114 protein-coding genes and 1 riboswitch are annotated in these 115,343 nt (G+C 38.3%); of the genes, 75 read left to right on the top strand and 39 right to left on the bottom strand.

The features are described 5' to 3' along the window. The first annotated feature begins 14 nt into the window (after nucleotides 1-14). Both AC6CH1_RS15945 and AC6CH1_RS15940 read left to right on the top strand, forming a co-directional pair. A complete protein-coding gene (locus AC6CH1_RS15945; RefSeq protein WP_251690756.1) occupies nucleotides 15-212 on the top strand; it encodes a hypothetical protein in 198 nt (65 codons plus the stop codon). Between the two features lie 146 nt (nucleotides 213-358). Next, a complete protein-coding gene (locus AC6CH1_RS15940; RefSeq protein WP_498318446.1) occupies nucleotides 359-1,312 on the top strand; it encodes a zinc-binding dehydrogenase in 954 nt (317 codons plus the stop codon). Between the two features lie 126 nt (nucleotides 1,313-1,438). Here the strand turns inward: AC6CH1_RS15940 and AC6CH1_RS15935 are convergent, their stop codons facing one another. Continuing rightward, nucleotides 1,439-3,484 carry a methyl-accepting chemotaxis protein gene (locus AC6CH1_RS15935; RefSeq protein ID WP_498318444.1) on the bottom strand — a complete coding sequence of 682 codons (2,046 nt, stop codon included), beginning with the start codon at nucleotides 3,482-3,484 and terminating at the stop codon, nucleotides 1,439-1,441. 324 nt (nucleotides 3,485-3,808) lie between these two features. On the opposite strand from AC6CH1_RS15935, the gene AC6CH1_RS15930 reads away from it, so the two are divergent. Then, the gene (locus AC6CH1_RS15930) at nucleotides 3,809-4,711 is read left to right on the top strand and encodes an NAD(P)/FAD-dependent oxidoreductase (RefSeq protein ID WP_498318442.1); all 903 of its coding nucleotides are present in this window, start codon (nucleotides 3,809-3,811) and stop codon (nucleotides 4,709-4,711) included. A gap of 219 nt (nucleotides 4,712-4,930) precedes the next feature. Next, nucleotides 4,931-5,782 carry a DegV family protein gene (locus AC6CH1_RS15925; RefSeq protein ID WP_498318440.1) on the top strand — a complete coding sequence of 284 codons (852 nt, stop codon included), beginning with the start codon at nucleotides 4,931-4,933 and terminating at the stop codon, nucleotides 5,780-5,782. Between the two features lie 181 nt (nucleotides 5,783-5,963). Here the strand turns inward: AC6CH1_RS15925 and AC6CH1_RS15920 are convergent, their stop codons facing one another. Beyond that, entirely contained in the window at nucleotides 5,964-6,698 is a 735-nt protein-coding gene (locus AC6CH1_RS15920; RefSeq protein WP_498318438.1) for a YqcI/YcgG family protein, read from the bottom strand. Between the two features lie 166 nt (nucleotides 6,699-6,864). Between AC6CH1_RS15920 and AC6CH1_RS15915 the strand changes: the two genes are divergently transcribed. From AC6CH1_RS15915 to AC6CH1_RS15890, 6 genes are all read left to right on the top strand, one after another. After that, complete coding sequence (locus AC6CH1_RS15915) at nucleotides 6,865-7,719, top strand: dimethylarginine dimethylaminohydrolase family protein (RefSeq protein ID WP_498318436.1); 855 nt, start codon at nucleotides 6,865-6,867, stop codon at nucleotides 7,717-7,719. 168 nt (nucleotides 7,720-7,887) lie between these two features. Then, nucleotides 7,888-8,739 (top strand): DegV family protein, encoded by an 852-nt coding sequence (locus tag AC6CH1_RS15910; protein WP_498318434.1) that lies wholly within the window; start codon nucleotides 7,888-7,890, stop codon nucleotides 8,737-8,739. Between the two features lie 705 nt (nucleotides 8,740-9,444). Continuing rightward, entirely contained in the window at nucleotides 9,445-9,588 is a 144-nt protein-coding gene (locus AC6CH1_RS15905; protein ID WP_014822645.1) for a hypothetical protein, read from the top strand. 105 nt (nucleotides 9,589-9,693) lie between these two features. Continuing rightward, entirely contained in the window at nucleotides 9,694-9,915 is a 222-nt protein-coding gene (locus AC6CH1_RS15900; RefSeq protein ID WP_014822646.1) for a DUF2829 domain-containing protein, read from the top strand. 57 nt (nucleotides 9,916-9,972) lie between these two features. Further along, nucleotides 9,973-10,695, top strand: coding sequence for a 3-oxoacyl-ACP reductase (locus tag AC6CH1_RS15895; protein ID WP_498318432.1), 723 nt, complete (start codon nucleotides 9,973-9,975; stop codon nucleotides 10,693-10,695). A 152-nt stretch (nucleotides 10,696-10,847) separates the two neighbouring features. Beyond that, nucleotides 10,848-11,351 (top strand): QueT transporter family protein, encoded by a 504-nt coding sequence (locus tag AC6CH1_RS15890; protein WP_498318430.1) that lies wholly within the window; start codon nucleotides 10,848-10,850, stop codon nucleotides 11,349-11,351. 77 nt (nucleotides 11,352-11,428) lie between these two features. Here AC6CH1_RS15890 and splB read toward each other — a convergent pair whose 3' ends face one another. From splB to AC6CH1_RS15870, 4 genes are all read right to left on the bottom strand, one after another. Next, the gene (gene splB / locus AC6CH1_RS15885) at nucleotides 11,429-12,457 is read right to left on the bottom strand and encodes a spore photoproduct lyase (RefSeq protein ID WP_251690747.1); all 1,029 of its coding nucleotides are present in this window, start codon (nucleotides 12,455-12,457) and stop codon (nucleotides 11,429-11,431) included. Between the two features lie 222 nt (nucleotides 12,458-12,679). After that, nucleotides 12,680-13,744, bottom strand: a complete 1,065-nt coding sequence (locus AC6CH1_RS15880) for a polysaccharide pyruvyl transferase family protein (RefSeq protein ID WP_498318428.1) — start codon at nucleotides 13,742-13,744, stop codon at nucleotides 12,680-12,682. Then, complete coding sequence (locus tag AC6CH1_RS15875) at nucleotides 13,741-14,883, bottom strand: glycosyltransferase (RefSeq protein ID WP_498318426.1); 1,143 nt, start codon at nucleotides 14,881-14,883, stop codon at nucleotides 13,741-13,743. The genes AC6CH1_RS15880 and AC6CH1_RS15875 overlap by 4 nt, the downstream gene beginning before the upstream one ends. Further along, the gene (locus AC6CH1_RS15870; RefSeq protein ID WP_498318424.1) at nucleotides 14,876-15,574 is read right to left on the bottom strand and encodes a glycosyltransferase family 2 protein; all 699 of its coding nucleotides are present in this window, start codon (nucleotides 15,572-15,574) and stop codon (nucleotides 14,876-14,878) included. The genes AC6CH1_RS15875 and AC6CH1_RS15870 overlap by 8 nt, the downstream gene beginning before the upstream one ends. A gap of 156 nt (nucleotides 15,575-15,730) precedes the next feature. Here AC6CH1_RS15870 and AC6CH1_RS15865 point away from each other — a divergent pair, with 156 nt between their 5' ends. Together AC6CH1_RS15865 and AC6CH1_RS15860 are read left to right on the top strand one after the other, a co-directional pair. Next, complete coding sequence (locus AC6CH1_RS15865; RefSeq protein ID WP_251690743.1) at nucleotides 15,731-15,907, top strand: DUF2642 domain-containing protein; 177 nt, start codon at nucleotides 15,731-15,733, stop codon at nucleotides 15,905-15,907. A 17-nt stretch (nucleotides 15,908-15,924) separates the two neighbouring features. Then, complete coding sequence (locus AC6CH1_RS15860) at nucleotides 15,925-16,137, top strand: hypothetical protein (RefSeq protein ID WP_251690742.1); 213 nt, start codon at nucleotides 15,925-15,927, stop codon at nucleotides 16,135-16,137. Nucleotides 16,138-16,332: 195 nt separating this feature from the next. On the opposite strand, the gene AC6CH1_RS15855 is transcribed toward AC6CH1_RS15860, so the two are convergent. Both AC6CH1_RS15855 and hpaB read right to left on the bottom strand, forming a co-directional pair. After that, entirely contained in the window at nucleotides 16,333-16,458 is a 126-nt protein-coding gene (locus AC6CH1_RS15855) for a hypothetical protein (protein WP_498318422.1), read from the bottom strand. Between the two features lie 95 nt (nucleotides 16,459-16,553). Continuing rightward, nucleotides 16,554-17,999, bottom strand: coding sequence for a 4-hydroxyphenylacetate 3-monooxygenase, oxygenase component (gene hpaB, locus AC6CH1_RS15850; protein WP_498318421.1), 1,446 nt, complete (start codon nucleotides 17,997-17,999; stop codon nucleotides 16,554-16,556). 553 nt (nucleotides 18,000-18,552) lie between these two features. On the opposite strand from hpaB, the gene AC6CH1_RS15845 reads away from it, so the two are divergent. Further along, a complete protein-coding gene (locus AC6CH1_RS15845) occupies nucleotides 18,553-19,407 on the top strand; it encodes a malate synthase (protein ID WP_251690740.1) in 855 nt (284 codons plus the stop codon). A gap of 66 nt (nucleotides 19,408-19,473) precedes the next feature. Here the strand turns inward: AC6CH1_RS15845 and AC6CH1_RS15840 are convergent, their stop codons facing one another. Then, entirely contained in the window at nucleotides 19,474-19,914 is a 441-nt protein-coding gene (locus AC6CH1_RS15840; RefSeq protein ID WP_498318419.1) for a YtoQ family protein, read from the bottom strand. A 165-nt stretch (nucleotides 19,915-20,079) separates the two neighbouring features. On the opposite strand from AC6CH1_RS15840, the gene nadX reads away from it, so the two are divergent. The 5 genes from nadX to AC6CH1_RS15815 all read left to right on the top strand — a co-directional run bounded on the left by nadX (nucleotide 20,080) and on the right by AC6CH1_RS15815 (nucleotide 25,589). Next, entirely contained in the window at nucleotides 20,080-20,856 is a 777-nt protein-coding gene (gene nadX, locus AC6CH1_RS15835) for an aspartate dehydrogenase (protein ID WP_498318418.1), read from the top strand. A 144-nt stretch (nucleotides 20,857-21,000) separates the two neighbouring features. Beyond that, nucleotides 21,001-21,969, top strand: coding sequence for a tRNA dihydrouridine synthase (locus AC6CH1_RS15830; protein ID WP_498318416.1), 969 nt, complete (start codon nucleotides 21,001-21,003; stop codon nucleotides 21,967-21,969). 246 nt (nucleotides 21,970-22,215) lie between these two features. Then, nucleotides 22,216-22,563, top strand: coding sequence for a PadR family transcriptional regulator (locus AC6CH1_RS15825; RefSeq protein WP_014822657.1), 348 nt, complete (start codon nucleotides 22,216-22,218; stop codon nucleotides 22,561-22,563). Beyond that, nucleotides 22,550-23,548, top strand: a complete 999-nt coding sequence (locus tag AC6CH1_RS15820; RefSeq protein WP_498318414.1) for an HAAS signaling domain-containing protein — start codon at nucleotides 22,550-22,552, stop codon at nucleotides 23,546-23,548. The genes AC6CH1_RS15825 and AC6CH1_RS15820 overlap by 14 nt, the downstream gene beginning before the upstream one ends. Nucleotides 23,549-23,927: 379 nt before the next feature. Further along, nucleotides 23,928-25,589, top strand: a complete 1,662-nt coding sequence (locus AC6CH1_RS15815) for an SLC13 family permease (protein WP_014822659.1) — start codon at nucleotides 23,928-23,930, stop codon at nucleotides 25,587-25,589. A 44-nt stretch (nucleotides 25,590-25,633) separates the two neighbouring features. Here AC6CH1_RS15815 and AC6CH1_RS15810 read toward each other — a convergent pair whose 3' ends face one another. Then, nucleotides 25,634-26,815 (bottom strand): MFS transporter, encoded by a 1,182-nt coding sequence (locus AC6CH1_RS15810; RefSeq protein WP_498318412.1) that lies wholly within the window; start codon nucleotides 26,813-26,815, stop codon nucleotides 25,634-25,636. Nucleotides 26,816-26,972: 157 nt separating this feature from the next. Between AC6CH1_RS15810 and AC6CH1_RS15805 the strand changes: the two genes are divergently transcribed. After that, nucleotides 26,973-28,541 carry an alkaline phosphatase family protein gene (locus AC6CH1_RS15805; protein ID WP_498318410.1) on the top strand — a complete coding sequence of 523 codons (1,569 nt, stop codon included), beginning with the start codon at nucleotides 26,973-26,975 and terminating at the stop codon, nucleotides 28,539-28,541. Between the two features lie 33 nt (nucleotides 28,542-28,574). Here the strand turns inward: AC6CH1_RS15805 and AC6CH1_RS15800 are convergent, their stop codons facing one another. After that, on the bottom strand, nucleotides 28,575-29,459 hold the full coding sequence (locus AC6CH1_RS15800; RefSeq protein ID WP_498318408.1) for a patatin-like phospholipase family protein: 885 nt from the start codon (nucleotides 29,457-29,459) through the stop codon (nucleotides 28,575-28,577). 399 nt (nucleotides 29,460-29,858) lie between these two features. On the opposite strand from AC6CH1_RS15800, the gene AC6CH1_RS15795 reads away from it, so the two are divergent. Genes AC6CH1_RS15795 through AC6CH1_RS15770 form a run of 6 tightly spaced genes read left to right on the top strand, consistent with a single transcriptional unit; the run spans nucleotide 29,859 to nucleotide 35,782 of the window. Continuing rightward, the gene (locus AC6CH1_RS15795; RefSeq protein ID WP_498318406.1) at nucleotides 29,859-30,815 is read left to right on the top strand and encodes a sugar kinase; all 957 of its coding nucleotides are present in this window, start codon (nucleotides 29,859-29,861) and stop codon (nucleotides 30,813-30,815) included. A 23-nt stretch (nucleotides 30,816-30,838) separates the two neighbouring features. Further along, nucleotides 30,839-31,468, top strand: a complete 630-nt coding sequence (locus tag AC6CH1_RS15790) for a bifunctional 2-keto-4-hydroxyglutarate aldolase/2-keto-3-deoxy-6-phosphogluconate aldolase (RefSeq protein WP_498318404.1) — start codon at nucleotides 30,839-30,841, stop codon at nucleotides 31,466-31,468. 3 nt (nucleotides 31,469-31,471) lie between these two features. After that, complete coding sequence (gene uxuA, locus AC6CH1_RS15785) at nucleotides 31,472-32,542, top strand: mannonate dehydratase (RefSeq protein WP_498318402.1); 1,071 nt, start codon at nucleotides 31,472-31,474, stop codon at nucleotides 32,540-32,542. Continuing rightward, nucleotides 32,542-33,378, top strand: a complete 837-nt coding sequence (locus AC6CH1_RS15780) for an SDR family oxidoreductase (protein ID WP_339263248.1) — start codon at nucleotides 32,542-32,544, stop codon at nucleotides 33,376-33,378. The genes uxuA and AC6CH1_RS15780 overlap by 1 nt, the downstream gene beginning before the upstream one ends. Before the next feature lie 3 nt (nucleotides 33,379-33,381). Next, nucleotides 33,382-34,386: a LacI family DNA-binding transcriptional regulator gene (locus AC6CH1_RS15775; RefSeq protein ID WP_498318400.1), complete on the top strand. Its 1,005-nt coding sequence runs from the start codon at nucleotides 33,382-33,384 to the stop codon at nucleotides 34,384-34,386. A gap of 58 nt (nucleotides 34,387-34,444) precedes the next feature. Then, on the top strand, nucleotides 34,445-35,782 hold the full coding sequence (locus tag AC6CH1_RS15770) for a gluconate:H+ symporter (protein WP_427713175.1): 1,338 nt from the start codon (nucleotides 34,445-34,447) through the stop codon (nucleotides 35,780-35,782). Nucleotides 35,783-35,828: 46 nt separating this feature from the next. On the opposite strand, the gene AC6CH1_RS15765 is transcribed toward AC6CH1_RS15770, so the two are convergent. Continuing rightward, a complete protein-coding gene (locus tag AC6CH1_RS15765; RefSeq protein ID WP_498318399.1) occupies nucleotides 35,829-36,074 on the bottom strand; it encodes a hypothetical protein in 246 nt (81 codons plus the stop codon). Between the two features lie 228 nt (nucleotides 36,075-36,302). Between AC6CH1_RS15765 and AC6CH1_RS15760 the strand changes: the two genes are divergently transcribed. Then, nucleotides 36,303-37,700 carry a hypothetical protein gene (locus AC6CH1_RS15760; RefSeq protein WP_251690725.1) on the top strand — a complete coding sequence of 466 codons (1,398 nt, stop codon included), beginning with the start codon at nucleotides 36,303-36,305 and terminating at the stop codon, nucleotides 37,698-37,700. 106 nt (nucleotides 37,701-37,806) lie between these two features. Here AC6CH1_RS15760 and AC6CH1_RS15755 read toward each other — a convergent pair whose 3' ends face one another. After that, entirely contained in the window at nucleotides 37,807-38,313 is a 507-nt protein-coding gene (locus AC6CH1_RS15755) for a DUF3298 and DUF4163 domain-containing protein (RefSeq protein ID WP_498318398.1), read from the bottom strand. Between the two features lie 324 nt (nucleotides 38,314-38,637). Here AC6CH1_RS15755 and AC6CH1_RS15750 point away from each other — a divergent pair, with 324 nt between their 5' ends. Both AC6CH1_RS15750 and AC6CH1_RS15745 read left to right on the top strand, forming a co-directional pair. After that, a complete protein-coding gene (locus AC6CH1_RS15750; protein ID WP_498318396.1) occupies nucleotides 38,638-39,894 on the top strand; it encodes an MFS transporter in 1,257 nt (418 codons plus the stop codon). 68 nt (nucleotides 39,895-39,962) lie between these two features. Further along, nucleotides 39,963-40,202 carry a hypothetical protein gene (locus AC6CH1_RS15745; RefSeq protein ID WP_251690834.1) on the top strand — a complete coding sequence of 80 codons (240 nt, stop codon included), beginning with the start codon at nucleotides 39,963-39,965 and terminating at the stop codon, nucleotides 40,200-40,202. A gap of 68 nt (nucleotides 40,203-40,270) precedes the next feature. On the opposite strand, the gene AC6CH1_RS15740 is transcribed toward AC6CH1_RS15745, so the two are convergent. Then, the gene (locus AC6CH1_RS15740) at nucleotides 40,271-40,507 is read right to left on the bottom strand and encodes a DUF1540 domain-containing protein (RefSeq protein WP_079523677.1); all 237 of its coding nucleotides are present in this window, start codon (nucleotides 40,505-40,507) and stop codon (nucleotides 40,271-40,273) included. Between the two features lie 288 nt (nucleotides 40,508-40,795). On the opposite strand from AC6CH1_RS15740, the gene AC6CH1_RS15735 reads away from it, so the two are divergent. Then, on the top strand, nucleotides 40,796-42,283 hold the full coding sequence (locus tag AC6CH1_RS15735; protein ID WP_498318395.1) for a class I adenylate-forming enzyme family protein: 1,488 nt from the start codon (nucleotides 40,796-40,798) through the stop codon (nucleotides 42,281-42,283). Between the two features lie 154 nt (nucleotides 42,284-42,437). On the opposite strand, the gene AC6CH1_RS15730 is transcribed toward AC6CH1_RS15735, so the two are convergent. From AC6CH1_RS15730 to AC6CH1_RS15710, 5 genes are all read right to left on the bottom strand, one after another. Next, on the bottom strand, nucleotides 42,438-43,343 hold the full coding sequence (locus AC6CH1_RS15730) for an ABC transporter ATP-binding protein (protein WP_427713187.1): 906 nt from the start codon (nucleotides 43,341-43,343) through the stop codon (nucleotides 42,438-42,440). Then, nucleotides 43,336-44,388, bottom strand: coding sequence for an ABC transporter ATP-binding protein (locus AC6CH1_RS15725; protein WP_251690721.1), 1,053 nt, complete (start codon nucleotides 44,386-44,388; stop codon nucleotides 43,336-43,338). Before AC6CH1_RS15725 ends, AC6CH1_RS15730 begins: the two co-directional genes overlap by 8 nt. 15 nt (nucleotides 44,389-44,403) lie before the next feature. Continuing rightward, on the bottom strand, nucleotides 44,404-45,339 hold the full coding sequence (locus AC6CH1_RS15720; RefSeq protein ID WP_498318393.1) for an ABC transporter permease: 936 nt from the start codon (nucleotides 45,337-45,339) through the stop codon (nucleotides 44,404-44,406). Then, nucleotides 45,339-46,268 (bottom strand): ABC transporter permease, encoded by a 930-nt coding sequence (locus AC6CH1_RS15715; protein ID WP_251690719.1) that lies wholly within the window; start codon nucleotides 46,266-46,268, stop codon nucleotides 45,339-45,341. The genes AC6CH1_RS15720 and AC6CH1_RS15715 overlap by 1 nt, the downstream gene beginning before the upstream one ends. A 129-nt stretch (nucleotides 46,269-46,397) precedes the next feature. Continuing rightward, nucleotides 46,398-48,065 carry a peptide ABC transporter substrate-binding protein gene (locus AC6CH1_RS15710; RefSeq protein ID WP_427713191.1) on the bottom strand — a complete coding sequence of 556 codons (1,668 nt, stop codon included), beginning with the start codon at nucleotides 48,063-48,065 and terminating at the stop codon, nucleotides 46,398-46,400. Between the two features lie 321 nt (nucleotides 48,066-48,386). On the opposite strand from AC6CH1_RS15710, the gene AC6CH1_RS15705 reads away from it, so the two are divergent. Both AC6CH1_RS15705 and AC6CH1_RS15700 read left to right on the top strand, forming a co-directional pair. Beyond that, nucleotides 48,387-48,884 (top strand): YehS family protein, encoded by a 498-nt coding sequence (locus AC6CH1_RS15705; RefSeq protein ID WP_008405641.1) that lies wholly within the window; start codon nucleotides 48,387-48,389, stop codon nucleotides 48,882-48,884. A 152-nt stretch (nucleotides 48,885-49,036) separates the two neighbouring features. Further along, nucleotides 49,037-49,936 (top strand): radical SAM/SPASM domain-containing protein, encoded by a 900-nt coding sequence (locus AC6CH1_RS15700; protein ID WP_251690717.1) that lies wholly within the window; start codon nucleotides 49,037-49,039, stop codon nucleotides 49,934-49,936. 59 nt (nucleotides 49,937-49,995) lie between these two features. Here AC6CH1_RS15700 and AC6CH1_RS15695 read toward each other — a convergent pair whose 3' ends face one another. Then, on the bottom strand, nucleotides 49,996-50,571 hold the full coding sequence (locus tag AC6CH1_RS15695) for a metallophosphoesterase family protein (RefSeq protein WP_498318391.1): 576 nt from the start codon (nucleotides 50,569-50,571) through the stop codon (nucleotides 49,996-49,998). Between the two features lie 211 nt (nucleotides 50,572-50,782). On the opposite strand from AC6CH1_RS15695, the gene AC6CH1_RS15690 reads away from it, so the two are divergent. The 14 genes from AC6CH1_RS15690 (at nucleotide 50,783) to AC6CH1_RS15625 (ending at nucleotide 68,515) form a co-directional block, all read left to right on the top strand. Further along, nucleotides 50,783-51,628, top strand: coding sequence for a MurR/RpiR family transcriptional regulator (locus tag AC6CH1_RS15690; protein WP_251690715.1), 846 nt, complete (start codon nucleotides 50,783-50,785; stop codon nucleotides 51,626-51,628). Nucleotides 51,629-51,685: 57 nt separating this feature from the next. Next, the gene (locus tag AC6CH1_RS15685; protein WP_427713196.1) at nucleotides 51,686-53,089 is read left to right on the top strand and encodes an extracellular solute-binding protein; all 1,404 of its coding nucleotides are present in this window, start codon (nucleotides 51,686-51,688) and stop codon (nucleotides 53,087-53,089) included. A 71-nt stretch (nucleotides 53,090-53,160) separates the two neighbouring features. Beyond that, nucleotides 53,161-54,054: a carbohydrate ABC transporter permease gene (locus AC6CH1_RS15680; RefSeq protein WP_251690713.1), complete on the top strand. Its 894-nt coding sequence runs from the start codon at nucleotides 53,161-53,163 to the stop codon at nucleotides 54,052-54,054. Nucleotides 54,055-54,068: 14 nt separating this feature from the next. After that, nucleotides 54,069-54,893, top strand: coding sequence for a carbohydrate ABC transporter permease (locus AC6CH1_RS15675; RefSeq protein ID WP_498318389.1), 825 nt, complete (start codon nucleotides 54,069-54,071; stop codon nucleotides 54,891-54,893). A 10-nt stretch (nucleotides 54,894-54,903) separates the two neighbouring features. Continuing rightward, nucleotides 54,904-55,935, top strand: a complete 1,032-nt coding sequence (locus tag AC6CH1_RS15670) for a serine hydrolase domain-containing protein (RefSeq protein WP_498318387.1) — start codon at nucleotides 54,904-54,906, stop codon at nucleotides 55,933-55,935. A gap of 13 nt (nucleotides 55,936-55,948) precedes the next feature. Further along, complete coding sequence (locus AC6CH1_RS15665; protein WP_498318386.1) at nucleotides 55,949-56,926, top strand: N-acetylglucosamine kinase; 978 nt, start codon at nucleotides 55,949-55,951, stop codon at nucleotides 56,924-56,926. Then, nucleotides 56,923-57,828: an N-acetylmuramic acid 6-phosphate etherase gene (gene murQ / locus AC6CH1_RS15660; protein ID WP_498318384.1), complete on the top strand. Its 906-nt coding sequence runs from the start codon at nucleotides 56,923-56,925 to the stop codon at nucleotides 57,826-57,828. Before AC6CH1_RS15665 ends, murQ begins: the two co-directional genes overlap by 4 nt. A gap of 162 nt (nucleotides 57,829-57,990) precedes the next feature. After that, nucleotides 57,991-59,133 carry an acyl-CoA dehydrogenase family protein gene (locus AC6CH1_RS15655; RefSeq protein WP_498318383.1) on the top strand — a complete coding sequence of 381 codons (1,143 nt, stop codon included), beginning with the start codon at nucleotides 57,991-57,993 and terminating at the stop codon, nucleotides 59,131-59,133. A 22-nt stretch (nucleotides 59,134-59,155) separates the two neighbouring features. Then, entirely contained in the window at nucleotides 59,156-60,337 is a 1,182-nt protein-coding gene (locus tag AC6CH1_RS15650) for an acetyl-CoA C-acetyltransferase (RefSeq protein WP_498318382.1), read from the top strand. Nucleotides 60,338-60,800: 463 nt separating this feature from the next. Beyond that, a complete protein-coding gene (locus AC6CH1_RS15645) occupies nucleotides 60,801-62,033 on the top strand; it encodes a DEAD/DEAH box helicase (protein ID WP_251690706.1) in 1,233 nt (410 codons plus the stop codon). 3 nt (nucleotides 62,034-62,036) lie between these two features. Further along, nucleotides 62,037-63,266, top strand: a complete 1,230-nt coding sequence (locus tag AC6CH1_RS15640) for an aminopeptidase (protein WP_498318380.1) — start codon at nucleotides 62,037-62,039, stop codon at nucleotides 63,264-63,266. A 21-nt stretch (nucleotides 63,267-63,287) separates the two neighbouring features. Next, on the top strand, nucleotides 63,288-64,151 hold the full coding sequence (locus tag AC6CH1_RS15635) for an SGNH/GDSL hydrolase family protein (protein ID WP_498318379.1): 864 nt from the start codon (nucleotides 63,288-63,290) through the stop codon (nucleotides 64,149-64,151). 144 nt (nucleotides 64,152-64,295) lie between these two features. Then, on the top strand, nucleotides 64,296-65,459 hold the full coding sequence (locus tag AC6CH1_RS15630) for an exonuclease SbcCD subunit D (RefSeq protein ID WP_498318378.1): 1,164 nt from the start codon (nucleotides 64,296-64,298) through the stop codon (nucleotides 65,457-65,459). Between the two features lie 2 nt (nucleotides 65,460-65,461). Beyond that, complete coding sequence (locus AC6CH1_RS15625; protein WP_498318376.1) at nucleotides 65,462-68,515, top strand: AAA family ATPase; 3,054 nt, start codon at nucleotides 65,462-65,464, stop codon at nucleotides 68,513-68,515. Nucleotides 68,516-68,564: 49 nt separating this feature from the next. Here the strand turns inward: AC6CH1_RS15625 and yxzF are convergent, their stop codons facing one another. Both yxzF and AC6CH1_RS15615 read right to left on the bottom strand, forming a co-directional pair. Beyond that, a complete protein-coding gene (yxzF, locus tag AC6CH1_RS15620; protein WP_285848937.1) occupies nucleotides 68,565-68,696 on the bottom strand; it encodes a small protein YxzF in 132 nt (43 codons plus the stop codon). 68 nt (nucleotides 68,697-68,764) lie between these two features. Next, nucleotides 68,765-69,097 (bottom strand): magnetosome magnetite crystal formation protein family, encoded by a 333-nt coding sequence (locus tag AC6CH1_RS15615; protein ID WP_251690701.1) that lies wholly within the window; start codon nucleotides 69,095-69,097, stop codon nucleotides 68,765-68,767. A gap of 115 nt (nucleotides 69,098-69,212) precedes the next feature. Continuing rightward, a riboswitch (TPP riboswitch) is annotated at nucleotides 69,213-69,321 on the top strand. A 130-nt stretch (nucleotides 69,322-69,451) separates the two neighbouring features. Between AC6CH1_RS15615 and thiT the strand changes: the two genes are divergently transcribed. The 4 genes from thiT to AC6CH1_RS15595 all read left to right on the top strand — a co-directional run bounded on the left by thiT (nucleotide 69,452) and on the right by AC6CH1_RS15595 (nucleotide 72,607). Beyond that, on the top strand, nucleotides 69,452-70,018 hold the full coding sequence (gene thiT / locus AC6CH1_RS15610) for an energy-coupled thiamine transporter ThiT (protein WP_251690700.1): 567 nt from the start codon (nucleotides 69,452-69,454) through the stop codon (nucleotides 70,016-70,018). Between the two features lie 187 nt (nucleotides 70,019-70,205). Further along, entirely contained in the window at nucleotides 70,206-70,958 is a 753-nt protein-coding gene (gene map / locus AC6CH1_RS15605) for a type I methionyl aminopeptidase (RefSeq protein WP_251690699.1), read from the top strand. 172 nt (nucleotides 70,959-71,130) lie between these two features. Further along, the gene (locus tag AC6CH1_RS15600) at nucleotides 71,131-71,973 is read left to right on the top strand and encodes a polyphosphate kinase 2 family protein (protein WP_251690698.1); all 843 of its coding nucleotides are present in this window, start codon (nucleotides 71,131-71,133) and stop codon (nucleotides 71,971-71,973) included. Between the two features lie 73 nt (nucleotides 71,974-72,046). Continuing rightward, nucleotides 72,047-72,607: a GNAT family N-acetyltransferase gene (locus tag AC6CH1_RS15595; RefSeq protein ID WP_251690697.1), complete on the top strand. Its 561-nt coding sequence runs from the start codon at nucleotides 72,047-72,049 to the stop codon at nucleotides 72,605-72,607. Nucleotides 72,608-72,668: 61 nt separating this feature from the next. Here the strand turns inward: AC6CH1_RS15595 and AC6CH1_RS15590 are convergent, their stop codons facing one another. The 3 genes from AC6CH1_RS15590 to AC6CH1_RS15580 form a co-directional block, all read right to left on the bottom strand. After that, entirely contained in the window at nucleotides 72,669-73,238 is a 570-nt protein-coding gene (locus AC6CH1_RS15590) for a beta-class carbonic anhydrase (protein WP_251690696.1), read from the bottom strand. Nucleotides 73,239-73,402: 164 nt separating this feature from the next. After that, nucleotides 73,403-73,603 (bottom strand): hypothetical protein, encoded by a 201-nt coding sequence (locus tag AC6CH1_RS15585; protein WP_498318373.1) that lies wholly within the window; start codon nucleotides 73,601-73,603, stop codon nucleotides 73,403-73,405. Between the two features lie 164 nt (nucleotides 73,604-73,767). Then, a complete protein-coding gene (locus tag AC6CH1_RS15580) occupies nucleotides 73,768-75,003 on the bottom strand; it encodes an aminopeptidase (RefSeq protein ID WP_498318371.1) in 1,236 nt (411 codons plus the stop codon). Between the two features lie 192 nt (nucleotides 75,004-75,195). Between AC6CH1_RS15580 and motA the strand changes: the two genes are divergently transcribed. The 4 genes from motA to AC6CH1_RS15560 all read left to right on the top strand — a co-directional run bounded on the left by motA (nucleotide 75,196) and on the right by AC6CH1_RS15560 (nucleotide 78,904). Next, nucleotides 75,196-75,996, top strand: coding sequence for a flagellar motor stator protein MotA (motA, locus tag AC6CH1_RS15575; RefSeq protein WP_251690693.1), 801 nt, complete (start codon nucleotides 75,196-75,198; stop codon nucleotides 75,994-75,996). Then, nucleotides 75,980-76,735, top strand: coding sequence for a flagellar motor protein MotB (gene motB, locus AC6CH1_RS15570; RefSeq protein ID WP_008405690.1), 756 nt, complete (start codon nucleotides 75,980-75,982; stop codon nucleotides 76,733-76,735). The genes motA and motB overlap by 17 nt, the downstream gene beginning before the upstream one ends. Before the next feature lie 172 nt (nucleotides 76,736-76,907). Next, entirely contained in the window at nucleotides 76,908-77,996 is a 1,089-nt protein-coding gene (locus AC6CH1_RS15565) for a carbohydrate kinase (RefSeq protein WP_498318369.1), read from the top strand. Further along, nucleotides 77,996-78,904, top strand: coding sequence for a pseudouridine-5'-phosphate glycosidase (locus tag AC6CH1_RS15560; RefSeq protein ID WP_008405693.1), 909 nt, complete (start codon nucleotides 77,996-77,998; stop codon nucleotides 78,902-78,904). Before AC6CH1_RS15565 ends, AC6CH1_RS15560 begins: the two co-directional genes overlap by 1 nt. Nucleotides 78,905-78,989: 85 nt before the next feature. On the opposite strand, the gene AC6CH1_RS15555 is transcribed toward AC6CH1_RS15560, so the two are convergent. Further along, nucleotides 78,990-79,211 carry a DUF1128 domain-containing protein gene (locus tag AC6CH1_RS15555; protein WP_008405695.1) on the bottom strand — a complete coding sequence of 74 codons (222 nt, stop codon included), beginning with the start codon at nucleotides 79,209-79,211 and terminating at the stop codon, nucleotides 78,990-78,992. A gap of 184 nt (nucleotides 79,212-79,395) precedes the next feature. On the opposite strand from AC6CH1_RS15555, the gene AC6CH1_RS15550 reads away from it, so the two are divergent. Both AC6CH1_RS15550 and AC6CH1_RS15545 read left to right on the top strand, forming a co-directional pair. After that, on the top strand, nucleotides 79,396-79,725 hold the full coding sequence (locus tag AC6CH1_RS15550; RefSeq protein WP_251690691.1) for a YtxH domain-containing protein: 330 nt from the start codon (nucleotides 79,396-79,398) through the stop codon (nucleotides 79,723-79,725). 54 nt (nucleotides 79,726-79,779) lie between these two features. Beyond that, on the top strand, nucleotides 79,780-80,715 hold the full coding sequence (locus tag AC6CH1_RS15545) for a YihY/virulence factor BrkB family protein (protein ID WP_251690690.1): 936 nt from the start codon (nucleotides 79,780-79,782) through the stop codon (nucleotides 80,713-80,715). A gap of 52 nt (nucleotides 80,716-80,767) precedes the next feature. Here the strand turns inward: AC6CH1_RS15545 and AC6CH1_RS15540 are convergent, their stop codons facing one another. Further along, nucleotides 80,768-81,859, bottom strand: coding sequence for a CdaR family transcriptional regulator (locus AC6CH1_RS15540; protein WP_498318367.1), 1,092 nt, complete (start codon nucleotides 81,857-81,859; stop codon nucleotides 80,768-80,770). A 116-nt stretch (nucleotides 81,860-81,975) separates the two neighbouring features. Here AC6CH1_RS15540 and AC6CH1_RS15535 point away from each other — a divergent pair, with 116 nt between their 5' ends. Both AC6CH1_RS15535 and AC6CH1_RS15530 read left to right on the top strand, forming a co-directional pair. Next, nucleotides 81,976-83,094 carry a glycerate kinase gene (locus tag AC6CH1_RS15535; RefSeq protein WP_498318365.1) on the top strand — a complete coding sequence of 373 codons (1,119 nt, stop codon included), beginning with the start codon at nucleotides 81,976-81,978 and terminating at the stop codon, nucleotides 83,092-83,094. Nucleotides 83,095-83,109: 15 nt separating this feature from the next. Then, on the top strand, nucleotides 83,110-84,456 hold the full coding sequence (locus AC6CH1_RS15530; protein ID WP_427713245.1) for a GntP family permease: 1,347 nt from the start codon (nucleotides 83,110-83,112) through the stop codon (nucleotides 84,454-84,456). 54 nt (nucleotides 84,457-84,510) lie between these two features. On the opposite strand, the gene AC6CH1_RS15525 is transcribed toward AC6CH1_RS15530, so the two are convergent. Continuing rightward, the gene (locus tag AC6CH1_RS15525) at nucleotides 84,511-86,415 is read right to left on the bottom strand and encodes a heavy metal translocating P-type ATPase (protein ID WP_427713247.1); all 1,905 of its coding nucleotides are present in this window, start codon (nucleotides 86,413-86,415) and stop codon (nucleotides 84,511-84,513) included. A gap of 215 nt (nucleotides 86,416-86,630) precedes the next feature. Here AC6CH1_RS15525 and AC6CH1_RS15520 point away from each other — a divergent pair, with 215 nt between their 5' ends. Next, nucleotides 86,631-88,010 carry an L-cystine transporter gene (locus AC6CH1_RS15520; RefSeq protein ID WP_251690686.1) on the top strand — a complete coding sequence of 460 codons (1,380 nt, stop codon included), beginning with the start codon at nucleotides 86,631-86,633 and terminating at the stop codon, nucleotides 88,008-88,010. A 403-nt stretch (nucleotides 88,011-88,413) separates the two neighbouring features. Here AC6CH1_RS15520 and AC6CH1_RS15515 read toward each other — a convergent pair whose 3' ends face one another. Together AC6CH1_RS15515 and AC6CH1_RS15510 are read right to left on the bottom strand one after the other, a co-directional pair. After that, nucleotides 88,414-89,952: a fumarate hydratase gene (locus AC6CH1_RS15515; RefSeq protein WP_251690685.1), complete on the bottom strand. Its 1,539-nt coding sequence runs from the start codon at nucleotides 89,950-89,952 to the stop codon at nucleotides 88,414-88,416. A gap of 254 nt (nucleotides 89,953-90,206) precedes the next feature. Continuing rightward, on the bottom strand, nucleotides 90,207-90,392 hold the full coding sequence (locus AC6CH1_RS15510; protein WP_008405711.1) for an SE1561 family protein: 186 nt from the start codon (nucleotides 90,390-90,392) through the stop codon (nucleotides 90,207-90,209). A 457-nt stretch (nucleotides 90,393-90,849) separates the two neighbouring features. Between AC6CH1_RS15510 and AC6CH1_RS15505 the strand changes: the two genes are divergently transcribed. Further along, nucleotides 90,850-92,010, top strand: coding sequence for an MFS transporter (locus AC6CH1_RS15505; protein WP_251690684.1), 1,161 nt, complete (start codon nucleotides 90,850-90,852; stop codon nucleotides 92,008-92,010). 16 nt (nucleotides 92,011-92,026) lie between these two features. Here AC6CH1_RS15505 and AC6CH1_RS15500 read toward each other — a convergent pair whose 3' ends face one another. From AC6CH1_RS15500 to AC6CH1_RS15480, 5 genes are all read right to left on the bottom strand, one after another. Further along, nucleotides 92,027-92,263, bottom strand: coding sequence for a carboxypeptidase (locus tag AC6CH1_RS15500; protein ID WP_251690683.1), 237 nt, complete (start codon nucleotides 92,261-92,263; stop codon nucleotides 92,027-92,029). A gap of 119 nt (nucleotides 92,264-92,382) precedes the next feature. Next, complete coding sequence (locus tag AC6CH1_RS15495; protein WP_251690682.1) at nucleotides 92,383-92,778, bottom strand: VOC family protein; 396 nt, start codon at nucleotides 92,776-92,778, stop codon at nucleotides 92,383-92,385. 113 nt (nucleotides 92,779-92,891) lie between these two features. Beyond that, nucleotides 92,892-94,253 carry a 23S rRNA (uracil(1939)-C(5))-methyltransferase RlmD gene (gene rlmD, locus AC6CH1_RS15490; RefSeq protein ID WP_339176656.1) on the bottom strand — a complete coding sequence of 454 codons (1,362 nt, stop codon included), beginning with the start codon at nucleotides 94,251-94,253 and terminating at the stop codon, nucleotides 92,892-92,894. 123 nt (nucleotides 94,254-94,376) lie between these two features. Next, nucleotides 94,377-95,177: a polysaccharide deacetylase family protein gene (locus tag AC6CH1_RS15485; protein WP_498318363.1), complete on the bottom strand. Its 801-nt coding sequence runs from the start codon at nucleotides 95,175-95,177 to the stop codon at nucleotides 94,377-94,379. Between the two features lie 49 nt (nucleotides 95,178-95,226). Then, the gene (locus tag AC6CH1_RS15480; protein ID WP_498318522.1) at nucleotides 95,227-96,126 is read right to left on the bottom strand and encodes a TIGR01777 family oxidoreductase; all 900 of its coding nucleotides are present in this window, start codon (nucleotides 96,124-96,126) and stop codon (nucleotides 95,227-95,229) included. 109 nt (nucleotides 96,127-96,235) lie between these two features. Here AC6CH1_RS15480 and recX point away from each other — a divergent pair, with 109 nt between their 5' ends. Genes recX through AC6CH1_RS15465 form a run of 3 tightly spaced genes read left to right on the top strand, consistent with a single transcriptional unit; the run spans nucleotide 96,236 to nucleotide 97,644 of the window. Next, entirely contained in the window at nucleotides 96,236-97,051 is an 816-nt protein-coding gene (gene recX / locus AC6CH1_RS15475) for a recombination regulator RecX (RefSeq protein WP_251690680.1), read from the top strand. Further along, nucleotides 97,044-97,373 carry a YfhH family protein gene (locus AC6CH1_RS15470; RefSeq protein WP_251690679.1) on the top strand — a complete coding sequence of 110 codons (330 nt, stop codon included), beginning with the start codon at nucleotides 97,044-97,046 and terminating at the stop codon, nucleotides 97,371-97,373. Before recX ends, AC6CH1_RS15470 begins: the two co-directional genes overlap by 8 nt. Nucleotide 97,374: 1 nt before the next feature. Beyond that, nucleotides 97,375-97,644 carry a YfhJ family protein gene (locus tag AC6CH1_RS15465; protein WP_251690678.1) on the top strand — a complete coding sequence of 90 codons (270 nt, stop codon included), beginning with the start codon at nucleotides 97,375-97,377 and terminating at the stop codon, nucleotides 97,642-97,644. An 81-nt stretch (nucleotides 97,645-97,725) separates the two neighbouring features. Here the strand turns inward: AC6CH1_RS15465 and AC6CH1_RS15460 are convergent, their stop codons facing one another. Continuing rightward, nucleotides 97,726-98,715: a metal-dependent hydrolase gene (locus tag AC6CH1_RS15460; protein ID WP_251690677.1), complete on the bottom strand. Its 990-nt coding sequence runs from the start codon at nucleotides 98,713-98,715 to the stop codon at nucleotides 97,726-97,728. Between the two features lie 114 nt (nucleotides 98,716-98,829). On the opposite strand from AC6CH1_RS15460, the gene mutY reads away from it, so the two are divergent. The 9 genes from mutY (at nucleotide 98,830) to nikC (ending at nucleotide 108,730) form a co-directional block, all read left to right on the top strand. After that, nucleotides 98,830-99,888 carry an A/G-specific adenine glycosylase gene (gene mutY / locus AC6CH1_RS15455; protein WP_427713262.1) on the top strand — a complete coding sequence of 353 codons (1,059 nt, stop codon included), beginning with the start codon at nucleotides 98,830-98,832 and terminating at the stop codon, nucleotides 99,886-99,888. A 46-nt stretch (nucleotides 99,889-99,934) separates the two neighbouring features. Then, complete coding sequence (locus AC6CH1_RS15450; RefSeq protein ID WP_427713264.1) at nucleotides 99,935-100,252, top strand: hypothetical protein; 318 nt, start codon at nucleotides 99,935-99,937, stop codon at nucleotides 100,250-100,252. A 259-nt stretch (nucleotides 100,253-100,511) separates the two neighbouring features. After that, complete coding sequence (ntdP, locus tag AC6CH1_RS15445; RefSeq protein WP_251690674.1) at nucleotides 100,512-101,060, top strand: nucleoside tri-diphosphate phosphatase; 549 nt, start codon at nucleotides 100,512-100,514, stop codon at nucleotides 101,058-101,060. A 151-nt stretch (nucleotides 101,061-101,211) separates the two neighbouring features. Beyond that, nucleotides 101,212-102,936 carry an ABC transporter ATP-binding protein gene (locus tag AC6CH1_RS15440; protein WP_251690827.1) on the top strand — a complete coding sequence of 575 codons (1,725 nt, stop codon included), beginning with the start codon at nucleotides 101,212-101,214 and terminating at the stop codon, nucleotides 102,934-102,936. Between the two features lie 151 nt (nucleotides 102,937-103,087). Next, nucleotides 103,088-104,107 carry an ABC transporter ATP-binding protein gene (locus AC6CH1_RS15435; protein ID WP_079523618.1) on the top strand — a complete coding sequence of 340 codons (1,020 nt, stop codon included), beginning with the start codon at nucleotides 103,088-103,090 and terminating at the stop codon, nucleotides 104,105-104,107. Beyond that, nucleotides 104,082-105,059 (top strand): ABC transporter ATP-binding protein, encoded by a 978-nt coding sequence (locus AC6CH1_RS15430; protein ID WP_251690673.1) that lies wholly within the window; start codon nucleotides 104,082-104,084, stop codon nucleotides 105,057-105,059. The genes AC6CH1_RS15435 and AC6CH1_RS15430 overlap by 26 nt, the downstream gene beginning before the upstream one ends. Before the next feature lie 32 nt (nucleotides 105,060-105,091). Continuing rightward, a complete protein-coding gene (locus tag AC6CH1_RS15425; RefSeq protein WP_427713268.1) occupies nucleotides 105,092-106,735 on the top strand; it encodes an ABC transporter substrate-binding protein in 1,644 nt (547 codons plus the stop codon). An 83-nt stretch (nucleotides 106,736-106,818) separates the two neighbouring features. Beyond that, nucleotides 106,819-107,823 carry an ABC transporter permease gene (locus AC6CH1_RS15420; RefSeq protein WP_251690671.1) on the top strand — a complete coding sequence of 335 codons (1,005 nt, stop codon included), beginning with the start codon at nucleotides 106,819-106,821 and terminating at the stop codon, nucleotides 107,821-107,823. Between the two features lie 16 nt (nucleotides 107,824-107,839). Beyond that, on the top strand, nucleotides 107,840-108,730 hold the full coding sequence (gene nikC, locus AC6CH1_RS15415) for a nickel transporter permease (RefSeq protein WP_251690670.1): 891 nt from the start codon (nucleotides 107,840-107,842) through the stop codon (nucleotides 108,728-108,730). Nucleotides 108,731-108,767: 37 nt separating this feature from the next. Here nikC and AC6CH1_RS15410 read toward each other — a convergent pair whose 3' ends face one another. Together AC6CH1_RS15410 and AC6CH1_RS15405 are read right to left on the bottom strand one after the other, a co-directional pair. Further along, the gene (locus AC6CH1_RS15410) at nucleotides 108,768-109,862 is read right to left on the bottom strand and encodes an FUSC family protein (protein ID WP_008405739.1); all 1,095 of its coding nucleotides are present in this window, start codon (nucleotides 109,860-109,862) and stop codon (nucleotides 108,768-108,770) included. Nucleotides 109,863-109,931: 69 nt separating this feature from the next. Then, nucleotides 109,932-111,218 (bottom strand): glutamate-1-semialdehyde 2,1-aminomutase, encoded by a 1,287-nt coding sequence (locus AC6CH1_RS15405; RefSeq protein ID WP_251690669.1) that lies wholly within the window; start codon nucleotides 111,216-111,218, stop codon nucleotides 109,932-109,934. Nucleotides 111,219-111,351: 133 nt separating this feature from the next. On the opposite strand from AC6CH1_RS15405, the gene bcp reads away from it, so the two are divergent. The 3 genes from bcp (at nucleotide 111,352) to perR (ending at nucleotide 113,413) form a co-directional block, all read left to right on the top strand. Next, complete coding sequence (bcp, locus tag AC6CH1_RS15400; RefSeq protein ID WP_498318358.1) at nucleotides 111,352-111,819, top strand: thioredoxin-dependent thiol peroxidase; 468 nt, start codon at nucleotides 111,352-111,354, stop codon at nucleotides 111,817-111,819. A gap of 23 nt (nucleotides 111,820-111,842) precedes the next feature. Next, nucleotides 111,843-112,790, top strand: coding sequence for a D-2-hydroxyacid dehydrogenase (locus AC6CH1_RS15395; RefSeq protein ID WP_251690667.1), 948 nt, complete (start codon nucleotides 111,843-111,845; stop codon nucleotides 112,788-112,790). A 176-nt stretch (nucleotides 112,791-112,966) separates the two neighbouring features. After that, complete coding sequence (gene perR, locus AC6CH1_RS15390; protein WP_079523609.1) at nucleotides 112,967-113,413, top strand: peroxide-responsive transcriptional repressor PerR; 447 nt, start codon at nucleotides 112,967-112,969, stop codon at nucleotides 113,411-113,413. Nucleotides 113,414-113,504: 91 nt separating this feature from the next. On the opposite strand, the gene AC6CH1_RS15385 is transcribed toward perR, so the two are convergent. Further along, nucleotides 113,505-113,846, bottom strand: a complete 342-nt coding sequence (locus tag AC6CH1_RS15385; protein ID WP_251690666.1) for a YgzB family protein — start codon at nucleotides 113,844-113,846, stop codon at nucleotides 113,505-113,507. Nucleotides 113,847-114,138: 292 nt separating this feature from the next. Between AC6CH1_RS15385 and AC6CH1_RS15380 the strand changes: the two genes are divergently transcribed. After that, nucleotides 114,139-115,032: a nucleotidyltransferase-like protein gene (locus AC6CH1_RS15380; protein WP_498318356.1), complete on the top strand. Its 894-nt coding sequence runs from the start codon at nucleotides 114,139-114,141 to the stop codon at nucleotides 115,030-115,032. Nucleotides 115,033-115,343 lie beyond the last annotated feature (311 nt).

Below are 115,343 nucleotides of genomic sequence, written 5' to 3'. Positions count from 1 at the left end.
GGAGGTGAGTTGAAATGGGTAACAATAAACATAAAAACAATAAAACTCAGGATAACAAAAAACAGCAGAACCAAAATCAAAATGCTAACAGACCACGAGCAAACAGAGAAGAATTTGCTCAGGAAGTAAACTTTAACCAAAATCAAAATCAAAATCAAAATCAAAATCAAAATCGTAATAAAAACCAAAAACAGAATAATAAAGACTGTTAAGATATTCTAAAGCCTAGCCCCAACATTTTTGGGGTTTGGTTTTTTTTACGTCTGCTGGAATCGGTTTACGTGCTATAAAAAAGGTTGATTTGATTTGAAATGAAGAGGGTATTCTAGGATGGAACTGAATATTGGGAGGCGATTTTGTGAAAGGCTGGTTATTTTCAGGTACAAATAAACCATTAGAATTGATTGAGAAAGAAGATCCAAAAGCAATACCGGGTCATGTTGTAATTGATGTGAAAGCTGCTGGACTATGCCACTCAGATGTAGCGGCATTGCAGGATCCAGGCTGGATGCCACTTTTCCCTAATGGGCCTGTTATTATGGGGCATGAGTTCGCCGGGGTAGTGATTGAAGTTGGTGAAGGTGTGAAAAACATTAAAGTCGGGGACCGTGTTGGCGTTAACCCGATGGATAGAGCAACGAAAGTAACTGCCGGATATAACTATGATGGTGGTTATGCGGAAAAAGTGCGTGTTCCTGTGCATCAATGTGTGATTATCCCTGAGGGCGTTTCCTTTGTAGAAGGTGCAGCTTCAACAGATGCAGGTATCACAGCTTATCGTGCTCTTTTTAGTATCGGGCAAGCGAAAGAAGGTACAAAATTAGGAATCATCGGAATCGGCGGACTTGGACAATTTGCTCTACAAATGGCATTAATTAAAGGGTGTGAAGTATATGCAACCGATGTTTCTCCAGATGCACGTAAACTTGCTGATGAACTGGGTGCCCATAAAGTTTACGATACGATTTTAGAGATGAAAGAAGCTGAATGTGATGTCATTGTTGACTTTGCCGGTTTTGGACAAACAACGTCTGATGCATTGGAAGCTGTAAAAGTACAAGGCACAGTTGTAATTGTTGGTATGGGGAAACTGGAATCCAATATCAATACGTATTTAATGATTACAAAAGAAATTAAACTTTTAGGAAGCAATGGTGGATCGGTAGAAGACTTACAAGGAGTATATGATTGCTTCGCTACTGGTAAAATGAGTCCGAATCTGATTACTATTCCATTTGGAGAAGTCGACAAAGGTATCGAGAAACTGAAAAATCATGAAGTAAAAGGTCGTTTAGTAGCAGTATTTGAGTAGTAAATTTAAGATCATCCTATTTAAACCGTTACGACATAAAAATAGCAGTTCAAATTTTATATAAAGTAAAATTTGAACTGCTTGTTATTTTTGACAGGTTGACCTTTATTGTTTTGTAATTGCTTACTATAGCTTAAATTTTGAAACAGATTCAGATAATTTTTCAACTTGTTTATTTAAGTGCGTAGCATGCGTCGTTACTTCAGAAGTAGCTGATGTTTGTTCTTCGATTGAACTCGCAATTTCCTGCGTCTCTGCTGTAACCTCTGTTGTCATTTCATTAACAACTGTTATTGAAGAGACAACGACATTTTTTTGCTGCTGCATTGTTGAAACATTTTCCATCGTGTTTGAAATCGACATTTTCATATTTTCCAATGTATCGGAAAGCTGTTTAATTGCATTATCTACAGTATTAACTGCTAACTTCTGATCTTCGCTAATCTCATTTGTCTGCTTCATTACTTGAACGAGTTGCTGAGTATCCTCTAAAATACTAAGAATGATTTGCTGAATATTAGTTGTTGCAGCTTTTGAACTTTCTGCTAGGCTTCTTACTTCATCTGCTACAACTGCAAAACCTTTCCCGTGCTCACCTGCTCGAGCAGCTTCAATCGAAGCATTAAGCGCAAGTAAATTTGTTTGTTCAGTAATTTGGGCAATTACATCTGTTACTTTCGAAATGGATTTCGTTTTTCCGTCTAACTGTCCGGTTACGACCGTTACTTCATTGAAAGCTCGCTCTAAATTCGCATAAGATGTTTCCAATTGTTGCACTTTATCAATACTTGTATGCACTTCTACCAATGCTTCGTCAGCATCATTTACCATTTGCTGAGTTTTTAGTTCTATAGATTCAATACCATCAGCCAATACATGAATAGCTGTAGAACCATCATGCATTTTTTCTGCCTGTGTGCTCGTATTCATTGCAATTTCTTCAATGCTGTTTGAGACATTATTTAACGCTTGCTCATTTTCCTTGGCAATAATAGCTAAACTGTTAGAAGAATGCTGGATTTCCATTGAATTTTCATTTACTTGGTTAATTAAATTACGAACTTCATCAAGCATATTGTTGTATTGATTGGCTAAGTCTGCAATTTCATCATTTGACTTTGTTTCGAAACGTGAAATAAAGTCACCGCTTGCTGTTTTTTCAAATACTACTTTAAAGCTATTTAAAATATCCACTAATTTTCGTGCCATGAAATAGGCGAATAAACATCCTATTATCAAACCAATCGCTAATGAAATCCAGCCTGCAATCGTTAATTTATTTAACTGTTGCACATAACTATCCTCATCTACTAAAGAAACAATTTGCCAGTTATTTTTCTCGATAACTTGTATTTCACCTGTATAATTCACGTCATTCCATACAAACTGTTCAATTTGGTTGTTCCCATTTTTAGCATCTGACATCCAATTAAACTTTTTCTCTAATTCGGAAGTATCTAATAGATCGGTAACGCCAGTAATCTTGCCGGAATTATCGGCAATGATATTCTTACCGTCCCCATCTTCGATAAATGAAGATACAATCAATCCATTTGGATCGACAATCATTAATTTTGAAGATGATTTTGCTTCGATCCCTTCACGAATCTCACCAATTGTAGAGAAGTCAATATCATAGCCGACCGCACCGACAAGTTTATCATCTTTAAATACCGGGGCAATAACAGAAGTCATTAACTTGTTAATACCAGTATCCAAATAGACGTCCATCCATTGCATGTTGGGGTTTGCATTCAATTTTGCAAATGTTTGAGAGTCACGTACATCCCACTCATAATCTATTCCAGGTGTAGAATGCAGTTTGCCGGAATTAAAATCCATGAAGTAGACGGATAAGTAATTTTCATTGTTCTCTTTTATAGTGCTAGTAATTTTATCGATATGTAAAAAATCCACTTGATCTTTTTGTAAAATCGTTTCAATAACCTGACCGAATTGTAAAAGGTTTGTTTCATAAGTTTCCAAACCTAATGACACTTGATCCACAGCATTTTTAGCATTATTAGCAGAAGTCTGTTCATTTTCTTCGGTTAATATATTTCGTACTGTCCACTGACTAAATAAAACAGTGATGGCGACCGCTGAAATAATTGCGAGTGAAATCAACACTATCCACTGGGTTTTTATCTTGAAATTTTTTAGTATATGCATTTTCATCTACCTTTTACCTATGTATTGACTTTCATCCCAAAATGAGGGTATTAAAGACGAATATTAGAATATATTATTATGGGACTTATGTCTATCTATATTTCGGAAAATTATAATATATATTTAAAAGTTATAATTTTTTGATTTATTTTATTATTCATTGCATTTTATGAAATATTTTATATGAAAATTTACGACTAAAGGATAGTTCTGGATTTTTGGTTCAAAATATCCAAGATAGGGCATATAAAAATTATTGATGTTTTTTCTATATAAGTACTGGGAATTTAATGAAATTAGAAACAAAATGAGTGGGTGATAATAATGGATGTATTGGATTGTATTATAATCGGCGGGGGACCGGCTGGATTAAGTGCCAGTTTAGTTTTAGGCAGGGCTAGAAGAGAAGTTGTATTATTCGATGATAACACGAATCGCAATCGCGTGACGCATGAGGCTCGTGGATTTATTACACGGGATCGGACCAATCCTCTGGAGTTTAGAGAAATAGGATTAAAAGAATTGGAGAACTATCCATCAGTATCCTACGTAAACGCAACAGTTACTGAAATAACCAAGGATAAAGATGAAAGATATATTGTCAAAGCATCTAATAAGAAGGAGTATATGACAGAAAAAGTTATACTGGCCACAGGCATTCAAGAGGTTTTTTTCATACCTAGCATAAGAAACTACTACGGAAAAAGTTTATTTAGCTGTCCATACTGCGATGGTTGGGAACAGCGGGATAAGCCTTTGGTGGTCATCGCGGAAAAAGAAGACCATGTGTTGCATTTGACTAAATTAATATATAACTGGTCGAAGGATTTAGTTGTTTTAACAAATGGCCTTGAACTTTCGAAAGAGGCGGCATCACAGTTAGAAAAACGGAATATCGAAATAATAGAAGATCGGATAAAAACTTTAATTGGTAATGACGGGTTTTTAGAAAAAATAGAATTTGAATCAGGAGAAATGCTTCAACGCTCTTTTGGTTTTGTAGCGCCAACATATTACCGTCCGAATAAGCTTGTGGAAATGTTAGGTTGTGAGGTACATGAAAATGGAAAAGTCATAACGGATGGGGTTGGCAGAACTTCTGAGAAAAATGTCTATATCGCTGGAGAAACTGAAACAGCCCGACCGTCTTCATTAATGATTTCGGCCGCCAGAGGAAATAAAGCCGCAGTTTCAGTAAATGTCGATCTTACGGAGGAACGTTTTTAATCAGGGAATAGAAAAAGAGCAATAAATTTACGAAACGGATTTTTGAAAAAGAATTCGTTTTTTTCTATTGAGTATGTCTAAACAGGTTATGCTAATCTATCTCTTACATATAAATATATTAGAGGTTTATTTAATCTATAAATAAGTTGATATTACAGTAAAAACTATCGAAAATAATAAGTACGCAGAAATGGCTGCGTTAATTGGAAGGTGTATACGATGAGAAAGATTATTTTATCAACTGACAGTGGGGCAGATTTACCGAAAGAACTGGTTGAAAAATATCAAATTCAAGTAGCTCCTATGCATATCATTATGGATGGGAAAGATTATTTGGACGGGGAACTCTCTGTAGAGGAAGTTTTTGATTATTATAGTCGTACTAAGAAAATTCCATCTACTGCAGCTACTAATGTACAGGAATATTATGATTTATTTTCAAAAATCAGATCTAATTTTCCGGATAGTATTATTATTCATATTGGGTGCACATCAAAAGCAACTGTCACTTTTCAAAGCGCGGTCATTGCATCAAAAGAATTTGACGATATTTTCCTTGTGGACTCATTAAATATAACAGGAGGATTAGCTGCGATCGTTATGTATGCAGCCATTCTGCTTGAAAATGAACCTTCCATTGACCATATTCGCTTAATAGAGAAAATAGAATACTTTGTTCCGAAAACACGGCTTGCGATTCTACCAGGTAGTCTTGATTTTTTGAAAGCAGGTGGAAGAGTCAGTAATCTTGTTTATCTTGGGGGAGCATTGTTGAAAATAAAGCCCTGCATTGAATTAAAAGAGGGGAACCTTGTTTCAAAAAGAAACTATCGCGGGAAGATGAGTATAGTAGCAGAAAAATTTATGCGTGATTTTTTAAATGAATATAATATTGATAGAAAGCTGCTATTTTTGATTTACTCAATAGGACTTGATGAAAGTATTAAAACCCGGATGGTTGAAATTGCAAGGGGAAAAGGATTCGAAGATGTGAAATGGATGCAAGCGGGAGCTGGAATATCTACACATGCTGGTCCAGGAGGAGTTGGTATTGCTGGATTAGAATATTAGCTCGCAAAAAGTTATAACGTTTCGATAATTGAGGGGTAGATACAGTATAGATAAAATTGTATGGATATCGGCCTTGCCCTTATTATGTCATTTCGTTTGAAAAGAGAGCGTTAGCCTGAAAATAAATAGATAAAAGAACGAATCCTCACAGTGGATTCGTTCTTTTATTATAAATATAAACTCATAGCGATGATTTGTGCTGGAAAGGGCATTTACCTTGGATAGGTATGATATCGTCGCCGATAAAGGATTGTTTCCATTCGTTATGTGTCGGATCTCCAAAATGTCCGATATCGGGATGCTTCGGAAGCTGATCCCAAACTTCCACACGTTTCCGCACTTTTTCCCTGGACATAATACCGCCTTTTTCGGTACCCTCTAAACCTTGGAATATTTTACGAGGCTGAAATCCGAGTACCATTGCATTTCCTAAATGGCGGGTTTTGCGCTTCTTATATGCAGGAGCATTTCCAAATACAAAGATAGGCTCTCCAGCGAAATGGAAATCCCACAAATAATGGTCCGGGTCACGAGGACTGTTTTCCGGCCATTCTACTTTATCGACTGTATGTAGGTACTGGAGGATATCCCAAAACTGTTGACGGTAATCATCTAGCGCCCCTTCTTTTTCAAAAGGCTCAACAAATACAAAGAGACCGTGCCTTTTATAATCGGGCTGTTTAAATAAATCTAAAAAACCTTCTACTGCGAGAGGTAAGTTACTCCAGTCATCCTGTGCAATATACGCATAGCGAAGTTCGCCTTTTAATTCGCCGCTCATTCCAAAAAAGCACGGGAATGTTTTATCTGTTACTGTATTATGAAAAGTTTCATATTCTTTATAGAGCCAACTTGGCAAGTCCGTTCGATTGTGGAAATCTTCTTTTGTTAATAGTGCTTGCCCTTTCGTAATCATACTATCTCCTCCGTTAATGTTCTTCGCCTAATTCTTATTGCAATTCCATACCCCAACGAAAATTTCTTAAAACAATAGTATTCACCTTGTAATGATCACAAAGAGTTTTTGAAATCGCAAAAACAGGGAATAGTATAAGGTGAATCAAGAACTTGGAGGATGACTTATGGTAAAAATATTTTCGAAGCAATCCCAAATAGTATGTCAAAGTGAGTATGGAACTTTAAAAAAGGTCGTGTTATGCGAACCTAAATATATGGAAATTAAAGAAGTAATTAATGATGTTCAAAAAAAATATATGAAAGATAATATTGATCAAGATCTTGCGATAGCCCAGCATCGAAAGTTTGAACAAACGCTTCGCAATGCTGGTGTGGAAGTAATTAAACTACCACCTAGTAAAGACCATCCGGAACAAGTATTTACAAGAGATATTGGTTTTACTATTGGTGATCAGTTGTTTGTTTCAGAGATGGCAAACTCTATACGTCAAGGTGAAAAAGAAGTACTGGCGCAATGGCTGAATGAAAGTGAAATTTCTTATCATAACCTTTCTGTACATTCTATTGAAGGTGGCGATGTGATTATTGACGGCAATAGAGTTTTTGTTGGAATTAGTGATCGCACATGCAAAAGAGCCATTCAAAATTTACAAAAAGAACTGCCCGGTTATGAAATTCTTCCAATACCGTTTAACCCAAAATATTTACATTTAGACTGTGTATTCAATATTCTTTCATCAAAAGATGCACTTATTTTTCCGGATGCATTCAAACCAGAAGTAGTCAAACTTTTGTCTAGTATGTATCACTTAATCGAAGTAAGCGAAAACGAGCAGTTTTCAATGGGGACAAACGTACTTTCTATTGGACAAAATCGTGTGCTGAGCTTGCCGGTTAACCGTGATGTGAATTATCAAATGAGACAGCATGGCTATGAAGTGCTGGAAGTCGACTTTTCAGAAATCATTAAATCGGGAGGCTCGTTCAGATGCTGTTCGATGCCAATTGTAAGGCAGTAAAATTTGATGCCTTAACATTTTCCTAATTCGCATTCGATTTTAATATATGTATTTAATACAACGCTCATTCTAAAAGTTGTGCATCCCGCATTTCCTTTTTAGTGTATATTTAAGGTGAATACGCAAAAAAGATTGCAGCAGTGACTGCATTTTTGAAAGGAAGGTACAATGAAAAGAATTATTTTATCGACTGAGAGTGGTGCAGATATACCGAAGGACCTAGTTGAAAAACATCAAATTCAAGTAGTACCGATGCACGTTATTATGGATGGAAAAGATTATTTGGACGGTGAGCTGTCTGTAGAAGAAGTTTTTGATTTTTATGATCAAACGAAAAAAATTCCGTCTACAGCTGCGACAAATACCCATGAATATCAAGGTTTGTTTACAAATATTCGATTAAAGTTTCCTGAAAGCATTATCATTCACATTGGCTATACGTCAAAAGCATCTGCTTCCTTTCAAAGTGCGGTTATTGCAGCAGAAGATTTTGACGATCTTTTCCTGATTGATGCATTAAATGTAACGGGGGGATTAGGTGCAGTAGTGATGTATGCAGCAAATCTACTTGAAGAAGAGCCTGACATTAGCCATGAGCACTTAATTGCAAAAGTTGAATCAATTGTCCCTAAAACAAGGCTGGCTTTCCTGCCCGGAAGTTTAGACTTTTTAAAAGCAGGGGGACGGGTCAGTAATATTGCATATATCGGTGGTGCATTGCTTAAAATAAAGCCTTGCATTGAGTTAAAAGAAGGTAAGCTCGTTTCAACTAGAAAATACCGTGGCAAGATGGACATTGTTGCTGAAAAACTTATGAGGGATTATTTAAATGAATACAATATTGATCGGAAGCAATTATATTTAATCTACTCGATAGAACTTGATGAACAGATTAAGAAGCGTTTAGAAGAAGTCGTGAAGGAAGCCGGTTTCGAAAATGTAAGGTGGATCCAGGCCGGTGCGATGATTTCAACTCATGCGGGTCCTGGAGGATTTGGTATTGCTGGAATCGAATCATAAAAAATAAGAAAGAACCTGGAGTTTTTAATTCCAGGTTCTTTTTTTGATTATCACTTTTGCTCCTCCATGACACACTGCCTCGCTTTCAGATTAAATTTTAGATTACTCCAAAAATATTCTGTTTAAGCTCATTCAGTTTTCGTTGGTCCTTTTGAGATTGATCTTTCGCACTCATCGGGTTAACCCTCCAGTCACTTAGATTTGAAGTGAAATCTTTAATAGTATAGGCCGTATTTCATTTTTTAAACATTAATCGCAAAAAAAAATTAAAATTATGAGGTGTTCAATTGTATCATCTGAACAATAAGAAAGAACCTGGAGTTTTTAATTCCAGGTTCTTATTTTGATTACCACTTATGATCCTCCATGACACACTGCCTCGCTTTCAGATTAATTTTAGATTGCTCCAAAAATACTCTGTGTAAGCTTATTCAGTTTTTGTTGGTCCTTTTGAGATTGATCATTCGCACTCATCGGGTTAACCCTCCCAGTCACTTAGATTTGAAGTGAAATCTTTAATAGTATAGGTCATATATCATTTTCTATACAAAAAGTTTTAAAACTTCTCCGGAAAATAATTTGGATTCCAAGCGTTAAAAATTGTCTTCATATAAATAAATTGGTGTTCAGTTGATTACAGCATACATTCATTAAATATAAGCAAAATAGATAAGAATCCAATTCGTTTTTAGGAGGTGAAAAAGTATGGCGAAAAAAAGTAAAACGAGCTTCACTAAGAACAAAAAAGAAAAAAAGGATACGAATCGCCGTGAAGAGTATTCGAAAGAGTTTAATCAGGTAATTCACAATAACCCGCCGCAAGAAGTTACAAAGCATAGAGGAACATAAGGATGCCATGCACCGGGATATCTTTTTGATGCCCGGTGCATGTGATTTCCGCAACTTATTGTTATAATATGTATAAGAAATATGAATACATAAAGGAAGATGAATATGACATTTGAAGAAATTTTGCCTCGTTTAAAAAATGGTGAGAAAATAATCCGTAAAGGCTGGGGCGGTGCTGAACTATATGTAAAATATGTGCCTGCGACTACATTGGATGGCTTGGATATGAACCCGTATTTTGTTATTAATGTAACAGGTGAAGGGTATACGATGTTTACACCGACGGTTTGTGATATTTTAGCGGATGATTGGGAAATCGTTCTATAAGTAATTTATGCTGGCTTGTTTTTATGCAAGTCAGTTATTTTTTTGGAGGGAATTACAGTGGAAAAGCAATTTAAAAATAAAGTCGTCGTTATAACAGGTGCTGCATCTGGAATCGGACGAGCGCAAGCTGCTGCCTTTTTAAATAAAGGGGCTACTGTTATTGGAATCGATATTCAGAAAGCAGATTTAACAGACTACAAGTATCATCACTATGCAGGAAGTGTAACAGATCAACAGTTTATTGAAAAAACGATTGGACAATTAGAATCAATAGATATTTTATGTAATACTGCCGGTATCCTTGATGGTTATGTCCCGTCACTTGAAACAGAAGAAGCACTTTGGGACAAAATCTTTAATGTGAATGTAAAAGGGATGTTCTTAGTAACGAATGCAGTATTGAAGAAAATGCTTAACCAAAAGCGCGGTGTTATCGTAAATATGGCATCGATTGCAGGAATGATTGCTGGTGGCGGGGGAGCGGCATATACCGCTTCCAAACATGCTGTAATCGGTTATACAAAACAGCTTTCCTATGATTATTGTAAGGAAGGAATACGTGTCAACGGAATTGCACCGGGTGCAATTGAAACACCGATGAATGCGGCCGATTTTGAAGGGTCAGGCGAAATGGCGAAGTTAGTAGCAGAGCAAACACCTGCGGGCAGATGGGCCAAACCGGAAGAGGTTGCAAATGTTACGTTATTTTTAGCGAGTGAAGCAAGCGATTATATGCATGCAACAATTTTACCGATTGATGGTGGATGGATGAACAAATAAAGTATTGCCATTATTTAATATTTACTCCATAATGAATGGGTGCAAAATCACACTATGGCACTTTGGCAGGGTACTAGCACCCATGCTCCTTTGGTCATAGTTATCAGTAAAATAGCCAATACAAGCTATTTTATAAAGGAGGAAATTAAATAATGGAAAATTCTGTTTCATCATCACGTGTCAGCGTGCATGAAACAGCTAAAGTTGCGATCGTTGCTTCTCTTTATGTAGCAGTGACGCTTGTTTTGGCTGTCATAAGTTTCGGAGCCGTACAATTAAGGCTGTCGGAGATGTTTAACTATTTAGTTCTGTTCCATAAACGTTACATAGTAGCAGTAACATTAGGTGTGGTCATTGCAAACTTCTTTTCGCCGATGTGGTGGGTTGATGTACCGGTAGGTGGGATCGCTACACTGATTGTGTTAGTAATTTGCCGTATCATTACAAAAAATATGAAAAACTTAGTGTTGAAAATTATTGTAACTGGAGTTATTTTTACGGCATCCATGTTTACAGTTGCAGCCCAGCTGATGATTGTTTTTGATCTGCCATTTTGGCCAACGTACGGAATGGTAGCAGTGGGAGAAGCCTTTTCAATGCTAGTAGGCGGCGTCACAATTTATTTATTGCAAAAGAAAATTGATTTTACAAAATAAAAATTAAAAATCCGTTAAATATAAGAAGCAGACAGTTCAAAGTTGAACGTGTCTGCTTTTGCTTTTCTTCGTATTATTTACGTGAAATACTCAAGTTTCGCATTTGGAAAGAACTTTTCCATATAGCTGTAGAGCTTTTCTTTCATTTCATCCTCTTCGTTCTTTTGATAAATATACTTACTAATTCCGTATTTCCCCCACTTCACGCGTCTTACAGATTCGTCCAATTTTAGCTTCGTCTTCGGATAGTTTTTATTAATCACATTTTTAGCAGCCTTTGTAAAACGGTGCTGAATAAATTCGAATGTAATATCTTCCCTAACGTCTTGGGGGAGTTCGGCGTCAAGTCGTTCAAACATATGATAGTAACCTTCCTGCCATCCTTCATGAAGGTAAATGGGTGCTACGATAAACCCAAGAGGGTAACCCGCTCTCGCTACTTTGCCGGCTGCTTCAATTCGCTGGGCGAGCGAAGATGTACCCGGTTCGAAATTTTTTATGACATAATCCGCATTAATACTAAAACGAAATCTTGTATGACCATTATGTTTTGCATCGAGTAAATGATCAACATGATGAAATTTCGTAACAAACCTTAACCTGCCCAACTCAGTTTGGCCGAAATGCTCTATCGCTTTCTTTAATGAATGTGTTAAATGATCCAACCCTACAATATCGGAAGTACAGGCCGCTTCAAACCGGGTGATTTCAGGAGCACGTTCTTCAATATATTGATCCGCTGCTTCAAATATTTCCTCGACATTCACATATGTGCGAATGTACGGTTTGCTTCCCATTGTTGTTTGTAAATAGCAATAATGACAGTGACCCATACACCCTGTAGCAAGCGGAATAGCATATTCAGCGGATGGCTTGGACGTATCAAACTTCAAAGTTTTGCGAATACCAACGACAAGTGTAGATTTTGCGATTCGATACTTTTGCAAATCAGTGTCTCCGGGGAAGTTTCGTATTTGGTTATGAGAGGTTGTATAACGTATCTCAATGCCCAACGCTTCAAACTTTTCTTTTAATTCTTTGCCGAGCGGATAGTCCAATGCTTTCGGTTCAAAATAAACAAGCTGCGGCACGAAAGGTTTATTCATGTTTTTTTGCACAACACCTTTCTTTTAGATTTGCATTAGTTTGCCTTAAGAAAGCAGCATTTATGAGGTGGTAATTATTGCAGTATCTAGCTTATTTCTTTCCTTTTATATGTAATTTTCTCGAAAAAAAAAGACTCCTTAAAATTCGCTAATCAGTCTTGAACCAACCAGTATCCTGAGCCCGAGTTGTTGAAGATAGGAGTCTTGTTTAAATATATAAGCTTAAAAGTAATAATTTGTGAAAGGTGATTCTAAAAGTGGGGTGCATGTTTGTTGGGTAGTATTGTATTGCTTAACTGGCATTAATTCATTCTTCTCAATCATCGCGATACGATCCATTAGTTCATCCGTTAATTGCTTCGAACTTGTGGAAACGACTAAATCCAGTAATCCAAGCAGTGCTGCAAAATCAAAAACTTTGAAGCGATAGCCTAGTGGAATCGCTGGTATACCTGCAGCCATAGATAGTAAATTGGCATGGAGTTTAAAGTTTATCGTTGCAGTACACGTCGATAATTTATTAATCATTTGCTGTTCGGTATAAAGGTTTTTGTCTAACTGTACATTTTCTGTGTCGCCGATTTTATTATAAAGTCTTTCACAATGGGATATATCGTCTGACCACATCGTGTATATCAGTATTTTATAACCCTTGTCAATTAGTCTTTTTACTGCTACGACTAACTGGTCTTCTACTGAACTTTCATTTGCTCCATATAAGCGATTAAATGTTGTTCCCCAATTGATTCCGATGATTTTTTCTTGGACATGAGGCTTCAATGCGTCTTTATTTTGTAATAGTAAAGCGGGATCGCCAATTATTTTAACCTTTTCGGATTTTTCTTTGCCCACCATAATTTCGATCGCTTTTTTTGTTAGAGGACCTCGAACACCTACAAAAAGCGCATGCTCCAAAACTTCTTCCAGTACATCAATATCTTTTTGTTTAAAGTTTTGTTCTAATGAAGCCAGTTGATCATTTATCAATAAATTTAGATTTGATTCTTCAATCCAATCTAACCCGGATCCCCATATGAGTACTGATTTTTCTTTATGAATAGCATTTTGAAGAATTTGAAGGTAGCCCGGCAATAATAATGAGCCTCCGCCTAATACAACCGTATCAAATTCGTCGAGATTTTTTAAATCAGTTCCGGGCATTGATGGCTTAACAATGATTTTATCTTTATCCAAGTATTTGGTGCATGTATCTCTGAAAATATGCCATAACAGTTCATCACCCAAATTATTAAACCCGATCCAGCCTATATATAAAACCTTTTTCATTTTTCCATCCCACCTTTTATTGTCTCGGAATAAACTTTCAATGTTTCTTTTACTACATTATTAATGTTAAACAGTTCCTCGGCTATTTCTCTTGCTGTAATCCCGTTTAGTTTAAGGTGATTTTGATCCATCAGGATTTTCTTCAAATCATCCCGTAATAAATGTCTGCTGCAAGCTGCTTTTGATCCGTGGTCTCCAAAATAATGACTCCAGGCATCTTCGAAATTGTTTATATCCACAATCCCAAAATACCCGTGGTTGCCGACTGCAACAACTTGTTTTTCTGAAGCCATAGCCTCTAAAGCTACACGGCCTGTGCCTACAACACAATCTGCTGCTGAGTAATAGGGGTGCATATTTTTTTGCTCTCCTACTATATGGATAAAAGCCTCATCACACATTTCTTCAATCATTCGAGCTAATGATTTTATCTCGCTCAATTTATTGCCGTCACCCACTATAATGACATGAAGATTAGGGATAGTATTTAATTTGAGATCTTTGCAAGCTCTTAAAAAAATAGAACAAACTTGTGCTTTTGCCCATGTGATTCTGCTGGCATAGAGAAGAACTGGAGCATCTTCAGGTATTTTCAATTCACTTCTAACATCTTTTACAGCGGAATTTCTTGGATAATCCTCTAAATTGATTCCGTTTGGTATTAAATAAGGGTTTTCTATATCAAATGTTTTTATATAATTGCATAAAGGAGGGCTCACACAGATGACTGCATCGGATAATTTAAGGAGCTCTTGTATTTCATGGTTAGGATAATACGTTCCGTGTATTGTGATGACGGTAGGGATATTTCTGTTTTCGGCCGCTTTACCAGCTAAATATCCTGAAGGGGTCTGATGAATATGAACATGGGTAATATTTTCGGTCTCGATAATTTTCTCAACTTCTTTTACTAATGTAATTTCATGATCTTTTTCCAAAGAGATTGATTTTGGAAACTCGATTGAATAAATAGGGCAATTTAATGCTTCAAATGCATCAACTAAACTACCGGTTTTATTTGCTGCAATCGCCACAAAAATATTATTTTTAACCAGTTCTTTTGCCAACCCTAATACATGAGTTTCGGTTCCCCCGATATATAAAGCATCTACTACTAGTAAAATCCTTTCGTCAGCCACTCTTTTCACCTCCATAAAAAGTTTTGGAACGTTGTTGATCATGTTTCCGGTAGTAATATAAAATGTCTTTCAGATTCTCTATTTTTAATTTTGCATTTAAAAATTTAACGAAGAATTCATAATCTTCTGCTCCGACAATTCTTCGAGTCGGGCCACCAAGCAAATCAAATACTTTTCCGCGAAATAAAATTGTTCCGTGACACACACAGTGACCTCCTGCTTCGTAACATTTCCGTATAGACTCACCATACTTCAACCAGTCGGCCGTTTTACCGAGCACTTCCAAGTTTTCATCATAAAATACTTGGTAATTTGATCCGACTAAATCGTAATCTGGATTGTTTAACAAAAAATCTACTTGTTTTTCAAAACGCAGAGGGTGCGAAATATCATCTGCATCATTAACTGCAATATACTCGCCGGAACTCATAAAATAGCCGATTGTTAGGGCCCCGGCAAAGCCTGTATTTACAGGTAGATTACATACAATAACCGAAAAAGGAGGTTTTGTATTTTCCAGCCAGTCTTCAACTATTTTGGATGTATTGTCAGTTGACGCATCATTTATAAGAATGACTTCCATTTTATTGTATTTTTGCGACTGAAGACCGTCTAGGCAATTTACTATAAATTGCGCGGCATTATAGCATGGAATAACTACACTTACTAATCCTTCTTGTCTTTCCTTCATAGCTCTCACCTCAGTAATAGGATATGAATCTTATTTCACAAAAATTGTGCGGCATACTTATATTTTTTTGGGAATCTTGAAAAATAGAATATTTACCCAAACAAGTTTCTCCAGCAAACATATCCTTTTAACATAACTTCATAAAGGGGGGTAAATATGTGGCAATTACGTAATATTCTCGGAACTTTAAAAGGATCGAGTCTCACAGTTGCAACGGAATATGGAAAAGTCACGGGTACGTTATTAGAAGTAAACTTTGACTATATAACACTTTCTTCAAACTCAAACTTTCTGTATATTCCATTAACGAACATTAAAAATATAGCTTACTAAAAAAGGAGGGGATTAGATTGAATGGCATTTTGTATATTCAGCTTTTGAGGTTATTAAACCAAGAAATAACTGTTGCAGTTGGTGAGGAACTTATTACCGGAACATTGGAATCGGTAAATCAAGATTTCCTGACTTTAACAGAATCTACAGACACGTATGAACGAGAAAGTACAACAAGAATTATTGTTTTAGAGCAAATCAGTTATATACAAGTACCGATGTTTGGTTAAGAGCGTAAATGATGAGGCAATGGATGAAGTAAACAATGAAGAAAAATAAGAAAAAATTGGGACAAGCACCCTAAAGGGATGGCTCTGAAAAACGCAAAAAATATCACTTTTTTCCTTAGAGAAAAGTGATATTTTTTATATTTAATTGTCTTTGCATTCGGAAACCATCGTTATATTAACAATAAGTTGAATTAATTAAAGGGGTCTGCCGCCTTCATTTTCCCAGCGGTTCATATCGCTGCTTTCATCGATTGCATCTTCGTCAAATGGATGGGAATTTGTACATGCTACAATAGAGCTCATCATTTTCAGCAATGTCATTTTAATATCATCCTTTTTGATTATCGTTCTACTCTAGTATATGCGGCAGTGAAAGATTAGTGCGGTTCCCAATGATGCATAAAGCATCAACGTCCTTAATTTTTCCGATTGAGGAAAGTATAGATTGCCTCTACAAATTCTTTTTTAGGATAAGTGAAATATAATTCGCTCGCTAACCGAACAGTATCACCGAAGAAGAACCGTTCATATTGTGTTTGCCTCGTTCCAAATGAACTCATCGTTAAATCCCAAGCTAACCGGAATATTTTCACTCGTTCTTCAGCAGGTTTAGTTGCTGCTTGAAGATACTGATCTAAATCGCCTCTAATTGGGGAGTGAAATGCCTTTTCTGTCGGTAGTGTAATTATTCCGCTTGCACCAATAAGCTGAATGATTTCAGTGAGACGTGGATAAATTTTTGAAAACGTATATCCGGCAACTTTCAAAGGGAAAATTGCAGGTCGTAAATAGCCAAATTCATCAAATACGGCATCATTCTCCGCTTTATCCAACAGGGCTTTCATAGTTTCCAGCCCCACAATAATTTCAGACATCTTTTCATGGATATGCTGATATTCATAAACTTTGATCGTCTCGATGAGGAGTTCAGCTATACCTAAAATAAACTCCGTTTTTGCAATCTGCCTTATTAAAACTTGATGCTTGGCAAAATGGTGAAAAGCACTTTGAATAATAAATTTTTCGGCAACCTCGACATTGTTATAAAAAAAGACACGTTCCCACGGTACTAATACATTGTCAAATACGACGATGGAATCCATTTCTTCATATTTTGAACTTAATGGATGATCAAATGCAGACTCTCCGCCTATAAAGGAATCTCTGCAAATAAATTTTAATCCTTTCGTATTTGATGGGACCGCAAATGAAAAAGTTTCATCTTCGCCGAATACAAGCTTACCGACATTAAATACAAACACCTCATCGGTTAAACCCCCTTGTGTTGCTAATAAACGTGCACCCTTTATAATGAGGCCATCTTCAGTCTCCGCGATAACCTTTGCAGAGATAGGTTCATTTGTATTTTCAATATAACTTTGAGAACGATTAACTTGAGGCGTAATAAATGTATGTGTAAGCGATAGATCATTTTCTCTCACCAATTCAAAAAATGCGCGGAGGTTGTCTGGGTAACAGTTTTCTTGACCCTCAAGCAGTGTTGCAGATGAGGTGAAACCCATTAAAACGGAATTCAAATAGTCGGGACTTCTTCCTAGAATTCCATGTGTATGTTTAGCCCAATGCTCCATCATTTTTCGCCTTTTAATTAAATCCTCTTTCGTTTTAGGCATCAAATAAGAAAGGCCGACACGTTTTCCTGAAAGGGGGGATACGAAAGTCATTTCATCTATTATTTTAGGATCATGCTGTAAATCATAGAGGGAAGCTTTCGTCTGAATAAGCCCTTTAAATACAGGATGTTCTGATAACAGCCCTTCCACTTTTTCTCCACCCAGCCATATTTCATTATTTAACGAATTTAATCGGTTAATATAGCTTTCACCATTAATTGCACCCATTCATCCACTCCTTAGGTTTCATAATCATCGTCCAGCCATTTACTTACTTATATGCAAATATAGGCTTGAACTAAAACAAGGCATGTTTATATATACGCAACATATGTAAAGTCCGGCAGTATAGTGCTTCGTAACGTGTAAATTTTTAAAAGGGAGCTGTGCAACCTCAATATTCGTTGAGTCAGGAAAGAAAAAAAGCATCGGGTAGAAACGTGTTTTTATACGTCCGAACCCGATGCCTATTACAATTTTAAGGGGTAAATATTTTGGTTGAGTGAGAATAAAAGTTTAATTTTATCTAACGTAAAATAAAAAGTCAATAAAATTTTTGTATTTTCTTTAAAAAAATGTTATAATAGTCTTATAATTGTTTTCGGTGCGTATTATGTATTCTTTGTTCTTTTTGAGTTCTGTATTAAGGATACGTTTTTATGTACTTTTTTTATTCATGAAAGCAAAAAAATCAGGCAGTTGTCTAAGCTCTTAAAGGGGCTAATTATTGACGGACGATCTAACGTAACTGTGTTTTTATTTTACAAGGAGGATTTAAATAATGAATCTAATCAATAAAAAAGTTACACATAAGCATTTCGGAATGGGTAGTATCGTTAAACAGAATGAATCAAGTATTGAAATACATTTCGCATCGGAAAGTAAAAAATTCGTTTTCCCTGATGTATTTGGAAAGCACTTAGTACTTCACGATAAAGATGATGTTCAAACACTAGAAAAAATCATTCAGAAAAAAGAACTTGAACGAAGAGAAGAAGAATGGCAAAAAGAAGAGAAATTAAAACTCCAGCGTAAAAACCAGGAAATTCGTTTAATACATGAAAAACATATGAAAAACTTCAAACTTCACCCAGAGTCACAATTAGTTTTTTGGTGTGACACTGAAGAACAGCAAACAGCATTTTCAGATTGGAAGGTTTTTTCGGGATTAACGAAAAGCGGTGTAAATAAAGGGAAGCCTGTAAAGCCTATTCGCCTGCACCTAAACAGTGCTGTCTTGTTAACGGCTGTAGATGAAAATTCGCCTGAAAAAGATCGACGCATTTTAGGTGTGTATATGGTAGAAGAGAATTTTATCGGGAAATTGAGTGAAGATGGATATATTCCAGCACATTCAAAATACAGAATTAAGCTGACAGAACAGGAAGCAGAGCAAATGCTGTTCTGGAACTATTATGTAAACGAAAAGTTCACTCACAAAATGACATGGAATACAGGTAAACATCGTTACTTTGACAATGTATGGATGGCTCAAATTTTACGTGATATTATCTCCTTGAAAACGGACCCTCAGGAAAAAGAGCTGGCTCAGCAATTCTTTACACATTTCTGTAAAATGAATGAAATAACAGCGTCAGAATTACCACAGCCTAATGGTGCCTTGAAGCGTATATAATTATATAAAATATTTATAAAAAAGAACGAATTCTATGGAATTCGTTCTTTTTTTGTATTAGGTACTTTAATCAAATATATAACGGATTACATCAATGGCCTGTTCAACAGTTTCCACTGTTACATTTGCTTTATTAGATAGCTCTTTTAAAGGATGAATTAATGACTCAGGACGAATAATGATCGTCGGTTTATTCATCGCAATCGCTGTACTTACATCCATTGCGGTATTCCATTGTTTATACTTTTCACCGAATAATGCAATGACGATATCCGCTTTCTGCATTAATACCTGTGTCCGGAAGTTATTAATATCGGAAGCGGCATTGTCCTTATAATATGCTGATGGCTGGATGCCTAAAATTTCCTCGCCAATATTGTCTGAACGATCGTGGTCTGTCTGTGGTGCTACAAAGTGTAAAGGAAGATTTTTTTCCTTCGCCTTTTGTGCAACTTCTCCCCGCCAATCATCATGAATTTGTCCTGCTAAATAAACTGTCAGTTCCATACCAATGCCTCCTCTAATTTCTTGCCTTATATTCATACTAACGAATTCATCTATATATTTGAAGTAAACCCTCTGTTAAAGGATAGGAGAATCCATTGCTGAAATTATGATATGGTTGTAGAAGAGTACAATTGAAAATAGAAGATGATTTAAAGGAGGTACACAATGAAAATCGGTTTAATCGGCGCGGGTGCAATTGCTCATTTCCTGTTGGAAGAAATAAATGAAAAGAGGCAAGAAAACTTGCGTATTACAAGTGTTTTTGTAAGGGACAGGGAAAAGCATCATTTACTTGAATCCAATTATGGAGTAAAGGTGTACACGGAAATAGATGCATTTTTAGATTCAGAAATTGATATAGTTGTGGAGGCCGCAAATATTGAAGCGGTTCATAAATTGCTACCTTCAGCAATCAGGAAAAAGGATGTTGTCTTAATTAGTATTGGTGCATTAGTGGATGAGGAGCTGTTGGCAGAGCTGAACACCTTAGCGAATGAATTCAACCGAAGACTTTACTTGCCATCAGGTGCAATTGGAGGGTTGGATTTACTCCAAAACGCCCATGTGCTTGGTACAGTTACATCCGTTGCGCTAACAACACGCAAGCCGGCGAGCTCATTAATTGAGGAAACAATCGAGAAAGAGAAAGTGATATTTGAAGGGAGTGCGACGGAAGCGATCCGACGTTACCCTAAAAATATGAATGTATCGATTGTGCTTGCGCTGGCTGGAATTGGATTTGACGAAACGAGTGTAACTTTAGTGGCAGACCCGAAAATTGATAAAAATATTCACCAAATTGAAATGACAGGGGATTTTGGGGAAGCAACCTTTACAATTAAGAATAATCCTCTTCCTGCAAATCCTAAAACGAGTTATTTAGCAGCGATGAGTATTTTAGGAACACTAAAAAGGATAAACAGGAAACTGCTTATCGGTTAATGGAATAAAAAGCTATTTATTGATTAAAAGACTGCTTTTTAAATCATCTGCTTTTACTTTTCTGCACCATTTACGCTAATATTGTTACAGGAAATTTAAAAGTAAGAGATGATTGTTTGTAATGAGAGGAATTGAACTTAACATATGAAAGAGAATTTTTGGCAGGAGTTACCGAAACCATTTTTTGTACTCGCGCCGATGGAAGATGTAACAGATTTAGTATTTCGCCATGTAGTGGCTGAAGCAGGAAGACCGGATGTATTTTTCACGGAGTTTACTAACTCGGAAAGTTACTGTCATCCTGAAGGAATAAAAAGTGTTCGCGGTCGCTTAACATTTACAGAAGACGAACAGCCGATTGTTGCACATATATGGGGAGACAATCCCGAGAATTTCCGCAAGATGAGCATTGGTATGGCGGAATTGGGCTTCAAAGGAATCGATATTAATATGGGTTGCCCTGTACCGAATGTTGCGGGGCGAGGAAAAGGCAGCGGTCTGATTTTACGTCCGGATGTAGCAGCAGAGTTAATCGAAGCTGCTAAAGCAGGTGGTTTGCCTGTCAGCGTGAAAACACGACTTGGTTATAAAGAAATCGATGAGTGGAAAGAGTGGCTTACCCACATTTTAAAACAGGATATTGCAAATCTTTCCATTCATTTACGTACACGAAAAGAAATGAGTGCTGTTGATGCACATTGGGAGCTTATTCCTGAAATTAAAGCATTGCGTGATGAAATCGCTCCAAATACACTGTTAACAATTAACGGTGATATTCCGGACCGTCAAGTTGGTTTAGAACTTGCAGAAAAATACGGAATTGACGGAGTAATGATTGGACGCGGTATTTTCAAAAATCCTTTCGCTTTTGAAAAGGAACCAAAGGAGCATAGTCCTGAGGAGTATCTTGACCTTCTGAAACTACAGCTTGATCTGCAGGACAAGTATGCCGAAGAACTTCCTCGTTCAATGTCGGGACTTCACCGCTTTTTCAAAATTTATGTAAAAGGATTCCGAGGTGCCGGCGAACTGAGAAACCAGTTGATGAATACAAAATCTACGGATGAAGTACGTTCATTGCTTAATAGCTTTGAGTTAAATAAAGAAGAATAATAATAGGCTTGATTCCGATTAATGGAATCAAGCCTATTTTTCAACACTTTTGTATACAGCTATAAAATGGATACAAACCTATCTCCGGTTGCTTATCTAAAACCTGTGGATTCTTTTAAGGATTCACTGGTTTTATTTTTTATCTGAAATTATTTTACAATGGATTTTCTTCACGTTAATACTGTATGATACATAGTATAAGAATAATACTGTATGACATACATTATAATGATTTGAGGTGTATATATGAGTAATTTACTAAATTCCTTAACGACAGAGCTTAGAAGAGGGACATTGACTTTAGCCGTTTTAAGTCAATTAAGAACTCCGCAGTATGGCTATTCATTGGTTCAGCTATTAGAAGGTGCTGGTATTTCAATTGATCAAAGTACTCTGTATCCGTTGCTACGCCGACTAGAAAAGCAGGAACTTGTTACGAGCAGCTGGGATACTTCTGAAAGCAGACCGCGAAAATACTATGTGTTGAGCGAATATGGTACGGAAATATTTCTGCAACTAAAAAAGGAATGGATCGATAATTCTAAGGAACTATATGCTTTATTAAGAGGGGATGAAGAAAATGAGGATCATTGATGTATATATTCAAGAAGTCACTCGGAGATTGCCTGAAAAAATGCGTACGGATATTGCACTGGAGTTACGTTCAACGATCGAGGACATGTTGCCGGAACAATATAGTGAGGATGATGCAAAACAGGTTATTAATCAGTTGGGCAATCCTGCCGTCCTGGCGAGTGGCTATAAAGATGAGCCGATGCATCTGATTGGTCCTCGTTATTTTGATGTATATGTCTCATTGCTTAAAATGATTGTCCCTATTGCCGTTATCATTACTCTGATTACGGTTATTACGAAATATATTGTTAGTTATAATGGTGAAGAAGCAATTTTAATGAGTGTGTTATCTATTTTTGGAGAAAGCATCTGGTCGATATTTAATGCTGCAATCCAAGTTTTTTTCTGGGCAACTTTAACGTTTGCGATTATTGAAAGGGTTGATAAAGATAAAGAACAGCAACCGCTAACTGCAAGCATGCAAAAATGGACAGCAGATGATTTAAAAAATGTCCCCTATATACCTAAAAAAAGGGCGATCTCAAAGTTTGAGGTTTTTGGAAGTTTATTGTGGACAGCTATTTGGGCAACTCTTTATTTTTATGCCAACCAGCTTATAGGGGTATACGAAGGTGATGGGGACCGACTCCAGTTCGTTATGATTGCGCTGAATCAAGAAGTTTTACTCCAATATTTGCCGCTAGTTATTTTAATCATTGGACTGGAGATTTCCTTTGCACTTTATAAATTACTAAAACAACAAAGGACAAAAGGAATGGCAATATGGAATGCGGTTATCCAATTATTGTCCACTGTTGTGTTTGTAGTAATTGTAATAAATCCTGATATAATGAACGATCATTTTGTAACTTATATGATGGAATTATTTACGATGACGTGGACGCAATTTAGCATATGGGTGGTTGGCAGTGTTATTATCATTTTCATCGTAAGTGCTGTAATATCTGTCTATGATGGTTTTAAAAGAGCGAATGCACGTTAATTTCTAGAAAAAAGAACTGATTTCCTATTAAGGGAGTCCGTTCTTTTTTATGCTTCGTGCGAATTTCTAATTTTGAAAGAAATAAATGTTTTCTTATAAAAAGTAAATTTATTTGTTTTGTAATTAATAATTACTTTTTTAATATAATATTAAAGTGTTATATAACAATACTTTGTGTATAAAAATACTATTTACATCGATTAAATAGTGGGATTTTTTGTATATTCTCCTCTTAATATTCATTTGTATACTTAAATCGAAATATTTTAAATACTATTGCTTTTTTTCTTAACCTAAGTAAAAATGTAAAAGGTAATAACAATAAAGCATCAAAAATAGGTATAAGGCTATTTATAATCAAATTTTAGGGGGTAAGGAATTGTTTTCAACAACTTGGAATCGGTTATGGGAAATGCATGATCAAGTAAAAGACATGTTTACTTTTTTCATAAAACCAAATTCTTCAAAGGTCGTATCAAAGGGTGTTACCGGAAAGTCTGGTAACGAAAACTCAGGTAATGGTGGTGGATATACGCCTCGCAGTTATACAACAGCGCAGATGATTGGTCTATTTTTAGGTCCACTGCTTTTTGTTTTAACATTATTGTTCTTCCAGCCAGAAGGTCTCTCAACAGAAGCAAGGGGAGTATTGGCAAGTACTATTTGGATTGCGACATGGTGGATTACGGAAGCGATTCCGATTCCGGCAACATCGTTATTGCCGCTCGTATTGTTTCCATTAACGAATAGCTTGGATATGAAGGTAACAGCATCTTCTTATGGGGATGAAACGATTTTTCTGTTCATGGGAGGATTTATCATCGCTCTTGCAATGGAGAAATGGAACTTACATAGACGTATAGCAATTTCAATTATTTCGATGGTCGGTACAAATATGGACCGAATTGTTCTAGGATTTATGATTGCAACAGGATTTTTATCGATGTGGATTTCTAATACCGCTACAGCGATGATGATGATTCCAATTGGACTTGCCATCATCAACCAAGTTGCAGACGGATTAAAAAATGACCCGTCGATTGATACATCTCCACAGCGTTTTGCATTTGGTAAAGCATTGATGCTCGGAATTGCATATTCTGCCTCACTTGGTGGAATCGCCACATTAATCGGTACACCGCCAAATACATTGCTTGCTGGAGCGATTAATAAAATGTATGGCATTGAACTATCATTTGCTGGATGGATGCTGTTTGGTGTACCATTTGCATGGATTTTTATTTTTGTGACATGGATTTACCTTGTTAAAATTGCGTTCCCATCAAAATTAAAAACAATGCCTGGTGGACGTGCTGTTATTGATAAACAGAAAAAAGATCTTGGAGAAGCCTCATTTGAAGAGAAACTTGTATTCATTGTCTTTGCATTAGCTGCATTTTCTTGGATTACGCGTACATTTTTACTGAGCAAATTTGTCGACGGTTTAACAGATGGTATGATTGCTGTTATTTTTGCGCTTGTGTTATTTGCGTTGCCTTCTGCAAACCGTAAAGGAGAACGCTTAATGGATTGGCAAACAGCAGTGAAGTTACCATGGGGCATTCTGCTACTATTCGGTGGAGGGCTTGCAATTGCTTCCGGTTTTGTAGGAACGGGCTTATCTGAGTGGATTGGTACACAACTTATGGGGCTTGAAGGCGTAAGTGTTATCGTCCTGATTTTCCTTGTAGCAGCACTTGTTCTTGGTTTAACTGAAATTACTTCAAACACTGCAACTGCTTCTATGATGTTCCCGATCATGGCATCGCTGGCTGTAGCGTTAGGAGTTCATCCATACGCATTAATGATTGCTGCTGGTGTAGCTGCATCATGCGCTTTCATGCTACCAGTAGCCACACCGCCAAATGCGGCAGTTTTCGGATCAGGGTATATTAAGATTAAGGACATGATGAAGGCTGGATTTGCACTGAATGTGTTTGGAGTAGTATTCATCACACTGGCCATTTATTTCCTGCTTCCAATTATGTGGGATATTGATCTCAATTCAGTACCGGAAATGTTTAAAGTAATGAATAAGTAATTCAAAAAAGGTGAAATCGAAAAAGATTTCACCTTTTTTATGCTTTAATTATCGTTATATACGGTCATTTTCTTACTTCCAATTAAATAGATGATTAAAATAAGAATCATAAGTACCGCAGAAAAACTGAAGGTCATGCCGTAGCCAACTATACTTGCTATAAAACCTAATCCTACTGAACCAATAGCTAAACCGGAATCGATAAATATAAGAAGCATCGAATTGGCTGTTGCCTTTTTCTCCGGTGGAACAAGTGTTAATGCCCAAGCTTGAATAATGGGATGAAGAATAGCAAAAGCAATTCCGAACAGTACACCTGACAGTAAAACCATGATCATGTTAGTTGAAAAGCCTAATACGACCAACCCGACAGCACCTGAAACTGCAGCCGGAATAATGAGAATTCTATGCCCGAACTTATCGAAAATCTTACCGGAGAAAGAACGGATGATCACCATTGTAATTCCTTGAGCAATAAAAAACTGTGATATGCTTGCCCCTACATTAATTTCTTTCCCAAATGCCCCCATAAAGTTCACAATCCCTGCAATCGTCATATAATTGAATGCTACTAAAATAGACGGAAGAAAAACACGTTTATCGAACATATATTTATAGAACGGCTCTTTATTTTTCTCCTTTGGATGTTCCTTTTCAGCTTTCGTATTTTTTGTAAAAAGACTGCACACAAATGAAAATGCCATAAGACCTAATGTTAGTACCATCATAGACTGGAATGAAAAATTTGCTAAATAGGAAATAGCAATAAGAGGCCCAATTGTTGTCCCAAGGCTCGTAGACATTGCAAAGAAAACAATGCCTTCACCTAAGCGGGACTTTGGCACAATAGTACTGGAAATTGTAAACACCAAATTTGTAAGCATGCAAAATCCAATCCCTTGAAGAGCTCTAATGACGATTAAAAATCCGATTGAATCATTGACGAAAGTGAGGGCGATTGTTCCTATAAAATAAAGCAAAGAAATAATCAGCAGCAATTTCATATTAATTTTTTGGATAATTATACTAGCGAAGAAGCGTGTAATCAGGGATGCAGTCATTAAAGTTGTCGTCATAATTCCTGCAATTGCAGGGTTCTCACTAATCGTGGCTACATAAATTGGAAAACCTGCTGTAATCATATAAAAAGAAACGAACATTATTAAAGACAGTAAAATAATTATTAAGTATTGGTTTGTCCATAGTTTGACTTTTGTTTTATTCATGATGGAAAAACCACCTTTCAAGGCAATATGATAGCAATATAAATTACTTTGCCCATTTCAAAAAAAATTATTTCAGGCCAGGATTTGTTAATAGCGGCATACATTCATAAAGTTCAAACCATACTATTCTTTATATAATTAATTTGAAGGTGACACGATGAAACGAAAATTAATAGTTGCAGCAATCTCTGTTGCTGTTATCTGTGCTAGTTTTTTATTAGCGCTTTCAATTTCCCCATTAAAAAAACTGGAAGGTCAAATAATGAAAAACCCGAATAAACCTGTAGTTCTCATTGTCGTAGATTCCTTAATGAATGAACCATTGCAAAAAGTGATAAAAGAAGGTGATGCACCTGCTTTAGAATATTTAATGAACAACGGTCAGCTGCATCAGGAAATGATTAGCTCTTATCCGACGATGTCAGTCACGATTGACAGTACGTTACTAACGGGTACATATCCAGATCAGCATCAAGTGCCGGGATTAATCTGGTTTAAAGAAGATGAAAATCGAATGATTAGCTACGGCAGCGGAATCGGCGAAATCTGGAGTAATGGAGTTAAAAATGTTGCTCTTGATAGTGTTGTCCATTTGAATAGCAGCCATTTAAGTAAAGAAGTGCATACAATCCATGAAGAGCTGGCTCATCGGAATCTTTCTTCAGCTTCGATCAACGGTCTATTATATCGTGGAAATTTTCAACATCGCCTAAATATACCTAAATTAATTACGGTAGCAGATCTTTTGCCGAAAAATATTGATGTTAATGGTCCTACAATATTTTCACTTGGAACGTTATCTCAATATAATTCAGAAAATAATCGTTATAAATTTGTATGGAATCGTTTAGGTGTCAATAACCAATTTACTGCGAATGAACTGAATTACTTGATTGACCAAAAAATGTTACCGCCCTTTACACTTGCCTATTTACCGGATGCAGATGCTTCTATACACAAACATGGGCCTGAAGATTTAAAGGGAATAAAGAAAGCGGATCAAGCAGTACAAAACATTCTAAATCGCTTTCCATCATGGGAAGAGGCTATAAAAGAAGTAACTTGGATTATACTGGGCGATAGTGGTCAATCGATGGTAACTGATGATAAAGAAACGGCATTAATTGATTTAAATCAGTTATTGAAGGATTATACTTTTTGGGAAAGGAAAAATCCGAATGCCCAACTTGCCGTCGCTGTTAACGAGCGTATGTCATACATTTACTTAACTGACCCCCAAGTTGAGCTATCGGAAATTGTAAATGTTTTAAAAGAGGATGAGCGAATTGGCTTTATCGCATGGAAGAGTGGACAAACAAACTATGTTGTCAGCCCACAAAGTGACGGAGAGTTAGAGTTTTCAAGAGAAGGTAACTTTATTGATGAATATAATCAAGCATGGCGAATTGCTGGCGATGCCTCAATTTTGGATTTAAACATGACGAAAGAACAACTTATTGTATATCAGGATTATCCAGATGCACTTGCAAGGCTGCATGGAGCGCTTCATTCACAGGAAGGGCGTGTTATTATCGTGGATGCTAAACCATCTTATGAGTTTATTGAAAGGCATAGCCATGACCATGCGGGTGGCGGCGCACATGGATCTCTTCATAAAGTGGATTCGATTGTTCCGATTATAGTGACTGGGGAAAGTGAATTACCTGAATCTGATCGATTAGTTGATTTGAAAAAGTGGATACTTCAATTACTGGGTGAATCATAACTATGAAAGCATCCAGTTTTTTTATTGGGGAATTTACCAAACTGGAGACCAGGTTTTTAAAAATTGAATTGTCCGCTCTTTTCCGATACCCATTAATTTATTTTTTGTTGCTTCATCTAAATCAAATTGGGTTGCACTATATTCTTCAACCGGAATAAAGATAATATTCTTCTCGTGTCTTCGAGAAATATACCGATTATCATGAGCATTTTGCATCGTACTAAATAACGCTTCAAATAGTTGAATTCCATTATTAATATCATGAGGTTTCTTATCCTCGCTTGAACTACTGAGTTTCATACCAAGAACCGGCCGCTCTTTATTTCCATTATCATAAATCCACATTGGGAAATTACTTAAAACACCACCATCTACAATAACAGACTCCCTTTTCCCATTTTTTAAATAGACAGGCTCAAAGAAGAATGGAAGACCGCAACTCATGCGTAAAGCGCGGGAGACCGGAAAACTTTTGGGATCTATATTATAGTGATGCAAATCATCCGGGAGAACAAGAATCTTGCCGTTTGTTAAATCGGATGCTACTAGTTTTAAAATGCCCTTTGGTAAATCTCCGAATGTGTAGATGCCTTTTGTCGCAAGTTTTTCGAGAAACCAGTTTTCCAAGGATTTACCACGATACAAGCCCATTCTTTTATATAAATTAAGCCATTTTAAAAACGGTAACTCAATTATGAATTTCGGGGGATCGAGTAAAACCTTTAAATTTAGTTCATCAAAAATTTCTTCAAGTTCCTTTGTATTAAATCCCGCAGCGATAAAAGTTGCCAATATGGCTCCGGCACTTGTACCGGCTACACGTTCGAACTTCACGCCCTTTTCTTCGAGCGCCCGAATGGCACCTACATATGCAAAGCCTTTAATACCGCCGCCTGAAAAAACCCCATCTACAATCATTCGTTCTCTCCTTCCTTATATTCATTTAGAACGTTCAATACATTTCCGGCTAGAAGTTAGTAGCTTTGGTATTTTTATAATGATTTTTTAAATTTGATGTCATAACAGTATATGATATTAAAAATAAAATGGGCTTATTAATATTAAACAAAATTGGATATTAAGAATTACTATCCCGCAAATTTAATCGCTAAAAAATAAAAAAGAAATTTATGGCCTGAAAAAGCGTATTGAGTCCTTATATAACAGCATTCAGTACTATCAAAAAACATTTTACTTTTAAAATATTCTAAAATTTACTATTGAAATGAAAGCACTTTCAATGTAAGATTTGAATAATTCAAATTACTAAACCGGTTTAGTAATATTTAGCTTAAGTTTTCTCAAGGAGGAATAATTTTGACTACAAATCCAACTGTTTTTACATTAGGAGATGCATTAGTTACGTTTAACCCATCCGAAACAGGACCGCTTCGTTATGTGCAAGACTTTGCTAAGAAAGCGGGTGGGGCAGAGTTAAACTTTGCTATTGGTTGTGCCCGACTTGGATTGCAGTCGAAATGGATGAGTCGCCTAGGTAATGATGAATTCGGTAAGGGGATATACAAGTTTGCTCGCGGAGAAGGCATTGATGTATCGGACGTTCAGTTTGTTGATGGATATCCCACATCACTGAATTTTAAAGAAATACGTGAAGACGGATCTGGAAAAACCTTTTATTACCGTCATCAATCTCCTATATTAACAATCGAGCCAGAACATATTACGGAAGAATTATTGAATGGCGTGTCAATCGTCCATTTAACAGGCGTATTTTTGGCAATCGCACCAAAAAATCTGCAAATTGTACTAGCTGTTCTGAAAAAGGCGAAAGAAAAAAATATAAAGATATCGTTCGATCCGAATATACGACTAAAACTATGGACGATTGAAGAAGCTCGTAAAGCCTATGAGCAAATTTTCCCTTATGTAGATATTTTACTTGCAGGACTGGAGGAAATGGAGCTTATTCAACATGAGGTAAGCAAACCTGGACTGGAAGCTTTCGCCAAGCAATATGGGATCAAACAGCTTGTTATTAAAGACGGTGCAAACGGGGCAAAGCTTTATTCAGAAAATGTTTGGCACGAAAAGGAAGCTTTCAAGATTACACCAGTTGATACGGTAGGTGCCGGAGACGGGTTTGATGCAGGATATATATATGCGACACTTCACAATTATTCACCGATAGAAAGTCTTACTTTTGCGAATGCGGTAGGCGCATTAGTAACGACTGTAAAAGGTGATAATGAGGGGTTGCCGGAACTACAGGAAGTACTCGACTTTATGAACAATATTAAAACAATTGAACGTTAATCAAATTAAAGGGAGATGAACATATGGTAAAGGCTGAAACATTAGCAGCGATTACAAGTTCGAAAGTAGTAGCGGTGATTCGAGGAAATTCAGCAGAAGAAGCAATCGCTCTTTCGAATGCAGCAATTGAAGGAGGCATTCATTTAATCGAGCTCACTTACACAACGCCAAATACACAGCAAGTATTGGAAGCATTCCGAAACTCCGATGCAGTAGTAGGTGCTGGTACGGTACTTGATGCAGAAACAGCACGTCATGCGATTTTGAATGGAGCAAAATTTGTTGTAGGCCCACAGTTCAGCAAAGAAGTAGCAAAAGTATGCAATCGTTATGCTATTCCATATTTCCCGGGTTGTATGACGATTCAGGAAATGGTATCGGCACTTGAGTATGGCTGTGATGTGATTAAATTATTCCCTGCAAATAACTTTAAGCCATCGTTCATCAAGTCTGTTAAAGGTCCATTACCGCACGTACAGATTATGCCGACTGGTGGCATAAATACTGACAATATCGGTGAATGGCTTGATGCGGGAGCAATCGCAGTAGGTATCGGCAGTGATTTAAATAAAGCTTATGCAACAGGCGGACATGCAGCAGTAGTAGAAGCGAGCAGAAAATATGTAGAAGCAGCAAAACAAGGGGAGGTGTAAAAGATGAATATTACATTTCGCTGGTACGGAAGAAACAATGATACAGTAACGCTCGACCATATCCGTCAGATTCCGAATGTTAAAGGAATTGTTTGGGCATTGCATCAAAAGGCAGCAGGCGAGCTTTGGACGAAAGAAGAGATTAAAGAAGAAGCAGACTATATACAGTCAAAAGGTTTCCATATTGATGTTGTTGAAAGTGTCAACGTTCATGAAGATATTAAGCTCGGTCTTGGTAACCGCGATTTATATATTGAAAATTATAAACAGACAATACGGAACTTGGCGGAAGTAGGCGTTAAAGTAATTTGTTATAATTTCATGCCGATTTTCGACTGGACACGTACAGATATGTTCCACCCGCTTGAAGATGGGTCGACAGCACTTTACTTCGATAAAGAAAAAGTACAAAGTCTTGACCCGCAGCAGCTTGTGAAAACGGTTAGTGAAGCTTCTGATTTAACATTGCCAGGTTGGGAGCCTGAACGTATGGCCCGTATCGCGGAACTTTTCGAAGCGTACAAAGAAGTGGATGAGCAAAAGCTATGGGACAACTTACGCTACTTTTTAGATGCTATTATCCCAGTTGCTGAAGAGGTTGGGATACGTATGGCCATCCACCCGGATGATCCTCCGTACTCAATTTTTGGCTTACCGCGCATCATTACAGGAGCTGCAAGCTATGAAAAATTAATCGATATCAATGATTCTTTAGCCAACAGTTTTACATTCTGCTCTGGATCGATGGGTGCATCACCTGAAAACGACATGGTTGCGATTGCTGAAAAATATGCATACCGTTCACCTTTTGCCCATATTCGTAACGTTAAAATCGACGAAAACGGCAGCTTTGCAGAGACTTCTCATTTTACATCAGATGGTTCAATTAATATTAAAGGAATCGTAAAAGCTTTGCATGATCAAAATTATACAGGCTATGTACGTCCGGATCATGGCCGTCACTTATGGGGAGAAGTTTGTCGCCCTGGCTACGGTTTATATGATCGTGCACTCGGTATTATGTATTTAAATGGTTTATGGGATGCTTACAGCGAACAAACAGGAGGCAAATAATGATTCCAATACACGAAAATTTAGCAAATAAAGTAGCAGTAATTACAGGTGGCAGCGGTGTTCTATGCTCAAAGATGGCACAGGAATTGGCACGCCAGCAAGTAAAGGTGGCGATTATCGGTCGTACTGAGTCAAAGGTCGAAGCAGTTAAAGAGGAAATCGTTGCAGCAGGGGGGACTGCTGTGGCAATAACTGCTGATGTACTTAACAAAGATTCTTTACTTGCAGCAAAAGAGCAAATTCTTGAGCATTTTGGCCGTATTGATTTTTTAATTAACGGTGCAGGCGGAAACCATCCAGATGCGATTACAGAAAAAGAGTATTATGAGGCAAATTCTACAGGTCTTTCATTTTTTGACCTTCAGGAAAATGGTTTTTCAGATGTATTTTCTTTAAATTTCACAGGGACATTCCTGGCGTGCCAAGTGTTTGGAGAGGCACTTTTACAAGCTGAAAATCCAGCCATCATCAATATTTCATCGATGAGCGCATACACACCATTAACGAAAATTCCTGCGTACAGTGCAGCAAAAGCGGCGATTAACAACTTTACAAGCTGGATGGCTGTTCACTTTGCTGAAACAGGCTTACGTGTAAATGCAATTGCACCAGGATTTTTCATTACTCAGCAAAATAAAGATCTGCTCGTTGACGCAGAAGGAGAGTATACAGCACGTTCGAAAAAAATAATTGAAGCAACTCCGATGAAAAAATTTGGTGAGCCAGATCAGTTATTAGGGGCGCTCCTATTTTTACTGGACTCTTCTTATTCATCATTTATTACGGGAACAACAATTGCAGTAGATGGTGGCTTTAACGCATATTCGGGGGTGTGATATTTGAAAAATATCACGATTTCCGATGTCGCAAAGCATGCGGGAGTTTCTAAAAGTACCGTTTCGCAATACTTGAATGGCCGCTATGAATATATGAGCGAGCATACCCGAAAAAAAGTGGAATATTCCATTCGCGAGCTTAATTACCGACCAAATATTATTGCTCGCAGTTTGTCGCAAAAATCCACTTTCACTGTAGGAATTATTGTCGCGAATATTCTACATTCATTTTCCACTCATATTATTCGAGCAATTGAACTGAACTTTAATAAACACGGCTTTCATACAATCGTATGCAATGCGGATGATGAACCTGAGAAAGAACGGCAGTACATTGAAATGCTCATGGCAAAACAGGTGGATGGGATAATTATTTTCCCGACTGGAGATAATCTGGATTTGTATGAGCAAATGAAAAAGAAACAGTATCCGATTGTTTTCATGGACCGTACGATAGAGGGGTTGGGAATTCCCTCTATTTTACTGGAAAACGAACAAGCGGCAGAAATGGCGGTAAAGGCATTGGCCGACAACGGGCATAGCCGGATTGCCATGCTGACCGCACCGGTAACACGTAACATTACACCACGGCTGGAGCGAATTGAAGGTTATAAAAAAGCTTTAGTGAGTAGAGGCATACAAGTAAAAGATGAATATATACATAGTGTTGAAGTCGAAGAAATGAAAGTGTCTCTTCATAATATGTTTAAACTGGATCAACGGCCGGAAGCGATCATCGCAGGCAGTGACCGTGTATTAGTCGAAATCTTAAACTTTGCAAAAGAGAATCAACTTGTCATTCCGAAAGATTTAGCGGTTATCGGTATTGACGATGTATCATTTGCAAACTTGTTTACACCCCAACTTACGACCATTTCACAGCCGACAAAACAAATGGCGAATAAAGCTGTGGAGTTGTTATTACAGCAAATCAAAGGGGATCAAAAGCTGTCTGACTACAAAACAATCCGCTTTGGTGGCCAACTTAATATGCGTCAAAGTCATTAATACAAAAGCTGTGTGTTAGATAAGCATGGATGTACAGCTATTAACCTAGGGGGAAAACATGGATTTCATAGTAGACTATTTACCGATCATCTGGGTCGCACTTGGTGTCGGTTTATTATTATATTTAAACATCGTTGTAAAATTAAATAGTGTATTAGCTTTACTTATTGTTGCAATTCTTGTTGGGGTTTTAAATGGTTTATCTTTAACGGATGTTGTGACATCTGTTAAAACAGGCTTTGGGAGCACACTTGGTAGTTTAGCGATTATTATCGGTATGGGTGCAGTTCTCGGGAAGTTAATGGTTGATTCAGGGGCTGCCCAACGAGTTGCCTCGACATTGCTCAAAAAATTCGGAGCAAAAAATGTAGAATGGGCGATTTTAATTGTCGGTGCAATTTTCGGTATTTCTGTATTCTATGAAGTGGCGTTTATTATTTTGGCACCATTAGTTATTTCAATTGCAATTGAAGCGAAAATGCCTTATTTACGCTTAGGAATTACAATGGTTGCAGCTGCTACGATGGCGCATAGTATATTCCCGCCACAGCCAGGTCCGACTGCACTTGTAGAAGCATATGGTGCGGATATGGGTATGGTGTATCTGCTGGGGATTGTTGTAGCGGTACCGGCAATTATAGCAGCGGGGATTATTCTTCCGCGTGTTTTAAAGAATTTGGATTTGCCAATACCTCCATTATTGAAAAAATCCGAAGAAGTAAATCTGGATGAAGCACCAGGTTTTGGAATTAGTTTATTAATTCCGTTATTACCGGCGATTATTATTACAGGTGCTACGATTTACAATATGATTTTCGATAAAGAATCGGCTGTCGGCCAATTTATTAACTTTTTAGGTAGTGCTGAAATTAGTATGATTTTGGCAGTACTGATAGCGATTTATGTATTCGGTATCCGTCTTGGCCGTACGATGAAGGAAGTAATGAATTCGTTCTCGGGTGCGATAGAAGGTATTGCGATGATTATCTTTATCGTCGGATCTGGTGGTGCATTTAAACAGATCATTTTAGATACAGGCATCGGTGATCTTATTGCAGGCGTGATGCAAAATACGTCCATTAACCCATTAATTATGGCTTGGCTGATAACAGCGGTTATCCGTATTGCTACGGGTACAGGGGTTGTGTCGGCGATTACAGCAGCAGGTATTGTAGGACCGTTAATCCATACATTTGATGTCAATCCGGTACTGATGGTTTTGGCAACAGCGGCGGGCAGTAATACAATTACCCATGTTAACGATGCATCTTTCTGGCTGTTTAAAGAGTACTTCAACTTATCGATTAAAGATACATTTAAAACATGGGGTCTTCTACTATTCACGACATCGATTGTCGGTCTTAGTGTAGTATTAATTCTGGATATATTTATTTGATAATTTTGATTATGGCATGTCCGAAACTTTATATCGGACATGCTTTTTATTGTTCCTGTATAAACAGGATCCGCTCAAAGCTGCAATCTCTGCAAACGAGTAAATGTGGACAAATCTCATCTTTAGCGGTATTTGGATAGCCGTCAAAAAGCTTAACAGTATTTTCATCATTATAATGTCCGTATGGATCTGAATAATCGGCTATCTTTCCTCCATCCTGCAGCGGACTGTTACATGTCGGACATGTCATACTGACTTTTTCTAATGCATTGCATAACGGGCAAATCGCCATAAGTACACCTCTATTTTTATCTTTTATATGTAATATGTCTCTTTACCATCAATAAATAAACACAAATGACCAAGGAAGTTATTTTTAGAATGGCCTTACTAACATTGAGCTATAATTTATAGAATCTAGGCGAATAACATAAAAACTTAAAAAATATATATTGGTACTAGGCGCTCACAACCTTTCTTTTCTCTCCATATGCTAAGTAAAAAGGAAAAGAGGTAGAGTATGGGGATTGAAATAACAGCTCTCCACTGGATCTATGTTGTTTTCATCATGCTGATCATTATCTTTATGATTAGACGTCTGGATACAACATTAATTAGTATTGTGGGGATTTTCGTTATTGCTTTCGTCGCGACAGGGGATTTTGTTTCTTCAATTGGCGGGGTTTTTAATAGCTTTATTTATGCAATAACCGAACTTTTATCTACTATTTTAATTATTTCAATTATCGTTGCGATGAGCCGGGTACTAACTAAAACGGGAATTAATGAAGTAATGATTGCCCCTTTTACAAAGATTATTAAAAACCCGACATTAGGATTTTGGACAATCGGGATATTGATGATGATCATTTCCTGGTTTTTCTGGCCATCACCTGCAGTTGCGCTACTCGGGGCTGTTTTGTTGCCTGTAGCTATACGGGCGGGACTGCCGGCATTAGGTGTGGCGATGGCAATGAACTTATTCGGTCACGGGATTGCGTTATCCAGTGATTTTATTATTCAAGGTGCACCGAAGTTAACGGCTGATGCTGCAGGACTTCCTGTAGGAGATGTCATATCGGCAAGTATTCCTCTTGTCATAACGATGGGGGTTGTGACGACAGCTGTAGCATTTTACTTTTTGAAGCGGGATATGAAGCGCGGCACTATTCCTTTAGTGGGAACGTATGATAATAGTACAGAGCAAGAGCTGGAGCAAACGGAAAATCTATTATCGATGACTCAGAAAAAAATCTTCGCTCTTTTAATTCCGGTTGTCTTTGTACTGGATGTTGTTGCAATGGCTATTTTTGATCTTCAAGGGGGAGACGCAACAGCACTAGTAGGAGGCACTTCTGTTTTTATCCTGCTGATACTTTGTGTTATTGCTTATAAAAAGAAAGGGCTCGACCAAACAACGAGCTACTTTATTAAAGGGTTTCAGTTTGGGTTTAAAGTATTTGGACCGGTCATCCCGATTGCGGCATTTTTTTATTTAGGGGACGCGGGTTTCCTTACAATTCTCGGAAATCATTTGCCTGAAACATCACATGGTATAGTGAATGACCTTGGTATGGGACTGGCGGCGCTTGTACCATTAACAACGGAAATTGCTGTTGTGACATTAACAGGTGTTGGGGCAATTACAGGACTGGACGGTTCCGGATTTTCAGGGATTTCATTAGTCGGATCACTAGGGAATTTATTTGGTACTGCAATCGGAGAAGGTACGGCTACATTGACTGCTCTTGGTCAAATTGCTGCTATTTGGGTAGGTGGCGGTACACTTGTTCCATGGGCGCTTATTCCTGCAGCAGCCATTTGTAATGTTAGCCCGTTTGAGCTTGCGAGAAGAAATCTTGTACCGGTAATAATCGGTTTAATCGTGACGACGATTGTAGCGCTTTTCATTATTTAACATTGGAAAGGGACGTATAAAATTTTTTACTTGGCACCTCATTACAAGTATGAAAAGAAATGTACTATATTTTGAAATTTAAAATATAGTACATTTTTAATTAACATTAACCGTTAGTCGCCAATCTGCCAAGCGGACCGGATTCATCGATAATATCTGCCAAATCAAAAACAGAAATCGGAAACATAGGCAGACCTACAACATATGGAGTAATCTCATATAATTGAAAATAAATGACGAGTGTCTTATCTGCAATATAGAAATCCTGATCCGGACTTATACCCGGAAAATCACCTAATGTAGGGAGATCCCGCTCCTGTATTTGAATATCGACAAGAGCAGAAAGTCTTCTGACATAATTGGTGCCCGGTTTAAATAAATCCTTGAGTGTACATAGCTTCTTCTTTTCTATATCAAATGTCAGTGATTCAATTGTCGTCATTCCGTGTGCGGCCTTTTCATGGTACGTATAATTGGAAAGGCTTAAACTTAGTACTTGCCGCTGATTATTTTTTATTTCATATAGCCCCAGCATTTCTTCTACTGTTGTCGGCATATCACCAACTTGCTGTGCAATTTGTTTTTTTACTAACTCCTTAATCGCCTCATTCATCTCACTTTCCCATGAATGATCCCACTTGTAAGTAACATGAGGATAATATACCAATTGATTCGGTCCATAATCTAATCGAACAGTACTAACAGGTATTGGACCAATTTGAAGAATAGTTTCACTTCCTTCATTGTTTTTTTTCTTGAATAAAAATATGCAACTAACCCTGCATACTGTTATTTATATGTAGGGTATATAACTTTATGAAAGTGTTGGCTTGAAAAGATAACCGGCAAAGTATTTTCATAAAATGGATAAGGAATAAGAACTCATAATTAAAGAATTCAAATGTTTAAAGAAAAACTTTTATGGGAGCAGTGAACATTGGAAAAGCAAAATAGTAAGTACAGATGGGTAGTTTTTGTTTCGGTATTGCTTACGTATTTATTGATGGCTAGTCAGCGGACTGCACCTGGCTTAATTACCGATCAGCTGATGCACGACTTTAATATTACAGCTACGACAATCGGGTTAATAACAGGAGTTCAGTTTTTTGTATATACAAGTTTGCAAATACCAATGGGGATTTTGGCGGATCGCTTTGGTCCAAACTTCTTTCTTATATTTGGTGCGGTCCTTGCCGGCGTGGGAACAGTTCTTTACAGTGTCGGGACACATGAGTCGGTATTATTTATATCACGAATTTTTACCGGAATAGGGGATGCAACGATTTGGGTTAATATGATGCTCATATTAGGCCAATGGTTTTATAAAAAGGAATTTGTCCGTTTAGTAGGTTTTGCCGGGATGACAGGCAGTTTAGGTTTCTTGTTGGCAACTGTACCATTTTCGTCTTGGATTGGACTCCTTGGATGGAGATGGGCATTTTTCTCATTAGGTCTTCTTGTAAGTTTATGCGGCATAATGCTGTACATGGTTCTAATAAAACAAGCAAAAAGAGCTTTTCCACAAACATTGCCTGTAGAAACAGAGCCAGTCCAACGTGAAAAAACAGCTGGCATCGTAAAAAGAGTCTTTTCCAGCCGGCAAGCATGGGCTTTATTTTTATGCCATTTTGGAGTAGTGGGAGGCTATGTTGGATTTATCAGTTCATGGGCTGTGCCGTACGGAATGGATCTTTACGAAATGAGCCGGTCACAAGCGAGCCAGTTAATTATGGTTGGTTTAGTTGGTGCAATTATTGGTGCACCATTTATGAGCTGGGTTGCGAGTATGTATGAATCGATTAAAAAACCCTATATAGCGGTGCAATCGATTGTTTTTGCAAGCTGGTTTATGTTTCTTTTATTTCAGGGGTACCCATCATTAATTGGGGTCATAGTTCTTTTCTTCCTTATCGGTTTTGGTTATGGAGCAAGCGCATTGACATTTGCTGCTGTAAGGCAGTCTTTCCCGATGACAGAGTCCGGCATTGTATCAGGATTTGCCAATACAGGAGGCTTTCTAAGTGCTGTGTTACTGCCGATTTTTTTAGGTGCAATATTGGACTATGTTCAGGCAAGTTCAATAAATTTACAATACGGTTATTTCTACGGCTTCATTATTCCGGTACTATTTTCTTTAGTCGGATTGGTTGGAATTATGTTATACAAAGAAGTGCAAGTTACGGAAACATTGTAGATTTGATTAACTAATAGTTACATAAACAATTGTTCACCGCACATCCTAATAGTTGAGGAGGTGGATGAATGAACGAAAAAAATTTCACAGAAGCAGGAACAGATGTTAATGAAGTAAAGCGTTTAAATGCAGCTTCCGGCCTTTCGTATAATGAAACGCTTGCTATCCTTGCCAAGGAACAGGAAGTGAAGACGACTGATGAAATGCCGCTTCGACCTTTAACGGAAAATCTGGAAGTAGACAGCCGTACTTACAAGGTTAATGAAGTGCCTGGTAGTGGGCAGTTAGGTGGCAACGGTCCGCATTAAATCGTTAATAAAAAGGAAGCTGTCTAAATAAGTGGTGTACACTTTCTAGACAGCTTCTTCCAATTTACTTAGTGACGCTTTTCTGCATCTTTTTTACAAATAAATGTTTTGCAGCAAGTGTCACTGGAAGACTTGGCTTCTTTTTGTTTAGGGGCTTGCAAATCAAAATCAGAAGCAAATTCCGACCGCTCTTTTTTGTTGGTTATGCTTTCCATATCAATTTCAATTTTTTCGGCCCCACAGAAATTCCCCTTTGCATGGAAAAAACAATCTGATACAGTACATTTCACCTCTAAAGCTGGCATAGTTTTCCTCCTCTTTGATTTAGCAATTGTGAAGTAAAAGGCGCTTGTTTGCTTCCTTTTGCTTCATCATTAATTTGTCCACTCTGAATGTTTTTATGTCCAAATAAAATGGATCAATTAGCTTTATTTGACAACTAGCTTATCCAAAAAAAACGTATATCATTCGAGGATTCAAATATTTTCGTAAAATGCTTAGAAAAATAAAAACACAGAAAATATTGCATTAAGCAGCTTAAAATTGTTAAAATTTAGAATATTAAGATATTTATATACTGAGGGGGATTTTAAATGACAGTTTTACAGGCATTAGTTGACCAAGCTCTGGAGACACCGAATGCAACGGCTATTCAATTTGAAAATGAAGTATGGTCATATGAAGAACTTCTCAAGAACTCGCGGAAAATTGCCGGTTATCTGATTGAAAAGGGTTTTCAAAAAGATGATATTGTAGCAGAATTTGCGCTCAACTCCCATTTATTTATGGCTGTTTATTATGGTGTCCAGCTTGCAGGCTTAACCGTAATGCCTGTGAATACAAAGCTGGCTCCTCCTGAAGTGGATTTTATATTTAAGCATTCAGAGGCAAAAATTTTAATATATGATGAAAAACTGCAAGCGACGATTGATCTTACGACACATGGTTTTCAGGAAATCCTTTCACTTTCACAAATCAAAGAAATTATAAATGGAAGTAGCGCTTCTCCAGCATTACCGCAGTTAGACCTTGAGGATACGTCCGTTGTTATGTATACATCCGGAACGACAGGAAAACCAAAAGGGGTTATGCTCAGTCATCGGAATATTTTGGAGACTGCGCAAATCTGGTCTGACTCAATGAATATGACGACTGAGGACCGTATGTTTATTTGTACACCATTATTCCACTGTGCAGGCAGCCATGTATTTGCGGTGCCGACAATTTATAAAGGAGGAGCCGTTCTTATAGAAGAAGCATTTTCACCAGATCAAACATTGAAAAATCTAGTGGAAACAAAGGCAACCATTTTCTTTGGTGTACCGGCAATGTATACGATTTTATTAAACAAACCAGAGCTGCAGTCCTATGATTTTAGTCAACTGCGCCTGTTCTGTTACGGGGCTGCACCGATGCCATATGAGCTTGTTAAGCGTCTGAAGGATACATTCCCGAAAGTAAAAGTACAGAATTTGTACGGGCAAACGGAAAATTCACCTGCAGCGAGTTCGTTGCTGGATGATGCAGCACTGTTTAAAATCGGTTCAGTAGGCAAACCGTTAGCGCGGACTGAAATTCAGCTGCGTGATGCAAATGGTGAAATTGTGGCATTAGGGGAAGTCGGTGAAATTTGCGTTAAAGGTCCCCAAGTAATGAAGGGATATTTGCGCGCACCGGAAGAAACAGCAAAGTCGATTCAAGATGGATGGCTGTATACTGGAGATTTAGGCCGTTTTGACGAGGAAGGCTATTTATATATTGTAGATCGTAAAAAGGATATGATTATTCGCGGCGGAGAAAATATTTATCCGATTGAAGTGGAAGAGGTACTTTACCAAATGCCTCAGATTTTAGAGGCTGCGGTCGTAGGGGTCCCTCATGAAGTTTATGGTGAAGTTCCAAAGGCATTTGTTGTATTAAAAGAAGGCCAACAACTAATGGAACAGGATGTATTGGACTATTGCATGACACAGCTTGCAAAATATAAAGTTCCGTTTGAAGTCGACTTTATCGATCAACTGCCACGAAATGCATCTGGTAAAGTACTGAAGCATACGTTAAGACCAAAACAAACGATATAAAATGATAGCCTCGATTTTGTCGAGGCTATTTTTCATGGGAAATAAAAGGGCCATTTTCCAATCCTTTGCAATGAAGGAGTGAGAAAATGGTAGAGAAATTGGACCACTATAATGAAAAAAGCCGAGTACTCAAATTGGATACTCGGCTCTTTATTTATAACCAGCTAGCAAGTTGCTGTTTTGTGGCAAATACGAAATGCCCTGGACGTGCTTCTAAAGTCTCCGCATTATCAGGTGTTTCTTCGTGCTTGTAAGGAATACGGACACGTTTACGCTCATACTCAGGGTTGGGTTGAGGTACGGCAGAAAGTAAAGACTTTGTATAAGGATGAATCGGATTGTTGTATATCTCATCCGCATCACCTAACTCTAAAATTTTTCCGCGATACATAACAGCAATACGATCCGAGATATACTTCACCATCGATAAATCGTGGGCAATGAATAAGTATGTTAACCCACGTTCTTTTTGTAGCTGTTTTAATAAGTTAACGACTTGAGCTTGAATAGATACGTCTAGAGCAGAAATTGGCTCATCCGCAATGATGAAGCTTGGATCTAAGCTTAACGCGCGGGCAATCCCAATACGTTGACGTTGACCGCCTGAAAATTCATGTGCATAACGGTTTGCATGCTCACGGTTTAAACCGACAGATTCTAACAGCTCTCCAATTTTTTCTTGACGGTCTTTTTTATTTTTGTGAAGGCCGTGAATATCGTAGCCTTCCGCAATAATTTCACCAGCTGTCATTCGCGGGTTTAACGATGCGTAGGGATCTTGAAAAATCATTTGCATGTCACGGTTGAACTGCATCGATTCTTTTCGTGAAGAATAAGAATTCACATTTTTTTGGTTAAATAAAATTTCACCTTCAGTAATATCATATAGGCGAATAATCGAACGTCCCGTTGTTGATTTACCACAGCCAGATTCACCCACTAGTCCAAGGGTTTCGCCTTCATAAACGTCGAAGCTAATGCCGTCAACCGCTTTAATTGGCTCTTTGGCAGTACCGAAATATTGTTTTAACCCTTTTACTTCTAAAATCTTTTTACGCATTAGCTGTGCCTCCTTTAGCCGATTCAATACGGCGAGCAACCGCCTCAGGAAGTGGAATTTTTGGAGCATTCGGATGAAGTAACCAAGTTTTTGCAAAATGAGTGTCAGAAACTTGGAACATCGGTGGCTCTTCCTCATAGTCGATTGCTAAAGCCAGCTCATTGCGAGGGGCAAATGCACAGCCTGTAGGCGGATTAATCAAGTTTGGCGGTGAACCAGGTATTGCACGTAATAACTCGTCTGTAGAGTTGTTTAAGTCGGGCATTGAACCTAGCAGACCCCAAGTATAAGGATGCTTAGGGTTGTAGAAAATGTCCTCTACTGTACCATACTCAACAATTTGTCCGGCATACATAACGGCAACACGGTCAGCCACGTTTGCCACGACCCCTAAATCATGGGTAATAAAAATAATCGATGTATTTGAACTTTTTTGAATGTCCTTCATCAACTCTAAAATTTGTGCCTGAATCGTTACGTCGAGTGCTGTAGTTGGTTCATCAGCGATTAAAAGCTTAGGATCCGCAGCAAGGGCAATCGCGATGACAACGCGCTGACGCATACCACCGGAAAGCTCGTGTGGATAAGAAGCAAAACGTTTTTCCGGAAAAGGGATACCCACTTGATTTAATAATTCAATGGAACGAGTTTTCGCTGCTCCTTTACTGGAAACTTTTTTATGCTTCAATAATACTTCCATAATTTGCTTGCCGATTCGCATCGTTGGGTTAAGTGCTGTCATCGGATCTTGGAAAATCATTGCCACTTCATTGCCCCGGATTGACAACATTTCTTTTTCTGAAAGAGGAATCAGATCACGACCATTAAATTTAATTTCGCCCTTTGCATAAATACCGGGTGGCTCAGGAATCAGCTTCATCAAAGCATTACTCGTAACACTTTTACCTGAGCCCGATTCACCTACGATAGCTAATGTTTCGCCTTCGTACAGTTCAAAGTTTACGCCTCGTACAGCTTGTACAATACCGGCGTACGTTTTGAAATGAATATGTAAATCATTAACTTCTAAAATTTTCTTTTTCATATCGTACACCCTTTTCTATTTACGTAATTTTGGATCTAAAGCATCGCGAAGACCATCTCCAACAGCGTTAAATGCGAAAATCGTTAACGAAATGAAGAGGGCAGGGAACATTAATCGCCAAGGTGCAGATTGGATTGCCTTATTTCCTTCTGAAGCCATCGTCCCCCAACTTGCAAGCGGTTGTTGTACCCCTAAACCAATATAGCTTAAAAATGATTCTGTAAAGATAGCAGCTGGGATGGTTAATGTCATTGTTACTAGAATTGCCCCCATTGCATTTGGAATTAGATGACGTTTAATTAAATGCCATGTACCAGCACCTAATGTCCGAGATGCTAAAACAAATTCACGACTCTTGATTGAAAGCACTTCAGCACGAACGATACGAGCCATGTTTACCCATCCGGTAAAGGAGAGGGCGATAATCATAGGAATTAATCCTTTTTCCATAACGACTAGTAGAATAATAACAACTAATAAATAAGGAATCGCTGTTAAAACATCGGCAATACGCATCATAATGTTATCTACGCGGCCACCAAGTAATCCTGAAATACTGCCCCAGAGAACACCAATAATTAAATCGATTACAGCTGCGGCAAGACCGATGAATAACGAAATTCGTGCGCCAATCCATACACGAACGAATAAGTCGCGTGCAAGGTCGTCAGTACCGAACCAGTGGGCAGCTGAAGGGGCTGTATTGTAAAGACCCGTATTTTCTTCATAAGTCCAAGAGGAAAACATCGGTGCAAAGATGCCCATAATTGTAATAAACGCTAAAATAATCAAGCCTATAATTGCGAGCTTATTATGTGAAAAACGGTACATAACCTCTTGCCAAAAGGAAATTTGCTTTTTGTTTAAGGAATCCGCATCATTTGGACGGGCGCCTACAATGTTAAAACGCTCCGGAGCGATTTGGTCATTATATTTATTTTCTATAGTCATTATTTTTTCGCTCCTTTCAATTTGATGCGAGGGTCAATAAAGTGATACAAAATGTCTACAATTAATACCGCTATTAATAAAAGAATCGAATAGAAAACAGTTACTCCCATAATTGTCGTGTAGTCACGGTTTGTAATGGATTGAACAAAGTGACGACCAATACCTGGAATAGCGAAAATTTGTTCAATAATGAAACTACCTGTCAATACGCCGGCAGTTAAAGGTCCTAAATAAGTGATTACCGGCAATAACGCATTACGAAGAGAGTGTTTAAATACAATTGTCCATTTTCCAATCCCTTTTGCACGGGCAAGCTTTACATATTCACTATTATTTTGTTCCAGCATACTCGATCGAGTAAGTTTTGCAATAAACCCTACATGTGACAGGGCAATAGCGATTGCAGGTAAAACCGTATAGCTAAAGCCTTTCCATCCCGTTACAGGGAACCAACCAGCTTTTAGTGACAAATACAGCTGTAATAACGCTGCAAGAATGAAGGATGGGACAGAAATACCTATAACAGCGATGACAGTCGACACATAGTCAGGAAATTTATTGTGATAGAGCGCTGAAATAACACCTAATAAAATTCCAAAACCTATTGCTAACAGCATTGCTTCTAAACCTAATACTAATGAAACAGGAAATCCTTCTGAAATCATATCGTTTACTGAACGTCCTTTATATTTCATGGATTCTCCAAAATCAAATGTGAGTGAAGAGATTAAATAATCTTTATATTGGATATACCATGGATTATCGAGGCCGTATTTTTCATTTAGTTGCTGTTCGATTGCTGGTAATAGCTCACGTTCACTGGCAAATGGGCTTCCTGGTGCGAGCTTCATTAAAAAGAACGTTGCCGAAATGATAAAGAATAATGCTATCAAAATGTAAATTATTCGCTTAAAAATATAGTTAAGCATTAGACAACCCCCTCCTTGTTGTAAAGTAATGAATATTCAGAAATATTAGGAAAGGCTGCCCTAAATCACATGGATTCTGAGCAGCCTTTCATTTAAAAATACACAGTAAGTTGTGTTGATACGTAAAAATTATTTGTTGATATCAACATTTTTAAGTGAAATATTACCTAATGCATCTGGCTCCATGCCTGTTACATAATCTTTTACAACGTAAGGGTTAGTATAGTAGTAGATTGGCGCAACTGGAACTTCTTCAGCCATAATTGCTTCTGCTTGTAACATAATCTGAGTACGTTTTTCTGGATCTGTCTCAGTAACTGATTGTTTTAATAGGGCAGTGTATTCAGCATTTTCCCAACCAGTATCGTTGTTTCCGTTTTTCGCAGAGTTATACATTTCCAGGAATGTGTAAGCATCGTTGAAGTCAGCAATCCAGCCTAAACGACCTACTTGATAATCTAAGTTAGAAAGTTTGTCTAAATATACTTGCCATTCTGAGTTATCAAGTTTTGCATTAATACCTAATTCTTTTGTCCATCCTTGTTGAATGAATTGTGCAATCGCAGCATGAGCTTCAGAAGTGTTGTGTGAAACAGTAACTTCTAATTCAGATGGATCTGATAAACCAAGTTCTTCTAAACCTTTTGCTAAATATTCTCTCGCACCTTCGAAATCAGCATCTTTGAAATAGCCTTCATCATCGCCAAAACCATCTACCGAGTTTGGAACATAACCCAATGCAGGTTGTTGCTCCGCCTTCGTAATATTAGTGATTAAGCTTGCACGGTCTATTGCTAAAGTTAAAGCTTTACGAATATTTAAGTTACCCGTTACTTCATCTGTCGTGTTGAATTTATACCAGTAAACACCTGAGTATTCAGCAACTTTAAGCGTACCTTCTGATTTTAAGCGATCGATTGCATCTAGAGAGATAGAACCATAGCTTGTTCCTAAGAAGTCAACTTCACCTGCATCAAACATGTTCATTTGAGAAGCTTCAGATTCAACGATTGCTACATTTACTGTATCAATTTTTACGTTTTCAGCATCCCAGTAATTTTCTGATTTAGTGAATACCAAGTTACCGTTGTGAACCCACTCCGTTAGAGTGTATGCACCATTTGATACGATTGAATCTGCTTCAGTGTACCAGTTAGCATTTGCTTCTTGAGTAGCTTGGTGAATTGGTGAAAATGTTTTGAAAGCAGTTAATTCCAAGAAATATGGTGTTGGAACTTCTAATGTTACTTCTAACGTTTTGTCATCCACAACTTTAATACCTAAATCATCGGCAGAGCCAGTACCTGAGTGGTAAGCTTCAGCGCCTTTGATTGGATATAAAATTGACGCGTATTCAGAAGCGTTTTCTGGAGTTAATGCCCATTTCCAAGCAAAAGCAAAGTCGTTTGCTGTTACAGGGTCTCCGTTAGACCATTTTGAATCACGTAAATTAAATGTATAAGTTAATAAGTCATCGGAAATCTCATAGCTTTCAGCGGCAGCCTCAACCGGAACGCCGTTTTCCATTGTCATTAAACCTTCGAAAATGTTGTTGATAGCAGTACTTGATGTAGTATCAGACGCTAAACCCGGGTGTAAAGACGGTGGTTCAGACATAAATACTAGGTTAAGCTCTTTTGGTTCTGATGAAGTGCTTGTAGACCCTTCATTATTTGTTTCAGTACCTGTAGAACCTTCCGATGTTTCATTGTCCTTACTGTCGTCCCCACCACATGCCGCAAGTACTACAGATAGTACAAGTGCCATGAAAAGTGTTAGAAACTTGTTCAATTTCATCTTAAAACCCCCCATTTTGTGTAAAAACATGATATTTTTTGCAAATTAATGCAATATAACTATATCAAATCTTCAGAAAATTATAAACCTATTTTTTTATAAATCACGTAAATTTTCTGTTTAGAGCATAAAATTACTATTTAGTGTTATTGATTTTGCGCGGGGTTTCAGGATTTGAAATATTGTGAATACTAGTTTTTGCTGAGTGGAAATGGATGAAAAAATACGCTAAAAGATATGGAACGTTTAAGAGATCACGCTAACATTCCAAGTCCAACCTCTGATATAATATTTGCTAGCGAAAGAAGTATGGAGGTTATTATGGATAATAATGATATTCTCATCCGAACGCGTTATGCATTGGATTTGAAAAATAAAGAAATGATTGAAATTTTTAAGTTAGGTGGCGTTACAGTTTCCCCGGAGGATATGCCGAAAATTTTAACGAAGTCTTTGGAAAAAGATGAGGAAGCACCTGCTGATTATGACCAAATGAAAGTGAATCATAAAAATTTGGAAGCATTTTTCAATGGGTTGATTACGTATAAGCGTGGACCGATGCCGAAAAAAGAAGGGCAGCCAGCGCCTGTGCAGGAAAAGCCGGATCATGTTAACAACATGATGCTGAAAAAGCTGAAAGTGGCATGCCAGCTGACGACAGAAGAGATGCTGGATGTGCTTGATGACGGGGGTATTGCAGTATCAAAAGGCGAACTTGGCGCCATTATGCGTAAACCGGGTCACCGTAATTACAAAGAATGCGGCGACAACTTTGCCCGTAAATTCCTTAAAGGCCTATCCGTACGCTACCGCGGATAAAAATACGAACTGCCTAGAATATCATTCATATTCTAGGCGGTTTTTTATTTGCATTGTGTATTAAGTCAAACAGACAGCTTCCTTTTTACATAAGAAATTTGTTACAATGAAAAGTATTGTTTAGGATCAAAAAAAGGAATGGTGAACGAGCGTTGAAAACTTTTAAGAAAGTGTATATCGAAATTACAAGTGTATGTAATTTAGCATGCAGCTTTTGTCCACCTACAGAGCGAGCAAAAGGATTAATAAAGGTAGAGCAATTTGCTCATATTTTAGATGAAATTAGCGGCTACACAAAATATATATACCTACATGTAAAAGGGGAGCCATTATTGCATCCGCGCATCGGGCAGTTACTCGATATTGCACATGAAAAAGGCTTTAAAGTAAATATTACGACAAACGGGACATTAATTAAAAAGAACCGTGAAAAGCTGCTGGGCAAGCCTGCACTCAGACAAATAAACTTTTCACTTCATAGTTTTGATGGACATGAAGGATCTGAAAACCGTGAAAAGTACTTAGGTGATATTTTGGAATTTGTACGGGATGTAAGAAAACATAATGTCATTATTTCTTACCGTCTATGGAATTTACAGCGCAAAAATGTTTCCGAGCTGGCAAATCGCAGAAACCGCGAAACACTTGAAATTCTGGAAAAAGAGTATGAGTTGGACTATGAAATTCAAGAGCGGGTAGAAATGGGCTCAGGAGTAAAAATCGCAAAAAATATTTATTTAAACCAAGATCATGAATTCCGCTGGCCGAGCCTGCTTGAAAAAGCGGATGAAGGCAAAGGGTTCTGTCATGCATTGCGTACACATGCAGCCATTTTAGTAGATGGCTCTGTTGTACCTTGCTGTTTGGATGGCGAGGGTGTCATTAATTTAGGGAATGTCCACGATCAGAAGTTCGGCGACATTATTACTACTGACCGTGCACAAAACTTAGTAGACGGATTTTCCCGTCGTGAAGCTATTGAAGAACTTTGCAAGAAATGCGGTTTCCGCCAAAAATTTGGTATGGATTCCGAGCTGCCGGATGTTTTATAGTCCGCTATATTGAAAGATTAAAAATGGCTGTCCTGAATTTACTCCAGGGCAGCCTTTTCCTATTGAGCCTGCATAAATGTAACCGTCATTTCCTCGCTGTCATACAGACACCATTCTTTATTATCAACGACAGGACCGACATTAATCTGGTATTGATTTTTTCCGACAGCCAGCGGGATATCGTAAGGGACAGAATGTCGTAGCCCATCTTTATAGATCGCAGCTTCATGACTATGTCCAAAAAACAGCAATGGCGTTTCAATGTTCGGAAAGGTAGGATTGAATGTTTTATCCCACTCTATTTGGTGCCCATGAATTAAAGTGGCGTGTTCAATTACAAGCGCATCTTCATATTGAAGAAAGCGCTCATCCCCTGTTACTAGGGCAATACGTTCTTCCTGATTCCCGATAATTGAAGGGAATGTTAAGAGGCTCATAAACCTTTCATCAACTATCGCTGCATCTTTTAACTTTGCATGCCGAACCATTTTTGCCTTTTTCTTGCCGATTTTACACTCAAACAAATCTCCTAAGCCAATAATCTCTGCATTGGGCGCTACTTGCTGTATATGATTTAACACCTTTTTCGTATTTTTATAGTGCGAATGTAAGTCACTCAAAAATGCATACTTCATAAAGATTCACCACCGTATAATTGAATTTCTACAATATTATAGCAATAGTCAATTTATCAATAAAATAATACATTAAAATCCTTTTGTTTTCGGAAAATTTAAATAAATTCTTGACGACTAGCAATATAGGTTTTATTATGAAGTTAAATTTCATATATATTAAATTAATAATGAAGTTTTACAACAATTTGTTCGAGAGTAGGTAATAAACTTGGAAAATAGTATTGAAAGAATACGTTCGGGGATGGAATTGCTTAAACCTGCTGAAAGAAATGTGGCTTTATATATATTAAGCCATTTAGATGATGTCATTCGCATGCCGATTGCTGTGTTGGCTGAAAAAGCTAAAACAAGCGAAGCAACAATTGTGAGGATGTGCAGGGCATTAAACTTTTCCGGTTTCAAAGATTTAAAACTAAGTATTGCTTCAGCACCTACTCTGAAAATTCCACACAACCACAACTTTGAATTAGAAAAAGATTCAACGATACTCCAAATGATACAGACAATTGAAATGCATAATATCGACGCAATCCAACGAACGCTAATGATTAATGGTGAAAGAGAACTTGAAAAGATTATCCATAAAATTAATAATGCGAAAAAGATCATCTTTATTGGCATCGGAGCTTCAGCAATCGTTGCACAGGATTTCGAACACAAATTGAAGCGGATCAATAAAAGCTGTGAAACGATTTTCGATAGTCATGGGCAGCTTATTGCCGCAACACATGCAACGAGCGAGGATGTTGTATTCGCAATCTCGTACTCAGGTGAAACGAAGGAAATTATTAATGCGCTTACAGTTGCAAAAGAGAATCAGACAACGATTATTACAATGACGCAAAACAAGCGAAATACAATACAAAGCTTTGCAGACTATGCATTATACGTTGTTTCTAATGAAGCGGATATTCGTAGCTCGGCAACCGCATCACGCATCGCCCAACTGACATTAATTGATATTTTATATACAGGAATTGCCACATTAAACTATGATAATTCGATAATTGCGTTAAATCGCACACTCGAGGTAATTAAGGGTTTCTCTCGTTAATATTGGTGCTGACTATATTCATATAGTTAACATAATGAAAATGAAGGGGTGTAATGTATGTTTGTTATGAAAAAGAGAAAGCAGACTTGGTTTTTAGTAGCATTAATGAGTTTAATGTTATTGCTCGTTGCGTGTTCGAATGACGAGGAATCAAACAGCGACACTGAAGGAAACAGCAATACTGAACAATCAACGACTTCATCGGATAATACTTCTACAGAAAGTACAGGGGATGGTTTGTCAGGCAAACTGGAAATTCAATATTTTGTCGGAGGATATGGTGATGGATGGTGGAAGCAAGTTATTGGGGACTTCCAAAAACAGCATCCGGATTTAGAAATTGTTGAACATGCAGGTCCGAATATTAATACAGAGATGAACACACGCTGGATTTCAGAATCACCACCTGATGTCGTATATATCGATGGGGCAGGAGCTAGTGAAACACAAATGATCGCTGAAGGTCAGTTAATGGATATTAGTGAATTTGCAAAAGGGGTTAAACTTGAAAACGGTACAGCACTATTAGACAGCTTTATCTCGCCGGCAGAAGAAGTAGATGGCGGGAAAATCTATAGTTTACCATTAGTATTCGATACTTGGGGAACTTGGTATGACACGAAGTGGTTTGAAGAAAACGGATGGGAAGTACCAACTGACTTTGACAGCTGGATCAGTTCTATGGAAAAAATTAAGGCTGATACAAAAATTGCACCATTTGTAACGACAGGGCAGCATACACAATACTTCCACCGTGGCGTATTGAACCCGGCATTTGCTGCAGCAGGCGGCGAAGAGTTATTAAATGACTTAAACAACGGTGTAGTAGAGGCTTGGAAAAAACCTGAAACGCTTGAAGTATTGAAGAAGGTTGAAAAAATTGCTAAAGCAGGCGTAATTGATAGCGGTTTTGCGGCTTACAACCATACGCAATCACAAATGAACTTCTTAATGCATAAAAATGCTTATATTCCAGTAGGTTTCTGGTTACCAAATGAAATGAAAAATGATACGCCGGACAGTTTTGAATTTGGCTTCACACCAACACCGATGAATGATCCTGGTAAGCCATTAGCACTTGTACCGGATATCCGTACAATTGCCATTGCTGAAAAATCGCAAAATCCGGAAGCTGCAAAGGCATTTTTAGAATTCATCTTTACGGAAGAATATGCGCAGGCATTTGCTGAAGCAACAGGTGCGATTATGAACATGAAAGATGTTGATCTGTCTTCGAATACGAATGTTCAGGATTTCTTGAAAAATATTAATGAAATGATCAATAATCCAGGTGCTGTTCATACGTACAAACGTTACACACCAGATGCTGAAGTGCAAAAAATTTCGGTTGAAATTACAAATGAAATTAAATTACTAATTATTGATATCTTACTTGGTGAAATTACTGCTGAGGAATTCGTCGATAAGATGGTGAAAAAAGCAGAGGAACTAAGAAAATAAGGTAAGGAAAATGAGGTTGCTAAAAGCTTTTTAGCAACCTTATTTAATCAATAGAGAAAGGAGTAACGACAATGACCTTTTCTTCCAAAAGCAAATATTTGTTTTTAGCATTTTGTTTACTGCCGACTTTTCTGCTCTTTTTAATTTTTACTGTTTATCCTATGTTAGGCGGGTTGTATTACTCATTTTTTGACTGGTCCGGAACAAGCGCAAACAAAACATTTATCGGCTTAGATAATTATATTCGTCTATGGAACGACTCCATTATTAAAAAGGCAATCATAAATGACTTTTTCTTCGTTTTTGTAAAAGTCATTGGGATCATGACGCTCGCTCTATTTTTTGCAGTGGCATTAACACAGCTTAAGATTAAAGAAGCGCCATTTTATCGAATTGTATTCTTCTTTCCTAATATTATGTCCGTAGTAGTCATCGGGATTTTATGGCAGTTTATTTATGATCCGAACATGGGAATTGTCAACAGCTTATTAAATCAGGTCGGATTGACAGATTGGGCCCGCCCTTGGTTAGGTGATAAAACCTGGGTACTGCCTAGTATAGCGATTCCCGCAATATGGGCAGGGATTGGGTTATTTATGCTCCTTATTATGGGTGGTATTTCGAATGTGCCAAAAAGTTTATATGAAGCTGCAGATATTGATGGTGCATCCGAATGGCAGCAATTTTGGCATATTACGGTTCCGCTTGTTTGGCCACAAATAAAAACATCCATTCTTTATATCATTATTACGTCTCTTAACGGTTCGTTTGTACTTGTGCAAGTAATGACAGGTGGTGGCCCGGGAAGTGCTTCGGAAGTAATGGGCTCGTATTTATACCAGCGCGCGTTTGAAGACTTCCAATTTGGCTATGGTGCAGCGATTGGTGTTCTAATCCTGGTCGTATCGCTCATTACTGTTCTCATTTCGCAATTTATATTGAAAAAAGAAAAAGTCGAATATTAGCGGGGGGAATTTAGATGAAAGTAGTTTCACAAATTTTAGTACGTATCCCGTTAATCCTATGGGCGTTTATCGTTATTTTCCCATTAATATGGATGTTTATGGGTGCGTTTAAATCGAATGCAGAAATCTTCACGTCACCTTGGTCATTGCCGACTGATTTTAGTTTTACAAATTTTGAACGTGCATGGAATGACTACAATATCGGGCGAGCATTTTTAAACAGTTTTTTTGTAACAGTACTTGGCTCGTTTTTAACACTCCTATTATCGATTCCGACAGCTTATGCATTGGAGCGTGTTCGTTCGAAATTTGGTGAAGTGCTAGTGAATGTTTATTTAGCATCAATGATGATTCCATCCGTTTTAGGTTGGATCCCTCTATTTTTCTTATTAATGAAGTTTAATTTACTGGATAACTTGTGGGCGTTATCGCTTGTTTATGCCATTTCACATGTACCATTTACGATCTTCATTCTCGTTGGGTTTATAGGAAATATTCCTAAAGAGCTGGAAGAAGCAGCGGTCGTTGATGGTATGAGTCCATATGGAATTTTGTTTAAAATTGTGACACCACTCATCAAGTCTGGGATTATGACAGTTACAATCTTAAATGCCATTTCATATTGGAATGAATTTTTTATGGCGTTAATTTTACTGCAAACCGAAAGTAAAAATACGTTAGGTGTTGCGATGAATTTACTGAAAATAGACGCGCAATACGACAGTGCATGGGGTGTACTATTTGCGGGACTATGTATTGCTGTTATTCCGGTAATCGCTTTCTATTCGATTTTCCAACGCCATATCGTAAAAGGTATGACTGAAGGTGCAATCAAATAGGAGGGGAATTATGTCTTTATCACGAGTTGAAGAGTTTATTGAAACAGCGGTCCATAATAAAGAACTGCCCGGTGCGGTATTGGCTGTGGCAAATGCAGAAGATGTCCTTTACTGTAAAGCATTTGGGATGGCACATACAAAGCAGCAAATTCCAATGACGGAACAGACGCTGTTTGATTGTGCTTCATTAACGAAAGTAACAGCAACGGCAAGCTCGATTTTATTATTGCTTGAGCAGGGGTTGATTGATTTAGATGATTCCATTAGCTACTACTTTCCGGAACTTAAGTTGATGCATGAAGAAGTTAAGATTCGTCATTTATTAACACATACTAGCGGCTTTCAGGCTGAAATTAAGTTTTATATAGAAGGGATAGCTTACACAGATGTCATTGAACGGATAGCACAGGAAACAGGACGGAAAAATGTAGAGCAGCAGTTGATCTATAGTGATGTAAACTATATTTTATTAGGAAAACTAATAGAAAAGGTTACCGGAATTTCATTAGCAGACTATGCCGATAAAAATGTATTTCAGCCGCTTCATATGCACAATACCGTATTTAATCCGTCTGTCCAGTTACTGAGGAATATTGCTGCTACTGAATATCGTACCTATTTAAAGAAACATCAGTGGGGTGAAGTGCATGATGAAAATGCACTGCATTTTGGCGGAGTAAGCGGGCACGCAGGGTTGTTTTCGACTGCAGAAGACTTGGCAAAGTTTGCTCAATCGTTTATGAAGGGTACCGATTCTATTTTTCACGAGCATACTAAACAATTAGCAAAGCAAAGTTTTACTAAGCAACATGAGGAACAGCGTGGCTTAGGGTGGCAATTGTATTCTTCGCCTTCATTTTCCGGCCAATATTTGCGAGACGGTTTTGGGCATACCGGTTTTACGGGCACTTCAATTTGGATATCGGATGAGAAGCAATTAGCGATTATTTTGTTAACAAATCGCGTTCATTTTGGACGGGGTTGTGAAATTCAACGGTTTCGACGAATTGTGCACAACTTAGTTGCACTTGAAAATGAATAGATAAGGTGAGCATATGTCAGGAAAACTATGGATTGGTATAGATGGTGGCGGCACAAAAACAACCGCTGTAATTGGTGATGAAAGTGGACATTTACTTGCAGTTGCCAAAGGAAGTTCCGGCAATTTAACAGCGATTTCAACAGAGCAGTTGTACACACTTATAAATGAGTTAATCAACCAGTTGTTAATAAAGACAGGGGTCGCATTTACAGATGTGGAAACGGTATTTGCTGCAATGGCAGGGGCAGATCGACAAGCTGAACAACAGAAAATATATGATGCGTTTAAGCAATCACCCGTTCTGGAAAAACTTAAAATCCAGAGTGATATCCATGCCGCATTGGCAGCGGGTACTTGGGGCAGGGAAGGCACTTTACTTATTGCTGGAACCGGAGCGATTATATTCGGTTATGAGCAGCAAAAAACATTTCGTGTTGGTGGCTGGGGCTATTTATTGGGTGACGAAGGAAGCGGGTATCATTTAGGGAAGCTTGCCATTCGTTCCGTTTTAAAAGCGCATGATGACAAAGTACCTTTGAAACCTTTTCAGAAAAAGATATTGACCCATTTTAATGTACTGTCACCTGACCAACTCATTACAAAAGTTTACGGAAGCACGAATCCTGTAACAGCTATTTCATCTGTAAGCAGGATTGTTCTGGATGCTTTTACAGAAGATTTATTAGCAAAATCCATGGTCAGTGCCGTTCAAGAAGCTTTACTGGAACTTATTGAAAGTGCCTATTCACGAATTGATCGGACGAAGCCGGTTGTATTACACGGCGGATTATTTTTGAACAATATATTTTTTGAAGAATTTATCGTCCGTTTTTCATCGCGATTTCCAGATTTGATTGCTTTGAAGCCAACAATTCCGGGGACAGTTGGAGCTTACTTATTAGCGTTACATGAAAGTAATAAGGAAGTAAGTGATGTAGTTAAACAAACGATTCAACAAACATGGCGTCTATTGGAAGGTGAGATAACATGAATTACGATCAATTAACGACTGAAAAACGTAATAATGAAACAATGAATTTGGATGTAATGCCTATCTCGGACATACTTCAAATCATGAATAAAGAAGATATGCAGGTTGTGAATAGTGTTGAACAAGTTTTACCTACCATTGAGAAAGTAATTAAAAGAGTGGTTGACAATATGAATAACGGTGGCCGCCTTTTTTATATCGGTGCGGGAACTAGTGGTCGTTTAGGAATGCTTGATGCATCTGAATGTCCCCCTACTTTTATGACCGATCCGGAACTAGTACAAACGATCATGGCAGGCGGAAAGGATGCATTTTTCCAAGCAGTTGAAAATGCTGAAGATCGTTTGGAAGATGGAATAAACAAATTAAAGGAAAAAAACATAACGCAGTTCGATTCCATTATCGGTATTACGGCAAGTGGTACGACCCCATTTGTAATGGGTGCTTTAGAGTATGCGCAATCTGTCGGTGCCTACACGGTAAGTTTGACGAGCAATATTAATTCTGAAGTAAGCCGCTATGCGGAAGAAGCGATTGAAGTTGTTGTAGGGCCCGAAATATTAACAGGATCAACACGATTAAAAGCAGCCACATCACATAAAATGATTTTAAATATGATCAGTACGGCGTCTATGGTGCAATTAGGCAAAGCATACGAAAACTTAATGGTCGATGTACATGCAAGCAATAAAAAATTAATAGAGCGGGCTAAAAGAATTGTCATCGATGCGACGGACTGCAAATATGAGGAAGCAGAAGAAGTACTTGAAAAAACAAAATTTGCTGTTAAGCCGGCAATTGTTATGCTAAAAACAAATGAAAATTATGAACGAGTAAAACTTGCGTTAGAACAAGTAAATGGCCATACAAGAAAAGCTATTTTACTTTTAAACAATAGTTAATACCGAGAGTTGTCATGAACTAATTCTGGCAACTCTTTTTAATTTTCCACTGAATTTCTGTATAGTGCAATAATATTTCTTATAAAAACATTGTTTCCGTTTTTTGTGCCTGTTAAAATTAAGATGTGATAATATTCAGAAAAAACAAAGGGGGGCGGGGAAATGGGTATTTATACTGAAGAGCATGAGATGTTTAGAAAAGCTTTACGCAAAATGCTGGATAAAGAGGCATATCCATATTTTGAACAATGGGAAAAGGATCGGGATATTCCACGTGAGTTTTGGCTGAAGCTTGGGGAGAATGGCTTTTTATGTCCAATGGTGAGTGAAGAGTATGGGGGGCTTGCACTGGATTTTGGCTATTCTGCTATATTAACGGAGGAACTTGAGCGTGTCGGTGCAGGGTTAGCAAGCGGGATTTCACTTCATTCCGATATTGTGACACCTTATATTGAAGCATACGGGACAACTGGACAAAAGGAGAAATGGCTTCCTAAAAGCGTTACAGGCGAGTACATTTCAGCTATTGCTATGACGGAACCGGGTGCAGGCTCTGATCTTGCAGGCATTCAAACGACCGCGAAAAAAGATGGCGATTTTTATATTTTAAATGGTGAAAAAACGTTTATTACGAATGGCATTCATGCAGATTATGTTGTTGTCGTTTGTAAAACAGATCCGCAGGCCACTCCGGCATATAAAGGTGTTAGTCTGCTTATTGTGGAAAATGGTACACCTGGTTTCAAGCGCGGGAAAAAACTCGATAAAATAGGAATGCACAGTGCAGATACAGGAGAGCTTATTTTTGAAGATGTACGTGTACCTGCAGAAAACTTATTAGGGGAAGAAAACAGGGGCTTCTATTATTTAATGGAAAAACTGCAGCAGGAAAGACTTATTGTCGCTATAGAAACACAAATCGAGGCTGAATGCTGCTTAAAACTGACAGTAGACTATGTAAAAGAACGAAAGGCATTCGGCAGCCGCATCGCCGATTTCCAAAATACTCAATTCAAGTTAGCGGAAATGGCGACTGAAATTGACCTTGGCCGTACATATGTCGATAGTTTAATTGCCAAACATATTGCAGGAGAAGATATCGTGAAGGAAGTATCGATGGCCAAATGGTGGATCAGTGAAATGGCCAAGCGTGTCGTATCAGATTGTCTGCAGCTGCACGGTGGTTACGGTTATATGGAGGAATATGAAATCGCAAGACGATATCGTGATATTCCGGTAGCAGCAATTTACGCAGGAACGACCGAAATCATGAAGGGGATTATCGCAAAGCAAATTATAAAATAGTACTTACAAAGGGGATGGAATAATGAAAAACGTATATATCGTAGACGGGGCACGTACAGCATTTACAGCTTTTGGAGGTTCTTTTGCAACAACAGATGCAGTACAGCTTGGTACAAAAACAGCAGTGGAAGCGTTAAATCGCGCAAACGTACAGCCTGAGCAAGTGGACCATGTCATTTACGGGGGTGTAATTACAACAGGTGAAAACTCGGCATATTTAGCCCGTCATATCGGCCTTTATGCAGGTGTACCAAAGGAAGTTCCAGCATTAACGTTAAACCGTCTTTGCGGATCGGGCATGCAATCTGTCGTTTCGGCGGCTCAGATGATTCAGCTAGGTGAAGGGGATGTTGTACTCGCTGGGGGAGCGGAAAATATGTCCCAATCGCCATATTCGAATTTCGAGCAACGCTTCAGCGGTTCAAAACTGGGCAACCTAGAGTTTACAGATATGCTCCAAGCGACATTAACTGACCAGTATACAGGTTCAGGGATGGGCTTGACAGCAGAAAAGCTTGCTGAACAATATACGATTTCCCGCGAGGAGCAAGATGCATTTGCACTTCTTTCAAACGAACGTGCAGCAAAAGCGCGTCAGGACGGCATCTTTGCGAAAGAGATTGTGCCGGTTGCTGTAGCTACGAGAAAAGGCGAGATTTTAATAGATCAGGATGAACATATTAAAGAAGGCGGTACACTGGAAAGCTTGGCAAAGTTACGCCCTGCATTTAAAAAGGACGGCTCAGTTACTGCTGCGAACGCTTCGGGAATTAACGACGGGGCAGCATCTGTCGTTGTCGCAAGTGAAGATTTTGTAAAGGAACAAGGGTTAAAGCCGTTAGCCCGCATCGTGTCATGGGGAATCGCTGGTGTAGATCCGACAATTATGGGAATCGGCCCGGCTCCGGCAATTCGTCAAGCATTGGAGCGTGCGAATTTAACAATTGAGGACATGGACTTAGTTGAAATTAATGAAGCATTTGCAGCCCAGTATATCGCAGTGGAAAAGGAACTTGGACTGGACCGTGAGAAAACGAATGTAAATGGTGGTGCAATTGCCCTCGGTCATCCGGTAGGTGCAAGTGGAACGAGAATCATCTTATCCGCTGCATACGAACTGCAACGACGCAACGGGAAGTATGCGGTAGCCAGTCTCTGTATCGGGGGCGGCCAGGGAATTGCTTTAATTATCGAGAGAGTTTAGAAACTAGGCGTGCCGGAAAGAGATTTCTGGCATGCTTTTTTGGTGTGAGAGAAATGAGGAGGTTATTAGAACTTCGGTGAACGCTTGAAGTTCATGGCGAGTTTTTTAGTTCAAATCGTGTGGAAAAGCATACGGTTTAAATTTTATTAGAACAATTATACGGGGTATTCGAAAATGTCGGAGCTTTATTAGAAAAAGGCTAGGTGATATTAGAACAAAGCGAACCGATAATAGCACAACGGACGGATATATTAGAACATCGCCATTTTATTAGAACAAATTAAAATATATTAGATGATTTCCGAATTTATTAGAAAAAGCCCCAGCTTCCATGCGCCATTTTTCATTTGACACATCGCCTCCTTTTTTCGCTGAAAAGCACTAACCGACATCCCGCCAAATTTCCGCATTAATAACCGAATATGGTACACTAAAGCCAACGAATAAAAGGTGGTAAAACAATATGTCAGCAATTAGCTTATTAAACGAAACACTTCAAAATAAATGGTCGTTTGAAACGACAATGAAAATACAAGAGGAAATGATTCCTGCGATGGTTGAAGGAAAAGATATCGTAGCAGAATCACCGACAGGTTCAGGTAAAACATTAGCCTACACATTACCGATTTTAAATAAAGTAGACGGTAATAAGAAACAAACTCAGGCATTGATCGTTGCACCTTCACAGGAGCTTGCGATGCAGATCGTTGAAGTAATCCGTGACTGGACAGCAGGAACAGACATCACTGTGCAGCAACTAATCGGTGGTGCGAACTCGGCACGCCAAATCGAAAAATTAAAGAAAAAGCCAACAATTGTTGTCGGGACACCAGGTCGTCTCAATGAATTGGCACGCCAAGGTAAATTAAAACTAAAAGAAATCGAAACAATCGTTTTGGATGAATGCGATCAGCTTCTTAGCCGCGAGTACCGTGTAGTCGTAAAATCATTTATCGAAAATGCTGCTTTTGGCCGTCAAGTCGTTGTCGTATCGGCTACGATTACAGAAGAGATCAAGCTTGTAGCAGAACGCTTAATGTTCGAACCGGTCAGCATCGAAATAAAGCCGGAAGATATGGTGAAGTTCGGCAAAGTTGTCCACTCTTTTGTAAAAGTAGATGAGCGGGACAAAACCGATATGCTTCGTCGATTAGCAAATATTGAAGGATTGCGCGGATTGGCATTTGTTAATAACATCGACCAAGTACTAATGAAACAGAACAAGCTGGAATACCGTGATGCGCCGATTGTAGCACTTCATTCAGATATGAAAAAAGATGAGCGTAAAAAAGCGCTGGATGCATTCCGAAAAGGGGAAGCACGCATTTTAATTGCGACAGATATTGCAGCACGAGGTTTAGATATTTCAGGTTTAACACATGTTATTCATGTTGATGTACCAAGAACAATTGAGCAGTATACACACCGCTCTGGGCGTACAGGACGTGCCGGTGCAGACGGAGAAGTACTGACATTACTATCGTACAAAGACGAAAAGACATTCAAAAAATGGTTGCGCGATCTTTCCTTAAAAGGTGTTCAAAAAGTATGGACTCAAGGACAACTTGTCGAGGGGAATGCAAAGACCGTAACATCAAAAGCGGCACCTGCAGCGAACAAAGCAACAGAGAAAAAGCCGTATCAAGCAAAGTCCAATAAAAAAGGCATGACTTTTAGTAAGAAAAAGGAGAAATAATTCATGACATTCCAAGAGAAGTTAGAGCAATTTGCAGATTTAGCTGTTCGAATCGGAGTAAATATTCAAAAAGGCCAATATTTATTAATTAACACATCTACGGATACGCTGGACTTTACACGTATTGTTGTAAAAAAAGCATATGAAGCAGGCGCAAGCCGTGTTCATGTAAACTTAACTGATGCCAGCTTTGAGCGTGCTTATTATGAGAATGTTACGGTGGAAGAAACAGCTAATTTCCCGAAATGGGTTGTTGCACAACGTGAAGAATTAATTGAACGTAAAGGTGCACTACTTTGGATCGATGCAGAAAATCCAGATTTACTGGCAGGTATTGACTCAGAAAAAATCGGAGCACAGCAAAAAGCAGCTGGTGCAGCATTAGTTAATTACCGTAAAGCTGTTATGAATGATGATATTGCATGGTCAATTATTGCTGTTCCTTCCCCGAAATGGGCGGCAAAAGTATTCCCTGATTTACAGGAACAAGAGCAAGTTCCTGCATTATGGGATGCAATTTTCAAAACAGTGCGTATTGGTGAAGGGGATGCAGTAGCAAACTGGCAAACTCATATTGAAAATTTACACGCACGTGCAGATCAGCTGAATAAGAAAAAGTATGCGAAGCTTCATTACACGGCACCTGGTACAGACTTGACGATTGAACTTCCGGACAAACATTTGTGGAAAAGCGGAAGCAGCGAAGCACCTGATGGCACGACATTCATCGCGAATATGCCGACAGAAGAAGTCTTTACACTGCCTGCAAAGTATGGTGTAAACGGCTATGTATCAAATACGAAGCCACTTGTTTATAAAGGTAATATTATTGATGATTTCAAGCTGACTTTTGAAAAAGGGAAGATTGTGAACGTTGAGGCAAAAGTAGGTCAGGACTTATTACAGCAGTTAGTTGCTTCTGATGAAGGGTCTTCATATCTGGGAGAAGTGGCATTAGTACCGCATGAATCACCTATTTCTTCATCAAATATTTTATATTACAACACATTATTCGATGAAAATGCCTCTAATCATTTAGCAATCGGTGAAGCATATCCGACGTGCTATGAAGGTGGTAAGGAACTTGAAAAGGGCCAACTGGAAGCACTGGGCATTAATACATCGATCACACATGAAGATTTCATGATCGGCAGTGCGGAAATGGATATTGACGGAATTCTGACAGATGGCACAACAGAACCGATTTTCAGAAAAGGTAATTGGGCATTCTAACAATTGAAGTGGGGTGAATAAATGCGAAAAATAATATTTAGTCTTATTTTTTGTATTGTTCTGTTTCCAACGGCAGCATTGGCCAATGAACGGGAAGTTTATATTGCACTTGGCGACTCTTTGGCAGCAGGGCAAACACCTTACAGTCAAATTGATGCAGGTTATACGGATTACATTGCTTTACAGCTGGAGAGACATGGTAAGCTCGGGCATTTTTCTAAAGAGCTTACTTTCCCCGGTTACCGTGTTGGAAATGTGATCGAAACCGTTCAGTCTGAAAAGGCTGAACCATTGCTAAGTGAAGCAACATTAATCACACTTTCAGCCGGAGCGAATAATTTACTGCCGCTTATTACACATAACCCGCAACAGGGAACACTCGCTTTTAGTCAGCTTAATACGAATTTCGCGTTAAATGAAGTGCGTACCCAAATGGGAGAGCTGCTTTCGTTAATTAATGAAAAGGCACCGAAAGCGGCAGTTTATGTACTTGGCTATTATTTTCCTTATGTAAGTGTTCATAAAGAACAGGCAGATGGAGCAGTAGAGGCGGTACAGCTATTAAATACGATACTGAAGCAGGAAACTGAAGCAGCAGGTTATATATTTGTAGATGTTTATGAAGCATTTGAACAGCAGCGCACAACATATTTGCCAAATGTGGCGGATGTGCATCCAAACCAGCTAGGGTACCGTATTATGGCTAATGAAATGTTGAAAAATTATAACGGGAATGAAGCACTCATTTTGCCGATCGATGCAATGCCGGCCCCAAACCCGAAAACATTTGAAGAAATACTTCAGCTGCAAAGGGAGTTAGCGGTAGAAGAAGTACCATATATCGCGCTGCATACGCTGGATCAACCGATACCGATATTTGTATAAAAAAAGCATTCCATCAAAAATCTTTTGAAGGAATGTTTTTTTGTTCAATTACTCACTCACAACGTGCGAACGAATATTCGTACGATGTGGTTTTTTTATTTTCCCTCATGTACACTTATAGTTATAAGATAGGAGGCGGTATTCATGAAAATTTTTCACACAGCAGATTGGCATTTAGGAAAAATAGTACAAGGTGTATCGATGACGAAAGACCAGCAATTTGTGCTTGAACAGTTTATCGAAGAAATTAGAAAAGAAAAGCCGGATGTCATCATTATTGCCGGAGATTTGTATGATCGGTCAGTACCACCGACAGATGCGATCCAACTATTAAATAAAACGTTGAAAGAAATTTTAGTCGATGAAAAAACACCGATTTTAGCAATCGCTGGAAATCATGATAGCGCTACACGTTTAAATTTTGGCAGTGAATTTATGAAGGCGAGCGGTTTACATATCGTCGGTCATTTAGAAAAGAATATCGAACCAGTTATTATGCATGATGAGTATGGGGAAGTTCATTTTTATTTAGTACCTTTTGCAGAGCCGTCAATTGTACGGGCAGTATTTGATGATCAATCCATTACATCGCATGAAGCGGCGATGGCGAAAATCATTGAACAGATTAAACAAACAATGGATTATACGAAACGCAATATTATAATCGGTCATGCCTTCATTACAAAAGACGGGATGCCGGAGCCGAATACAAGTGATTCTGAACGCAAATTGACGATTGGCGGGACGGAATGTATCAGCTCAGCATTATTCGAACCGTTCTGTTATACAGCGTTAGGACATTTACATCAGGCGCACTTTGTTGCAAGCGAGAAAATTCAATATTCCGGATCACCACTTAAGTATTCAGAATCTGAAGTGACACATAAAAAAGGATTTTTGGTTGTTGATTTAAAAGAAGACGGATCAGTGGCGATTGAAAAAAGGATGCTTACACCAGTACGGGATATGCGTGTCGTAACGGGAATGCTTGAGGATATATTGCAGCATAAAGTAAACGACGATTATGTATTTGTTAAATTGCAGGATGAACATTATGTAAAAGGTGCTGCCGAACTTGTCCGCACTGTTTATCCGAATGCTTTGCATATTGAACGAACGATTGTGTATGCACAGCTTGAACAGCATGCGACAACTATGAACCGAGTTCAAATGGATGATTCGGAGCTGTTTGAACTATTTTACACGGAAATGACAGGCAAGCCTTTAAGTGATGAAATAAAAGAAATTTATACTGATGTATTAGAGCAGCTAATTGAAAATGAACGTGAAAAACAGGAGGTGCTGTAACGATGAAGCCAATAAAATTATCGATGACAGCATTTGGACCATATCATCAAAAAGAAGTCATTGATTTTACTAAACTCCATGAACATGGAATTTTTGTCGTTTCCGGTGCAACGGGCGCGGGAAAAACGACTATTTTTGATGCGATTACGTTTGCACTTTATGATTCTGGAAGTGGAGAGGATCGGGAAAAGTCGCTGTTTTTGCGCAGTGATTTTGCGGATGAAACTGTTGATACGGAAGTCGAACTAGAATTTGAAGTACGGGGTCGCCTTTACCGTATTTGGCGGAAATTTGGTCATGACGGAGCAAGTGCAAAGCGCGAGTTTTTTGAAATTACGGATGGGGTCATTGTGCCCGCTGTGGAGAAGTTTCAAGTGAAGCTCATTCAGTCGAAAGTTGAAGAACTGATCGGCTTAACACAGTCCCAGTTCAATCAGATCGTCATGTTGCCGCAAGGAGAATTTCAAAAGCTCCTCACTTCGGAATCAAAGCATAAAGAAGAGATTTTCCGGAAAATTTTCAAAACGGAACGCTTTACGAAAATGGTGGAACTGCTTAAAGAGAAAAAGAATATTGCTGAAAAGAATTATGAACAAGCAAAGATGCAGCAGGACAATACAATTCATGAAATTCGGTCCCGACTTCCGCAAAGAGAATCGGAATTGTTTTCAACGTTGAACAATGATGTCATTAATCTGTATCAAGTAAAGAGTGCCTTGCTGACAGAACAGCAATATTATGAGGGTCAATGTACTGCTTTAAAAGGTGAATATGATGCATCGAAAAAGGAATTACAAAAGTTAGTTAAAACATTAAATGAACAAAGACTGTTAAATGAACGGATTGAAAAGTTTTTAATTCGGAAAGCGCGGCTCGAAGAATTATTGCAACAAAAAGATAAAATACAAGCGGAACAGCAGAAACTTATACTTGCCAAAAAGGCTAATCAAATAGAACCATTAGAACGTGAATATGATAAGGTGAAACGGCAGCTTGAACAAGCGGAAGTCTCCTTACAAAAAGCAAAGACTGACTATGAACGTGCACAAGAACAACTTCAGCAGGCGACAAATCATTATCAGGAGCAAAAACAGCAAGAACCATTGTTGGATAACTATACGAAATCGATTTCGCAGCTTGAGCAGCTTGTCCCGATTTATCAATCGATTAATACACAGCGGGAAAAGGTGGCAAAGCTAGCAGAAAACCAAAAAAATGCCAAGCAATTATTTGATAAGCTGCAAAACGAAGCATTCTCTTTAAAAGAAAAACAACAGCAGCAGCAAGCCATTATAAATGAGCTGGAAGATGCGACCATTACATACCATGAAACGTATGAAGCACATGCTGCATTAGCGCGGAAAATTGAAATGGTAAAAGAAGTGGCTACAATACAAATAAATGTCGAAACTTTAGCGAAACAGCTTGCTGATAAGAAACAAGTTGCTGATGAAGCACAACAGAAGCTGCAAAATATGGAGCAGCAAATACGCAGCAACCAGGCAGCCTTTCTTGCAGCATCACTACAGCACGGGGCAGCATGTCCTGTATGTGGAAGCACAGAGCACCCAGCCATTCATAACAGCGAAGCAGTTGTAATTGATGACAATGCATTGGCACAGCTGCGTCATGAAGGAGATCGGGCGATGCAAAGCTTTTACCAGGTCAATTCGAAATTTGATGTGGAAAAGGCAACATTGGAACAAAAAAGAAGTGCGCTTCAGTTACTTGACGCTGAGCTTTCACAATTACATGAGTATGAACAGCAATTGGCCGTACTGACTGCGCAGTTGACAAAGCAAAAACAGCAGCAGGCACAGCTTATCAATGAAAAGAAAACGATGGCACGGCTTTCAGAAAATAAAGAAGTGCTGCAAGGGCGCATTGAAAAAGGGCAGCAATATGTAATCGATATTGATAAACAATATGCGCAGGAAAAAGGGAAGCTTGAGCAAAGTGAGCAGTCATTATTGCCTCAGTTTTCTAGATTGGATGAAGTAACACAAGAATTGGCAAGCCAGCAGCAAAAACATCGCCATTTGAAACTTGCAATTCAAAATGCACTTGAAGCGATGCAAAAAATCCAATTGGATGAAAAATCTTGTGAAGTAAACCATCTCCATGCGAAAAATCTTGTAACAGAAAAACAGCAGGAATCTCTTTTAGCGCAAAAAGCATTTGAATCAGCATTGGAGCAGGAAGGTTTCGACTTGGAAACGTATAAGACTGCGTTACTGCCTTTAAATGTACAGCAGCAAATTCAGGATGCGGTTGAAGCGTACAAACAAAGTGTTCATACATTATCTGTTCAAATTGCTGAGGAAGAACCTTTGCTCGAAGGAAAAGAACGAGCTGATTTAACGGCATGTGAGCAACTGATTCATGAGCTGAATGAGCAGATCGAGGCACAGTACTCGAAAATGACATTGATCCAGTCCTATGTGGAGCAATGTGAGGAGACGCGCGATAAACTTGACCAATCCGCACAGCAGATTGAAAGCTATAAAGCGAAACTGATGCAAGTCGAACATGTTTATAATTTAATTCGCGGTCAAAATGATGCGAAGATTTCATTTGAGCGGTTTGTACAAATCGGCTATTTGGAAAAAGTGACGCATGCGGCAAATGAACGTTTGCGTGTCTTATCAAATGGCCAATACTTCCTGAAATCTACAGGAAGGAAAGAAGGAAATGCCCAAAGCGGACTCAGCATCGATGTATATGACAGTCATACAGGGCAAACGCGGGATGTAAAAACACTGTCCGGTGGTGAAAAATTCAATGCCTCACTTTCATTAGCTTTAGGAATGGCCGATGTTATTCAAAGTGTTCAAGGAAGTGTGCATATCGATACGATGTTTATTGATGAAGGATTCGGTACTTTGGATGAGGAAGCGTTAAGAAGAGCAATCGATATATTGATTGATCTTCAGCAAACAGGGCGCTTAATCGGCGTCATTTCCCATGTGGCCGAATTAAAAGCAGCAATGCCGGCTATTTTGCAAGTGCAAAAGCTAAAAGAAGGCTACAGTAAAACTGAGATTATTATTAAGTAAGAAAAAAACACATTTCCCTCCAGTTAAAGTGGGAAATGTGTTTTTTGCGTCAACGTTTTGGAGTTCGTCGTGAAGTTGCTGGTTGGGGTGTAGTTTTTTTGTTGTCCATCATTTTTTTTATGATTGGATACACGATTGGTCCATATTTAATTGCTGTTTTAATGAGTTTTTTTAATTTCATTAGTAAACACTCCTTAACGAATACATTTCGTATAAAAAATATACCCAAAGATGGAGCATTCATAAACATTAACGTAAAACTTTAATCGCTTGAGCTAAATTCCATATCGCCAGGATAAACGTAATAACAACTAAAAAAATAAATCCGATAAAATGCGAACTAATAAAAAAATCCTGAATGCTCAAGGTTAAAGTGTCATTCCAGGAAAGAACGGAAGTGAAAAAGTAAATCATATAAAAAATCCCTAACAGTATCGGTATGAGTTGGGTAATAAAAGCTTTTTTAGAATGTCCTTTAACGGCATCATCTTTCGTAACAATAAATATAATTAACGGTAAAATAAACGGTGCAAAATAAAAGCTCAAATAGCTCAGTGCACTTAAACCTTTCGATTGATCCATTATTTATCACTCCTTCGTATCTAGTATATGTAATTCTATTACGTTTCAAAATAATAGCTGTTGAAAGTTTTAAAAATATTCGTTACAATGAGCATGTTCAAACAATAAAAATTAGATGTACCACAAGGGGTGCCGAGAAAGTCGGCTGAGATTGTGCACGGGATTGCACTGACTCTTTGAACCTGTAAGTTAGCACTTGCGTAGGGATGTGGATAGAATCCGACTGTTCAAACGATAGTCAGGCTTTTGTCCTGATTATCGTTTTTTACTTTTTCTAAATACCTAGAAGAAGTAAAAGTTCCATTCTATCCCTCTTCACTTTTGTTACATCGGATAAAAGAAAGGGGCATTGTTATGGACAGAAAGAAATTATTGATGATGGTGGAGATAGCGATATTTGCTGCCATCGGACTTGTGTTGGATCAAGTATCATTTAAAATGTGGGCACAAGGCGGGTCAATCAGCTTTGTTATGGTGCCGATCATGTTAATGGCCATTCGTTGGGGATTAACAGCAGGACTTGCAACAGGCTTGCTGATCGGCGTGATGCAAATGATGTTCGGTGCATACATTGTACACTGGCTTCAGGCTATTTTAGATTACGGTCTTGCATTTACAGTAGTAGGGTTAGCGGCAATTGTAAGAAAGCCGTTATTAGAGGCTGCACAATCTCTCAATAAAGTGAAAATGGCATTTTATATCGTCATTGGGGCACTTATAGGTGGTGCTTTAAGATTTGTATCGCACTTGCTTGCAGGTGTCGTATTCTTTAAAGAATATGCTGGCGATGATAATGTATGGGCCTATTCAATTATCTACAACAGTACTTATATGGTACCTGCTACTATACTTACGGCAATTATCGCAGTTGTTTTATTCACATCTGCACCTCGTTTACTGCAAAAAGTAAAAACAACATAACGAATAGAAAACTCAAAGCTTGCAGTGAGGAATACTTTTCCTGCTGCAAGTTTTTTCATATTAATAGTAGAAAGTTGTACTAAATTAGTAATTAAACGGCAAATTTTAAAATCCTTGAACAATTACAACCGATTTTAAGTATGCTATAGTTAAGGATAGACATTGTTTAAGAGGAAGGAAGTTACACATGATTGTTACTACTCAAGAAGAAATCCAGGCGTTTAAAAAAATTGGACGCATTTGTGCTGAAATTCGTGAGGCGATGAAAGCTGCGACAGTACCTGGCGTGACAACGAAAGAATTAGATGAAATTGCAGGCCGTATGTTTGCGGAAGCAGGCGCGGTTTCGGGTCCTAAAGGTGAATACGATTTTCCGGGATATACATGCATTTCAGTAAATCACGAAGTTGCACATGGTATTCCAGGTAACAAGGTTATTCAGGAAGGCGATATCGTAAACATTGATGTTTCGGGCTCTTTAAACGGGTATTTTGCAGATACAGGTATTTCATTTGTTGTTGGTGAAGGTTATGAAGATAAAGAAAAACTTTGCACTGTAGCAAAATCAGCATTTGATCGTGCAATGACAAAGGTGAAAGCAGGTTCAAAATTAAATCAAATCGGTAAAGCAGTAGAGCGTGAAGCACGTGATCACGGGTTGACAGTAATTATGAACTTAACAGGTCATGGCTTAGGTAAATCATTACACGAAGAGCCAAACCATGTATTGAACTATTATGATGCTTGGGATACAACAATCATGAAAGAAGGCATGGTGTTGGCAGTAGAGCCGTTTATTTCGGCGAAGGCTGAGCATATCGTAGAATCAGGTGACGGCTGGACATTCATTACACCGGACAAATCATTAGTTGCCCAAATCGAACACTCGATTATCGTAACTAAAGACAAACCGATTATTTTAACAACATTAGAAGATTAAGTTATAAACGTGGGTGCATATATAAGTGCGCCCGCTTTTTTTTGTTCTATCAAAACAAGGCTTCAACATAAAATAATCAAACGATTCAAATAAATGACTGCAACAATTACCAATTCCATACACTTTCAAGTAAAATATACATAAATAACCGGAGTAGGGGAGGCAGCACTATTTGAAAAAGCTAAAAGATATGGATTTATCGCAAAAACTGGAGAAAGAGGTCTATAAGAAGCAATTGAAAGCTTTACAATACGAAATGCTAAACGCCCAGCAATTTTTATTCAACAATAAAATAGGCCTTATTATTGCATTTGAAGGTATGGATGCAGCGGGCAAAGGGGGAGCGATCAAGCGCCTAACTGAACGTATCGATCCGCGCGGGTTAATGGTATGGCCCATCTCAGCCCCGCAGCCCCATGAAATGCGGTATCATTATATGCAACGTTTCTGGAGAAAGTTGCCGCAGCATGGCCAAATCGCAATTTTCGACCGTTCCTGGTATGGGCGGGTACTTGTGGAGCGCATAGAAGGATTTGCTGAAGAGACAGAGTGGAAACGCGCTTATGAAGAAATTAATAGCTTTGAGAAACAATTGACAGATGAAGATTATATAATGATTAAATTTTGGATCCATATCGATTCCGATGAACAACTTAAACGTTTTAATGAAAGAGCAGCCGATCCGTATAAATCATGGAAATTGACGGCTGAAGATTGGCGGAATCGTGATAAATTTGATTTATATTGTGAGGCAGCCGATGAAATGTTCGAAAAAACCAATTCGGAAGACGCCCCTTGGCACTTAATAGCAGGGAACGACAAAAACTATGCACGTGTTCAAGTACTAAAAGAAACAGTTGCCCATATAGAAAAAGAAGTTACAAAACGGGGCATGAAGCTTACGAATATTTTCGAAAAAGGTAATGAAACAGCTCCAGATAAAGAAAAAACGGAATTTATAGATATAAAGCCAAAGCCTGTAAAATCAAAAAAGAAAAAGTTGAAAAAACGGTAGGCGAGCTTTGAAATGAAATGAAGGTGGTTCAATGAAAAGCTTATTCAAGCTATTTCACAAGAAGGAGGGTCCAATGGTTCAACTTATTGGGCAACAATGTTCGCTTCGCACATTCACCCCGTCCGATGCGAAAGGGTTGGCAAAATTACTAAGAGACAATAAAATGTATTGGTCCGAATTTGAACCATTACATCGAGATGAATTTTATACGGAACAAGTACAGTATAATAAAATTTTGGAAAGCATACATTTGCTGCAAACAAACCGTGAATTTTCTTTCGGGATTTTTTACAATGCAACAGGTCAATTAATCGGACATATTTCACTCTACTCAATTAAACGTTTACCTTATTCAAGTGGTTTTATCGGCTATTCAATGGATGAGAATTTCACAGGTAAAGGAATTGTTACAGAAGCGGTACGTATAGTAATGGAATTCGCTTTTATTACATTAAATCTTCACCGAATAGAGGCATATGTTGCACCACAAAATTCAGCTTCGATTCGTGTATTGGAAAAATCGGGTTTTACAAGAGAAGGATTATTGCGAGAGCTTTTGTATATAAACGGTAAATGGGTCGACCATTATATGTACGCCATTTTGCAGCGGGAACATAAAGGGACGACAATATAAAAAAGCGACAGTGCTCACTCCAGTAGTTAATTGAAGGGCACTGTCGCTTATTATTTAAATTTTATTTTTGGTCAACTGTGCCGTCCGTTACTAAATCCAGCTTTCCTGTTGCAGGGTCGATAATAAGACCATGTACAGGAACACCTTTTGGCATTAGTGGATGTGTTCTAACTAAATCAACACTTTTTAATACACTTGTTTCAACATCCCCAAAACCGCATAACCATTCTTTTAAATCAAATCGAGCGTAATTGATGACATCAATCGTTTCCTGTTTAACCCCTCGTTCAAGCATATGACCGATCATTACGTTCGGATCAACTGCACTCATCCCGCAGTCGTAGTGGCCGATAATATAGACTTCATCTGCCTGTAATTCATAAACTGCTACAAGTAAGCTACGCATAATCCCTCCGAACGGGTGATTTACGATTGCCCCTGCACTTTTTACAACTTTTACATCCCCATTGCGCAAATTCATTGCTTTTGGTAGTAATTCAACTAAACGTGTATCCATACAAGTTAAAACAACAATTTTTTTATCAGGATATTTTGTTGTAGCATACTGCTCATATTGTTTTTCATCTACGAATTTTCCGTTAAACTCTAAAATTGTTTGTAATGCAGACATTTGTTCTTCAAACCCCTTTCGATTCTATTATATTTTAAAATATTTTTTAGATAATTCAAACAAATGCGCATTAATAAAGTTAAATTTCTACTAAATAGAGAGAAGTATAGCAAAAATCCGCTACCCACAAAAAACAACCACCCTAAGAGTGGTTGTAAAAAACTTTAATGATAATGGTGGCCATCCAATGATTTTTCGTTTGGCGCAAATGCGTTTGCCTTTGAATCTACTATAACAGAGTCGTGTGATTGTAAACCAATACGTAAGTACATAATAAACATAAATAAGAATACAAGAAGTATTACCGTAAATCCTAACACTACCGTATAAAAGTCAGATAAGAACGGATAATGGTGATCAAACATTATAAAAACTCCTCTCTATTTTAGTGATAACAATCATTAACCAATTATAACCTAATAAATTGGAACATTGTAGGGTAATTTATTTAGTTAATGTAGAAAAAATTGTAAATATGGCGACATCTTGAAATTTTATTTATCTGTAAAAGAAGGATGCGATACAGCTGTTAAAATGCCCAATTCCCATTACGGAAAACCGCTTCAACTTGTCCATCTGCTGTAATTCCGTCAATATTCATCTGTCCAGAGCCGATCATGAAGTCGACATGTGTAATACTTTCATTTAAACCGTTAGCTTTTAACTCATCACGAGACATTGACTTTCCTCCTTCGATACAAAATGCATAGGCGCTGCCGATTGCCAAATGGTTTGATGCATTTTCATCGAATAATGTATTGTAAAATAAAATATTCGACTGTGAAATTGGAGAATGGAATGGAACAAGTGCCACTTCCCCTAAATAATGTGAGCCCTCATCTGTAGCAACAAGATTTTTTAACACTTCTTCACCTTGCTCGGCCTCTACTTTAACAATGCGCCCATTTTCAAATGTGAGTGTGAAGTTATCGATAATATTACCGCCATAGCTTAATGGTTTTGTACTAGACACATACCCGTTTACACCATCTTTATGCGGTACTGTGAAAACTTCTTCAGTCGGCATATTTGCCATGAACTCTTCGCCTTTTTCATTGACGCTGCCTGCTCCACACCATAAATGTCCTTTAGGAAGCTCGATCGTCAAGTCCGTCCCAGGTGCTGTATAATGCAATTTCGCATAATTTTTATTGTTTAAGTAATCAACTTTTTCATGCAAGTTGTCATTATGCTGTGCCCAAGCTTCTACCGGGTTATCCAAATCCGCACGTGTCGCTTTAAAGATGGCATCCCATAATGCATCTACCTGCTTTTCTTCCGGTAAATCCGGGAATACTTTGCGAGCCCATTGTTTTGATGGAGCTGCAATAACAGTCCAGCTAATTTTATCCGACTGAACATATTGACGGTACTTGTTTAATGCAGTGCCTGAAGCCTTCTGGAATGCTGCAATTCGTTTTGAATCAATCCCCGACAGTAAATCCGGACTTTGAGATACGATGCTCATAAATGCCGCTCCTTCTTCAGCAAGCCATTCACGCTCCTGTACTTTCCATGGCGGAAAGAAATCGAAAGAATCTTCAGATGCCAACTCATAACGAGTACGTGTAATTTGATCATCTGTATAATCTACAAAAACTTGTTTAGCGCCAACTTCATAAGCGATTTTTGTCACTACTTGTACAAAAGGTGCCGATTCGATAGAAGCTGCAATATACAAATATTGATTTGGTTGAATATTAACCCCGATTTTTACTGCCAGTTCTGCGTATTTCGTCAAATTTGCTTCGAACATAGAATTCATTGATTCATTCCTCCAATAATTATCTTAAAAATTAGTTAATTCCCAACGCATTAATAGTCATATTCAAGCTTAGAAAAGAACAATAATGTGTCAAAAACAAAAAAATCTTCTTATAACTAGTGTAAAGGAAGTTAATAAAAATTTAAATATACCGAAATAAAGAAAAGACATCGTAATTTGGAGGTACTATATATGGATATATCATCAGTTGTTGGGGTTATCATCGCCTTTATCGCCCTGTTAGTCGGGATGTTCTTAAAAGGCGTTACACCGGAAGTGTTAATAAACCCTGCTGCGATTTTAATTATTATTTTCGGTACGATTGCTGCAGTTACAATCGCTTTCCCGATGAAGGAACTAAAAAGGGTTCCAAAGCTTTTTAAAATTTTATTTTCAGAAACAAAACTCGCAAGTGATATCGACTTGATTAAAATGTTTTCACAATGGGCAGATTTGGCTCGTCGTGAAGGACTATTGGCATTAGAAAGCAAAGCAGCCGAAATTGAAGATCCGTTTTTAAAAAATGGTTTAACATTAGCGATTGATGGTCAAAACGCAGACTATATTCGCGATGTATTAACAGAGGAAGTTGAAGCGCTGGAAGATCGCCATGCAAGTGGTGCAGGCATTTTCTCGCAAGCAGGTACATATGCACCGACACTTGGGGTATTAGGTGCTGTAGTAGGTCTTATTGCCGCATTAAAGGACATGACCGATATTGATAAATTAGGACATGCCATCTCAGCGGCCTTTGTTGCAACGTTATTGGGTATCTTCACTGGTTACGTTTTATGGCATCCATTTGCCAATAAGCTAAAACGCAAATCTGCTGTAGAAGTTAAGCAAAAGCTAATGATGATTGAAGGGATTTTATCCGTACTTGAAGGTGAAGCGCCTCGTGTAATCGAGCAGAAGCTGGCTTCATACTTAACGATGGAAGAACGTAAGCAAATTACCGAAAGCGGGGCGGGTGGCCTTGGCAAAGAAGCGTAAAAGACATAAAAAGCATGAGGAGCATATTGACGAGTCCTGGTTAGTACCTTATGCAGATATATTAACGTTATTATTAGCATTATTTATTGTACTATTTGCATCAAGCTCAGTGGATGAGAAAAAATTGGAGCAAATGTCTGCAGTATTTAATAATATTTTTACCGGTGGCACAGGTGTAATGGACAACTCATCTATCATACAAACACCGGATAACTCTACACCAACAGGTATCTCTAAATATATGGAAGATCAGCAACGCCTACATGAAACGCAAAACCGTGTGGACGAGTTTATTGCGATTAATGAGCTGGAAGACCAGTTTGAAACGAAAATGACAGAAGAGGGATTATTAATTACCATTCGGGACAGTATTTTATTCGATATGGGACGAGCAGATGTGAAAGCGGAATATGCAACAATTGCTGACGAGCTTGCTCAATTATTAATGTTTGATCCACCGCGTAATATTGTCATCACTGGTCATACAGATAATGTACCGATTAAGACACCTGAATTTGATTCCAACTGGGATCTGTCTGTAATGCGTGCAGTAAACTTCATGAAAGAAATCGTTTCGGGAAATGAACAACTTGATTCCAAATACTTCAGTGTAAAAGGTTTCGGAGAATTCCAGCCGATAGCTACGAATGATACTCAAGAAGGCAGAGCCAAAAACCGCCGTGTTGAAGTGCTCGTACAGCCACGTATAGCAGAAAATGGCGATGTAATAGTAGAATAGCAAGAAAGCTGTTTGGAAGGGAAACCTTCTGAACAGCTTTTTTATTATGTCACAGCTCATAAAAGAAGAAAGTACTTCCATACTACGCAAGACGAAAAATTTAATATTAATTTGACATTCAGCAAACAAAAGTTTATAATTATAAACAAATGTTTGATTAGAGGTGATAAAGTTGAATGAAAAGGAAAAATTGATTTTCCAATTAATAAAGAAGAATCCCTACTTATCACAACAGGAAATGGCAGAACAACTGGGAATGTCCAGGCCAGCGCTTGCTAATATGATTTCATCGCTTATAAAAAGAGGGGAAATTTTAGGACGTGCGTATGTTTTGCCAGAGAAAAATCAAATCATTGCAATTGGTGGTGCCAATATCGATCGTAAATTCACTATTGAGCAAAATGTCCAATTAGGGACTTCCAATCCTGCTTCTGTTACAGAATCGGTAGGCGGTGTTGCCCGCAATATCGCTGAAAACTTAGGGCGGTTAGGCAACCGTGTTTCCTTAATTACTGTAATGGGTGAAGATCATGATAGTGCATTTATTGAACAAAATTGTAAGAGTATGATGAATGTGGATTTAGTAGAGAAATTAAACGATTATAATACAGGTTCTTATACAGCAGTACTTGATAATATGGGCGAACTGGTAATATCGATGGCAAATATGGCGATTTATGATCAGTTGTTGCCGAGTGTTTTAAAAAAGCACGAAGCAATATTACAAAATGCCAGCTGTATTATCATTGATTTAAACAGCCCATTAGAAACAGTAGAATATATTAGGAATTTCGCAATAGAGCGTAATATCGCATTGGCGGTTATCCCTGTTTCTTCACCTAAGATGAAAAATATGTCGCAGGATCTGCACGGTATCCGTTACTTTATTTGTAATCGAGATGAAGCGGAAAGCTATTTAAATGTGAAGCTGGAAACATATAGCCAATATGAAAAGGCTGTTAACATGTTGTTGCAAAAAGGAGCGGAGCATGTTGTGCTCACTCTTGGCGAACATGGAGTAATGGTGGGGAACGAAGGTAATATAGTACACTACAAAGCCATTGCAACTAGAAATATAGTAGATGTTACAGGTGCCGGAGATGCTTTTGTCAGTGCATTTTTACATGGTGTATTAAACGATGAAGAGCTTGAAGAAGCAATCCAGCTCGGGTTGGTAAATGCATCGAAAACGTTACAATCGGATAAAACAGTACGTGAAGATTTAACAAAAGATAACTTACTTGAATGGAGGAATTTATAATGAAACAATATTTATCATATTCACAAGAGGTATTAGAAGCTAAAGAGAAAGGCTTACCAATCGTAGCGTTGGAATCAACAATTATTTCACACGGTATGCCATATCCTCAAAATGTACAAACAGCTCGTGAAGTGGAACAAATTATTCGTGATGGCGGTGCAGTACCGGCAACAATCGCATTAATCGATGGGAAAATTAAAATCGGTTTATCTGATGAAGAATTAGAAATGTTCGGTAATGCTCAAGGTGTAGCAAAAACAAGCCGTCGTGATATTGGCTATTTACTTGCAACAAAGAAAATCGGTGCAACTACTGTAGCGGCAACAATGATCTGTGCTGAGCTTGCTGGTATCGAATTATTCGTAACAGGCGGTATTGGTGGGGTTCACCGTGGCGCTGAAACTACAATGGATATTTCTGCAGACTTGGAAGAGCTGGCAATGACAAATGTGGCTGTAGTATGTGCAGGTGCCAAATCAATTTTAGACATCGGCTTAACATTGGAATACCTTGAAACTAAAGGTGTACCGGTAATTGGTTACGGAACAGATAAATTGCCTGCATTCTATGCACGTGAAAGTGAATTCGATGTAAATATCCGCGTTGATTCTGCAGAAGAAACTGCTGCAATTCTACGTGCTAAGTGGGATTTAGGTTTACGTGGCGGTGCATTAATCGCTAATCCGATCCCAGTAGAAGATGCTATGGAATCAAGTGTTATTGACGGAATTATTGACAATGCATTAAATGAAGCGAAAGAACAAGGCATCGCAGGCAAAAATGTAACGCCATTCTTATTAGGTAAAGTGAAAGAGCTGACAGAAGGTAAATCACTGGATGCCAATATTGCCCTTGTTAAACATAATGCCCGTGTAGGTGCAAAAATCGCTGTCGAATTAAATAAATAATTAATATTTCCTGGGGAATAGGGAATAAAAAAAGAAGCTTGTCGAATTAATCGATGAGCTTCTTTTTCACATTACACATTTGATATTATTTACGAAGGGCGCCTAGTTCAGCTACGATGGCATTCATTTCACTTGGGCTAAATGAATCGCGTTTCATAACCATTTCATATAAATATTGCAGGTCTTCGTATTTTTCTTCATCAAATGCAGAAGACTGCATAGCATCAACATTTACCATACGAAGTTTTTCTTTAATTTGCTCGATCATATAGATGACATTTTGCTGCGACGGATTTGATAAGTCCATAATTTGTGTGCCCTACCTTTCAATGTTTACAAAAATATCATTTCATGCAACCATCATCTTGTCAACAGGTTAAAGTTTACTGAATACTTTTAATAATATCGAACATTCGTTAAAATACAAATAGATAAGTTTTATGAAAAATTATTAAGGGAATACGAAAGCATATATAGGAGGAGAAAAAATAATGAAAAGTAAACTATTGCCTTTTATAGCAATTGGAGCAGTAACTGGTGCAGCAATTAGTATGATGGATAAACAAACTCGAGATCATACTGTTGAAACAGCAAAGAAAGCAAAAGATACAGTAGCATACTATGCTGAAAATCGGGATGAATTAATAGGATTGGTAGAAACAAAAATGGAACAAGCGCAATCTTTGTATGGGACAGTAAATAATGGTGTCCAATCAATTATGCAAAATCAAAATGATATTAAGGAGTTACCTGCTACAATTCAAAGTATGGTTTCAGAAACGATTCAGGCTTTCTCGAAAAAGGATGATCAAATCGGGTAACCGGATGTCCATGATATCCACTGAATCAACATAATGTGAACAGGTGGTGGCAGCATGGAAGAAAAGGAAGAACTAAAAGAAAAGATTTCTCTTGTTAAATCATATTTTTCACCGGAGCGCAGCCAAATAAATATATTAACTACGAAAGGGTTCATCCAAGACTTAATTTATCGAATTAAAAATGTGGACATGTCAGGCATGGGAGCACAGTTGGCCTATTTTTTCCTGTTATCATTTTTCCCTATGCTTATTTTTATGGTAACGCTTTTACCGTATTTAAATTTGGAACAAGGGCAAATATTCGATTTTTTAAGTGATGTTATGCCTGAAGAAGTATATGGACTGATTGAAACTACACTAACTGATGTTTTGAACAATCAAAACGGTGGTTTGCTTTCAATCGGTATTATTGGTACGCTCTGGTCTGCCTCAAGAGGTGTAGATGCACTGATGAAAGCATTAAACCGTGCCTATGATGTAGAAGGTAGAGCAGGTTTTTTAAACCGTTTATGGTCACTTGTTTTTACGATTGCGTTAGTAGCAGTTATTTTAATAGCCCTGTTATTCCCGGTTTTTGGTCAGCAGATCGGTAATATCGTTTTCGGCTATTTAGGTGTAGAGGAATCATTTGCGAGTATTTGGAATTTCATTCGCTGGATTACACCACCGGCACTTATTTTTATCGTAATATCAGTCATGTATTGGATCGTTCCGAATACCGATCCGCGATTAACGATGTTTAGTGTTATTCCAGGAGCTGTGTTTGCGACTTTGGGCTGGCTTGTATTAACTTACGGATTCTCATTTTATATTAACAATTTCGGAAATTACAGTTCGACATACGGAAGTATTGGTGGGGTCATTATTTTAATGCTTTGGCTATATTTCACAGGAATGATCATCATATTAGGCGGCTTGCTTAATGCATCATTCCAAAAAAGGCAACTTGCTAAAGAAAGTAAAAAGCAAGCTAAATCACCTGTTTTTTAGTTGGAAATTGTATACGGAAAGTGCCATTTCGTTTTATGGAAATGGCACTTTTCTATTGGTTTAATCCTTCACGATACCATAGTGCGATTTGCAGTTTTAACGCATCATGAAATTCAGTAGGATTTAATTCGGTTTGCTCTCTAATTTGTGAAAGCCGGTAAGCTAACGTATGTCGGTGTATTTGTAATTCATCGGCAGTCGCTGAAGCTGACTTGTTATTATTAAAAAAGCATTGCAAAGTAACTAATAATTTATCATCAAGCCGGTTCAGGGTTTTTATACTGTAAATTTGGGCTACCTCCGCTTGAAATAACGTGAAAACTTCAACTTCCTTATGGTAAATTACTTTCGAGACGTTTCGGTGATGCTTTAAAGCTAATTGTGCTGTTTTATAGGAATGTGGTAATTGTTCCAGATTTTTGACATGTTCACCTACAGCAATTTTAATACTGAATTTGCTTTTTATATAAGTATTAAATGCTTCCACTATTTTTGTTAAAGTTGTTTGATTCAATTCTGTAGTTAAAATAAAGTATTCATCTAGCTGAAAGTGTCCAAAGATAACGGGTTTGTTATAAAAGAAATCATCGATATATTGTATAAGTGTCCGATGGGAACCAGTCTTTTGTTCGGCCTTTAATAATATGATGCAATAGGGGGCAATAAAGGGTATGGCCAGTTTATTTATCCGTTCTTTTACAAACCGATTTATAGAAGTGCCACTAATTAGTTCCTCAAAAATATGTACACTCATTTTCCGCTGCCATTCGCTTTTTGATTCAATAAGAGCCTGATGCACTAATACTTCTGCTGTTAATTGAACTAATGAAGAAATATTTAGCAGCTCCTCATCGACCACACCGGTAATTCCAATAATACAAACGATTTCCTCCTGAAAAAAGATCGGCAAATTAATCCCATGCTTTGTTTGGGGAAATTCATGTATATTGTCATCTGATATTATGAGTGTTTTTTTTGTTTCCGCCACATATTTTGCACCTTCATGAAACATTTCCACCCGCTCCTTATCACCGGAAGCTAATATAACACCGTCAATGTTCATTACATTTACATTACGCTTTAACCGTAACATTGTTTGTTCTACAATTTCGTTTGCCATCCTTAATGTTAACAATTTATACACCTCGTACAAAAATAAAATAATATTTATAAAAAAATTATACACCAAGTATAAAGTAAATTCAGAATTTTAACACTATAATCTTTGTAAGCGCTTTATTCACGTGAGGGAGGAATCATATGAAGATTATTATAAGCCCGGATTCCTTTAAAGGATCGTTGACTTCCGGAGAGGTTACATCAGTTATAAAGAAAGCGATTAAAAAGGTGGACAATAACATTGAAACAATATGTTTACCGATTGCCGATGGCGGTGAAGGAACACTTGATGCACTAGTCAAAGCTACAAAAGGAAAGTATTTGACAGCGTCGGTTCAAAACCCTATAGGGAAGCGGATTGAAGCTAAATATGGAGTACTCGGTGACGGAAAAACTTGTGTAATAGAGATGGCCCAAGCTTCAGGGTTAACACTTATTAATGAAGAAGAAAAAAATCCCCGTTTTGCGACAACATATGGAACGGGTCAATTAATACAGCATGCAATGGATTCAGGTTACCGTCACTTTATTATCGGTATCGGGGGAAGCGCTACAAATGACGGTGGCCAAGGGATGCTAAGGGCACTTGGAATGAAGTTTATTGCGAAAAATGGTAAGGAAATTTTAAACGATGTATTTCAATTTAAGGAACTCGAGAAAATCGATTTGTCTAGTTTTGATTCACGAATCTCTGAGAGCACATTCATGATTGCCTGTGATGTAGATAATCCGTTAATAGGTGCAAACGGGGCTACTTCCGTATTTGGTCCGCAAAAAGGAGTAAATCAGCATGATATTAATATATTTGATCAAAATTTAAAACATTATATTTCTATAATTGAATCACAGCAAAATGTAAAAGTCCGTCATTGTGCAGGAGCTGGTGCAGCGGGCGGAATAGGCTCTGCATTTATGGCATTTTTTCCTCACCAATTTAAGCCTGGTGTAGATATTGTGCTGGAAGCAGTGCAATTTTCAAATCATCTGGAACACGCGGATTTTGTTATAACAGGTGAAGGGAAATCGGATGAACAAACACTTTCTGGAAAAGCTCCAATAGGGGTTGCTAAGCTGGCTAAAGAACAAGGTGTTCCTACCATTTTGCTTTCAGGAATAATCGAAAATTCTCATATGCTAAAAACCTATTTTCATCAGGTTGAAAGCATTGTTAGTGAGGAAATTTCAGTGGAGCAATCATTGAATAATCCAAGCTTTTATCTGGATCAAAAGGTTATGGATTTAATAAAAAGACTAATATAAAGGAGTGGGGAAGAAGTGTTGTTTCTAATTATTCTGATTGGTGTGTTGTTCATTGTCTTTGCAACGGCAAAACTAAAGCTGCATCCGTTTCTTGCATTATTAATTAGTTCATTCTTTGTTGGTATTGCAGCAGGTATGCCTTTACTAACAGTTGTAGAGAGTATTAACACAGGTTTTGGAGGACTGATGACGAGTATCGGTATCGTCATCGTAGCAGGTACAATTATTGGAATTATATTAGAAAAATCCGGTGCTGCATATCGTATGGCTGAAGTCGTATTACGGGTAATCGGACCGAAACGACCGCAATTAGCAATGTCGATCATTGGCTACATTGTATCCATTCCGGTATTTTGCGATTCAGGCTATATTATTTTAACGAGTTTAAAGAAAGCGCTGGCTAAACGTGCAGGCGTAACAATTGCTTCAATGGCAGTTGCTTTAGCTACGGGTTTATATGCAACTCACGTACTCGTACCGCCTACACCAGGACCGATTGCGGCTGCTGGAAATATTGGTGCAGCAGATTATTTAGGCACAATCATTTTAATAGGATTAATCGTTGCTATTCCAGCGACAATCGTAGGTTATATTTGGGCAACGAAAGTGGCATCAAAAATTCGAGTTGAGGCAGATGATGAACCGGCACTGGATTACGATGAAATTATTAAGTCTTTTGGTAAAATGCCTTCTACATTCAAGTCATTCTTACCGATTGTATTGCCGATTGTATTGATCGGGGCAGGTTCTGTCGCTGCATTAGTAGGTGACCCGGAAGCGGGAGTTAATACATTCTTCAGATTCCTCGGTTCACCGACAGTCGCACTAATACTAGGGGTATTTGCTGCATTTTTACTATTGCCTGAACTGAGTGAAGAAACATTATCCAACTGGATCGGTGAAGCTTTAAAAGAAGCAGCGCCAATTTTATTAATCACAGGTGCTGGTGGCGCATTTGGTACGGTTATTAAAAATACAGGTGTCGGTGATAAACTTCAGGAAATGGATTTAGGTGCATTAGCAACAGGCGCATTATTTTTATTAATTCCGTTTTTAATTGCCGCTGCTCTAAAAACAGCGCAAGGTTCATCAACTGCAGCATTAGTTATTACATCTTCTTTAATCGCACCGATGCTACCAACTTTAGGAATCGAAGGGGCAGTGCCGTTAGCATTAGTCGTTATGGCAATTGGTGCAGGATCTATGACAGTTAGTCATGTAAACGATAGTTTCTTCTGGGTAATTACTCAATACAGCGGAATGAAAGTTACAGATGCCTATAAAGCGCAAACGATGGCAACATTGCTGATGGGTTTAACAACAATTATCGTAACAATGGCTTTATGGTTTGTACTAGTTTAATAGAGAAGCAAAAAGGTGCATCCTGCTAAGGGGATGCACCTTTTTATTGTTGGATTAAACATTTTTACTCAGCATTCGTAATCCATTTAAAATAACTAAAATCGTACTGCCTTCATGACCAATAACGCCTAAAGGAAGGCTGATTGCTTGGAAAAAGTTCGAAATGATCAGCAGTGCAATAACCGTTAATGAAAAAATAATGTTCTGTTTTACGATACGCTGCATCTTTCGCGAAAGCTTAACGGCATGGGCGATTTTAGATAAGTCGTTTTTCATTAAAATGACATCCGCTGTCTCTAGTGCGACATCTGTACCGCCGCCCATTGCAATACCGACGGAGGCAGTAGCAAGGGCAGGGGCATCATTAATACCATCGCCAACCATGCCGACATGGCCGGATGTTTTTTCGTATTGCTTAATATGCTCGACCTTCGTTTCCGGCAAGCACTCCGCCACATAAGTCGTAACACCAGCTTCTTTTGCAATCGCTTTTGCAGTTGTTTCATTGTCACCAGTCAGCATAGCTACATTAATACCTAGCTCTTGCAGTGCAGCTACCGCTTTTTTTGCCTCTTCCCGAACGACATCTTTAAGGGCGATTAGTGCTGCAATGCCTTGATGATCTTTCAGGAAGACAACTGTTTTACCTTCATTCGCTAATTGTTCGAGTGCTCCACCAGCAAATTGTTTTGCCAATTTTGCTCCAACAAAGTCAGGTTTTCCGATTATATAGGATTGTTCATTAAACTGCGCTTTCATTCCGTAACCAGGAATATCTTCTATGGTAATATTTTGCTCGTTGATGACACCCTGCTCTTTTGCGAATGCGTTAATCGCCTGTGCAAGGGGGTGGTTTGACTGTCCTTCAATCCCTGCTATTAAAGCTAACGTCTGCTGTTTGTCTAAATCATCACGAACAATAAAATCTGTCACAACAGGTGTTCCTTGTGTTAATGTACCAGTCTTATCTACTGCCAATACGCGGATCGAGCTTAAATTTTCTAAATGCACACCGCCTTTAACAAGTATCCCGTTTCTCGCACCATTGGAAATCGCTGAAAGGGTAGCCGGCATAATAGAAGCAACTAATGCACAAGGAGAAGCAACAACAAGTAATACCATTGCGCGGTAAAGAGTTGTCGTCCAATCCCAGTCTAATAAATAGTGCGGTAAAAACATCATGAGTGCTACGGCCAATAATACTGCTTTTACATACACACTTTCAAAGCGTTCAATAAACTGTTGGGAAGGTGATTTTTCGCTTTGTGCAGATTGAACAAGTGTAATGATTTTTTGGAACAATGTTTCGGAACTAGGCTTCGTTACTTTTACAGTTAACACACTGTTTAAATTTACTGTACCGGCAAAAACTTCATTCCCTACATTTTTAGTAATCGGCATTGATTCACCGGTAATCGCTGCCTCATCAACTGTTGAAATACCTTTATAAATTTCGCCATCTGCCGGAATACGTTCACCTGGTTTTACTAATATATGATCGTTTACCTTCAAATCTTTTACGGAAACTTTAATCGGTTCAAATCCGCCTCGTACAAGCCATGCTTCCTCTGGCTGCAGTTCCATTAATGAAGAGATTTCACGATTGTTTTTATTCATTGCATATGTTTCAAGTGCGCCGCTTAAGGCAAATATAAAGATTAATATAGCACCTTCCATCCAGTAACCGATAATGGCAGAACCAATGGCAGCGATAATCATTAGAATTTCTACATTTAAAGACTTATCTTCAATAGTATCTTCAATGCCTTCTTTTGCTTTTGCATAGCCACCGATAAAAAATGCTGTTAAATATGCTATTACAGCAGCTGTCGTTTGCTCTGTTGATTCCATTCGCCACGCGAGCAAAATGATAAAGCCGGATACTAAAGCAGCAATTAATTCTTTGTGTTCTAAGATTTTCTCATTTAATGATAAGTTTTCTCGATTAGAATTATTCATAAATACCTCCTTGATAATGATTATTAATATTAATAGGGACTGATAATGGGTTTCAATTAGATTATAATAATTTCTTATTTAGAATTATTATAATATAGGTAACTTATTTTGTAAATAACATACAATAGAGAATTAAAAAAAATAATGCCAACTTGACTTATAAGGATTATAGAGTAATATAATGGAGTATATTTATTAAATTGGAGGAGTTTACTTTGAATTTCTACGTATTGCTTAATATTGCTTTGCTGTTAATCGTCATTGCTTTTTTATATTTCCTTAAAGCGAAGCATGTTAAGTTTTCAAATCGTGTTTTTATTGCCTTAGGATTAGGTATTTTACTTGGGGTAGGTTTACAATTTGCCTATGGGGCAGGGGCAGATGCCATTAATGAAACTGTTCCATGGTATAACATCGTCGGAACCGGCTATGTAAAGTTACTGCAGATGATTGCAATGCCTTTAGTATTCATCTCGATATTAGCTGCATTTACAAAAGTAACGTTTGGTAAAAACTTAGGTAAGTCAGCAGCAGTTATTTTATCAGTATTAATCGGCACAACTGCCGTTGCAGCTGGTTTAGGTATTGCATCAACAGTGTTATTTGACTTAGATGCATCTCAAATTATGCAAGGTGAGGCTGAAATTGCACGCGGTGAATCATTGGTTGAACGTTCGGCAGAAGTGACACCTTTACCTGAACAGATTTTATCAATGTTTCCTGCAAATCCATTTGCGGATTTAACAGGATCTCGTGCAACATCAACAATCGGGGTTGTAATATTCGCGGCATTTTTAGGATTTAGTTATTTAACACTCCGTCGAAAAGAAGAAGAAACGGCGGCAAATGTTAAAAAAGGTGTCGATGCACTTTACGGTTTAATCATGGGTGTTGTACGTATTATTTTACGTTTAACTCCATATGGTGTAGCTGCCATTATGGCACGTACCGTTGCAACGAGTGATTTAGGGGCGATTATGGATTTAGGTAAATTCATCCTAGCTTCTTATGTTGCATTGATCGCTATGTTCATTCTGCATTTAATCATTGTGGCATTAACAGGTTTAAGTCCATTAACTTATTTGAAAAAAACAGCTGAAGTACTGCTGTTTGCATTTACTTCACGTTCAAGTGCAGGGGCATTACCGTTAAATATTCAAACACAGACAAAGCGTCTTGGTGTTCCTGATGGAATTGCCAACTTTGCTGCCTCGTTTGGTCTTTCAATTGGGCAAAATGGTTGTGCGGGTGTTTATCCGGCAATGTTGGCAGTAATGATTGCACCGACAGTAGGTATTGATCCGTTAACACCTGGCTTTATCGCAACATTAATTTTAATTGTGGCGATTAGTTCATTTGGTGTGGCAGGTGTAGGTGGTGGTGCGACATTCGCAGCCATTATCGTCTTATCTGCAATGGATTTACCGATTGCGTTAGCAGGTGTTTTAATTTCGGTAGAACCTTTAATCGACATGGGTCGTACAGCACTTAATGTAAGCGGGTCAATGGTTTCAGGTGTCGTATCAAGCCGTGCAACAAAAGAGCTCGATACAACAGTTTACAATGAACCAGCCGATACACAATTAGTTCAATAATATTTAAAAGCAGCACAGACAAATTCTGTGCTGCTTTTTTTAACCAAACAATCGATCCCGCATAAAAAAGCTTGCGCTGAAAAATAGCCAAAGCATTAATGAAAGATATAGGTATATATACTCGAGGGTTACGTAAGGGAGAATAATAATCACATAAATTGTATACGAAAGGGCAACAAGAAAGCTGCGTCTATACTGATATTTAGTACTCACGTGTATTTGGGCAGCTATAAATAATGCATTAATCAATATCTTAATATAGAGCATATAACACCACCTATACCTTATATAATAAAATAGTATAGCATACCGATAAAAGGAATAGTTAGAATTATATGTAATTTAAAATACAGAAATAAAAAACGACTTCAACCATTTAGGAAGAAGTCGTTTTTCATAACTATTAGAATACGCGCTCTGCATGCAATGCTAGTTTATCTAAAGAAGATTTCTCTACATCAGCATGTAATGAGTTACCATGAGAGTCCATCGTTACTACTGCAGTAAAGTCTTTTACAGTTAAGTGCCACATTGCTTCTGGAATGCCGAATTCCATTAAGTCTACACCGTCAACTGATTTAATGCAGTCTGCGTAGTACTGAGCTGCACCACCGATTGCATTTAAGTAAACGCCACCGTGTTCTGCTAAAGCTTTAAGAGTTTTTGGTCCCATACCGCCTTTACCCATTACAGCACGGATACCGAATTTTTTCATGATGTCGCCTTGGTATGGCTCCTCACGAATTGAAGTTGTTGGACCAGCAGCTTTTACGACCCAGTTGCCTGCTTCGTCTTTCGCCATTACCGGACCACAGTGGTAAATAATTTGACCATCTAAATCTACTGGCGCTTCTACACCTTCACCGATTAAGTGGTGGTGGATTGCGTCACGACCTGTGTACATACGGCCAGAAATTTTTACTACGTCCCCAACTTTAAGTGAACGAATTTTTTCTTCAGTAATCGGTGCAACCAATTCAACTACTTTGTTGTCCGAGTTTTCTTGTTTTTCTTCATCACGGAAAGTGATTTTTTCACCTTCTTGGTAGTGCCAGTTTGTGATTTCGCCAGTCGCCGGATCGATATCGATTGCCATACGACGGTAAGCCCAACAGTTGTATGCTACAGATACGAAGAATGAAGCTGGTAAACGGTCCATTACGCCGATTTTACAACCTAGTAATGTCGCTTCACCGCCGAAGCCCATTGTACCAACACCGAATGTATTTGATTTTTCTACAATATACTTTTCTAGTTTTGCTAAGTCTTCAATTGGATTCACGTCATCAACGTGACGGAATAATTGCTCTTTTGCAAGATCATAACCTGAAGAGCGGTCACCACCGATACCAACACCGATGAAACCAGCAGAACAGCCTTGTCCTTGTGCTTGCCATACAGAGTGTAAAATACATTTACGGATACCGTCTAAGTCACGACCAGCGCGGCCTAAACCTTCTAATTCTGTAGGTAAAGAATATTGGATATTTTTGTTTTCACAGCCGCCGCCTTTTAAAATAAGCTTCACTGTAATATAGTCATTTTCCCATTGCTCAAACTTCACTACTGGAAGGCCAGCACCAATGTTTGTTCCAGAGTTTTTACCAGTCAATGAATCAACTGAATTCGGGCGTAATTTAGCATCACCAGTAGCTGCAGCAATTGCAGTGTGGATTGCTTTTTTAATTTCGATTTGGTTTACGCCAACCGGAGTATATACTTTAAATGTTGGTAGACCCGTATCTTGACAAATTGGAGATACATTATCTTCTGCCATTACAATATTTGTAGTGATTGTGTCTAAAGACATCGCTGCACGTGTACCAGCATTTTCTGCTTCTTTTGCAGCTTTAATAGCACGACGAACGTCTTTTGGTAAGTTAGTAGATGTTTCAGTTACTAAAGAATAAAGACTTTTTTCTAAAGTTTCTAAGTATGCCATCTTATTTTTCCCCCCAGAAAAATATGTGTATTTTGATCAATAAAATTGATATAAGTTAGAACAAAACTTTCACGAAGAAATGAATGTTATGTCTTTCTTAATAAACCATCTTACATTATAACTCTTTTAATGTAGAAAAAAAAGAGCGCTTACATGAATGTTTGTCAGATTAAATGAAAAAACGGCGAATAATAGCAGAACTAGTCAAAAGAATGAAAAAAGCAATACCCAGTGTACAGGTATTGCTGAATTTTCTATTTATCTTCGCGGGATTGGAATTGATCCATTTTTTCTTCTAAATCATCCATCATTTGAATTAAGCGATCAATATCTTCAATTTCCGTCGTTTCAGGATCGATTGCATCAAGCACTTCAAGGAAAATTTCCAGGCGTTCTTTTAAATATGTTACTTGTTGTTCTTTGTTTGTAATTGGCTTCATAATGTATGATGCTCCTTTTGTATTGACTTATTCATATTATACTACGCTATTTTCTAAAAGTTAAACAACAACTTATAGTATATATCGGACTAACCTATTAAATTAACTTTAAAAAATAGGAAATTGTATAGTACTTGTTAATTATTTTAACATTCTGTTAATTTTGAATATTTACATTAATGAAGTGTTATGATAAAGTAAACTCATACCTAAATAAGAAGGAGATGGTCGGAAAAAACATGTATAGACAAACTCGAGAAAAGGAGGAAGTTTAAACATTTACGGCTAATTGCCGATACGACTGTTTACGCAACATTGAAATGGAATATAGTGATATTTAAAACCCTAGTTAACTTTTAGAGATAAAGTTAGCTGGGGTTTTTGAGTTTATTTTTATTTTTATTTCTCCCAAAAGCTGTGATACGATGAATTGTATGAAATAAGGGAGAATATTGAAATGAGTTATGAACAGCGCAGGTTTGCTATTTTAGTTATTATTGTATCAATTTCAGGATTTTCACAAGGAATGCTTTTACCTCTGATTTCAGTAATTTTTGAAGGGGATGGCGTTTCCTCAACGCTCAATGGTCTGAATGCAACAGGTTTATACATAGGTACATTATTGATCTCGCCATTTATCGAGCAGCCATTACGTAAATATGGTTATAAACCTATTATTTTATTAGGTGGGGCACTCGTTTTCATATCACTGTTTTTATTTCCATTATGGAAAAGTGTCATGTTTTGGTTTATTCTCCGTCTGTTAATTGGCATCGGGGATCATGCACTGCATTTTTCAACACAAACTTGGATTACTTCAACAACAGCTACACATAAACTAGGTAAAAGCATGTCAATATACGGCATATCTTTTGGTGTAGGCTTTGCTGTCGGCCCATTGTTTGTCCCGTTAATTAAAATTTCGGAAAGCTTTCCGTTTATTATTTCATCGGCATTATGTTTATTAGCATGGTCGTTAATCTTTTTCGTGAAAAACGAAAAACCGGAAGCTTTGGCAGGAGATGCGAATGAGTCGGGTTTCAAGCGTTATAGTCTCGCTATAAAGTACGGCTGGATTGCCTTTTTACCGCCTTTTGTTTATGGATTTTTAGAATCGTCCTTAAATGCTTTATTCCCGGTATATGCGTTACGAAAAGATTTTGATGTAACTTATGTATCCGTTATTTTGGCTGGCTTTTCGATCGGAGCGATTGTTATGCAATTTCCGCTTGGTGCATTAGGCGATAAAATTGGTCGTCACAAAGTCATTGTTTCAGGATTGTTTGCCGGAAGCATATTTTTCTTAATAGGTAACTTCTTCGAGCATTCCGAATTGTTTGTAGCAGCAGTATTCTTTTTTGCCGGTATGTGTGTAGGTTCAATGTTCTCGCTCGGTATCACATATATGACCGATTTGACTCCGAAAGAGCTGTTGCCGACAGGGAACTTGCTTTGTGGTATATTCTTCAGTTTAGGCAGTTTAACTGGTCCGCTTTTAGGCGGATTATATTTGGAAATTTTCCCGAGTAACGGGTTTTTATTTGTTATTTCGCTTATGCTTCTGACAGTAGCCGTTGTCATTCATTTTTTTGGCAAATCGAAAAAATTAGCTATATAAAAAAGCGGACGTTCTCTTAATTGGAACGTCTGCTTTTTACTGAAAAAAAGACTATCGCTGTTAAAATCATTGCTAAAATTATGTAGATGAACACATTTAAATAGTTTACACCACCAAATGTCACAGCAGCTTGAAGTGAGCTTGCTGAAGTAGCTGAATTTTCATCATTGCTTGGGAAGATGAAGCCTGCGAAAGAAGAAATCGCCCAATAAGAAATAATAAAAGTGATCACTACAAATAGAAAGTTTTTCATATTAATACCTCCTGGCGATTTCTATTTTACATGAAAAGTAAAGAAGTGGGGGAGGTTCTGTTAAAATGATTCTCTTAAAAAAGCGACGTAACCTATATAAAAGGTTCGTCGCTTTCGTATTATTTTGCTTCTGGGTCTGGTTGATGAAGACCAAAAATATTATTTTCAGTATCGATGAAATATCCTTGCCAAGCCATACCTGGCAGCGCATATTTAGGCAAAGCTATTTTGCCGCCATTTGCTAAAATTTTCGCTTCGGTTTCATCGTAATCACTTACACCTAAAGTACATACTGCGGAATTGACACTTTGTCCTTCTGCAGGAGAAGGGCCTTGCCGCTGCATTAAAGCACCATTAATGCCTGGATATTGGTCGTCACCAGTAATGGCTCCAAAATACGGCGTGCCTGCATATTCACTATAATCCTCAAAACGCCATTCAAAAGCAGCTTGATAGAAATTTTTCGCGCGTTCCATATCGTCAACATGAATTTCAAAATGAATGATTCTTCCCAAATAGATCCCTCCGAGAATATATTTAATTTAATATTGCGTCAATTGGAGTCTATTTGCAAGTTTTTACCAAAGAGAAAACCTACACAAAAGTTCTTGTGTAGGCATAGATTTTACTATTTTTTTAAAGTCAGTTTCACAACACATTCAACCTGTGCTGTTTGAGGGAACATGTCTACTGGTTGAATATATTCAACGTTGTAAGCCTTTGATAATTCCTTTAAATCACGCGCTAGTGTTGATGGGTTACAAGATGTGTAGACGAAGCGCTTTGGTTTGATTTTTAAAACAGTTCTAATAAAGCCTGGCTCTAAACCTGTACGAGGCGGATCTACACAAATGACATCCGGACGGTAATCTTCTTTTGACCAGCGGAACAACCATTTATCTGCAGAGCCTGGGAAGAAACGTACATGCTGCAGGTTATCGTTTGTACGTGCATTGTACTTCGCATCAGCAATTGCTTCATCGACATTATCCATACCGCGCACTTCACGGGCACCTTCTGCCAGCCACATACCGATAGTACCAACACCGCAGTATGCATCGACAACATTTTCTTTTCCTGTCAGTGCCGCAGCTTTTTTAATTTCATTGTATAAATGTACTGTTTGTTCAGGGTTAAGCTGGAAAAATGCACGAGTTGATAAATCAAATGCAAATTCGCCCAATTTTTCATGAATCGCGTCTTTACCATCTAAAATATAAGTGTCTGGACCAAATATTAACGATGTTTTCTCGCGGTTGACGTTTTGTGTAATAGAAACGATTGAAGGATCAATTTTTTTAATACGTTCAATCAATTCTTCTTTATGCGGAAGTTCGCGTCGTGTTGTAACAAGACATACTTGTGTTTCGCCAGAGCGCATACCAGTACGAACAACAATTGTACGAACTAAGCCGTTTAAAGTTTTCCCATCATAAATCGGGATATTTAGCTTTTGTAAAATTTTACGAGTAGCAACTGTAATTTTTGAAGTTACAGGGTGCTGTACAAGACAGTCATTAATATTTAAAAGCTGATTTGTTCCTTCAGCAAATAGACCTGCATATACACGCTTGCCTTCTTTACGTACTTGGAACTGAGATTTGTTGCGGTAATGCCACGGATTATCCATTCCGATCGTTGGACGGATTTCAGCTGTTTGTCCGATTTCTTTAGCGTATTTTTCGAATGCTTGTACGACGATATCACGCTTATTCATTAACTGCGCGTCATAAGTCATATGCTGTAATTGACAGCCACCGCATTCAGAATATACAGGGCAAGGTGCTTCTTGACGGAATTCGCTTGCTTTACGTATTGCCAAAATTTCTGCTTCAGCAAATTTCGGTGATACTTTTGTTAATTTTACTGTTACTTCTTCTCCAGGAATCGCACCTTTTACGAATACGACATTGCGTTTATAAAAACCGACACCTTCACCATTAATGCCAAGGCGTTTTATCGTTAACGGGAACTTTTGCCCGACTTCCATTTTTAGTTCACTCAAGTTTACACGTCCTTTAAATAGAGTGACTCGCACCAAAATTTAGTGCGAGTCACTTCCTTTTCTTCATCAGTACAGTATAGCGGAAAGTACAATGAAAAGAAAGGAACGCTACTTTTCTAATACGGGGAAATTTTTTTCGTATTCAAGCACCAGATCATCCAATGAGCCAAATGTGTAGCCTTGTGCTTTAGCATCCTTAATAAATTGCGGTAACGCTTCAGCATTATCTTGCGCTACTGTATGCATTAAAATAATGGCACCTGGATGAAGCTGGTTCATCAATGCATCATAAGCATATTTTGCGCCGCGTCGTTCATCTTTCAGCCAGTCTTTAAAAGCGATTGACCAGAACATATGGCGATAACCCGTTTCATTGCCGACTTTCAGAACTTCTTCATTAAAGATACCTTCCGGCGGTCGGGCATAATAAGTCCGTTTGACGCCAGTCAGTTCGTTTAATTTGTCATCAAACTGCTTCCATTCTTTCTTCATTTCATTTGCGGACAAACGTGCCATATTTGGATGTCCATATGAGTGATTTCCGATAATATGGCCATCTTTAACCATCGTTTTTACTAAATCGGTCGCGCTCGTTAAATAATGGCCGGTCAAGAAGAAAGTGGCTGGAGCTTTTTCTTCCCGTAAAGTATTTAAAATACTTTCGGTATAGCCGTTTTCGTAGCCGTTATCGAATGTTAAGTAAACAATTTTCTTTTCTTCATTGCCCTTATAAATGGCCCCGTATTTACTTAACATAGACTCAAGCGGTTCTCCTATTTCTACAGGTGCGCCATTCCGGCTTGGCTTGAAGCCCCAATGAAATTCCTCGGCTTTTGCAACAGATACAGATATAAAGGAAATAAATGTGGCGACTAACACGAAGCTAATCCCTAAAATATGTTTTTTCAATGAAAAAGCAACCTCCTTTTACAAGGTAGGTTGCGTGAAAAGCATTGTTTTATTCATATAGATCACGAATTGCATCTTCCACAGAAATAAACTTGAATTCAAAATTTGCGTTTAACAATTTTTCGGGTAATACATGCTGACCTTCCAGTACGAGCATACTCTTCTCGCCAAGAGCGATCTTTAAAGCAATGCTTGGAACCGGGAACCAATGTGGACGCTTCATTGCTTTACTAATTGAGTGCCCAAATTGCTTCATACGTTTTACATTTGGTGTTGTAAAATTAATCGGTCCTGATAATGTATCGTTTTCAATTGCATAAAGTATAGCACGTGCTACATCTTCTACATGAATCCAGCTAAGCCACTGCCTGCCCGAGCCGATTGTTCCGCCAACACCAAGCTTATAAGGTAATACCATCATCGGCAGTGCACCTTCGCCTTTTTCCAAAATTACGCCAAAACGGGTTAAACAAGTGCGGATGCCTAATTGTTGAGCCTGCATTGCTTTATCTTCCCACTGTGCCACAACGCTCCCTAAAAAATCACTTGCTTTTTCGGTAGCCTGTTCCGTATAAACAGCAGTTTCGGAAACAGGATAAATACCAACAGCACTCGCATTAATGAATACTTTCGGTTTGTGCTTAACGTTTTGTATAATTCGGATGATTTCATCGGTAGATTCCAAACGGCTTGATAGGATTTCTTGTTTTTGCTTATCTGTCCATCGTCCCTCATTTAGCGAGACACCAGCTAAATTTACAAATGCATCCGTATTTTCAACATAACGCTCCGGTGTCGAGTCGTCGTTTAACCATTGCACATAGTAGATGTTATCTTCATTTTGTTGCTCTCCACGCGTCAAAATTATGACTTCGTGACCATGTTCAAGTAATAGCTTACTCAATCTCCTGCCAACCATTCCTGTACCGCCTGCAATTGCAACTTTTATAACAAACACCGCCTTTATTTCTTTTTGTCCCTATTAGTATACCGTTCCATGAAACTATAAGTAAAAAGATGTATACTAGAATGTACATTGTTATTGTGAGGTGTACACGGTGCAAGTTCAGATCATTACAAAAATTGGTCGTCAAAAAAACAATCAAGAGCGCTACAATATATACTTGAACGAAAAATATGCTTTTGCCGTTGATGAAGGCACACTTATTAAGTTCGGTCTGCAAAAAGGCAAAGTACTTGAGCAGATGGAAATAGATGAAATACAATATGAAGATGAAATTGCAAAAGCGTTTAACAAAGCGCTAAACTTTTTAAGTTTCCAAATGCGTAGTGAACATGAAGTGAAATCCAAACTCCTGAAAGCGGGACATGGGGAGGCAGTTGTACAGGAAGCTATTCATAAATTAACGGGCTTAGGCTTTTTAAATGATGAAAGTTATTCAAAAGCACTGCTTGAAACGAGAAAGCGTACGACAAAAAAAGGGCCGGCTGCTATTCGCCAAGACCTGATGCAAAAAGGGATTGATAAAAATTTGCAGCAAAAAGTATTGGCGACATTTGAACATGAGGAACAGTTAAAGCTTGCAATGGAATTAGCGGAAAAAGCCGTGCGGTCCAATACAAAAAAAACTCCGGCACAAGTGAAGCAGAAAATTCAGGATGTGCTGTTGCGTAAAGGTTATTCCTATGAGATTGTTAAAGAAATACTCGGCCAGATTACATTGGAACGGGACGAAGATGAATGGTCCGAGTTAATAGAAGCTCAAGGTGATAAAATTTGGCGTAAATATGCAGCCAAATTAACAGGATCTGATCTTCGGCAAAAAGTTAAACAGGCACTTTATCAAAAGGGCTTTCCAATAGAGAAAATTAATGAATATATTGAACAGAAGGAGCAACAACAAAATGAATGAATTAACATATAGTTCAATGACTGAACAGGAATTGCGTCAGGAAATTGCAAACTTACGTGAACGTGCAAGAAAAGCAGAGCAATTGGGGATTGTGAATGAGTATGCGGTCTATGAGCGTAAAGCATTGATGGCGGAAGCGTTTTTAGTTGATCTTTCAACAATTATTCCGGGTGAAATCTATCGTCTGAACGGATCGCCAGGTGAATTTTTCCAAGTAGATTATTTAAAAGGTCGCTTTGCATGGGGACACCGATTAGGGTCGGAACGATTTGAAGAAGCATTACCAGTTTCTATATTACGTCCAATGAAAGAAGGGAAGTAGCATGGAAGAATTGTATCAAAGATTAACAGAACAATTATTAGCGAAAAATCCTAAATTACCGGCAGGTCGTGCACGTACATGGGTGGAATTATTATGCAGTGATTTCGAGTCGACTTCTGCCAAAGCCGGTGCGGATTACCGCGGCGCGGAATATACATCTAAATTAGTGAGCCAGTTGATTGAAAGCTATGGGGATAAGCTTCATTTATTTGCGGCACAAAACCCGAAATATGCGCAACTTTTAAATGACAGTGATGATACGTTGAATTAAAACCATTCAGCAATTGTGTAGCTTCTTTGCTGATTGCAACATAAAACCACCAGTTGTGGCTGGTGGTTTTCCGTCTTTTATTCAGTCATTGCCGGCTCCTATTTGCAGTCGTTTCTGCAATTTTTCTTCTGTGAAAATCCAGCCGGTATAAGAATTGACAATGTTAAGCTCGTCATCTAAATGGGCGACTGCAACGAAAGGATAGCGATCGTTACTGCGGTAGCGTAAATCGATTAAACGCAGTTCTGTTACGCCGCTTTCAAGCTCTGAAATTTCCCACCGGTAAAGTGGTGAAAATGATAAAAAAGCATCTAAGTTTGGATCTTTCATCGCTTTTTCAACGAGCTCCGTTTTTGGGATAGGCTCAATTTCGAACTTATCGTAAATATTGACGGATCGGCGATAGGCACGACCAACATAAAAGTGCGTTTTAGATTTTGCGGCAACTTTCCAATGGAAAAAACGCATTGTCGGAGCAACAATTACAAATTCTTCGTCCTGCAGTTCATGATGAACAGCAGTTTTAACCGCCTTTTGAAGAGCAAAACGTAAAATATAATAGAAGAAAATAATAATGTACATGACCGTAAATGTGAGGACAGGTTCTGTCCCTAATAACCAAAGTAAAATACCGATACAGTGCATGGTGAATATAATTGGATCAAATGTATTAATAACACCGAGTGCAACCCACTTTTTTGAAAACGGGCGCAATGCCTGTGTGCCGTATGCATTGAAAATATCTACAAACACATGTAAGAATACGGCGATCTGTGTCCATAGCCAAACATTGAATAGATGGACATCAGGTAAAATAAGAGCGAGTACACCTGTTATTAATAGAGGCCATAGTAAAACGGCAGGTATTGAATGTGTAATCCCTCGGTGATGTCGTATATAAACCGCATTATTACGAAGTTTTAAAACCGTATCAATATCCGGTGCCTGTTGTCCGATAATCGTTCCAGCCATTACAGCCGTAAAGGTCATGGAATGACTTGCGACAGTCGGGTCTACAAGTGCTAGGCCTCCGATAGCAATCCCCATGACGAAATGTGTGCCTGAATCCAAATGTATCAACCCCTCGATCTTAAAACCGTTCGAGAACGGAAAAATTTAGCAATAGTATCCACATTATAATATACCCTTTTTGAAGGAAATAAAATCGAATTTTTGGAGGACAATGTGAACTATCCATATACAAAACAATTTCGCCAGGCTTTAGTACAATGGTTTTTGGAAGAACAACGAGATTTGCCTTGGCGTCGGACGAAAGAACCGTATCAAATATGGGTGTCTGAAGTAATGCTGCAGCAAACAAGAGTTGATACAGTCATCCCATACTACAACCGTTTTATAGAAAAATACCCTACAGCGGAAAGTTTAGCCTATTCCCCGGAAGAAGAGTTGCTTAAAATGTGGGAAGGTTTAGGTTATTATTCCCGTGTCCGTAATTTACAAGCAGGTGTCCGGGAAGTAGTCGAAGTGTACGGTGGAAAAGTACCGGATAACCGCGTTGACATTTCAAAGCTGAAAGGTGTTGGACCATATACAGCAGGAGCAATATTAAGTATTGCTTACGGAAAGCCGGAGCATGCTGTAGATGGAAATGTTATGCGTGTACTAAGTCGTGTATTAAATATAGATGCTGATATCGCTTTGCCGAAAACAAAGAAAATTTTTGAACAAGCGGTAACGGAGCTAATTGATCCAGAAAATACCTCTGCGTTCAATCAAGGACTGATGGAGCTTGGAGCATTAATTTGTACACCGACTTCACCGAAATGCTTATTATGTCCAGTGCGTGATTATTGCACAGCATTCCATGAAGGAGACCCATCCAGCTTACCGGTTAAATCCAAAAAGCTGAAAACAAAAAATATTGAATATGATGTTTATATTATTCGTGATAAAGAAGGTCGTTTTTTAATGGAGAAGCGTCCTGAAGATGGTCTGCTCGCAAATATGTGGCAGTTTATTATGATTGAACGCCAGTCAGATGAAAATAGTTTAACCAAAGTGGAAAAACAATATAACGTAACTTTGGAGCACAATTTTAAAGAACCGATTTTAAGTTTCAAACATGTGTTTTCACATTTGAAATGGCATATTGACAGCTATTTAGTCGATGTAGCTGAAGTGAATGGCAAACAGGAAAATATGGCTTTCTTTACAAAAGAGCAAATTGCTAAATTACCGATGCCTGTACCGATGTTAAAAATCTGGGGAAAAATAAATGCATAATTCTTTTATCACCAGACCACAATAAAGGTCATGGAGGTGATACAAGATGAGTCGCAATGAACAAAACCAAAACCGTAATAATCAGCAAAACCGTAATAATCAACAAAACCAAAACCAAAACCAACGCAACAACCAACAAAACAACTTTGAAGAGTTTGGTCAAGAACTAAACTTCAACGAGTTCAACCAGCAAAACCAAAACCAAAACCAAAATCAAAAACAAAATAATCGCCAAAACAACAACCTTGAAGAATTTGGTCAAGATCAAAACTTCAACGAAGTTCAACAACAAAACCAAAAACAGCAACGCGAACAAGAGCAACGTAACGCACAATTCGCGAAGCGTAACAACAACAACTTCTAATGAAGTGCAGAAAGATGTTCTGAAAGTGCAAACTTTCAGAACATCTTTTTTTGTTTTAAAAAGAAAGAGCAGGGAAATCATATAAGAAGCTGAACTTATTGATACTTTGTTTTAATATGTGCAACTATTAAGGATTCGCAATAATTTTCACGCAAAATTGAAAATAATTGCATTCGAACTACAAGTTTTGCCAAAGCATTGTTATAATACAATAAAGACTGCTAGAATTTTTAGCTAAGACGAAAAGGTGGGCTTTATGATGGCATTACCGGTTGAAGGAGAAAAAATCCAAATACATAGTTATAAGCACAATGGTAATATCCACCGTGTCTGGCAAGAAACGATGGTATTAAAAGCAACAAAAAATATTATAATCGGTGCAAATGAAAAAACACTTGTTACTGAATCAGACGGTCGCACCTGGCTGACACGTGAGCCCTCGATTTGTTACTTTCATGCAGAGCATTGGTTCAATATTATTTGTATGTTGCGGGATGACGGGGTGTATTACTATTGCAACATCAGTTCACCGTTTGTGTTTGATAACAACTGCTTAAAATATATTGACTATGATTTGGACGTAAAAGTGTTTCCTGATATGAGTCATGCATTATTGGATGAAGATGAATATGAGCAGCACAGGTTGGAAATGAACTACCCCGAAGTCATAGATAAAATTTTACAGCGGAATGTAAAAACATTGGTAAGCTGGATTGAACAACGTCGTGGACCATTCGCTCCGGACTTCATAGAGTCTTGGACAAATCGGTATATCTTATTGAGTGAAATTCAGGCAAATAAAGAGTAGATGAGACACAAGTAACTTTTTAGGTTGCTTGTGTTTTTCTTTTGGGTAAAGTACATGTGTAAATGCTTAATGGGGAATTATGATATGATAATTGCTGTTGCAAAATTTCTGAGGGGAAGTGTTTTTTGCATTGGATAGTATTAAACGTTATATGCGGTTCGTCAAGCCGTATAAAATGCTTTTATTTTTAACGATCGTAATCGGCATACTTAAATTTGCGATTCCGTTATTTTTACCATGGCTCCTGCAAATAATTATCGATGATATATTACTAAAGGATGGTATGTCTACAGAAGAAAAAACAAGCCAATTATTTACATGGATCGGTATTGCACTCGTATTGTTTTTTGTTATTCGACCACCAATCGAATATTACCGCCAATACTTTGCGCAAAACTTGAGTAACAATATTCTATTTGATATTCGTAAGGAATTGTATGGCCACTTACAAAAGTTAAGCTTAAAGTATTATGCGAATACGCGGGCCGGAGAAGTAATTTCGCGAGTCATCAATGATGTTGAGCAGACGAAAAACTTTGTTATGACCGGATTAATGAACTTATGGCTCGATTTGGCCACTATTTTAATCGTAATCGGTGTTATGTTTGCAATGGATGTAAAGTTGACGCTTGTGTCGCTTATAGCACTACCTTTTTACGCATTTAGTGTAAAGTATTTCTTCGGGAGACTTCGTAGCTTAACGAAGGAACGCTCACAGGCTTTGGCGGGCGTTCAAAGTTATTTACATGAGCGTGTTGCCGGTATGAGCATTATTAAAAGTTTTACATTGGAAAAGCATGAACAGAAGATTTTCGATGAAACGAATGGGGAGTTTCTTAATAAAGCGCTGGACCATTCACGCTGGAATGCAAAATCTTTTGCTGTCGTTAATACCATTACGGATATGGCACCGCTGATCGTGATTGGCTTTGCAGGTTATCAGTTTTTACAAGGTGACCTATCCATCGGTGTACTAGTCGCATTTTATGCTTATATTGAACGCTTGTATGGTCCGCTTCGTCGTTTGGTGAGTTCATCGACAACATTGACTCAGTCAATTGCCTCAATGGACCGAATGTTTGAACTGATGGATGAGAAATATGAAGTTCAAGACAAGCCTAACGCAATGGTGTTACCCGCAGCAAAAGGGAAGCTTCAATTTGATCATGTTACATTCAAGTATGATAAAGATGGAAACACGATTTTAAATGAAGTTGATTTCACGATTGAACCTGGACAAACTGTTGCCTTTGTAGGTATGAGCGGCGGGGGGAAATCAACAATCGTCAGTTTGATTCCGCGCTTCTATGATGTGACGGAGGGAGCGGTAAAAATTGATGATCAAAACGTTAAAGATGTTACGATTGAATCATTACGCTCGCAAATCGGGATAGTATTACAGGATAATATTTTGTTTAGTGATTCAGTGAAGCAGAATATTTTAATGGGAAATCCGCATGCGACAGATGAGGAAATAGTTGCTGCTGCCAAAGCGGCGAATGCCCATGACTTTATTATGGGATTACCAGAAGGTTATGACACGAAAGTAGGAGAACGTGGTGTCAAACTTTCAGGCGGGCAGAAGCAGCGTGTAGCAATTGCACGAGTATTTCTAAAAAATCCGCCAATTCTAGTATTGGATGAGGCGACTTCTGCACTCGATCTGGAAAGTGAAGCACTAATTCAAGACTCGCTTGACCGTTTAGCACATGAGCGGACGACAATCATTATTGCTCACCGCCTGTCTACAATTACCCACGCTGACAACATTATCGTTATTGAACACGGAGAAGTTATAGAATCCGGCAATCATCAACGACTAATGGAGCAACAAGGAGCATATTATAACTTATTCCAAGTACAAAAATTAGATTAAAACTAAGTGACTATGTTGAGATAAATCAGCATGGTCACTTTTTTTATGTATATTTAAAATTACATTTTTTTACGATAATGTTGTAAATTACTAGATGTTATAATATCATATTTTCAAATACTTTTAATCTTCAGAATATTGGGGTGGTTAAATGAGTCGAAAAGCTGTGCTTGAAGTGAGAGAGTTAGAAACGACATTTTTTTCAGACAGTGGAAAGGTTGCAGCTGTCGATCGAATAAGCTTTTCAATTCATGAAGGGGAAATTCTCGCCATCGTAGGGGAGTCCGGCTGTGGTAAAAGTGTTACTTCCCTCTCTATTATGGGCCTCGTACCGAGTCCTCCCGGAAAAATTACAAATGGGGAAATTTTATTGAAAGGGCAAGATATTTCAAAGCTTTCAGATAAGCAAATGCGCAAAATTCGAGGCAATGAAATCGCAATGATATTTCAGGAGCCGATGACTTCGCTGAATCCGTTGTTTACGATCGGAAATCAATTAATCGAAGCGATTCGAATCCATCATCCGAAATGGTCGAAAAAAGAAGCGAGTGCCCGGGCGGTGGAAATCATGAAGCTGGTCGGTTTGCCGCGCGCGGAACAGTTGCTGAAAGACTATCCACACCAGCTGTCGGGCGGAATGCGGCAACGTGTAATGATAGCGATGGCTCTTGTATGCAATCCGAAAGTGCTTATTGCCGATGAACCGACAACAGCCCTCGATGTAACAATCCAAGCCCAAATTTTAAAGTTAATGCGGGATTTAAATGAACGGCTGAATACTGCTGTTTTACTCATCACACATGATTTAGGTGTTGTTGCAGAAACTTGTGAGCGCGTCATTGTTATGTATGCGGGGCAAATCGTAGAAGAGGCACCGGTTAATGAAATATTTAGAAACCCGCAGCATCCTTATACGAAAGGGCTTATCCAGTCAGTTCCGGATATGCGTTATAAAAAGGATACGCTTTATTCGATTCCTGGAAATGTCCCGAAACCAGGTTCCATTTTGGAAGGCTGCCGTTTTGCAGCACGTTGTGAATATGCATTCGATCGTTGTTTAACAAATAATCCTCCGCTATATGAATCGTCCGGTACACATAAAGCAAGATGCTTCTTATTGGATATGGAAGAAGGGGGAGTTACACATGTCGAAAGTGCTGCTGAAAGTTGACAATCTGAAAAAATATTTTCCGATCAGGCATGGGATGTTTGCACGTCATGTCGGTGATGTGAAGGCTGTAGATGACGTTTCGTTTGAGCTTTATGAAGGGGAAACATTAGGCATTGTCGGAGAATCCGGTTGCGGGAAATCTACTACGGGCCGGGCAATTATGCGATTGCATGAACCAACAGAAGGCCAGGTGACATTTGATGGCGTAGAGCTCACAAAGTTAAATAACGAACAAATGCGAAAAGTCCGGAGAGAGATTCAAATGGTGTTTCAGGATCCGTATGCCTCATTAAATCCAAGACATACGGTTGAAAAAATATTAGAGGAACCGTTGATTGTACACGGGATTGGAAATGCAAAGGAACGCAAAAAGAAAGTACATGAATACTTGGAAATCGTCGGTTTGAGCTCCTATCATGCGAAACGCTATCCTCATCAGTTTAGCGGCGGACAAAGACAGCGAATCGGTATCGCCAGAGCCTTAATGACAAATCCGAAATTGATTATTGCAGATGAACCGGTATCTGCACTGGATGTATCCATTCAAGCACAAGTTTTAAATTTAATGCAGCGGTTGCAGGAAGATTTGAAACTAACATATATATTTATCGCCCATGATTTAGGGGTTGTGCGACATATTAGTGACCGGGTAGGCGTGATGTACTTAGGCAGGCTTGTCGAAATTGCGGAAAGCGAATCGTTATATCATGAGCCATTACATCCTTATACACAGGCGCTATTATCGGCTGTACCAATTCCAGATCCGCAGTTTGAGAGGGAACAGCTATTGCTGAAAGGTGATATACCGAGCCCGTCAAACCCGCCGACAGGATGCACATTCCATACACGCTGTCCTTTTGCGATGGATAAGTGCAAGCAAGTAATTCCGATGCTCCAGCAAGTTAAACCAGGTCATTCTGTTGCGTGCCATTTATATGAAACGCCACAATGATAATAGATTAAAAAGTCTAGGGGGTTTTTTTATTGAGGAAAGGTAAATTGTATTTAGTAAGTCTTATGATGCTATTAATAATGTCATTATTTTTAGCTGCTTGTGGTGCTGACGATGCAGAAACGTCATCATCAGAACCAAGCAACGATTCAAGTTCAAATACAGACAGCAGTACGACAGACAATTCAAGTTCTTCAACACCTCAAGTATTAGTATTTGGCCGTGGAGCAGATTCTGTATCACTTGATCCAGGTATCGTAACAGATGGCGAATCATTCAAAGTAACACAAAACCTATTTGAAACATTACTAAACTTCGGGGAACAAGATACAACGATCAACCCTGGACTAGCAAAAGAATGGGAAGTAAGTGAAGATGGTTTAACTTACACATTCCAACTTCAAGAAGGTGTAAAGTTCCATGACGGTACAGACTTCAATGCAGAAGCGGTAATTAAGAATATCAATCGCTGGAAAGGTGGAAAAGAGGAAGATTTCTACTATTTCAACTCTATGTTTAAAGCAGAGGGCGAAGATATTATTAAAGATGTAACGGCAGAAGGAGATTACACAGTTGTATTCACACTTTCTCGTCCGCAGGCACCATTCCTTAAAAACTTGGCAATGAGCCCGTTCGGAATTGGTTCACCAACTGCATTTGAAGCAGCAGGCGATAAATTCGGCGATAACCCTGTAGGTACAGGTCCATTTAAATTCACAGAATGGAAACGTAATGACTCAATCACGATTGAGAAGTTTGAGGACTACTGGCAAGAAGGTTTCCCGAAATTAGATAAAGTTATCTTCCGTTCAATTCCGGATAACTCTGCTCGTTTAAATGAATTAATGGCAGGCAATATCGATTTAGCAGATGGTATTAACCCTTCAGACGGTAAAACAGTAGAAGGTGATTCGACGTTACAACTGATTGAACGTCCATCAATGAACATTGGCTATTTAGGTTTAACGAATACACGCGCACCGTTTGATAACAAATTGGTACGTCAAGCAGTAAACTATGCAATCGATAAACAGGCGATTGTTGATGCGTTCTTTGAAGGACGTGCAGAAGTGGCGGCAAACCCGATGCCATCATCAATTAGCGGTTACAATGATGCAATTTCTCCATACCCTTATGATCCAGAAAAAGCGAAATCATTATTAGCTGAAGCTGGCTATGACGGAAAAGAAATTGAGTTATGGGCAATGCCGGTACCTCGTCCTTATATGCCGGACGGAGCGAAAGTGGCGGAAGTTATTCAGAAAAACTTAGAAGATGTTGGAATCCCATCGAAAATCGTAACATTTGAATGGGCAACATATTTAGAAAAAGCGAAAAACGGTGAAGCAGATGCATTCATGCTTGGCTGGACTGGTGATAATGGAGATGCAGACAACTTCATCTACACATTGTTAGACAAAGACAATATCGGTTCAAATAACTATGCGTACTATACTAATGAAGAAGTTCATGAACTATTAATTCAGGCACAGTCTGAAACAGATGAAAATGTGCGTAATGAATTATACAAAAAAGCACAGGAAATCATTCATGACGATGCTCCATGGGTTCCGCTTGCACATTCTACACCATTACTTGCAGCAAAAGCAGGTGTGAATGGGTTCTTGCCACACCCAACAGGCTCTGATAAATTGCATAACGTTTCAATGGAGTAATAGAAAGTTAAGTGAAAGGGGAGGAATATTCCTCTCCTTTTTTCAACTAGTAGAAACATACATTCATAAAAGGGGTGAAGAGCATGCTTCACTACATTGGCAAACGTCTACTGCATCTAATACCTGTATTACTTGGGATGACCTTTTTAGTATTTCTAATTATTCGTGCAATTCCCGGTGATCCAGCACAAGTCATTTTAGGACAGCAAGCTACTGCAGATGCAATCGCAGCACTTCGCTTGAAACTTGGCCTAGATAATCCGTGGTATATTCAATATTTCGATTACTTAAAAGGGATTGTAACGGGAGATTTGGGGGAGTCATTAAGAACAAGGCAGCCGATTTCTTCTGAAATGTGGCCTTATTTAGCAGCTACATTTGAACTGGCATTTTTCGCGATGATTATTGCAATTATCGTTGGGGTAAATGCAGGGATTGTTTCGGCGTGGTTTCAAAATTCATGGTTTGATTACTTAGCGATGGTGATTGCTTTAATTGGTGTTTCGATGCCGATTTTCTGGTTAGGTTTAATGGAGCAATGGGCATTCGGTATTCAGCTGGGCTGGTTGCCGACATCGGGACGGGAAGAAGTGCGGGATCCGGTTACGGCAATTACTCACTTTTACTTAATTGATACATTATGGCAAGGCCGGTTTGATCAATTTATTGTAGTGTTAAAGCACTTATTTTTACCTGGCATTGCACTCGCAACGATTCCGACGGCGATCATTGCACGTATGACAAGAGCCTCTATGTTGGAAGTAATGCGTTCGGATTTTGTTCGTACAGCGCGGGCAAAAGGTCAGAAAATGTTCGTTGTTGTTTATAAGCATGCATTGAAAAATGCGTTGATTCCTGTTTTGACAGTAGTCGGTTTACAAACGGGTATGCTTTTAGGCGGTGCGATCTTAACGGAAACGATATTTAGTTGGCCGGGAATTGGACGCTATATATACGAAGCGATAGGATTCCGTGATTATCCTGTCATCCAGTCAGGTATATTAATCGTTGCCTTTTTATTCGTAATGATTAACTTGATTGTTGACCTTTTATATACAGTGATTGATTCGCGCATTAAATACAACTAGAGAGGAGGCGCATAGCATGGCTGAAGTTATACAAAATAAAGTTCAGCGAATTGAAGAAGAACGAGTAAAAGGACCGTGGCAAGAGGCGTGGACGAATTTCAAGAAAAGTAAGTCTGCGCTGTTCGGCAGTGCAATTGTGTTATTCTTTGTGCTTCTGGCAATACTCGGCCCTTTATTTGCACCACAAGGTATAAACGAGCAAAATTTAAGTATGCGTCTGCAGCCTCCATCTGCTGATTTCTGGTTTGGAACAGATGATCTGGGTCGCGACATATTTTCGCGAATTTTACATGGGGCACGCATCTCGTTAACGGTTGGTTTATCGGCCGTGTTAATCTCTGCAGTTGCCGGCAGTTTTTTAGGGATTATTGCAGGGTACTATGGACGTTGGGTTGATACGATTATTTCGCGAATTTTTGATATTATGCTTGCGTTTCCAAGTATTTTATTGGCGATCGCCATTGTATCGATTTTAGGACCATCATTGCAAAACGCATTAATTGCCATTGCGGTTATTAATATACCGAACTTTGGCCGACTGATTCGGTCGCGGGTTCTAAGTATTAAAGAAGAAGAGTATATTCATGCTGCTAGAGCAATCGGTATGAAAAACTCCCGGATATTATGGAAGCATATTTTGCCGAACTCAATGACTCCGGTAATCGTACAGGGGACACTGGCGATTGCGACAGCGATTATCGAAGCGGCAGCGCTAGGGTTTTTAGGACTTGGTGCAGAAGCGCCACAGCCTGAGTGGGGGAAAATGCTCGCAGATGCGCGGATGTTTTTACTAAACGCACCATGGGCAATGATTTTCCCGGGACTTGCGATTATGCTGACTGTAATCGGCTTTAACCTTATGGGCGACGGATTGCGGGATGCACTTGACCCGAAGATGAAAAGTTAAAAAGAAGGTGTGCGAAAAATGCACACCTTCTTTTTATTTAGTAGAACTCTGATTCCAAGTCGAGGTTTTTTTCTTCACTATGGAAGCTGCGATAAGAAACGATCAACGTATCAAGATGCTCCAGGTTTTCCTCGTAATCTAATATCCGCGATAAAATATAAAGCAGATGGTAGCTTGAAAACTGCTCATCTTCTGCCGCCTCTTCCTGAGCAAGGGCGATCTGTTTGATAAACTGCTCCATTAGCTCACTGCCTTGCAAATATTCCTCGTGACGTGTCCATTTTGAATGTTCTGGCCTCAGCTTCCCGGTATATTTCAATAACAGTTGTTCGTGGTAGGTTAGCAAGAAATCTAAACGTTCTTGAATAATTACTTGGAATTTACTCGGTAACTTCCCGAGCTCATTTTCATGTTTATGCAGACGAACGAGCAACTCATAGCTTTTTTTCGAAGTTAATAACATTTGGCGGTAAATAACCAGTTTTCGGGCTTTCACATACTTCCGGTTTTTGAAATAGCTGCGTTCTTCTTTGAAAAAACCATACATTGTATCAATTTCATTTAGTCGGGACTGCAATTTACTTACAGCCATTTTCGTTGAAGTATGTTCACTAGCCTGGCGAACGGCTAAACGTGTCCAGCGAATGATATCATCCTGGACAGAGTTAATCATTTTAAATAATTTTATTTCGTATTTAGGCGGTACAAATAACATATTGACAACGAAAGCAGCAAAAACACCCAGCATCACAGTACTAAATCGGATTAAACCAAACATCAGAAAATCATCGCCCGGTACTTCCATAATGGCAATCATCGTTACGAGTGCCAGTGAAACGGATTTTTCGAGCTTTAGCTTCATCATAATGCCAAGGACGACAATAGCGGCAATACCGACAGCCACGATATGATGACCGAAAATGAGACCGAATAGGACAGCAATGGTAGCGCCGATTATATTACCCTGTATTTGCTCTAAAATTGTAAGATAAGAGCGGTAAATAGAAGGCTGGATTGCGAATACAGCAGCAATTGCAGCAAACACAGGTGAGGGTACATTCAGTATTTGAGCTAAAAATAAGGCGAAAACAATTGCAACACCCGTTTTTAAAACGCGTGCACCTAGTTTCATGTTCTTTTCCTCCTTTCTGAGGGAGTCAATGAAGAGAAGCCGCTATAAAATGTATAGCGGCAGTTGTTATTATAGTTGAGAAAATGCGTAATCTACTGCTTTTAACGTTTCTTTCACGTCTGCTTCTGTATGTTCTGTCGTTAAGAACCATGCTTCATATTTTGAAGGGGCTAAGTTGATGCCTTGGGATAACATTAATTTAAAGAAGCGACCGAACTTTTCACCGTCCGTATTTTCCGCCTGCTCATAGTTTTCCACTTTGACATCAGTAAAGTAAACAGCGAATGCGCCTTTTAAACGGTTTAGTGTAATCGTCACATTATGTTTTTTTGCAGCGGCTAAAATACCTTCTTCAAGAAGAGCACCTAAGCGATCCATCTCTTCATAAATCCCCGGTTGCTGCAACACTTCTAGACATGCAATACCTGCTTGCATACTTGCAGGGTTACCGGCCATCGTACCAGCCTGATATGCAGGGCCAAGTGGAGCGACTGTTTCCATTACTTCTTTACGACCACCGTATGCACCGATTGGCAGACCGCCGCCGATTACTTTCCCCATTGCGACTAAATCCGGAGTTAAGCCAAGCATTGTATGCGCTGCACCGTAGTGGAAACGGAAAGCTGTAATGACTTCATCGTGAATTGTTAATGCACCATACTCTTTTGCCAATGCATGTACATGTTCCAAAAATCCTTTGTGAGGTTCTACAATTCCGAAGTTGCCGACGATTGGCTCGATTAAAATCCCTGCAACATCATTGCCCCATTTTTCCATCGCTAATGTAAATTCTTCATTATTGTTAAAAGGAACGGTAATTACTTCTGTTGCGACAGCATGAGGAACACCGGCAGAGTCAGGTGAACCTAATGTTGCAGGACCTGATCCCGCGGCAACAAGTACTTGGTCGAAGTGACCGTGATAGCAGCCGGCGAATTTAATGATTTTTGTGCGGCCTGTAAATGCGCGTGCCACACGTACACATGTCATCACGGCTTCTGTACCTGAGTTGTTAAAACGTACTTTATCCAATGTAGGAATAGCTTCTTTTAACATTTTTGCGAATTTGATTTCATGCTCTGTCGGTGTACCGAATAATACCCCTGTTTCTGCTGCATGTGCAATGGCTTTTGCGATATGCGGATGACCATGCCCCGTAACAATCGGTCCATAGGCTGCTAAATAATCGATGTAGCGATTACCGTCCACATCCCAAAAGTATGCTCCTTTACCGCGGACCATGACAACAGGTGCACCGCCGCCTACTGCTTTATAAGAACGGGATGGACTATTTACCCCGCCAACGATATGTTCGAGTGCTTCTGCATGAAGCTGTTCAGATTTAGTATGATTCATAATTTATTCCTCCAAAATAGGTTACATGAAATGATTTCATATCTATTGTAGTATGTAATGAAAGGGAACGCCAAAGAAATTGAAGCATCGGGCATTGTTTTGTATCATAGAAGAAAATTTTGGAGGAATAGACATGACATTAGAAAATTTACAAGCACCAGTATTTGAATTGCAAAACGAAGAGGGGAAAATGATTTCGCTGGAAGAGTATAAAGGCAAAAACGTTATTCTTTATTTTTATCCAAAAGATTTAACACCGGGCTGTACAACACAGGCTTGCGACTTCCGCGATAAATATGAAGATTTTTCAGATTTGAATGCTGTAATTTTAGGTGTAAGTTTGGATGATGCAGCGAAGCATACAAAGTTTATTGAAAAGCACGGATTGCCGTTTTCATTATTAGTGGATGAGAATCATGAAGTTGCTGAGAAATATGGTGTATGGACACTGAAGAAAAACTTCGGAAAAGAGTATATGGGTATTGAACGTTCAACGTTTTTAATTAATGAAGAGGGTATCGTTGAAAAGGAGTGGCGCAAAGTACGGGTAAAAAATCATATTGAAGATGTGTTAAACTATTTAAAAAATCGCACGAATTAATAGGTGCGCAAAGGGGAATGACAATGGTAACGATTTATTTTACATTTGAACCACGCGAAGATTTAAAACAGCCGCTTTTAGCACAGTTTCCTCAGGTAGATTTTTTATTTGATAAGAAGTTGGATGTGGAGAAACTTGCACAATCCGAAATTTTAGTAACTTATGGGGAAGATTTAAAGGAAGAACATTTACAGCATGCAGACAAATTGCAATGGATTTTCGTTGCATCTGCAGGAATCGAGAAGATGCCGGCAGAAGCGATCGCGAAACGTAATATACTCGTTTCGAATGTTCGCGGGATACATAAGAAGCCGATGACTGAATCGATTTTAGCTCATATTTTATCATTGAAACGTGTATTACCGTTTATTTATGAGCAGCAACAGAAGAAAGAATGGAATAAAAAGGCGCGTCCGACAGAGCTAAATGGAAGTACAGCATTGATTATCGGTCCGGGTGCAATCGGCGGAGAAGTAGGACGTATTTTGCAGGCATTTGATGTGCATACAATTGGCTGCAATCGCTCAGGCAACGAAGCGCCGTATATGAATGAAACATATAAGCTGGATGATTTAAAAGAGCAGTTACCGAAAGCAGATATTGTTCTTTCGATGCTGCCGTCTACTAAGGAAACGAAGCATATGCTGACTCGCGAGCATTTTGAGCTGATGAAGAGTTCAGCCATCTTTATGAATTTCGGAAGAGGTGACTTAGTGGAAACGGATACTCTTGTCGGCGTTTTACAAGACGAGCTGATAGAGCATGCCGTATTGGATGTCTATGAGATCGAGCCATTACCGGCAGACAGCCTGCTATGGGACTTGAACAATGTTACATTATCACCACATTTTTCGAGTCATTCATCACGTTATGTAGAGCGCAGTCTGGATATTTTCAAACCAAGTCTGGAAAAATGGCTCAATGGGGAACGTGACTTAGAAAATAAAATGGATATTCTTAGAGGGTACTAATTGAGAATGCTATATGAAAGAATAAGCCTTTAATCGCTTTCATTTTCAATTAGCTTTTCTACCCAATACTTTTAATTCAATTGGAATAAGCAATTGTTGACAACGCATGGACAAATTCGCTACACTAATTATAACGATTACAAATTAATAATATGTATGAAAAGGGGTGCATGACGATGTCTGAATTGCATTTAAAGGATGCGCTGGACACGTTAAAGACTACTGGTGTACGAATTACTCCTCAGCGTCATGCGATTTTGGAATATTTAATTCAAAGTATGATTCACCCAACTGCTGATGATATATACAAGGCGCTTTGCGATAAGTTTCCTAATATGAGTGTAGCAACAGTTTATAATAATTTACGTGTCTTTCGTGAAGTAGGCTTAGTAAAAGAGCTTACTTATGGGGATGCAGCGAGTCGTTTTGATTTCGTAACTGGCGACCATTATCACATGATCTGTGATGGCTGCGGTAAAATTGTAGACTTCCACTATCCCGGATTAAATGAAGTGGAGCAGTTTGCTTCGCAAGTAACAGGCTTTCAAGTTAATTCGCACCGTTTAGAAGTCTATGGTACATGTCCTGACTGTGTAGCAGTCGGTGCAACAAAAGTTCAATAATATTTAACCTAGTAACGGTTGTTGCTAGGTTTTTTTATATAAAAAACTGGAGCAAAAGTTTAATCACCTTTACTCCAGTACTGTCGAACAATTAATTTTTATTGTACTCTTGATTGAATTCTTTTCCTTCCAATGCAGGATCTAAAGTAAGCGGTTCATTGCAATACATGCAAATATCCACACGACCTAAAATCTTTGTCCATTTCCCGCATTCCGGACAGACGACTTGCACAGCCTTTGTAGACAACAATCCTATCCAGCCGTATACAGCTGTACTGCCGATGATGCAAAGAAGTCCAATTGTCATGAAGATTAATACAAGTATTTGATTATTTTTGAAAAAGATTGCACCATACATAATAACGAAGCCGATGAAAATAAGGGATAATGCAAAAGAGCGGATCTTATTAATTTTACTATTATATTTTTTCATTTCAATTGCCTCCTAATCTAAAATATACTATAACATAAATTGGATATAAATTAGTAGACAGGAAAGAATTAGGCGGCTTGTATATATCCCATAATACTATTTAAAAATGTTAAAATGAAGGGTTTTTATAAATGAATGGCGAAAGAAAAAATAACGGGATTTCTATTATTTGTTTTAAGGAAATGATGGACTTTCATCATGGTTGAAAGTTTATCGATGTAATACTAGTTAATTTATCTTATAGCATCTACAATGACATTATATAGAAGGTAAACTTTATAGGGGGATAACAATGGAACATATTTTAAGACCGATTTATCAGGAACGTGCAAGTCAGCCGGAAACGCTCGGAGTAATATTGATAAACAAGCGTGAAGGTGCTGAGAATATGACCGATACATTTGATTCGGTTCTTTTAATTATTGTAAAAGAAAGTGATAAGCCTATTTATTCGAAACACTATTCATATGGTGAAACGAAAATGGTGATGCATATTTTAACGGAGGAACGGTTGCGTAAATGGATTTTCATTGGTTCGAATAAGCGGTTGGTTGATTGGCTTTTCCACGGTAAAATTATGTTTGACCGCAATGAGTTTCTATATAAACTACGTTCTGAATTACAAGAGTTTCCATTCTTCGGTCGTAAATTAAAAACAGGTATCCAGTTTGCCAAGTTAATCCGTCGTTATAAAGAAGGAAAAGAATTATTTGAAGATGGTCATTTTTTAGATGCGTACAATCATGTAGTTGCTTCATTGCATCATTTAGGAAGATTATCGATTATCGATAGTGGGCATTATCCTGAAGTGACTGTTTGGGCTCAGGTAAAACGTAATGATCCAGCAATTTATAAATTATATGAAGAATTGATTATGAGTAACGAAAGTCTTGAGAAGCGTCTGGAGTTATTGTTTTTAGCCGGTGAGTTTTTAATCAATTCCAGAACTACGGATGGGGCGCAACATATTTTGGAAACAATGCTTGCACAACCTTCATGGACGATTCAGCAATTGCATGATCATCCTGAGCTGAGTTATTACTCTGTAGACTTGGAAGTGTTTGTTGAATACTTAATTGAAAAAGAGTTAATTCTGGTGGATACTGTTATTGCTAAAAACGAAGTGATATTCCACAGGAACTATTATGTAGACAGACTTTATATTGAATCTGAGTATGGGTTATAGTATATTAAGCAGAGCGTTTATAAACGCTCTGAAATTATTTTTAAAAAAGTGTTGACGAAAACATTGAAAGTATTGTAATATATTAAATGTCGCTAAGACGTACTTGAAAAAAACTAAATTACTTTCTCGAATTTCTTTCAAAAAACTTTTCCGAAAAAAGTTGTTGACAAAAAGAAACAGAGATGTTAAATTAGAGAAGTCGCTAAAACGACAACGAAACAAAATGAACCTTGAAAACTGAACAAGCAACGTTAATGAAACAAGCTTCTTAAATGAAGTAAACAATAGATATCAACTTCTAACGAAGTTGA

The sequence above is a fragment of the Solibacillus sp. GQ1 genome, assembly GCF_059758555.1.
The sequence above is the reverse complement of the archived record's forward strand: the minus strand, read 5'-3'. Positions and strand labels throughout refer to the sequence as shown.

Excerpts from the sequence above, each read along its gene's own strand:
- AC6CH1_RS15615 (WP_251690701.1), bottom strand. The coding sequence starts at position 69,097 with ATGGATCAATCGAAAGGTTTAAGTGCACTGAGCTATTTGAGCTTTTAT.
- AC6CH1_RS15865 (WP_251690743.1), top strand. The coding sequence starts at position 15,731 with ATGTGGCAATTACGTAATATTCTCGGAACTTTAAAAGGATCGAGTCTC.
- AC6CH1_RS15655 (WP_498318383.1), top strand. The coding sequence starts at position 57,991 with ATGGGTATTTATACTGAAGAGCATGAGATGTTTAGAAAAGCTTTACGC.
- AC6CH1_RS15890 (WP_498318430.1), top strand. The coding sequence starts at position 10,848 with ATGGAAAATTCTGTTTCATCATCACGTGTCAGCGTGCATGAAACAGCT.
- AC6CH1_RS15635 (WP_498318379.1), top strand. The coding sequence starts at position 63,288 with ATGCGAAAAATAATATTTAGTCTTATTTTTTGTATTGTTCTGTTTCCA.
- AC6CH1_RS15725 (WP_251690721.1), bottom strand. The coding sequence starts at position 44,388 with ATGAAAAAGAAAATTTTAGAAGTTAATGATTTACATATTCATTTCAAA.
- AC6CH1_RS15625 (WP_498318376.1), top strand. The coding sequence starts at position 65,462 with ATGAAGCCAATAAAATTATCGATGACAGCATTTGGACCATATCATCAA.
- AC6CH1_RS15450 (WP_427713264.1), top strand. The coding sequence starts at position 99,935 with ATGAGTCGCAATGAACAAAACCAAAACCGTAATAATCAGCAAAACCGT.
- AC6CH1_RS15670 (WP_498318387.1), top strand. The coding sequence starts at position 54,904 with ATGTCTTTATCACGAGTTGAAGAGTTTATTGAAACAGCGGTCCATAAT.
- splB (WP_251690747.1), bottom strand. The coding sequence starts at position 12,457 with ATGAATAAACCTTTCGTGCCGCAGCTTGTTTATTTTGAACCGAAAGCA.
- AC6CH1_RS15560 (WP_008405693.1), top strand. The coding sequence starts at position 77,996 with ATGAAACAATATTTATCATATTCACAAGAGGTATTAGAAGCTAAAGAG.
- AC6CH1_RS15755 (WP_498318398.1), bottom strand. The coding sequence starts at position 38,313 with ATGAATGAGGCGATTAAGGAGTTAGTAAAAAAACAAATTGCACAGCAA.
- AC6CH1_RS15845 (WP_251690740.1), top strand. The coding sequence starts at position 18,553 with ATGAATCTAATCAATAAAAAAGTTACACATAAGCATTTCGGAATGGGT.
- AC6CH1_RS15910 (WP_498318434.1), top strand. The coding sequence starts at position 7,888 with ATGAAAAGAATTATTTTATCGACTGAGAGTGGTGCAGATATACCGAAG.
- AC6CH1_RS15825 (WP_014822657.1), top strand. The coding sequence starts at position 22,216 with ATGAGTAATTTACTAAATTCCTTAACGACAGAGCTTAGAAGAGGGACA.
- AC6CH1_RS15920 (WP_498318438.1), bottom strand. The coding sequence starts at position 6,698 with ATGATTACGAAAGGGCAAGCACTATTAACAAAAGAAGATTTCCACAAT.
- AC6CH1_RS15790 (WP_498318404.1), top strand. The coding sequence starts at position 30,839 with ATGGTAAAGGCTGAAACATTAGCAGCGATTACAAGTTCGAAAGTAGTA.
- AC6CH1_RS15745 (WP_251690834.1), top strand. The coding sequence starts at position 39,963 with ATGAACGAAAAAAATTTCACAGAAGCAGGAACAGATGTTAATGAAGTA.
- AC6CH1_RS15555 (WP_008405695.1), bottom strand. The coding sequence starts at position 79,211 with ATGGACTTATCAAATCCGTCGCAGCAAAATGTCATCTATATGATCGAG.
- AC6CH1_RS15405 (WP_251690669.1), bottom strand. The coding sequence starts at position 111,218 with ATGAATCATACTAAATCTGAACAGCTTCATGCAGAAGCACTCGAACAT.
- ntdP (WP_251690674.1), top strand. The coding sequence starts at position 100,512 with ATGGCATTACCGGTTGAAGGAGAAAAAATCCAAATACATAGTTATAAG.
- AC6CH1_RS15550 (WP_251690691.1), top strand. The coding sequence starts at position 79,396 with ATGAAAAGTAAACTATTGCCTTTTATAGCAATTGGAGCAGTAACTGGT.
- nikC (WP_251690670.1), top strand. The coding sequence starts at position 107,840 with ATGGCTGAAGTTATACAAAATAAAGTTCAGCGAATTGAAGAAGAACGA.
- uxuA (WP_498318402.1), top strand. The coding sequence starts at position 31,472 with ATGAATATTACATTTCGCTGGTACGGAAGAAACAATGATACAGTAACG.
- AC6CH1_RS15800 (WP_498318408.1), bottom strand. The coding sequence starts at position 29,459 with ATGATTGTAGATGGGGTTTTTTCAGGCGGCGGTATTAAAGGCTTTGCA.
- AC6CH1_RS15410 (WP_008405739.1), bottom strand. The coding sequence starts at position 109,862 with ATGAAACTAGGTGCACGCGTTTTAAAAACGGGTGTTGCAATTGTTTTC.
- AC6CH1_RS15515 (WP_251690685.1), bottom strand. The coding sequence starts at position 89,952 with ATGGCATACTTAGAAACTTTAGAAAAAAGTCTTTATTCTTTAGTAACT.
- AC6CH1_RS15820 (WP_498318414.1), top strand. The coding sequence starts at position 22,550 with ATGAGGATCATTGATGTATATATTCAAGAAGTCACTCGGAGATTGCCT.
- perR (WP_079523609.1), top strand. The coding sequence starts at position 112,967 with ATGTCTGAATTGCATTTAAAGGATGCGCTGGACACGTTAAAGACTACT.
- AC6CH1_RS15470 (WP_251690679.1), top strand. The coding sequence starts at position 97,044 with ATGAATGAATTAACATATAGTTCAATGACTGAACAGGAATTGCGTCAG.
- murQ (WP_498318384.1), top strand. The coding sequence starts at position 56,923 with ATGAATTACGATCAATTAACGACTGAAAAACGTAATAATGAAACAATG.
- AC6CH1_RS15585 (WP_498318373.1), bottom strand. The coding sequence starts at position 73,603 with ATGTTTGATCACCATTATCCGTTCTTATCTGACTTTTATACGGTAGTG.
- AC6CH1_RS15705 (WP_008405641.1), top strand. The coding sequence starts at position 48,387 with ATGGATAATAATGATATTCTCATCCGAACGCGTTATGCATTGGATTTG.
- AC6CH1_RS15630 (WP_498318378.1), top strand. The coding sequence starts at position 64,296 with ATGAAAATTTTTCACACAGCAGATTGGCATTTAGGAAAAATAGTACAA.
- AC6CH1_RS15685 (WP_427713196.1), top strand. The coding sequence starts at position 51,686 with ATGTTTGTTATGAAAAAGAGAAAGCAGACTTGGTTTTTAGTAGCATTA.
- AC6CH1_RS15385 (WP_251690666.1), bottom strand. The coding sequence starts at position 113,846 with ATGAAAAAATATAATAGTAAAATTAATAAGATCCGCTCTTTTGCATTA.
- AC6CH1_RS15545 (WP_251690690.1), top strand. The coding sequence starts at position 79,780 with ATGGAAGAAAAGGAAGAACTAAAAGAAAAGATTTCTCTTGTTAAATCA.
- AC6CH1_RS15720 (WP_498318393.1), bottom strand. The coding sequence starts at position 45,339 with ATGACTATAGAAAATAAATATAATGACCAAATCGCTCCGGAGCGTTTT.
- AC6CH1_RS15930 (WP_498318442.1), top strand. The coding sequence starts at position 3,809 with ATGGATGTATTGGATTGTATTATAATCGGCGGGGGACCGGCTGGATTA.
- motA (WP_251690693.1), top strand. The coding sequence starts at position 75,196 with ATGGATATATCATCAGTTGTTGGGGTTATCATCGCCTTTATCGCCCTG.
- AC6CH1_RS15440 (WP_251690827.1), top strand. The coding sequence starts at position 101,212 with ATGCGGTTCGTCAAGCCGTATAAAATGCTTTTATTTTTAACGATCGTA.
- AC6CH1_RS15535 (WP_498318365.1), top strand. The coding sequence starts at position 81,976 with ATGAAGATTATTATAAGCCCGGATTCCTTTAAAGGATCGTTGACTTCC.
- AC6CH1_RS15730 (WP_427713187.1), bottom strand. The coding sequence starts at position 43,343 with ATGCGTAAAAAGATTTTAGAAGTAAAAGGGTTAAAACAATATTTCGGT.
- AC6CH1_RS15505 (WP_251690684.1), top strand. The coding sequence starts at position 90,850 with ATGAGTTATGAACAGCGCAGGTTTGCTATTTTAGTTATTATTGTATCA.
- AC6CH1_RS15905 (WP_014822645.1), top strand. The coding sequence starts at position 9,445 with ATGGCGAAAAAAAGTAAAACGAGCTTCACTAAGAACAAAAAAGAAAAA.
- AC6CH1_RS15465 (WP_251690678.1), top strand. The coding sequence starts at position 97,375 with ATGGAAGAATTGTATCAAAGATTAACAGAACAATTATTAGCGAAAAAT.
- AC6CH1_RS15830 (WP_498318416.1), top strand. The coding sequence starts at position 21,001 with ATGAAAGAGAATTTTTGGCAGGAGTTACCGAAACCATTTTTTGTACTC.
- AC6CH1_RS15760 (WP_251690725.1), top strand. The coding sequence starts at position 36,303 with ATGGGGATTGAAATAACAGCTCTCCACTGGATCTATGTTGTTTTCATC.
- AC6CH1_RS15770 (WP_427713175.1), top strand. The coding sequence starts at position 34,445 with ATGGATTTCATAGTAGACTATTTACCGATCATCTGGGTCGCACTTGGT.
- AC6CH1_RS15645 (WP_251690706.1), top strand. The coding sequence starts at position 60,801 with ATGTCAGCAATTAGCTTATTAAACGAAACACTTCAAAATAAATGGTCG.
- AC6CH1_RS15810 (WP_498318412.1), bottom strand. The coding sequence starts at position 26,815 with ATGAATAAAACAAAAGTCAAACTATGGACAAACCAATACTTAATAATT.
- AC6CH1_RS15500 (WP_251690683.1), bottom strand. The coding sequence starts at position 92,263 with ATGAAAAACTTTCTATTTGTAGTGATCACTTTTATTATTTCTTATTGG.
- AC6CH1_RS15915 (WP_498318436.1), top strand. The coding sequence starts at position 6,865 with ATGGTAAAAATATTTTCGAAGCAATCCCAAATAGTATGTCAAAGTGAG.
- AC6CH1_RS15880 (WP_498318428.1), bottom strand. The coding sequence starts at position 13,744 with ATGAAAAAGGTTTTATATATAGGCTGGATCGGGTTTAATAATTTGGGT.
- AC6CH1_RS15380 (WP_498318356.1), top strand. The coding sequence starts at position 114,139 with ATGGAACATATTTTAAGACCGATTTATCAGGAACGTGCAAGTCAGCCG.
- AC6CH1_RS15710 (WP_427713191.1), bottom strand. The coding sequence starts at position 48,065 with ATGAAATTGAACAAGTTTCTAACACTTTTCATGGCACTTGTACTATCT.
- AC6CH1_RS15715 (WP_251690719.1), bottom strand. The coding sequence starts at position 46,268 with ATGCTTAACTATATTTTTAAGCGAATAATTTACATTTTGATAGCATTA.
- AC6CH1_RS15935 (WP_498318444.1), bottom strand. The coding sequence starts at position 3,484 with ATGCATATACTAAAAAATTTCAAGATAAAAACCCAGTGGATAGTGTTG.
- AC6CH1_RS15840 (WP_498318419.1), bottom strand. The coding sequence starts at position 19,914 with ATGGAACTGACAGTTTATTTAGCAGGACAAATTCATGATGATTGGCGG.
- AC6CH1_RS15680 (WP_251690713.1), top strand. The coding sequence starts at position 53,161 with ATGACCTTTTCTTCCAAAAGCAAATATTTGTTTTTAGCATTTTGTTTA.
- thiT (WP_251690700.1), top strand. The coding sequence starts at position 69,452 with ATGGACAGAAAGAAATTATTGATGATGGTGGAGATAGCGATATTTGCT.
- AC6CH1_RS15525 (WP_427713247.1), bottom strand. The coding sequence starts at position 86,415 with ATGAATAATTCTAATCGAGAAAACTTATCATTAAATGAGAAAATCTTA.
- AC6CH1_RS15900 (WP_014822646.1), top strand. The coding sequence starts at position 9,694 with ATGACATTTGAAGAAATTTTGCCTCGTTTAAAAAATGGTGAGAAAATA.
- AC6CH1_RS15435 (WP_079523618.1), top strand. The coding sequence starts at position 103,088 with ATGAGTCGAAAAGCTGTGCTTGAAGTGAGAGAGTTAGAAACGACATTT.
- AC6CH1_RS15695 (WP_498318391.1), bottom strand. The coding sequence starts at position 50,571 with ATGAAGTATGCATTTTTGAGTGACTTACATTCGCACTATAAAAATACG.
- AC6CH1_RS15640 (WP_498318380.1), top strand. The coding sequence starts at position 62,037 with ATGACATTCCAAGAGAAGTTAGAGCAATTTGCAGATTTAGCTGTTCGA.
- AC6CH1_RS15945 (WP_251690756.1), top strand. The coding sequence starts at position 15 with ATGGGTAACAATAAACATAAAAACAATAAAACTCAGGATAACAAAAAA.
- AC6CH1_RS15675 (WP_498318389.1), top strand. The coding sequence starts at position 54,069 with ATGAAAGTAGTTTCACAAATTTTAGTACGTATCCCGTTAATCCTATGG.
- AC6CH1_RS15870 (WP_498318424.1), bottom strand. The coding sequence starts at position 15,574 with ATGAAGGAAAGACAAGAAGGATTAGTAAGTGTAGTTATTCCATGCTAT.
- AC6CH1_RS15665 (WP_498318386.1), top strand. The coding sequence starts at position 55,949 with ATGTCAGGAAAACTATGGATTGGTATAGATGGTGGCGGCACAAAAACA.
- AC6CH1_RS15735 (WP_498318395.1), top strand. The coding sequence starts at position 40,796 with ATGACAGTTTTACAGGCATTAGTTGACCAAGCTCTGGAGACACCGAAT.
- AC6CH1_RS15805 (WP_498318410.1), top strand. The coding sequence starts at position 26,973 with ATGAAACGAAAATTAATAGTTGCAGCAATCTCTGTTGCTGTTATCTGT.
- AC6CH1_RS15510 (WP_008405711.1), bottom strand. The coding sequence starts at position 90,392 with ATGAAGCCAATTACAAACAAAGAACAACAAGTAACATATTTAAAAGAA.
- rlmD (WP_339176656.1), bottom strand. The coding sequence starts at position 94,253 with ATGGAAGTCGGGCAAAAGTTCCCGTTAACGATAAAACGCCTTGGCATT.
- nadX (WP_498318418.1), top strand. The coding sequence starts at position 20,080 with ATGAAAATCGGTTTAATCGGCGCGGGTGCAATTGCTCATTTCCTGTTG.
- hpaB (WP_498318421.1), bottom strand. The coding sequence starts at position 17,999 with ATGGGTGCAATTAATGGTGAAAGCTATATTAACCGATTAAATTCGTTA.
- AC6CH1_RS15420 (WP_251690671.1), top strand. The coding sequence starts at position 106,819 with ATGCTTCACTACATTGGCAAACGTCTACTGCATCTAATACCTGTATTA.
- bcp (WP_498318358.1), top strand. The coding sequence starts at position 111,352 with ATGACATTAGAAAATTTACAAGCACCAGTATTTGAATTGCAAAACGAA.
- AC6CH1_RS15580 (WP_498318371.1), bottom strand. The coding sequence starts at position 75,003 with ATGAATTCTATGTTCGAAGCAAATTTGACGAAATACGCAGAACTGGCA.
- AC6CH1_RS15855 (WP_498318422.1), bottom strand. The coding sequence starts at position 16,458 with ATGACATTGCTGAAAATGATGAGCTCTATTGTAGCATGTACAAATTCC.
- map (WP_251690699.1), top strand. The coding sequence starts at position 70,206 with ATGATTGTTACTACTCAAGAAGAAATCCAGGCGTTTAAAAAAATTGGA.
- AC6CH1_RS15650 (WP_498318382.1), top strand. The coding sequence starts at position 59,156 with ATGAAAAACGTATATATCGTAGACGGGGCACGTACAGCATTTACAGCT.
- yxzF (WP_285848937.1), bottom strand. The coding sequence starts at position 68,696 with ATGAAATTAAAAAAACTCATTAAAACAGCAATTAAATATGGACCAATC.
- AC6CH1_RS15395 (WP_251690667.1), top strand. The coding sequence starts at position 111,843 with ATGGTAACGATTTATTTTACATTTGAACCACGCGAAGATTTAAAACAG.
- AC6CH1_RS15595 (WP_251690697.1), top strand. The coding sequence starts at position 72,047 with ATGGTTCAACTTATTGGGCAACAATGTTCGCTTCGCACATTCACCCCG.
- AC6CH1_RS15765 (WP_498318399.1), bottom strand. The coding sequence starts at position 36,074 with ATGGCGATTTGCCCGTTATGCAATGCATTAGAAAAAGTCAGTATGACA.
- AC6CH1_RS15925 (WP_498318440.1), top strand. The coding sequence starts at position 4,931 with ATGAGAAAGATTATTTTATCAACTGACAGTGGGGCAGATTTACCGAAA.
- AC6CH1_RS15430 (WP_251690673.1), top strand. The coding sequence starts at position 104,082 with ATGTCGAAAGTGCTGCTGAAAGTTGACAATCTGAAAAAATATTTTCCG.
- AC6CH1_RS15740 (WP_079523677.1), bottom strand. The coding sequence starts at position 40,507 with ATGCCAGCTTTAGAGGTGAAATGTACTGTATCAGATTGTTTTTTCCAT.
- AC6CH1_RS15780 (WP_339263248.1), top strand. The coding sequence starts at position 32,542 with ATGATTCCAATACACGAAAATTTAGCAAATAAAGTAGCAGTAATTACA.
- AC6CH1_RS15590 (WP_251690696.1), bottom strand. The coding sequence starts at position 73,238 with ATGTCTGCATTACAAACAATTTTAGAGTTTAACGGAAAATTCGTAGAT.